Genomic DNA, 112,809 nt, shown 5'->3' with positions numbered 1-112,809 from the left:
GCGTATTGCAACGCACCGATACATCCGACAAGACCGGTGTGGTACCGGTAACCGTAGTGTATGAAGACAGCAAGGGCGAGATTCACAAGATCCGCTTCCTCGAATGGGGTGGAAGCCCCGCAGCTCCTACTGGCGTGGCCTGATCCGCCCAACGTTAAAGCCCCCCAGAAACGGAAGTCAAACCTCATACGCATTCAGTGCGAATGATGTTTCCATCACCTGAAAACGGACATGAGCGAATGATTAAAAGTTCATTCGCGAGAAACACTATTATCTTGACAGCCTAACCCTGCAAGTTAATTACCAGAAATAGCTGAAATTCAATTTCAGCCTACAACAGCACACCCCAGCCAAACAGTGCTGGGGGTCATGCTGAGCAGTTCACAAAGTTTTACTTGAGGATATCCAGATGAAAACCATGAAAGTTCTCTTCGTTGCCGCCGCCCTGACCGCTTCTACTCTGGCGATGGCCTCCGGCGGTGGTGATCGGACCTTCGCACGCATGGAGTCAGCCCGCAAAGCCTCGATGCAGGCCTTCCAGCTCGCCGAGAAACAGAAAGCAGAAGCCGCTATAGCTGAAAGCAAAGCCAAGCCAGCCAATGACGCCAAGGGCTGATCGGTGTAGCGCGTCCTCCAGCCTGGCCATATGGCAGGCGTTTCCGATCCATACCGTCACCACAAACGCATGAACATATGCCGCTAGGGTCGGTACGCAGTGATCGGGGACAGGGGGACGCTCTGTGTGGCTTTGGCCATCTGGGTGATTTCCACCTGCAGTTGGTCTTTGCCGAGCAGGTAGTCGGCCAGTTTCTGCGAGAACGGCCAGTAGTTCAGGGTGGCAGTCAGGGTCAACGGCCCGACAGCGTCGGTCGGTACCAGGAAGGAGAACTCGCCGATTTCGTAACCCTTGGGCAGTATGCGGTTGTCCGAGAGTATTTGCGTGGCATTCCACACCTCCACATCCAACGGATTACCGTCCTTGTCGCCTATGTGCACTTTGAAGTTTCGCGTGTTGTCCTCGGTCTTGCCGTCCTTGATCGAGCCCAGCCGATAGAGCTCTCGACCACTGGCATCCAGCACCTGGAAATCGATCCACATCTCCCGGCCTTCCGGAAAGCCGGTCGGCAATTTGTGCCCGGCGCCGACGTTGGCAACCTTGACGGCTACCGAGGTGTATTGCCCGGGCGTGATGACTGCCGGCAGTTGCTGGAAGGTTATTTCCGCTGCGCGCGCAAGCATGTCGCGCGCGCGTTGCGCGCCCTCTTCCTGCCCAAGATGCTTGAGCATCATGGCGTTGGCCCCGCTGAACCAATGCGAGGCAACATCTTCGCGGTCCGGCCCCATGATCGCGGCCTTACCCGCAAAACCTGGCATATGGCAACTTTGGCAGGTGACACCGTTGAGGCTGTACGCGCTCTCCTGCCATTCGTCATACGTGCGTTCGACCGCCACGCTGCTGAAAGGATGCGTGACGTTGTGGCAGGTGCCGCAAAAGTCCGAACGCGTGTGCAGGTCGGAATATACGGTGTCGTGATAAGGCGACACGGCATCTTTGCGCGGGCCGAACTTGGTCGGTTTACCATGTGCCCGAGGGCTCAGAACATAGGCGCCGTTATCAAGCCCAGTACGGGCACTGATGTTGTGACAGGACTCGCAATCGACCCCTGGCATCGGATGATTCTTGGCGCTGTCTTCAATCGAGGAGCGATTGACTTGCGAATTGATCTGCCCGGTCGTGAGACCGATCGGGGTATGGCAGCCGGTGCAGAAGTTGTCGACCTTGCCTTCCGTGGCTGCACTCGCACGCTTGAGCAACGCCCGATAGATAGGTTCATCCCAGGCCTGGGACATCATTGATGAGCGCCACTGCTTGTAGATTTCCGTATGGCAAGCGCCGCATACCTGGGCGTTGTCGAAGTCCTGCACATTGAGAACCAGGTTGCCGGTGGTATTGGCCCGATGTGGAAAGAACGGCATCGCGCCAGTCACATGCATGAGCCTGGAGCGCGCCGGCTCCAGCCACTTTTCGTTACCTGGATTGTCATTGCCTTGAAGTTCGTCGGCTACCACCACCAGCGTTGCCATCAGCAGGCAGGCCAGAAAACACAACTTCGGTAACGCCCGCCGCACAAACGTATGCCTGGAGTGGCTCATAAGCATCTCCCCTGGGCGGTTGTAGAGGCGCGCAGCAATGCTTCTATTGAGTAGCCAGGGGTATTTGTGCCGCCAACCGATGGTTACCTGCAATCACTCAATAGGTACTGTCAGCTTCGCTGCTTCCCGACTCTGCACCTTTGATGAACAGGATATGCTCACTCAGCAATTGGCTTGCCAGCCCCGCAAAAACATGTCGGGGCAACAGGAAGACCAGCAGGTATTGTTCAGCGCTTGAAGCGCTCAGTTAATGGGGCCCACAAACTGCTGGGGTATCACGCCCATTAGTGGGGCAACTCACCCCGAAGTCGGGGGGGTACGAATACGCTGCCTGGTTCCTGCGCCCGGGAAGTTTCATGCTATTTACGCTTGAGTTGTGTCACAGCCACTATGAAGCCGTAGTATCCATGGTGCCTGCCGTGCTGGCGACCACAAGCGCCACGATACAAGCCAGCAAAGCGAATGCCGTGAACACCGCCATCACATGCATGCATGGCATGACATGGTTCCAGGCTCGGGCTACCCCCAGAAAAGCGGCGAACAGCCAACCACTCATGGAGAACGCCCCCAAGAGTGCAAGGCGACCGCGGTCGGAACCCGGTAACAAGACGAAAGGGGCTTTTTGCAACAACGGGAAGCCGATGCGATGCAACAGGCCGCCGTTCAATGTCAGCAACGCGACAACCGCAACCTTGGCCCAGAGCTTCTGGTTGAGCAAATACGCTGCGCCCTCGAGAAGATATCCCTGAAGTATCAACAGCAGACCACTGCCCCAAAGAGCCAGTAACGCAAGGGTGGCAATTTTCCTGGTTTCTTCCAGGTACTCATGCTTTGCCTGATCCAGCGCTTCCTTGCGCCAACTCCAAAGCTTGTGATCGGCAAGCAAGACCCTACCGAGGGCAATACAGGTGGCGAGCAGATGAACATACACGAGGAGCATTTTCAGCATTATTTTTATGACCTTCTTTTTATATGGACAATGCTCTCCTTGCGTCCTGAAATTTAATCTTAATGATACCGATTAACAGCTGCAACATAAAGTTTCAAAACCACCGGACCAGCATCTTGACGGATTGGTCTACTTTTTATAGGTATCTCGGCTACCCAGTTCAGTGGCGACCAAGCGATCAACAGGCTCATCGACGAATTTCGAGTGGATATCAATATCATCCACTCGACTCGAGAACCGGGAGCGGGCTGTAAAACGAAACATCCCGGCTCCTCGGCCCCGCGCAAACTCATGGCCTTCACTGCGCTCAACTACCCGGATAAGCCAGTTCGATCTGCTGATCAAACTCCCCGCCAACCCCACAATACTCCCGCGGAATGCGCTCGATATCTTCGGCTACCTGCGCAATCACCTGGCGCAGTTCCAGGCGCTCGAGCCAGCGGGCAGGGATAGCGGCAGCACCATGTTGCGCACCCAGCAAGTGCCCGACGACCAGCCCGGTACTGCTGCTGTCGCCGCTGTGATTCACCGCCATGGCTACCCCTTCCTCGAGTGACCGAGCTGTCAGCGCACACCACAACCCAACCGCCAGCACCTGGTCAGCGACCCAAGCAGCGCCAAAATCGTCAATGCGTTGCGGGGTGGGTGCATAGCCCTCGTAATAGAAGAACAGCACGCGCTCGATCAGGCTGCGCGTTTCCTCCATGCCAGGCACCTGCCCGTACCTGGCCAGGCTCTGAGTCACAGCGTGCTCCACGCTATCTTGTCGATCGACAATGCGCTGGAGAATGTCGGCGAACAGCCCTGCCGCCAGGTAACCGGTGGGATGTCCGTGCGTCAGTCGCCCGGACTGCGCTGCGTAGTCAAATGCATGGGCAAAGAATGCACAGGGTGCAACCCGTACCAGGGCACCGCAGCCCTTGCTGTTGTTTTCGGCAACCGCACCCAGCCGCCCGCTGCTCTTGAGCGCATTCAGGCAAGTTGCGTCGGGGGCGCGGCGCGACCAGAGCTCCACGTGCTTGATCAGCCAGCCATCCGTGGTCACCGGTATCGTCGAGGGGTAATCCTGTGTCATCAGCCAGCGCAGCAACGCGTGATGAATAATGCTCGGAACATGACAGCGCTGCCGTGAACTCCCAAGCACATAAGCCCGCAGCAAGCCTTCAGCGGTGAACAGCATCATCTGCGTATCGTCGCTGATCGCACCGGTGATGCCGTAGGCCGGGGCAAGATCAATGATGCCCTGCGCGCCGAACCTGGCCTTGATCACAGGCCACTCGAGAAACTCCACGGGGGCGCCAAGCGCGTCTCCCACTGCGCCACCTAGCAGGCAGCCTTTGATCCGTTCAAGTCTGTTCATGTCTTCCCTTGTCACTCTTCTGCAGAGACCAGGTTCTGCAAAAGCACCAGCTTGCTTTGCAGCTGTGCGATGTGCGCTTTGTCGGCACGCTGTGCCGCACGTAGCTCCCGGTTTTCCATCTCCCATATCCGCGCCCAACGCGCGTCCTGGCGACAGGCGAAAACCAGGTGCCAGATTTCTCGCAACCGCAGGTACTGCATCAGGAGCACCACCAGGATCACCCCGATCAACACCAACGCTCCTGTTGAAACCGCTTCAGACATGGTCATGTCCACTTCCTTTCGTGACTTCAACTTATTTCGAAGACAGGAACACGATATGTAGTGTTTAGTGACAGGTCTAGAATGTAGACTTATACAGGTAAAGTAATCGCGCACATGGAGAGGGTATGAAACGCAAGCAATCCATCGAGCAGGTACGCTGGGACCTGGCACTTCGCTATCGCTTGATCGAGACCGTTGCCTGGTGGGAAGGCCGGCTGACCACGGGCCACCTGATGCAGAGCTTTGGCATCAGCCGCCAGCAGGCGTCGAAGGACATCAATACCTACATCACCGAACATGCGCCCAAAAACTTGACATATGACAAGCAGCTCAAGGGCTATGTACCAAGCAAGCAGTTCAAGCCGCTGTTCATCGACGACAGCGCCAGCGCCTACCTGCACCTGCTTTATCAGAACAATGAGCGGGCCCCGCACATCGACGGGCTGGCACTGGCCTATGCGCATACCCGGGTGCTGGAAGTGCCGGACCGGCCTATTCGCCCGGAAGTGCTGCGCCCCTTGCTCAAGGCCTGCCGTGAAGGTTTGCGCCTGGAAACCGAATACGTGTCCTTCAACACCCCCAACGTGGAGGTGCGCCTCATTGCCCCGCACACGCTGGTCTACACCGGCATGCGCTGGCACGTGAGGGCTTACTGCGAAAAGAACGGCCAGTATCGCGACTTCGTCCTCAGCCGCCTGCGTGGGCAGCCAGACTTGCTCGACCAATCGCCGAACACCCGCGAGCAGGATGAAGACTGGAATGTCGAGGTGCCGGTCATCTTCGAACCTGACGGGCGATTGAACGCGGCGCAGAAGGCAATCATCGAAACCGACTTCGGCATGACGCAGGGGCAACTGGTGGTGCCCAGCCGCAGGGCGCTGGTGAAGTACGTGTTGCAGCGTTACCAGATCGACCACCGCAACCTGGCAGTACTTCCCGAGGCGCAGCAATTGGTGGTGAGCAACCTCAAGGAACTGAAGCCATGGCTGTTGAATGATTGATTGTCGAATGCCGCGACGAGGGGCTCGATGCCCCCAGTCGCTGTGTCGTGGTGCCCCGCCGCACGCTTCATGATTGTCCCTCGGCCAGCAACACCTCCGGTATGGCCGGCAGCGGCCGGCTCAGCAACACGCCGACCAGCATCGCGAACAGCAGCGCCGCCACACCGGCGACCTGCAACACGGCTTCGAAGCCCCCGATGAACGCCTGGCGGGCCAAGGGTGCCACCGTTTCCCGCAACCCGGGCTCAAGCAACGCCAACGCCGCCTGCAAATCCCCCGCGGCAACCCGGGTAGCCATCGCGGCAACCTGGCCCGATTGCCCAGGCGCCACGGCAGCCATGGCCTCATACAGCAACTGCCCACTACGTGCAGCCAGCACACCACCCAGCCCACCGATGGCCAGCACGATCGCCCCGAACCGCGTGGTTGTACTCAACCCCGACGCCATGCCGGTGCGCTCACGCGGCACGCAAGCCATGATGTTCTTCTGCGTATCGCCATTCAGCAGCCCGGCACCAGCACCCAGCACCAGGCTGGCCAGGGCGAATGCACCGTAACCGCCCTGCTGCGTGGCCCAGGCACACAGCAGGTTACCCGCCCCGACCAATACCAGGCCGAGTGCGAACACCTGCGCCGGGCTCAAGTGTGCAGCCAGGCGCATACCCAGGCGTGGCGTCAGCAGCATGGCCACGGCAAACGGCAGCATGCCCGCCCCTGCGGCCAGGGCCGACAGCTGCAGGCCGTTCTGCAAGTAAAGCGGCAGCAGGGTCATCATCACCTGGGCGCAGGCCGCGTAGGCGAACATGCCCAGCAAGGCACCAACGAAACGCCCGCTACGCATCAGCCGCAGGTCGATCATCGGCCGATCCTGGCTGCGTTCGACCATGACGAACAGGCCGAACAGGAAGGCGCTGATCACCAGCCGTCCCAGGGTTTGCGCACTGCCCCAGCCCACCTGGTTGGCATCGATCATTGCCCAGATCAGGTAACCCAGGCTGCCGGCGAAAGTCAGGCTGCCCCATGGGTCGAGCCGGGCCGCAGTGCTGTCACGGGACTCTTCGACACTGCGCAGCACCATCACTGCGAGCACTGCCACCAACGGCAGGTTGATGTAGAAGATCCAGCGCCAGCCAAGGGTGCTGGCGATCACCCCGCCCAGCAGCGGCGCAAAGGTGATGGTGGCGCCCATGCAGGCGCCCCAGAAGGCCCAGGCGCGCATGCGCTCCTGGGGTTGGTGGAAGCGGTTGCCGATCGCGGCCAGGGCCGAGGTCAGCAGCAGCGCCGCACCAACGCCCTTGGCTGCCCTGGCCAGGTCGAGGAACAGCAGGTTGGGCGCCGCGCCGCAGGCCAGCGAGGCGATGCCGAACAGGGCCAGGCCGAGCAGCAGCATGCGGCGGCGGCCAAAGCGGTCGGCCAGGCTGCCAGCGGGCAGCAGGCAGGCGGCAAAGGCCAGCAGGTAGGCGCTGACCACCCATTCGATATCGGCGAACGAGCCGGACAGGTCGCGGGCGATGCTGGGCAGGCTGACCGCGACGATGTTGGTGTCGAGGATGATCAGGGCGCAGACCAGGGAGGCGGTGAGCAGGGTAAAACGCGCAGAGGGCATGGTGAGGCTCCGGATGCAGGGCTGGTTGCTCAAATCGCCGGGGCTGCCTTGCAGCCCATCGCAGGCAAGCCAGTTCCTACAGGGACCGCTCCGCCTTCAAGGATTGCGCAATACCTGTAGGAGCTGGCTTGCCTGCGATGGACCGCAAAGCGGTCCCCTGCAATTCCCAGGCAGCCTTTGCTGCCAAGCCACCAGCCTTGTAGTGTTGGCCTCACCATAACGCCGCCAGCCCCCAGGCTTGTTAGCCCCGGCGGCCCGCGTCATTACCCTGCAGGTAACACCCATGGAAATCCGCCATTTCCGCTACTTCCTCTGCGTCGCCCGCCACGGTCACTTCACCCGTGCCGCCGAACAGCTGGGCATCGCCCCGCCCACCCTCAGCCGGCAGATCCAGGACATGGAGCGCGAGCTGGGCGTGCGCCTGTTCGAACGCAACCAGCGCGAGGTCAACCTCACTGCAGCGGGCCAGGCCCTGTTGGTCGAGGCCGAACATGCCGTGCGCCAGTTCGATGCTGCGCAACTGGGTGCGCAACGGGCAGCCCGAGGCGAAAGCGGGCGCATAGAACTGGGCTATGTGGCCTCGGCCGCGTACTCGGGCATGCTCCAGCAGCAAGTCAGCCGCTACAGCGAAACCTGCCCCGGCGTGCGCCTGAGCATTCGCGAACTGCCCATGGCCGAACTGCCCGGCATGGTCCGCGACGGCCTGCTCGACCTTGCCTATGTGCGCTCACCGATGGAGCTGCCCGAGGAGCTTGAAGCCATCGCCTTGCACCAGGAAGGTTTCGTCCTCGCCCTGCCCGCCAGTTCGCGGATAAATGAAGTGCCGCAGATCCCGGCCTCGCGCCTGGCCAATGAAACCTTCATCCTGCCCGAACAAATCTCCGGCACGCTGGAGGTGGCCGCACAAGGTGGTTTCGTCCCGAGGCTCGGCCCCCAGCCGGGCAGCCTGGTGGCGGTGATCACCCTGGTGTCACTCGGCCAAGGCATCGCAGTGGTGCCAGAGTCGGTGGTGCAACGCATCAGCCTGCCGCAGGTGAACTACCGGCGTATTGTCGACTGCCAGGCCAGCTCGTGGCTTAGCCTGATCCACCGGCGCTTCGAGAAAGCGCCGGCGGCAATCAGATACATCAAGATGATGAAGGGCTGAAAAAACAAAGGGCACCCATCCACTGGTGCCCTTTGCCCTACCGCCAGGTGAACTCAATCACCCCATCGAACGCACCCCCACAGGTTGCGCATTGCCTCGCGTGGTCACGATCCCCAGGAAGGAAATCACGATCGCCAGGCCCAATGTCGAGCTCACTTCTGCCCGGTGTTCAGGCGTGAACATCATGACCGCCAGTGCCCCGCCAATGAACAGGATCACCGCCCAGGTCAGGTACGGGAACAGCCACATGCGGAACTTCAGCTCGGTGTTTTCCCGCTCCAGGCGGCGGCGCATGCGCAGCTGCGAAATGGCGATGACCATGTACACCAGCAAGGCAATGGCGCCGGAGCTGGCCAGCAGGAACTCGAACACGCCCTTCGGCGCGAAGTAGTTGAGGATGGCAATGGCCGCGCCGATCAGCGTGCTGCCGAATACCGCAGCGCGTGGCACACCGACCTTGGAGGTCTTGTTGAGCATGGCCGGTGCGTCACCGCGCTTGGCCAGCGAGTACATCATCCGCGAGGCAATGTAGATCGAAGAGTTCATGCAGCTGGTCACTGCCACCAGCACCACCAGGTCGACCATGAAGGCCGCGTTGGGGATGTTCATGATCTCCAGCGCACGCTGGTAGGAACCCACCACCGCCAGCTGCGGGTCGTTCCACGGCACCACCGAAATGATCACGAAGATCGACAGGATGTAGAAGGTGCTGATGCGCCAGATCACCGAGCGAGTGGCCTTGGCGATGTTGCGCGACGGGTCGCTCGATTCGGACGCGGCGATGGTCACCGCTTCGGTGCCGATGAAGCTGAACATCACGGTGATGAACGCACCCACCACGGCCGACCAGCCCTTCGGCGCGAAGCCGCCGTGCTCGGCCATCAAGCCGCTCAGGCCGCTGACCTCGCGGTTGGGCAGCCAGCCCATCAGTGCGGCGAAACCCAAGCCGATGAAACCGAGAATGGCCGTGACTTTGAGAATGGCGAACCAGAACTCGAACTCACCGTATTTGGCCACGCTGAACAGGTTGGTACCAGCCAGCAGCAGCACCGAAGCCAGGGCGAATATCCAGCTGTCCACCTGCGGGAACCAGGCGTTCAGCACATGCCCGGCGGCCAGTGCTTCGATCGGGATTACCAGTACCCAGAACCACCAGTACAGCCAGCCGATGGTGTAGCCGGCCCAGCGGCCGATGGCCTGCTCGGCGTAGGTGGAAAACGATCCGGTGTCCGGGTGTGCCACGGCCATTTCGCCGAGCATGCGCATGACCAGTACCACCAGGGTCCCGGCCACGAAATAGGAAATTATGGTAGCTGGCCCGGCTGCCGCGATGGCGTGGCCAGAGCCGACGAAAAGTCCGGCGCCGATGATGCCGGCGATGGACAGCATCGTTACATGACGTGGCTTGAAACCTTGTGCAAGGTTGCCATCAGATCCCACGGTGTTCATTGATGTTGTTCTCTTTTTGCTGACACAAGGATGGACGGGCAGGTGTAGGCGAAAATATCTCCTTTGAAATCAATAAGTCGACACGTTACTCGCGCTCTGTTGTTGATATTTGGCACGCGTCACAGAGCAACGTGTCAGTGCAGGTCGGGCTTCATTTAAGCCCCGCAGGGCTGTGGGAAATTACACGAGAACGCCCCGGAACTGTTCGATCACGACAGGGCATTTCCATGAACGCCAGATGTCGTGAATGGCATGCCCGATCGCGCCACCAGGCCGTCTGGAGCTTTTGTTTTTCATTTGGGTGTGTTTGTGGCTGTACTGGCCCTTTCGCGGGCTCGCCCGCTCCCACAGGTTACTTCCACGCCCCTCAAACCTGTGGTGTACCTGTGGGAGCGGGCAAGCCCGCGAAAGGGCCGGTGCAGGCATCACCACTTTCTGCCAGCCACAAAAAAGCCCCGGTCTCCCGGGGCCTCTGTTGCCAGGCGTCTGCCTACGCCTGCCCGGTACGCTCGAAGCGTCGGGCCAGCAACAGGTAAGCGAGGATCCCCAGCACGCCATGGGCGGCCACGAACCAGAGTGCGTTGTGGAACGAGCCGGTGCTGGCCACCACATAACCGATCACCAACGGGGTGACGATACCGGCGATGTTGCCGATGCCGTTGAACACGCCACCGCACAGGCCAACCATCTTCTTCGGCGCCACATCCGACAACACCGCCCAGCCCACCGCCGCCAGGCCTTTGCCGAAGAAGGCCAGGGTCATCAGGGCGATCACTGCGGCATTGCCGTCCACATAGTTGGCCAGCACCAGGCTGGTGGACAGCCCCATGCCGATGATGAACGGGGTCTTGCGCGCCCTGGACGGGTGCACGCCACGGCGGATCAGCCAGTCGGACACGAAGCCACCGAGAATGCCACCGGTAAAACCGCAGATTGCCGGCAACGCGGCCACCCAGCCGGCCTCCATGATGGTCATGCCACGGCCCTTGATCAGGTAGATCGGGAACCAGGTGATGAAGAAGTAGGTGAGCGCGGTGATGCAGTACTGGCCCAGGTACACCGCCCACAGGTTACGGCTGGTGAACAGTTGCGCAAGCTCGGCCCGGGTCGGTTTGCTCTTGGCGGTCTTGCGTTCCTTTTCCAGGTCGACCAGGGCGCCGCCTTCACGCATGTAGTCCAGCTCTTCGGGGCTCAGCCCTGGCGCACTGTGCGGCTCGTGGTACAAGCGGAACCACACCACGCTCAGCGCCAGCCCCAGCACGCCCATCCAGATGAACACCTGCTCCCAGCTCAGCGCATGGGTCATCCACGCCATCAACGGTGCGAACACCACCACGGCCATGTACTGCGCCGAGTTGAACAGTGCCGAGGCGGTGCCGCGCTCGCGGGTGGGGAACCAGCAACTGACGATGCGCGAGTTGGCCGGGAAGGCCGGCGACTCCACCAGGCCCAACATGAACCGCATGGAGAACAACGCTACAGCGGCGGACACACCAGCCAGGCCCATCCAGCCCACGGTCCCTTGCAGCAGGGTGAACAGCGACCAGAGGATCAGGCTTATGCCGTAGACCCGGCGTGCGCCGAAGCGGTCGAGCAACCAGCCGCCAGGCACCTGGCCCAGGGCGTAGGCCCAGGCGAAAGCAGAGAAGATCATGCCCAGCATGACCGGGTCCAGGCCGAGGTCCTTGAGCACCTCGGTGCCGGTAATCGACAGGGTGGCGCGGTCGGCGTAGTTGATGACGGTGATGACGAAGATCAGTGCCAGGACCAGGAAGCGATGGCGACCGATCCCGGCCACGGCCTGCGGTGCGGCGACGGCGGATTTGCTGTTCATGTGGACCCTCTTGCTTCTCGGTGGAAGCGATTGTTCTTGTGCGGAGAAGGTGTGGCCCTTGGGGCCTTGTGTTGCCTGTACCGGCCTCTTCGCGGCTAAAGCCGCTCCCACAGGGTCAGTGCAGTGTTCAAGGCATGCGCTGTCCCTGTGGGAGCCGGCTTGCCGGCGATGGGGCCTACGCGCAATTCGGGGGAACCTCGCCGCGGAAGCAAGCAGCGAGATTCGATAAAACCATCTGCCCCATTTCCAGCCGGGTTTGCAGCGTGGCGCTGCCTCGATGCGGCTGCAGAACGACCTGGTTCAGGTCACGCAGCGCCGGCGGCACATGCGGCTCATCGACGAACACATCCAGCCCGGCCCCGGCAATGCGCTGCTCACGCAACGCCTCGACCAGCGCGTTCTCATCCACCAACTTGCCGCGCGCCACATTGACCAGGTACCCCTCCGGCCCCAGTGCATCGAGCACCTCGGCCGTCACCAGCACCTGGCCGCCATCGGCGGCAGCTGCAACCACCAGCACATCCACCGAGCGCGCCAGCTCGACCAGATCGGCCTCATAGCGGTAGCCGGTTTCTGGTTGCTCGCGCCGCCCGTTGTAGGCAATACGCATGTCGAATGCAGCGGCACGCCGAGCGATTGCCTTGCCCACCTCGCCAAGCCCGACGATGCCCAGTTCGATACCGCTGACCTTGCGCGCCAATGGCAGGTCGACCTTGCCCCACAAGCCATCACGCACCAGCCGCTCACCCTCGCCCAGGCGGCGCAAGGTGCCAATGATCAAGCCCATGGCCAGGTCGGCCACATCGGCGGTGAGCACGCCCGGCGTGGTGGTGACATGGATGCCGCGGCTGGCCGCATGGCGCAGGTCCACGGCATCGGTGCCGATGCCGCTGATGGCGATGATCTCCAGCGCGGGCAGTTGCTCCATCAGCTCATTGGACAGGCCCTTGGCACCGCCTGTAACCACACCACGAATGCGCGGGCCTGCTTCGTCGAGCAACTGTTGCGGGTTGGAATGCTGATACAGGCGATGTACCCGATAGGCGCTGACCAGCCGGGCATCGATGGCCTCTGGTACTGGCTGGGTCAACAGCACTTCGATGGGGTTTTCGTTCATGGTGGGCATCCGGCAGTTCGAAGACATGACTCGATGCTAGGCCGGCATTTGATACAGGTCTAATATAGATGCTGGATCGAATAATTCAGGAATTGAATCATGGAGCTGCATCAGCTGCGCTGCTTCGTGGCCGTGGCCGAAGAGCTGCATTTCGGCCGCGCCGCCACCCGCCTGCACATGACCCAGCCGCCCTTGAGCCGGCAGATCCAGTTGCTGGAACATGCCCTCGGCGTGTTGCTGCTCGAGCGTAACAACCGCCAGGCGCGGCTGACCCTGGCGGGCCAGAGCTTTCTCGAAGACGCCCGTCGCATCCTGCAGATCGCCGAGTCGGCCAGCCAGTCGGCGCGGCGCATCGCTCATGGCGAAGCGGGCAAGTTGACCCTGGGTTTCACCGCAGTGGGTGCCTACAGCATGATCCCGCGCTTGCTGGTGCATGCCGGGCAGGCGCTGCCGGACATCGAACTGGTGCTCAGCGAACGCGTCTCCAGCACCCAGGTGCATGACCTGGAGGCAGGGCTGATCGATGTTGGCCTGGTGCGCCAGGTGCTGCCCAGCGCGCGTGTGGAGTACCTGCCGATCCACCGCGAACCCTTCATCGCCGCCCTGCCCGCCGGGCATGCGCTGGCGGCACGTGAGCGGCTCAGGCCGAGCGATTTCGATGAACAACCGTTCGTGATGTACAGCGCCAACGAAGGGCGCTACTTCCATGACCGCATCGCCAACCTGTTTGCCCGCCATGAGGTGCAGCCGCGGTACCTGCACCAACTGGGGCAGACTCACTCGATACTGGGGCTGGTCAATGTGGGGCTGGGCTGCGCGGTGGTGCCGGCCTCGGCGCAGGCATTGCGCCTGGAGCAGGTGGTGTTCAGGCCATTGGTAGGGATGGAGCAGCAGGCGGAGATTTTCCTGGCGTTCTGCCGGGATAACCCTAACCCGGTGTTGGGGGCATTCGTGGCGATGGCGCGGAAGTTTTTCGAAGCAGGTTGATTTGTGCCTGCCTCTTCGCGGGCTCGCCCGCTCCCACAGGATAAATGCAGGCCTTGAGCCTGATGCAGTACCTGTGGGAGCGGGCAAGCCCGCGAAAGGGCCAGCAGCCTCAACGCACCAGGCAAGGCCGCTTGTTATCGAAGCTCCACCCCGGAATCAGGAACTGCATTGCCACGCTGTCATCCCGCGCGCCCAACCCCATGTTGCGGTAGCACTCATGCGCCTTGGCCAGCTGGTCTTCATCCAGCTCCACCCCAAGCCCCGGCCGCGCCGGCACGTGCACATGCCCGTCGACGATGCGCAGTGGTTCGCGGGTCAGGCGCTGGCCGTCCTGCCAGATCCAGTGGGTGTCGATCGCAGTGATTTCACCCGGCGCCGCAGCCGCCACCTGGGTGAACATTGCCAGCGAGATATCGAAGTGGTTGTTGGAATGCGAACCCCAGGTCAGCCCCCAATCGTTGCACATCTGCGCCACCCGTACCGAACCCTGCAAGGTCCAGAAGTGCGGGTCGGCCAGCGGAATGTCCACCGACTGCAACTGGATCGCATGGCCCATCTGCCGCCAGTCGGTAGCGATCATGTTGGTGGCGGTGGGCAGGCCGGTGGCACGGCGGAACTCGGCCATCACCTCACGGCCCGAGTAGCCGTTCTCGGCACCGCACGGGTCTTCGGCGTAGGCCAGCACATCGTGCTTGTCGCGGCACAGGGCAATGGCTTCCTTCAATGACCAGGCACCATTCGGGTCGAGGGTGATGCGGGCTTCGGGGAAGCGCTCGGCCAGCGCCGTTACCGCTTCCATCTCCTCCTCGCCGCGCAACACCCCGCCCTTGAGCTTGAAGTCGCTGAATCCATAGCGCGCCTTGGCGGCCTCGGCCAGGCGCACCACCGCGTCCGGGGTCAGGGCCTTTTCGTGGCGCAGGCGGAACCAGTCGTCCTCGGCATCGGCTTCGTTGCGGTAGGCCAGGTCGGTTTGCTGGCGGTCGCCGATGTAGAACAGGTAACCGAGCATCTTCACCGCCTCGCGCTGCTGCCCCTCGCCCAGCAGTGCCGCCATCGGCACGTTCAGGTGCTGGCCGAGCAGGTCGAGCAGCGCCGACTCGATGGCCGTCACCGCATGCACGGTGATGCGCAGGTCGAAGGTCTGCAGGCCGCGACCAGCCGAGTCACGGTTGGCGAAGGTCTGGCGCATGGCATTGAGCACGCGCTGGTAATGGCCGATCGGCTGGCCGACCACCAGGCTGCGGGCGTCCTCCAATGTCTGGCGGATCTTCTCGCCGCCCGGCACCTCGCCCAACCCGGTATTGCCGGCGCTGTCACGCAGCACCACCACGTTGCGGGTGAAGAACGGGCCATGGGCACCACTGAGGTTGAGCAGCATGCTGTCGTGCCCGGCGACGGGGATCACGCGCAGATCAGTGACCACGGGGGTGCTGGTGTGAAGGGTCTGCATGTTCATGGTTGTTGTCTCGCAGTCATCAATGGCTCTGACCCAGGGCCGAAGGGGCCTTGAGGTCATCGGAAGGGACGCCCTTTGGGCGAGTGCGTACGAAGAAGATGGCAATGGCCGCCAGCACCGAGGTCACCGCCAGGCCGTACAGGCCGCCCTGGATCGAACCGGTCTGCTGCTCCAGCAGGCCGAAGGTGGTGGGGGCGACGAAGCCGCCGAGGTTGCCGACCGAGTTGATCAAGGCGATCACCGCAGCGGCGATGCGGGCATCCAGGTAGCCCTGCGGGATCGGCCAGAACAGTGACGACGCCGACTTGAAACCGATGGCCGCGAAGCACACCGCGACAAAGGCGAACACCGGCCCACCCGTGGTGGACATGAACATGCCGATGGCAGCGATCACCAGCGCACCTGCGACCCAGGCCTGCTGGAACTTCCAGCGCGCCGAGCCGGCGGCGAAGGCATACATGGCCAGGATCGAGATCAGCCACGGGATCGAGTTGAAGAAGCCGACCTGCAGGTCGCTGAGGTCACCCATGCGCTTGATGATGCTCGGCAGCCAGAAGGTGGCGGCGTAGATGGTCAGCTGGATGCAGAAGTAGATCAGGCAGAACAGCAGGATCTGGCGGTCCTTGAGCAGGCTCCAGGCCGATGGCCTGAGCGCGCCGACCGCTTCGCGCTCAAGCTGCTCGCGATCGATGGCGCCCACCAGTGCTTCCTGCTCGGCCTGGCTCAGCCACTTGGCGTCCTGCGGCCTGGAGTCGAGCCAGAAGAACACGAAGAAGCACAGCGTCACCGAGGCCATGCCTTCGATGAACAGCATCCACTGCCAGCCATGCATGCCCAGGCCCTGGATCTGCATCAGCGCGCCGGCCAGCGGCCCGGAAATCAGCGACGCCAATGCCGAGCCGCTGAGGAAGATGGCAATCGCCTTGCCACGCTCGGCGGCCGGCAGCCAGCGGGTGAAGTAGTAGATCACCCCGGGGAAGAAGCCCGCTTCGGCAACGCCCAGCAGAAAGCGCAGCACGTAGAACTGGGTTTCGTTCTGCACGAACGCCATGGCCGTGGCCACCAGCCCCCAGGTGAACATGATGCGGGTCAGCCACAGCCGTGCGCCGACCTTCTGCAGCAGCATGTTCGAGGGCACTTCGAACAACGCGTAGCCAATGAAGAACAGGCCGGCGCCAAAGCCATAGGCCACGGCGCTGATGCCCAGATCGCTTTCCAGATGGGGACGGACGAAGCCGATGTTGACGCGGTCCAGGTAGTTGACGATGAACATGATGACGAACAGCGGCAGGACGTGGCGCTTGACCTTGGCCACGGCGCTGGCCAGGGCGTCGCCTTCATTCCGGGCAGACGGAGCGAGGGTATCGTTCACTTGCGGATCTCCCACTAATTGTTTTTGTGCGGGTCGAGGTTGTCTGACATGGCAGTGGGGAGGAGCATATGCGCAGTGCAGTTGTACGACAAGATCAACAACATCGGCAAAATCACAAAATACAAGCTACCGCAAAGCCAATATGCGTCGATCTTGCAAAAACAGACAAACTACTCGCTGGCTTGACCGCAGGAAAAATCGGCAAGAAATATTTTTATCGATTAACTTGTCGTACAAGCACAACAACAATCGGATCACACCATGGCCACCGAACAAGCCCACAAACGCGGCCACAGCCGTGCCCATGACCTGGTCTCCAGCCTGACCCAACAGATCTTGCTGGGTACCTTCAAGCCAGGCGACAAGTTGCCCTCGGAAAACAGCCTGGTGCGCGAGCATGGGGTCAGCCGCACCGTGGTCCGCGAGGCCCTGTCGAAATTGCAGGCCTCGGGGCTGGTGGAGCCACGCCACGGTATCGGTACGTTCGTGATGGAGCGCCAGACCCAGGCCGGCCTGCGCATCGCTGCGGAAAGCGCGGCGAATGTGCGCGACCTGCTGGAGCTGCGCATCGGCCTGGAAGGCCAGGCCGCCGCCCTGGCCGCGCTACGCCGTGACGAGGGGCACCTGAGGCGCATGCGCCAGGCGCTGGATGACTACCAGGACCTGGCCGCCGCCGGCGACAGCTGCATCGAGGCCGACCGGCGCTTTCACCTGTTGATTGCCGAGGCCACTGGCAACCTGTACTTCACTGAAATGCTGTTGCAGCTGGGCAACGGCCTGATCCCGCGCAACCGCATGGCCCTGGCCGAACGCAGCGGGGCGAAGCTGGCGCGGCAGGCGTACCTGGCCAACCTCGAGCATGAGGCGATCCTCAATGCCATCCGCCGGCAGGACCCGGATGCGGCGCGGGCAGCGGTGTGCCTGCACCTGTCCAATAGCCGCGACCGGTTGTTGCCGGACTAGGGGCCGCTACGCGGCCCGATCGCCGGCAAGCCAGCTCCCACAGGGGTAGCGCAAGGCTCGAGGCCGATACGGTCGAGGTGGGAGCTGGCTTGCCGGCGAATGGGCTGCAAAGCAGCCCCCGGCCATTACCAGGTCAGGCAGATCTTGCCGAAATGCCGATTGCTCTCCTGATAACGGAACGCCTCGACGATCTGTTCCAGCTCGAAATGCTTGTCCACCACCGGCCGCAGGCCGTTGGCATCGATCGCCCGCACCATCGCCTGCTGCTGGGCGCGGCTGCCCACCAGCACGCCTTGCAGGCGAATCTGCCGCACCAGCGCCTGCACCAGTGGCAACTGCCCGGCCACGCCGGTGAGGATGCCGATCAACGACACATGCCCACCAATGCGCGCGGCAACCATCGATTGCTCCAGCGTCGCCGGGCCACCCACTTCGATTACATGGTCGACACCGCGGTTGCCGGTCAGCTCGCGCACTTTCTCACCCCACGCCGGGGTGCTCTTGTAGTTGATCAGGTGGTCGGCACCCAGGGCTTTCAGGCGCTCCAGCTTGGCGTCGCTGGAAGAGGTGGCGATCACCGTCGCGCCGGCCAGCTTGGCAAACTGCAGGGCGAAGATCGACACACCGCCCGTGCCCTGCACCAGCACCGTATCGCCGGGCTTGAGGTGGTCGTCGCTCATCAACGCACGCCAGGCCGTGAGACCGGCCGTGGTCAGCGTGGCAGCTTCTGCATGGCTGAAGCCCTTGGGCGCCAGGGTGAAGGCGGTGGCGCGAGCGGTGACCTGTTCACGGGCGTAACCATCGATACCGTCGCCGGGCACCCTGGCGAAGCCTTCCACATTGGCCTGGCCGTCGAGCCAGTCGGGGAAGAAGGTACTGACCACATTGTCGCCGACCTGGAACTCGGTGACGCCGCTACCCACCGCGACCACTTCGCCAGCGCCATCGGCCATGGGGATGCGCCGCTCGCTCGGGCCCCACATGCCGCTGACAACGGCGAAATCGTGGTAGTTGAGAGAGCTGGCGTGCAGGCGCACGGTGATTTCATCGGCCTGGGGGGCGAGAGCCTCGCTGGTACCGACCTCGACCTTGTCGTAGCCGCCGCCGGGTTTTACGTAGATGGCCTTGCTGGTCATGGATAGGTCTCCGTTCAGGGAATAGATTGGGGTTCAGCATAGACAGGTCCGGCCCTATCGCCGGCAAGCCAGCTCCCACAGGTATTGCACAAGTCTCAGCTCTAGTGGTGTCCCTGTGGGAGCTGGCTTGCCGGCGATAGGGCCCACATTGCCAACACAAGATTCAGCCCAGCATCACCTTCAATGCCCGGCAATCGGCCGCATGCCAATCCACCAGCTCCGGCCACGGATTGTCCGGCAGGTTCACCAGCACCGTGCGCGCCCCTGCGGCCCGCCCACAGTCCAGGTCAAACCGGTAATCCCCCACCATCACCAGCTCACCCGGTGCCACACCCCAGGCATTGGCAATCTTCAGCAGCCCATCCGGGCTTGGCTTGGGCGCCGCTTCGTCACGCCCCAGAATGTGCTCCACCGGGAAGCAGTCCGCCAGGCCGATGGCCTCCAGCGTCACATGCGCCAACTCGCGGGCATTGCGGGTCAGAATGCCCAGCCGGCAACCACGCTGGGCCAGTTCGCGCACCAGTTCCACCGCCCCGGTGGCCGCCGTGGAGGCAATCGCCAGGTCACGCTCGTGCTCCAGCAGCCAGGCATGCTTGGCCGCCGCCTCGTCCGCCGGCAAGGCTGCCAGGTGGGTGAGGATGTCGTGCTCGGCCGGGATATCCAGCGCTACGCGGATGGCGGCAAAATCGTGCACGGCCACGGTCAGGGTGCCGTCCATGTCGAACACCCAGTTGCGCACCTCGCCCAGGCTCATGCCCAGTCCTTGCGATGGCGAATCAGGCCTTCCTGGCACGACGACGCCACCAGTTGCCCGGCCTGGTTGAAGATGCTGCCGCGGCAGAAGCCACGGGCATTGCCCGCCCAAGGGCTGTCGGTGGCGTACAGCAGCCACTCGTCGGCACGCAGGTTGCCATGGAACCACAGCGAATGGTCGAGGCTGGCGATCTGCATGTCACGCTGCCACACCGATTTGCCATGGGGCAGCAACGCAGTGGTCAGCAGGCCGAAGTCCGAGGCGTAGGCCAGCATGTATTTGTGCAGGGCGGGGATATCGGGCAGGTTGCCGTCGGCGCGGAACCAGGCGTACTTCACCGGGTCGCCAGGCTTGGGGTTGAACGGGTCGCGCTCGGTGACCGGGCGGATCTCGATCGGCTTGGCGCACAGCACCTTGTCGCGAATGCGTTCGGGCAACTGGTCGGCCATGGCCCGGGCCAGCTCGACTTCAGTGGGCAGGTTCTCCGGGCCGACCACCTCGGGCATCTGCGCCTGGTGCTCGAAACCTTCCTCGTCGTATTGGAACGAGGCGCTGCAGGTGAAGATCGGCTGGCCCTTCTGAATCGCCGTCACCCGCCGGGTGCTGAAGCTGCCGCCATCGCGCACGCGGTCCACCGAATACACCACCGGCAGGCTGGCATCGCCAGGGCGCAGGAAGTAGCCGTGCAACGAATGCACATGGCGTGCATCCTCGACCGTCTGGCTGGCCGCCGACAACGATTGGCCCAGTACCTGCCCACCGTACAGCTGGCGGAAGCCCAGGTCCTGGCTGCGGCCACGGAACAGGTTCTCCTCGATGGACTCGAGGCTCAACAGGTCGACCAGGTCGTCCAACACATGACTCATCGGGGGTTCTCCTAGCAAGGCAAACAGGTCTCTACAGCACTCTTATGAAGGCAAATGATACAGGGTTTGTCATTCGCGCCGGGCATGGCCATGCATTCAGGCGCGCAGGGTACGCTCCCAGTGAGCGCGGTCGATGCGGTACAGCACATGCGGGCGCAGCGGATGGCCCACGGGCAGACTGGGGTGTTCGAAACTGCCATTCAGGTCCTGCTGCATACCGATGGCCTGCATGACCTTCTGCGAGGGCAGGTTGCTCTCGCTAGTGAACGACACCACCTCCTCCAGGCGCAATTGGGCGAAAGCACAGCGCAGGCAGGTCCACGCCGCCTCGCTGGCGAAACCCAGGCCCCAGTGGCGGCGTGCCAGGCGCCAGCCGATCTCCACCGCCGGCGCGAAATCGGCATCGAAGCCCACGTGCAGCAACCCCGTCATGCCGATGAACGCACCGCTGTCCTTGCGCTCCAGGGCCCACAGGCCAAAGCCGTACTCATTGAAATGCCCGCGCACGCGGCCGATCAGCGCGGCTGCCTCCACGCGCGTCAGCGGCGCCGGGAAGTAGCGCATCACCTGCGGGTCGGCACACAGGGCGGCGAACTCGCGCAGGTCGTCGTCGTGCCATTGGCGCAGCACCAGCCGCGCGCTTTCCAGTTGCAGGATAGGGGTCATCGGGCGTGCTCCGGTTTTACCGTCTTGCAGTTTACAGCGTAGGCGCGGGTGCAGGTTTCACCCAGCCGGCGCAGCCGAATGCAATTTTCACACGCCCTTCACCGCCCCCCGACAGGCCAGTTGGCAGGATGCCAGCCAACACCGCCGCGCCAGCCGCGACCATGCCAACGGAGCAACGCATGCTATCGAGCAACACCCTGGGGCACCCAGCCATCCACGCCCGGCGCAAGCGACACCTGACCCGCAAAGCCCTCGGTGCCGCCCTTGGCCTGTGCATGGTCGTGGCGGCGTTGAGCACCTGGCTGGCGACGAGGACGCACATCGTGGACCTTGGCAACGAACGACAATTGAGTGACAGCGGCCTGCTGCAGGACTGGGCCGACGGTGCGGTGATCGTGATGATCCGCCACGCCGAGCGCTGCGACAGCGCCCCCGGCCCGTGCCTGGACGACCCCACCGGCATCACCGTGGCCGGCAGCCAGGCTGCCGGACGTGTTGGCCAAGGGCTGCACCAGCTGGGCCTGAACAACGCCGATATGCTCAGCAGCCCGAAACTGCGCACACGGCAAACCGCGCATTTCATCCTCGGCCAGGCGGTGGCCAGTGAGGACTGGCTGGAAAGCTGTGACAGCCAGTTCGCCAGCGAAGCGCTGGCACACAAACGACCGGGGCATAACCTGGTGCTGGTGACCCACAACGGCTGCATCGACCATTTTGCCCGCCAGCAGAAAGTTGCGGGGGGCGAGCGTGAGAGCGGCTATGCCAGTGCGCTGTTCGTTTCGGTGGACGGCAATGGCAAGACGCGTATCCTCGGCCGCCTGAACGAACCGGACTGGCAACGGGTGCTGGCCAGTACCACGAAACAGCACTGACGCCGCTCCTGCCTGCCAGGGCAACTGCCGTGCACTGCCTATTCTGGCCTCATCGCCGGCAAGCCAGCTCCCACAGGTATCCCATAGCCTTTTCGCCTTGTGCAGTACCTGTGGGAGCTGGCTTGCCGGCGATTGGGCAGCAAAGCTGCCCTAGCCATGGCAAGATCAGCACTGGCCCCGATTGCGACCCCACCCATGCCGTTGCCGCTGATCTACCACGAAGACTACAGCCCGGAGTTCCCTGCCGAACACCGCTTCCCCATGGACAAGTTTCGCCTGCTGCACGACCACTTGATCGACAGCGGGCTGACCACCGACCAGGCCCTGCTGCGCCCGGACATCTGCCCCAACGACATCCTCGCCCTGGCCCACGACCGCAGCTACATCGAGCGCTACATGAACGGTGACCTGTCACGCGAGGACCAACGCCGCCTCGGCCTGCCCTGGAGCGAGGCCCTGGCCCGGCGTACCGTGCGCGCCGTAGGCGGCTCGCTGCTGAGCGCCGAGATGGCGCTGCAGCACGGCATCGCCTGCCACCTTGCCGGCGGCACCCACCACGCCCATTACGACCACCCTGCCGGTTTCTGCATCTTCAACGACCTGGCCGTGATCAGCCGCTACCTGCTGGAGGCTGGCCGGGTACACCGGGTGCTGATCTTCGACTGCGATGTGCATCAGGGTGACGGCACCGCGCGCATCCTGCACGACACACCAGACGCCATCACCGTGTCGCTGCACTGCGAACAGAACTTCCCGGCGCGCAAGGCACAAAGCGATTGGGACATCCCCCTGCCCCGCGGCATGGGTGACATGGCCTACCTGAAGGTGGTGGACGACGCCCTCAACTACCTGCTGCCACTCTATCGACCCGACCTGGTGCTGTACGACGCCGGGGTCGATGTGCACAAGGACGACGCCCTGGGCTATCTGCAACTCACCGATGCAGGCGTTGCCGCCCGTGACGAAGCGGTACTGCGCCACTGCCTGGGCCGCGACATCCCGGTGGTGGGCGTGATCGGCGGTGGCTACAGCAAGGACCGCGCAGCCCTGGCCAGGCGCCACGGCATCCTTCATCACAGCGCGGCACGCGTCATCGGTTGTTCACAATGACTGTGGAACCGCTTGTGGATAACCTGCGGGAAAGGCGCTGCAGCCCTTTACAGGCAAGGCCTGCAAAGCTCTGATCAATTTTTGAGCAGTGCTTCCACAGGCCGCGCTGCGCTAGAATGCGCTCTTTTCCACAGCCTGCTGCCCACCATGCCTGATCTGAGCCCCGCCTCCCCTCCCCTCGCTGTCGTCATCGGCGGCGGCCCAGCCGGCCTGATGGCCGCCGAAGCACTGGCCCAGGCGGGCCTGGCGGTCGAGGTGTTCGATGCCATGCCATCGGTGGGCCGCAAGTTCCTGCTGGCGGGTGTCGGTGGCATGAACATCACCCATTCCGAGCCCTACCCGGCGTTCGTCAGCCGGTATGCCGAGCGCCAGGGCGAAATCGCCGCGCTGCTGCACGACTTCGATGCCGACGCCTTGCGCCAGTGGATTCACGGCCTGGGCATCGAAACCTTCGTCGGCACCTCGGGCCGGGTGTTCCCCACCGACATGAAAGCCGCGCCACTGCTGCGCGCCTGGCTCAAGCGCCTGCGCGACAGCGGGGTAGTTATCCACACCCGTCACCGCTGGTTGGGCTGGAATGCCGAAAGTGCATTGCGGATTGCTTATCCACAAGGCGAGCGGGCGGTGAAGGCCGCCGTGGTGGTGCTGGCGCTGGGTGGCGGCAGCTGGGCGCGACTGGGCTCGGACGGTAGCTGGCAGCCGCTGCTGGCCGCACGGGCTGTGGATATCTCGCCCTTGCAACCCAGCAACTGCGGTTTTGAAGTGGCAGGCTGGAGTGCGCTGCTCAAGGACAAGTTCGCCGGTGCGCCGTTGAAGAACATTGCCCTCAGCGTTCCCGGCAGCGCGCCGCGCAAGGGCGAGTTCATCCTCACCGCGCAGGGTGTGGAAGGCAGCCTGGTGTATGCATGGTCAGCGCCGGTGCGCGAGGCCATCAACCGTGAGGGCCACGGGGTGTTGCTGCTAGACCTGTTGCCGGACAAGCCTGTGGACAAGATTGCCCAGGCGCTGGCCAAGCCACGGGGTTCGCGCTCCATGGCCAAGCACCTGCACAGCCAACTGGGTATCGACGGGGTCAAGGCTGCGCTGTTGCGCGAGCTGACCGATCAGGCGACCTTTGCCGACCCTGGTGCCTTGGCGAAGGCGATCAAGGCATTGCCGATCACGCTGGTGCGCACGCGGCCGCTGGATGAGGCGATCAGCAGCGCGGGCGGGGTGCGTTTCGAGGGGCTGGATGAGGGCTTGATGGTCAAGGGCATGCCGGGGGTGTTCTGTGCCGGCGAGATGCTGGACTGGGAGGCACCGACTGGGGGGTATCTGCTGACAGCGTGCTTTGCCAGCGGCTTGCGCGCCGGGCGAGCGGCGGCGGATTGGGTTATGCGGGTTTCCTGACAGATTGTCGGGGCTGCTTTGCAACCCATCGCCGGCAAGCCAGCTCCCACAAGTACAGCAGTGGCCTTGAGAGCAGCGCAGTACCTGTGGGAGCCGGCTTGCCGGCGATGAGGCCAGGTCAGGCAATCAAGGCTTACGCTTGCGCGCCCCACCATTGAAGCTCGGCACCTTGCGCACCGCCTTCACCGCCGGCTCCGCACTGCCTGATTCAGCACTGTCCATCCAGCGCCCCAACCCGCGCTTGGCGCTGTTTTCCTTCGGCTTCTTGGGCTTCTTCGGCTTCTTGATCACCTGGCCACTGGCGTCGGTCATCGGCACCCGGTGGTCAGGGATGAAGTCCGGCTCTTCATGACGCGGCAGGGTCTGCCGGGTCAGCACTTCGATCGCCGCCAGCAGCTGCACTTCATCCGCACACACCAGCGAGATCGCCTCGCCCTTGTTGCCCGCCCGCCCGGTACGCCCGATGCGGTGCACGTAATCCTCGGCAACGATCGGCAGGTCAAGGTTGACCACCAGCGGCAAGTCGTCGATATCCAGGCCGCGGGCCGCCACATCGGTCGCCACCAGCACCTGGATTTCGCGGGCCTTGAAGCTGTCCAGCGCGCGCTGGCGGGTGGCTTGCGGGCGGTCACCGTGGATACCGTCGGCATTCACACCCTCGGCCAGCAAGCGCTCCACCAGTTGATCGACGCCATTGCGGGTCTTGGCGAACACCAGCACCTGCTTCCAGCGCTGCTTGCGCAGCAGGTGGCAGAACAGGTCGACCTTGCGCTTTTTATCCACAGGTACCAGCCACTGCTTGACGCTGGTGGCCGTGGCATTGCGTGGGCTGACTTCGATGCTCAGCGGGTCGTTCAGGGCCAGCCCCGCCAGCATGCGGATCTGGTCGGAGAAAGTGGCGGAGAACAGCAACGTCTGGCGCTTGCGTGGCAGCGCGGCGTACACCGACTGCAGCTCTTCGGCAAAGCCCAGGTCGAGCATGCGGTCGGCTTCGTCCAGCACCAAGGTCTGCACCTGGTTGAACTTCACGGCGTTCTGCCGGAACAGGTCGAGCAAGCGCCCCGGGGTGGCCACCAGCAGGTCGACACCACGGCGCAGGCGCATCATCTGCGGGTTGATGCTGACCCCGCCATACACCGCGTAGGTGCTCAGCGGCAGGTTCTCGGCGTACTCGCGCACGTTGTTGTGCACCTGCTCGGCCAGCTCACGGGTGGGCACCAGCACCAGCGCGCGGATCGAGTTGCTGGCCACCTTCTCGCCTTCCAGCGCCAGGCGCTGCAGCACAGGCAGGGCAAAGCCCGCGGTCTTGCCGGTGCCGGTCTGGGCCGCGGCCATCAGGTCGCGGCCGGCCAGCACGGCGGGGATGGCCTTGGCCTGCACCGGGGTCGGGGTGGTGTAGTCCAGTTGCTGCAGGGTGCGCAGCAGCGGTTCGATCAGGCCGAGTTTGGCGAAATTCATGGCAATACCGTCAGGGGGTTCAGCGAAGGCGGCAAGTTTACCGCATCACCCCTGCCTACTTGCAGATTTCGCCTTTCAACGGCTGCGCCGGCTCAGGTGCCTTGCGCCACTGCGGCAGGCCGATCAGCACCACCGCGCCGATGATCACCGCCATGGCCACACATTCTTCGGCACCAATCTGCTCACCGGCAAAGACGATGCCCAGCAGCACGGCCACCGCCGGGTTGACGTAGGCATAGCTGGTGGCGGCTGCCGGGCGTACGTGCTTGAGCAGGTACATGTAGGCACTGAACGCCAGGATCGAACCGAAGAACACCAGGTAGGCCAGTGCACCCCAGCCGGCAGCGGTCGGCATCTGCGTCATGCGCTCGCCAGACAGCACGCTGCCGAGCAGCAGCACAGCGCCACCGACCAGCATTTCCGCGGCGCTGGCCATGGGCCCCTGGGGCAGCGGCAAGGTCTTGCTCCACACCGAGCCGAATGCCCACGACGCCGCCGCAAAAATGATCAGCGCCGCGCCAATCGGGCTTGCCTGCAGGTTGGAGCCCAGGTTCAGCAGGCCGATACCCACCAGCCCGAGGGCGATCCCCGCCCACTCCAGCTTCGAATTGCGGTGCCCGAACAGCAGGCCGAACAGCAAGGTGAACAGCGGCACCGTCGCCACCGCCAGTGCCGCCACGCCCGAGGCCACACCGGCATGCTCGGCCACGGTCACGCCACCGTTGCCACAGCAGAGCAGCAGGAAACCGATCGCCCCCGCAGCCCGCCACTGCGGCCAGGTCGGTGCCGGCACACCGCGCCAGCGCAAGAAGCCATACAGCAGGCCCCCGGCAATCAGGAAGCGCACCCCGGCCATGAGCATCGGTGGCCAGCTCTCGACGCCAATGCGAATGAACAGGTAGGTGGAGCCCCAGACCAGGTACAAGGCCAGGAAAGCGCCAATGAGCAACAACGGGAAGCGACGGGAGGCAGGCATGGGAAACACTCGAAATCCGTTTACGGGTGGCTTAGTTTAGAAAGGCCACCGTGTAAACTTAAGTTACAAAACAGCTTTAAATCACCCGAACACTTTGCATTGCATGGTTATTCGGATGCTTTTCAATCGAATCGAAACCAGGCAGGAATAACCCATGGACAAGTATGACCGCATGCTGCTCGCCGCCCTGCTCGACAATGGCCGCGCCACCTTCGCGCAACTGGCGCGCCAGGTGAACCTGTCGGCACCGGCGGTGGCCGAGCGGGTGGCCAAGCTCGAGGCCAGCGGGGTTATCACCGGCTACCAGGCCAAGGTCGACATGAGCAAGATCGGCCTGCCGATCCAGTGCGTGATCGAACTGCGCCTGGCCAGCCACGGCAACCAGCAGGCCTACGAAGCGTTGACCCAGATCCCCCAGTTGACCGAATGCCACCGGGTAACCGGCGACCCCTGCGTCATCATGCAGGCAGCGGTGGGTTCGATGCCGGAGCTGGAAGAACTGATCAACCGGGTCGCGCAGTTCGGCTTCAGCAAGACCTCGATCATTCTCTCAAGCGCTGTGGAGCGGCGGGTCCCGCTGGGGCAACTGGAGAAGAAGCCCTAACAGTACCTGGCCAGAGCTTCACGAACCTTGGCGGCCGGGGTTTTCTGCAGGCGGCAGAGCAGGTCGTGCGAAAGCTGCTGTACACCATGGCCCTGGCGCAGCACGCCAGCCAGGTGTTGCAGCAGGTTGGCGGCCATTTCGGCATCGGCCATGGCCCGGTGCGCGGTACCGGTATCCGGCAGCCCGGCCCAGCGGGTCAGGGTGCCCAGCTTGTGGTTCGGTGCCGTCGGCAACAGGCGCCGTGACAGCAGCAGGGAACAGGCGAAGGCCTGGCTGCGGCTACGGCCGATGCGGCCCAGTTCGTAGTCCCAGAACTTCTGGTCGAAGGCGGCATTGTGTGCCAGCAACGGGGTGCCGCCGACGAATTCGGCCACTTCGTTCATCACCTTGTCCACCGGCGGCGCACTGCGCAGCATGGCGGTGGTGATGCCAGTGAGCCCGGCGACGAAGGCCGGTACCGGCACACCCGCGTTCATCAGGCTCTGGTAGCGCTCGACGATGCGCCCGCCCTCCAGCATCACCACCGCCACCTCAGTAGCGCGGCAGCCGGCGCCGGGGCTGATGCCGGTGGTTTCAAAGTCGATGACAGCGATACGTTCCATGAAAAATCTCAGTGTTTTAGCAACAGCGCACCCTCGATGGGCACATAACGGGTGGCGGCACGGATCAGCGACAGTGCGGTAAGCCCGGGCACACCATACACCACCGCCTCGGTGCCATGGCGCTGTATCACCCGCTCCAGCAGCAGGTCGAAATCACCATCGCCGGAGGCCAGTACCACTTGGTCGACGCGGCTGGCGGCGTCGATCACATCCAGGGTAATACCCACATCCCAGTCACCTTTGGCCGAGCCATCGCTGCGCTGGATGAAGGGCTTGAGGCGCACATCGAAACCGAGATTGCGCAGGATCTGCTGGAACTGCTGTTGCTTGCTGTCGCCACGGTCGATGGCATAGGCCACGGCCTCGACGATCTGGCCTTCGCGGCTGACATCGGCCCACAGGGCGGTGTAGTTGAAGTGGCAGCCGTGGGCCTGGCGCACGGTGTAGTAGAGGTTCTGCACATCGGCGAACAGCGCGATCTTTTTCACCTTGGAACCCCTTGGTCGGCCTGGAATGCTGGGGGCTGCCTTGCAGCCCTTTCGCGACACAAGGCCGCTCCTACAGGGGTTCGCGTACCCTTGCAGGAGCGGCCTTGCGTCGCGAAAGGGGCGCAAAGCGCCCCCAAAATTGCGAGCAGTATGCCAGACCTGTCAAACGCAAGAATCGTCGTCCGAGAAGAACCCTCCATCATCGCTGGCATAACCGCTGACGGCATTCCACGTAGTCGCCTCCCAGCCTTGCTCGCCCATGCAATGCCAATGAACAAGGAAGTACTTCAAGCTTCGGCCCGGTCCCGCGCCTTACTACTGTACCCACGCATAGGGAGTTCAACTCCCTCATTGGAGAACAGTCATGAGTAACAGCATTACCAACTGGATCGCAGAAGCAAAATCTTTCAAGGCGCACATACATTGTCAGTCGGTCTGGAAATACTGGGACGGCACACAAGACAGGTACAAAGACATAATGACTTTCGACTCACCGGGGATAGATCAACCAGTCTGGCTGAGCGACGCTTCCGGGCTCGGCCAGGAGGAAGGCTGGCTGATCACCGGACGCCAAGCAGCACCCACCACGTTCAACATCGAATACCACTCCGAGACAACGGATCGAATCCATGTCTACATCAACGGCACGGGCACCGACAGCGACAGAAAGGTCGAGATCAGCCGCAACGGCTATCTTGGTTTGTACCGAACCAACTCACCGGTCGACCTGATAAAACTCGAACCGCTGGAATGGGGCCCTGACACACTGCGCTGCCGCCTGCGCGACCATACGGGCCGTACCGTGAAAACGCTGTATCACATGCCTCCGGACAGGAATGTCTATCTGAATACGAACGATGGCGACATTGCGACATTTCTTATCACGCGCCGATAGCTGCCAGGCTGCACCTGCCCCCTGACAGGTTGCCCCTGGAAAACCCGAGGTACACGGCCATGCGTTGTCATGTACCTCTGGGTTTGGCCAGCAGTATGCCAGACCTGTCAGACGTACGAATCGTCGTCCGAGAAGAACCCGCCATCATCGCTGCCATAATCGCTGTCGGCATAACCACCCTGGTCGCTGCCCCAACCACTGTTGTCAGCCACCTGCTGCTGCGCCCCCGAGTCGCTCCAGCCACCGCTGTCGCTGGCCGGCGCCGGCTCCTCCTTGATCACCTCTACCACCTCCTCCGGCTGCGAGTTGTGGTTGAACAGGCTGCTGATGCCCTGCGCCAGCAACACACCACCCGCCACACCGGCTGCAGTCTGCATTGCGCCGCCGAGGAAGCTGCTGGCACCACTGCGTGCCGGTGCAGCGCCAAAGCCAGGCTGCTGCGTTTGTGGCTGGGAAAAGCCCGGCGCCGACGGCTCACGCCAGCCACCGCCAGATGCCACGGGGGCTGCAGCTGGACGCTGCTGTTGCACGGCCGGGGCCGCATTGCGCCCAGACGAACCAAAGATGCTGGACAGGAAACCACCACCGCCATTGCTCGGCGCGCTGCCGGCACGGGCGGCCTCGGCCTGGGCACGGGCCTGCTTCAGTTCGGCTTCCAGTTGCTTGTTCTGCTCGTCGAGGCGCTTGATCGCTGCCTCCTGCACCAGGATCGCCTGGGCCATGTAATAAGGCGCCGCCGGCTGCTGACGCACATGTTCCTCGATGCATGCCTGGGCCTGCGCATCACGTGGCTGGCTCGGGTCCTCGGCTTGCTTGAGGCGGCCGAACAGGCCGTCGATCAGGGTTTGTTCTTCAGTATTCATGGGGCGACCTCGTGGGGGAGCGGACAACGGACAGCGTCAAAGATGGGGCGTACAGGCGTGGGATTCAATCACCGGCGGCGTGAAACTTTTTTCAGCAAGTGACAGCCCCAGGCCTGCTTTGGGCTAAAGTTATGCCCCTGTTTTTACTGCCATGCGATGTAGACCGATGAACCCGCTGAGCGTCCTGCGCGACTCCCTGTACTTCTTCCGCCGCCACCTGCCGAACATCCTCCAGCTGTGCCTGCCGCTGGTGGTGCTGGAAGCCTTGCTCACCCAGCTGCTGTACCGGCAGATGGGCGATCAGGCATCGCCGGCCTACGGCATGCTGATCAGCCTGCTGTTCTACCCGCTGTACAGCGCCGCGCTGATCCTGTACCTCGACACCCGCAGCAATGGCCAGGAAATCGCAAAGCGCGACCTGTTCGCCCGAGCCCTGCAATTGTGGCCGCAGCTGGCCCTGCTGATCCTGATCAGCTCGCTGCTGATCATGGCCGGCCTGGCGCTGTTCATCTTCCCGGGCGTGTGGATCATGATCAACCTGGTGTTCGCCGAGTACCTGCTGGTGCTGCGCGGCCTGCCGGTGGTGCAGTCGATGCGCGAGAGCGCACGCATGACCACCGGACACTTCATGCGCATCATGATCTGCGTGCTGGGGGTGCTGGCACCGATCTGGCTGATCGACGGGCTATTGCTGATGGCTTTTCCCGAACCCGCAGCGGGTGCCCAACTGGCCATGGACAGCCTGAGCGGCTTCCTGCAGCTGTTCAGTACCGTGGTGCTGTATCGCCTGTTCATGCTGCTGGAAGGTGAAGCCGGGGCTTGAGGCATCTGGGAAAATCTTCATTCTGCTCGCACGCCCGACGGTGGCATTAGTGTAAACACACCTTCAATGCCATTAGAGGAAAACGTCATGGAGCAAACAATCAGCACTCAATATGCCGAATCGTTTCGAGGCCGGCTTTTAATGCGCCTCGACGGTGGTTACGCCAATACTCGGCTTAGTCGTAGTGGCGACAAAACCGATGATAGTTTCTTTGATTTCTCCCCTGGGGATGACTGGTTAATATTGGGCGGACGCACGCTGCCGCCACTGTTGGAGTTCCGTTATATCTCCAAAACCGAAGATCGCCTGCATTATCACATCCACCTTTGGGGACAAACAGACAAGAAGTTGGGTGTCAGCCGCAATGGCTACCTCGGCTTCTACAAGTATGCCGAAGTCACCGATTACTGGATGATCGAGCCACTGCACCTGCTCAATGGATCTCTCATCTGTCATCTGCGAGACCAAAGCGGGCAGAGCGTGGGCGCCATTGACTACAAACGAGACGAGTACCAAGAAACGTTAGCCCCGCTGAATGTCAAGAAAGGTCAGATCGTCACCTTCGACCTGACGAAATATTAATTCATAGGGAGCACTTCGATGAAGCGCACATCTATTGGGGCTTCTTAGCCTTCACAAATTTTCTTTGGCCGAATCACATGATTCATGAGGATAGCCAGATCTCTAACCCTCTGAACAAGGCAACCGATCTGGCAACCGCTCTGCGTCACATTCAGGTGCCGCGCGGCTTCGCCCGCGCGGTCGCATCGGCCACCAAGGGGTCATCCGGCCAATAGTGCTTGGGATAACGCCCTTTCAAATCCTTCTTCACCTCGGCATACGTCGTGCGCCAGAAGTTGGCCAGATCCTGGGTCACTTGTACCGGCCGCCGTGCCGGTGACAACAAATGCAACTTCACCTGCTGACGGCCTTGGGCAATACGCGGTGTATCGGCGAGGCCGAAGAGTTCCTGCAGACGCACGGCGAGAATCGGTGGGTTTTCACTGTAGTCCAGGCGAATGTTCGAGCCGGAGGGCACCGCCAGATGCGCCGGTGCCCATTCGTCCAGGCGCTGTGGCAATGGCCATGGCAGCAGATTGCGCAAGATCGAAGACACATCCAGGGCGGCGAAATGGCTCAGCCGCGAGACCTTGCCCAAGTATGGCTGCAGCCAGTCTTCCAGGGTCGCCAGCAGCGCTTCGTCCCCCAGGTCAGGCCATTCGCTTTGCCCCTCTTTGTCCAGATCAAGCTGACGTAACAGCGCCACCCGCGCTTGCCATTGGCGAAGTTCCGGGGTCCAGGTCAACAGGTTCAGGCCCTTGCGCCGCACCAGGCCAAGCAACGCTTTGGCGCGGGCATCGTCATCCAGGTTGGGTAACGGTTCACGACCCAGCACCAGCTCGCCGACCTTGGTCTGGCGTTCGGCACGCAGCACCTGCTCACGCTCGTCCCAATCGAGGATATCGACCCGCTCGACCTGTTCGGCCAGCACGCTTTCGAGCAGCGCCGGATCGAATTCGGCAGCCAGATAGATGCGTTCTTCGCGCTGACCCTGGCGGCTGCCCAGGTCGGCGATCACCAGCCACGGGCACTTCATCAGTGCATCGACTTCGGCAAACAGCGCCGCACGGCCGTTGGCCAGCCGGTATTCCGCACCGCCCTCGCGGCGCTGCTGGGCGACGCGGTCGGGGTAGGCCAGCGCCAGCAGCGCGCCCAGCCAGCGCGGGTGATCGGGGTCCGCAACCGGCGCGCCTGGTTTGCCACACAGCAGGCCACGGTACTGGCGAGCCAGTTGGCGCGCACGCTGCACACCGCCGTGGCTGCCACGGGCAGCTTTGCTTTCGCCACTGACCAGCGCCAGCCGGCTGTGCAAATCGGCACCACCGCCGCGCTGGATATCCCGCTCGCCCAGCAGCGCAGCCACATCACAGGCCATCTGTGCCAGGCCCAGGTCCTGGCCGCGCAACAGCAGATGCGCAATACGCGGATGCGCCGGCAACTCGGCCATGGCCTGGCCGTGCTCGCTAAGTTTGTCACGGCTGCCGGGCTTGAAGGCGTTGAGCCGCGCCAGCAGGTCCTGGGCCTGGGCGAAGGCGGCCGTGGGAGGCTGGTCGAGCCAACGCAACTGCTCGGGTGTAACACCCCAGCGCGCCAGTTGCAGGGCCAGGCCGGCCAGGTCGGCCTGCATGATCTCGGCGCTGCCGTGGGCGGCCAGCTGGTCATGCTGGGCCTCGGACCACAGGCGATAGCACACGCCGGGCTCCAGGCGGCCGGCACGGCCAGCGCGCTGAGTGGCACTGGCACGGGAGATGCGTTGGGTGTCCAGACGAGTCATACCGCTGCCGGGGTCGAAACGCGGTACCCGGGCCAGGCCTGCGTCGATCACCACGCGCACGCCGTCGATGGTCAGGCTGGTCTCGGCGATGTTGGTGGCCAGCACCACCTTGCGCCGGCCCTTGGGCGCCGGGTCGATGGCCGCACGCTGGGCGTCGAGATCGAGCTCGCCATGCAGCGGGCAAAGCAGGACCTCGGGGCGCTCGCCCAACGCTTCCTGCAGGCTCTGGTGTACCCGGCGGATCTCGGCCTGACCTGGCAGGAATACCAGCACACTGCCGGTCTGGTCGGCCAGTGCCTGCAACACGCTGTCCACTACCCGTGGTTCGATGAACTCACCCGGCTGGAAAGGCCGCCCCCAACGGATGTCGACGGGGTGCATGCGGCCCTCGCTGCTGACCACCGGGGCATCATCCAGCAGCCGCGAAAGGCGCTCGCCCTCCAGGGTCGCGGACATCAGCAAAACCTTCAGTGGCGGGTCGTCCCGCAGCAATTCCCGGCCATTCAGGCTCAATGCCAGGGCCAGGTCGGCATCAAGGCTGCGCTCGTGAAATTCGTCGAAGATCACCAGCCCCACACCCTCCAGCGCCGGGTCGGCCTGCAGGCGGCGGGTGAGGATGCCTTCGGTCACTACCTCGATGCGGGTGTTCGGCCCGACCTTGCTGTCCAGGCGGATGCGATAGCCCACGGTTTCGCCGACCTTTTCGCCCAGCTCGCTGGCCAGGCGCTCGGCCGCAGCCCGCGCTGCCAGGCGCCGGGGCTCGAGCATGAGAATGCTCTGCCCGGCCAACCACGGCTCGTTGAGCAGCGCCAGCGGCACGCGCGTGGTCTTGCCGGCACCAGGCGGCGCCTCGAGCACCGCTTCGTCACGGTTTTCCAGGGCTTGGCGCAGAGCGGGCAAGACAGCATCGATCGGTAATGAAATCATGGTGGTCCTCGAACAGTCCCGCGAGTATAACGGCGAACCCAGCCTGCTCTATCATGGTCTTAGCTTCAGGTGCAGGCGCTTCGCTTGCCCTGCTGGATACCTTTTCGGAGATTTACATGCGCATCCCAACCCGCGTCATCGGTGGCGCCCTCATCGTCACCTTGCTGACCCAACTGACCGCCTGCGGCACCATTCTCTACCCGGAACGGCGCGGCCAGATCGGCGGCAAGATCGACCCAGTGGTTGCCGCAATGGATGCCATCGGCATCCTGTTCTACGTGATCCCGGGGCTGATCGCCTTCGGTATCGACTTCGCCACGGGCGCCATTTATTACTCAGGCGGGCGATCCGCTCAGGTCGACCCGGTCAAACTGCGCGAGGCCGTGAGCCCCGATGGCAAGGTCGACAACCTGAAGTTGCAGGCCATTCTGGAAAGCGAACTGGGCCAGCGCCTGCCGCTGAACGACCCTCGGCTGATCCAGCATCGCGGCAGCATCGAGCAGTTGGCCAGCCTGGGCCTGGTACCTGCAGCCTGAAGTACAAGGACACTACCCACGGATGATGACCACCCCGGCTGAACACCAGCGCCTGCTACGCCTGGCCACTCGCGCCTCGCTGGCGGTGGCCAGCATCCTGGTCCTGAGCAAGGCGTTAGCCTGGTGGCTGAGCGGCTCGGTCAGCCTGCTGGCCGGGCTGACCGACTCGGCACTGGATGCCGTTGCCTCGTTCCTCAGCCTGCTCGCCGTGCACTACGCCCTGCGCCCGGCCGACAACGACCACCGTTTCGGCCATGGCAAGGCCGAGGCCCTGGCCGGTATGGCGCAGGCGCTGTTCATCGGGGTCAGCGCGGTGCTGATCGGGGTGCAGGCGGTTGAACGCCTGCACACCCCGCAACCCTTGGGCGATACCGCCGTCGGTATCGGGGTAATGCTGCTGTCGCTGGTGCTGACCCTTGCCCTGCTGGCACTGCAACACAAGGTCATCCGCCTGACCGGCTCCACGGCGGTACGGGCCGACTCCCTGCACTACCGCTCGGACCTGCTGCTCAACGGCAGCATCCTGCTGGCCCTGCTGCTGGCACGCTTTGGCTGGCCGCAGCTGGATGCGCTGTTCGGCCTGGGCATCGCCGTCTATATCCTCTGGAGCGCGCTGCAGATCGCCCGGGAAAGCACGGCCATCCTGATGGATCAGGAACTGCCCGGCGATGTCGGCGAGGCCATGGCTGCGCTGGTGCTGGCCATTCCCGGGGTCAAAGGCGTGCACGACCTGCGTACGCGGGTGTCGGGCAACCAGTGGTTCGTGCAGTTGCATCTGGAGATGCCGGGGCAATTGCCGCTGCATGAAGCGCACGCCTTGTGCGTGGAGGCCTCGAGGGTGATCCGCCAGCGTTATCCACAGGCGGATGTGATGGTGCATGCGGATCCGGTGTGAACCTGCAAGGGCCCTATCGCCGGCAAGCCAGCTCCCACAGGAACCGCACCGTCCTGAAGGCATGCGCAATACCAGTGGGAGCTGGCTTGCCAGCGAAGGGCTGGGACAGGCAGTTCCCACAGGCACTACACATGGCTTCAGGCCGGTGCGGTTCCTGTGGGAGCTGGCTTGCCGGCGATAGGGCCGGGACAGGCAGTTCCCACAGGCACTACACATGCCTTCAGGCCGGTGCAGTTCCTGTGGGAGCTGGCTTGCCGGCGATAGGGCCGGGACAGGCAGTGCCCACAGGCACTACACATGGCATCAGGCCGGTGCGGCTCCTGTGGAAGCTGGCTTGCCGGCGATAGGGCCGGGACAGGCAGCACATCTGGCTCAGTTGATGCTGTAGCCTCGGCCACTGAAGCACGCGCCCAGCGCCCGCCGGTAGTTGTCCGCCACATTGGCCGGCGGTGCATAAGTTGCCGTCGCCGGGTCGAAGCCTGACTGGCTCACCGCCCAACGGTGGCACTGGTAACGGTCCTGGTCCTGCTGCTCCTGCCCTTGCCCATACATCGGGTAGGCCACCACGTCATACCCACCGCCTACAGGTGCCGGCGCGGCAACCGGCGGGTTGACCACCACGTACTCGCGGCTGTCGGCCAGGTACTGGTAATAGGTATCGGCCACCAGGAAGAACAGCGCCCCACCCAGCCAGACTTCCCGCGCATAGGGCGGCAGGTAGTCGACCCGCACGCCACGGGGCGGGGTCACCACGACATAACGGCCACCATGGGGGCGATACCAGTAACCACCGGAGTAGAAGTAGTCATCGCCACGGTAGGGTACTTTCCAGTAGCGGTCCGGGAAATGATCGATGGTGTGCCCCGGGCGATACTGCGGCCCCGGCCCCCAGCCATTGCCATGACCATCCGGGCGCCCCTGCCAGTCACCGCCAGGCCGTTGCCCCGGGCCACCGGCTTCCCAGTGGCGGTTATCGCCATGGCGGCGGGGAATGTCCTGGTAATAACCCTGGCGTGGCGGCTGGGTCTGCTGCACTTCGTCACGCGAATTGAGCGAGCGGCCCGGCGCCCCCTCGCCCGGCCCTTCGGCCATGGCCCCGAGGCTGATGCTCAACCCCAACACACCAACACCTGCCAACTGCCAGATGCGCGACTTCATGCTGTTCCTCTCGGTAGAAAATACGACAACCACAGCCAGTCTACCGCGCCTGTCACGCAGGCCAATTAAATTTCCGGACATGAAAAAAGGGAGGCCGCTGGGCCTCCCTTCAGGAATTGTCGTCCGTGCTCGGCACTTGTGGCGCCGGCTCACCTCACACCGTCTTCTGGAAGGTGTGTAGCCCGGGGGCCTGCAGATCCTGTTGGATGGCTGGCCGCGACCGCCCGCCTAGGGCGCGTCGCCGTGGACTGATGTCCGGGCAGTGATTCTGTGGATAAAGATACCGGACAGGTTGCGGCAGATGATTGCGAAGATTGCTCGGATAAATAGCACTTGCGCAATTTTTCACCCTGGATTGATAATTCACCGCAATCCGAACAGAAAAGGCATAAACCATGAGCAAACTTGACCGCTACGACCTGAGCATCCTCGCCGAATTGCAGCGCGATGCGCGCATTTCCAACCAGGAACTGGCCGAGCGCATCGGCCTGTCGCCTTCGCCATGCTCGCGTCGGGTCAAGCAACTGGAAGACGACGGCTACATCTCGCGCCAAGTCGCCCTGCTCGACCGCAAGAAGCTGGGCCTGAGCCTGACCGCCTATGTGCTGATCGGCATGGACCGCCACACCCCGGAACGCTTCGAAACCTTCGAGGCGGCCATCCGTAACCTGCCGCAGGTGCTCGAATGCAGCCTGGTCACCGGCATGGATGCCGACTACCAGCTGAAAGTGGTGGTGCCCGACATGGACCACTACCAGAAACTGCTGTTAGGCAGCCTGACCCGTATCGAAGGCGTCACCAGCGTGCGTTCGAGCTTTGTACTGAACCAGGTGCTGGCCAGCACCGAGCTGCCCTTGACCCACCTGCGTTAATTGCCTGCGCCAGCAGGCGTATAATCGGACGCTCAACCCGCCTGGAGAACACCGATGGATCCCGCCGTATTCGAAGAGTGGATGATGATCATCCTGGTCACCGTGCTGATCGGTTTCATGGGTTTCATCGTCTGGGACCTGGCGAAAAAGTCCAAGGCCGGGCGGTTCGGGACGCTGATCCTGTTCTTCGTGCTGGGGCTGGGGGTATTGGCCTTTATCATCAAGAGCGTGGTGGTGGGGTTTCTCGAAGGGGTGTAGAAAATTCAGGGCCATTCGCGGGCACGCCCGCTCCCACAGGTCTGGCGCTGCACTTGAGGGCTGCACCGTACCTGTGGGAGCGGGCGTGCCCGCGAATGGCCCTTGAACTGGACTAAAGCTTGGCGGCCACTTCGCGCCAGCAGCCCTGTTCCAACCCATCCAGCGCCCAGTCGCCAATCCGCACCCGCACCAGGCGCAAGGTCGGCAACCCCACCGCCGCCGTCATCCGCCGCACCTGGCGGTTACGCCCTTCGCGAATAACCAGCTCCAGCCAGCTGGTCGGCACGCTCTTGCGAAAACGCACCGGCGGGTTGCGCGGCCACAGCTCGGGCTCGTCCAGGCGCCGCGCCTCGGCCGGCAAGGTCGGCCCATCGTTCAGTTCCACACCATCGCGCAAGCGCTGCAACTGCTCCTCGCTCGGCTCCCCCTCCACCTGAACCCAGTAAGTCTTGGCCAGTTTGTGCTTCGGGTCGGCAATGCGCGCCTGCAGGCCGCCATCGTTGGTCAGCAGCAACAGGCCTTCACTGTCGCGGTCCAGCCGCCCGGCCGGGTACACGCCGGGGATGTCGATGTAGTCCTTGAGCGTCGCGCGCCCGTCGCCGTCGCTGAACTGGGTCAGCACGTCGAACGGTTTGTTGAACAGGATCAGGCGCGGCTCGGCCGGTGGCGCCTTGGGCTGGCGACGCGGGCCGGTGGCAGGCCGCGCCTGGGGGCGGCGCGGCTTGGAACGGGGTGGCAGTGACATGGATCCTCAGCGGAACGGCGGCTCATCGAAACTGCGCAGTTTACGCGAGTGCAGCGAGTTGAGCTCGGTGCGCAGCAGGTCGAGGGCGGCAATGCCGATCTTCAGATGCTGGCTGACCGCCCGGTTATAGAAGGCGTTGGCCGAACCCGGCAGCTTGATCTCGCTGTGCAGCGGTTTGTCGGACACACACAGCAAGGTGCCGTACGGCACGCGCAAGCGGTAACCCTGGGCGGCAATGGTACCGCTTTCCATGTCCACCGCCACGGCACGCGACAGGTTGATCAGCGGCCGCTCCTGGGCCCAGCGCAGCTCCCAGTTGCGGTCGTCGTAGGTCAGCACGGTGCCGGTGCGCAGGCGCTTCTTCAGCTGTTCGCCACGCTCGCCGGTGACCTGCGCGGCGGCTTCCTGCAAGGCCAGCTGCACTTCGGCCAGGGCCGGAATCGGGATGTTCGGCGGCACCACCCGGTCGAGAATGCCGTCACGGCGCATGTAGGCGTGTGCCAGCACATAATCGCCGATGGTCTGCGACTGCCGCAGGCCGCCGCAGTGGCCGATCATCAGCCAGCAGTGCGGGCGCAGCACGGCCAGGTGGTCGGTGATGTTCTTGGCATTGGACGGGCCGACGCCGATGTTGACCAGCGTGACGCCGTCGCCATCGGCCGCGATCAGGTGATACGCCGGCATCTGGTAGCGGTGCCAGACCACGCTGGCCACCAGGGCCTGGGTTTCACCGTGGTCCATGCCCTTTTCGATCACCACGTTGCCCGGCAGCACCATGCGCACGAAGCGTGGGTCGTCACGCAACTGGTCGAGGCCGTGGCTGATGAACTGGTCGACATAGCGGTGATAGTTGGTCAGCAGGATCCATGGCTGCATATGGCGCCAGTCGCTGCCGGTGTAGTGCACCAGACGGCGCAGCGAGAAGTCGACCCGCGCGGCATCGAACAGCGCCAGCGGCAGGGTTTCGGCACTGCCCCAGTCATACAGGCCGTCGGCGATGTTGTCGGTGGCAGCCGACAGGTCGGTACTGGGGAACACCCGCGCCAGCTGCGCGGCGGTGATGCCGCTGCCGGCCAGTTCGTCGCCCTGGTCGACCACGTAGGGGTAAGGGATGTTCTGTTCGCTGACGCCGACCTCTACCGTGACGGTGTAGTCGTGCATCAGCGGGCGCAGTTGCTCCAGCAGATAGCCACGGAAAGCAGCCGGCTGGGTGATGGTGACGCTGTAGGTACCGGCCACCTGAACCTTGGCGTAAGCCCGCGTGGTGGCGGCGACTTCACCGTGGCTGTAGTAGGTCAGGCGCAGCGCCGGGTAGCGGAACAGGTCGCGCTCTTCGACGCCTGGCTCGGTACGGTCCTTCAGGTAACGCTTGAGGGCCTGGCTAAGGGCCCCGGTGGCCTGGTCATGCAGGGCCGCCAGACGGTCGACGGCCTGTTCGGGGGTATCAACGACTACAAAAGCTTGGCTCACACTGTGCTTCCTGTCTGGACATGCATGTGAACCATCTTGCCTGCCTTCTTGGCTAAATACACCCCCATTGATCGGTGTTGCATCCATTCGCGGGCACGCCCGCTCCCACAGGATCTTCACTGCCCTCAAGCACGACGCAGTACCTGTGGGAGCGGGCGTGCCCGCGAAGAAGCCAGCTCAGTTCGCCCAGGCTGGCGTCGCCCTGGCCACCAATGCCGCCACATCCACACCCCGCGGCAACGCCCCGTACACGCGCCCGCCCCCCGTCAAGCGGCTGTCGATAAACGCATCACTGACCACCGCATTGCCCGCCTCCAGCAGCAGCTTGGCCTGCAGCGCCAGGGCAATATCCTCGGTCAGCTGCCGCGCGCGGTACTGCATGTCGCCAGTGTCGGCAAACGCCCCCTTGAGGTTGCCGATGTGCGCCGCCAGGCGCGGGTCCCCGTGCCCATCGCCCAGCTCGGCGAACAGCGCATCGAGCACGCCCGGCTCCTTGGACAAGGCCCGCAGCACATCCAGGCACTGCACATTGCCCGAGCCTTCCCAGGTCGAGTTGACCGGCGCTTCGCGGTACAGCCGTGGCAGGATGCTGTCTTCCACATAACCTGCCCCGCCCAGGCACTCGGCGGCCTCGTTGATCATGGCCGGCGCGCGTTTGCAGATCCAGTACTTGCCCACCGCCGTGACCAGCCGGGCGAAATGCGCCTGCTGCGGGTCTTCCAGCTGCTCCAGCGCCTGCCCCATGCGCAGGCTCAGGGCCAGCGCGGCCTCGCTTTCCAACGCCAGGTCGGCCAGCACGTTCTGCATCAACGGCTGCTCGCTCAGCAGCCGCCCGCCGACCTTGCGGTGCGCGCAATGGTGGGTCGCCTGGGTCAGCGCCTGGCGCATCAGGGCGCTGGAGCCGACCATGCAGTCGAAGCGGGTCATGGCCACCATTTCGATGATGGTCGGCACGCCCCGCCCTTCTTCCCCGACCATCCACGCCAGGGCACCGCGGAATTCCACCTCGCTGGAGGCGTTGGAACTGTTGCCCAGCTTGTTCTTCAGGCGCTGGATATAGAACTGGTTACGGCTGTCATCCGGGCGGTGACGCGGCAGCAGGAAGCAGCTCAGGCCTTTTTCGGTCTGGGCCAGGGTCAGAAAGGCATCGCACATCGGCGCCGAGCAGAACCACTTGTGCCCGACCAGTTCGTAGGGCTGCCCCGGGCCCGCGGCGCCGACCGGATAAGCCCGGGTGGTGTTGGCCCGTACATCGGTGCCGCCCTGCTTCTCGGTCATGGCCATGCCCAGTGTGACACCGGCCTTGTGACGGTCGCCGACGTTACGCGGGTCGTACTCGCAGGCGAGGATTTTCGGCAGCCAGTATTCGGCCAGTTCGGGTTGCAGCCGCAGCGCTGGCACAGCGGCGAAGGTCATGGTCAGCGGGCAGCCGGTACCGGCCTCGGCCTGGCTGTGCAGGTAGGTCATCGAAGCCCGCGCCACATGGGCGCCTGGGCGGGGTTCGGCCCATGGCAGCGACGGCAGGCCGTGCTCGACGGCGGTGCGCATCAGTTCGTGGTAGGCGGGGTGGAACTCAACCAGGTCGATGCGATGGCCGTAGCGGTTGTGGCTGCTGAACTCCGGCTTGTGCGCATTGGCCAGGAAGCCCGCCTGCATCAGCGGGCCGCCGGCCAGGGCACCGTAGGCATCGATCCGCGATTCGGCCCAACCCGCACCGAAACGCCGCGACCATTCCTGTAGCGGCAGGTCGAGGCGGTAAAGGTTGGCACCGTCGAGGGGCGGTGGCTGGTTGGTGACTTCGTGGGTTTCAGCGTACTGGTGCAGGTTCATCGTGGGCTCCTGGATCCGGGTAGGCTTGAGAGACCCAGTGAAGCACTCCCTGTGAGTCAGTCAAAGTGACATTAATGACTAAACATGTGGTGGGGGGCATGTCTTGGGGATGCAACGGGGCTGACAGGTTTTCGCCACGACAGTTGCATTGCCGGCCAGGCCAGGGGCCGTGTACACGGTAAAGACTGGCTGCTAAAGGGCGACAAGACCACCCCCTGCCCGCGCTGTGGCCAAGAAAGCACCCTCATCGAAGGCGAGTCCCGCTGGCAGCAGGACGTCATCGGCTGCGCCGATGTTCGCGGGTAAACACTCCCACAGGAGATGTGCATAGCCTGAGGCATACGCAATCCCTGTGGGAGCGGGTTCACCCGCGAAAGGGCCGGTGCAGCCAAACAAAACTCAGCGCATCAAACCCAGCTCGGCATCATCCAGCAGCGCCTTGGCCATTGCTGCGAAGTAGTGTGAAGCCCACATCATTTGCTGGTCGCCATCCATCAAACCGGTAAGCGACAAGTCCCGCGCATAGCCCATCAGCTCCGAGGCCTGCTCACGGGCGCTGCGACAGGGGATGCCCTCGGCAATGCGGAACAGTGGATGGGTTTGGCCTTCGCCTTGGTAGAAGTAAGTAACGCCAGGGGTGGTTTTGGTTTCGTCGGTCATGGATTGGTCATCATATTGGTTATGTGCCACCCGTCCGTTTCCACACATTGGGGTGACAGCTGCACACGGGGTGGAAAACCAGGCATATGATGAAACCCGGTAGGCTCGAAAGCCTCCCGCGTACAGCTGTCGTGTCAACAAACATCATATGTCTTGCCAGGTTTCCACACCCGATCGCTGAACCGTCAGCGACAGGAAAAGCCTAGAGGGCGGGATTTGCAGGAACAATCAGACGCGTGTCGACAGGGGTTGTAGGGTATTTCGCAGTTGGCGCAGTTTCCAGTGCCAGTGCGTAGGAAGAGTCTGGAGTTGTTGTAGCCTGTGGGTTTCTTGGGGCCGCTTTGCGGCCCTTCGCGGGCACGCCCGCTCCCACAAGGGGATCGCGCATTATTTGGGCTGAGCACCAAACCTGTAGGAGCGGGCGTGCCCGCGAAGGGCTGCAAAGCAGCCCCAACAAAGCCTGCGAAAATCTCTAAAGCGACCGTCGCGTCTGCAGAACATTCGATGCCATCTGCACCTGCGCAATAGCCATGTTCAAACTCAACTCGAACCGGCTCCCCAACCCCCGCGTCGACTCATGCGACAACCGTGCCCCCAGCAATTCCCCCATCTGCCGGCAGATCGACAAACCAATCCCCAGCCCGCCATAACGCCGGGTCATCGAGCCATCGACCTGGAAGAAGCGCTGGTACAGGGTCGCCTGGTCGAGGTCATCGAAGCCGATACCGCTGTCGCTGACCGTGACGGTCAGCGCCAGGTCGTCAGGCCCCACCCGGCGCCCGCGCACCTGGATCATCACCCCGCCCTGGTGGGTGAACTTCAAACCGTTGTCCACCAGGCACCCCAGGCAGCGGGCCAGCTTCTGAGCATCGCCCAGCAACCCGTCCGGCACATCGGCCGGGATGTCCAGGCTCAGGTACAAGCCTTTGCCCAAAGCCTGCCCGGCATAACCGGCTCGCACGCCCTGCAGCAGGTCACGCAGGCTGAATGGCGCCGGCTGCGCGCGCAGGCGGCCGGCCTGCAGTTCGGACAGGGTAAGAATGGCATCGACCATATCCATCATGCCCTGGGCCGAGCCCACCGCCGTGCGGTGGTACTGGGCCATCTCGGCCTCCATCGGCAGGGTATGCATCAGCTCCAGCGAGCCGATCACGCCATTCATCGGCGTGCGCAGCTCATGGGTCACGCTGGCCAGGAATTCGTCTTTCAGCCGGTTGCTCCTGGCCAGTTGCAGGTTCAGTTGTTCCAGCGTGCGCCCGGTGTCTCGCAAGGTCTGCGCCTGCTGCTCGCGCAGGCTGTTGATGCGGTCGGCCAGCGCCAGCGACAACAAGGCCACCTCCAGCGCCGACCCCAGCTGGCTGGCATACATGGTGATGAACACGTTCGGCAGGTAGCCCAGCACCATCAGGGTGTTGACCAAGCCACCGAGCAGGAACGCCGTCCAGGCGATGATGAACCAGCGTGCCACGCGCAAGCCTCGCCACCAGGCGTACAGCCCGGCAGCGAAGATGCTCACGGTAAACAGCAACGCCAGCACCGTGGCCATGCGCAGGGCGACGCCGTAGGGCATGCTCACCGCCAGCACCATGACCAGCGCGCCACCCAGCATCAGCAGCTGCAGCAGCCGGTCGAAACCACGGCTGATGCTGCCCAGTTGCAGGAAATGCCGGGCGAACTGGCAGCCGAACAGGCCAGCGGCCCCGATGAACAACGGCGTCGAAGCATTCGCCCACCACGGGCTGTCCGGCCAGAAGTAGGCCACACCGGCGCCATTCACCGACACCTGGTAAAAGCCGAACGAGGCGATATAGAGGATGTAATAGAGATAGCTGACGTCGCGCACGCTGAGGTAGATGAACAGGTTGTACACCAGCATCACCAGCAACACGCCGTAGATCATCCCCAGCACATACAGGCGCGTGGGCTGCTCCTCCATGTAGGCCTGGGCAGACCAAAGCGCCAGCGGCGCCTGCACCGAGCCCTGGCTGTGCAGGCGCAGGTAGGCGGTGGTCACCTGGCCAGGCGGCAGCTGCAGCTCGAACAGATAGTTGTTCTGCAGGATCTGCCGACTTTGGTAGGGCAAGGCGTCGCCGGTGCGCCGGGCCAGGCGGTAACTGCCACTGCTGTCGGGCAGGTACAGCTCGAGGTGGTCCAGCGGCGGATAGGCCAGTTCCAGCAGCCATTGCCGTGGGGCGGCGCCGGGTGCGGCGACAGGGCGCAGTTCGACCTTGAGCCAGAACACCGAGGTGGAATAACCGGCGTTCAGCACGTCTTCGTGGTGGGGGCGAAAATGCTTGGCGAACCCAGGGGCACTGACCTGGGCGATGCTGGCGCTGCCATCGAGGTCTTCATAAACCTGCATGGCCTTGCCCAGCGGAAGATGCCGCGTAGCGTCGTCGAAATCGACTGCCCCGGCCAGCACGGGCAGCAAGCCCAGAAGCACAATCAGCAAATAGCGCATACAGCCCCAGCATGGCCTGTCCGGTCGAGTCGCGGTTGCCTCCCATCCGTTTGAGACGACACGATCCGGCAGAACCCGTTTGTAGAGTTATCCGAGCACTCTAGCATAGCTTCGCAACCTGGCAATCGACCATATCCAATCACAAAGAAAAGGCTCTAAATCAATGCTTTCAGAAATTAAACCGGCAAAAAACTGACCTTATGATCAACAAAACTCGTTTGTAGGACGATCCGCCCAAACAGGATTGGTGGTAAGCTCGCCGACCATGAATACCTACAGCTCCCGCCCCGTTGTCCTCTGTCTCTCCGGCCACGACCCCAGTGGCGGCGCCGGCCTGCAGGCAGATATCGAAGCCCTGATCGCCCAAGGCTGTCACGCCGCACCCGCAGTGACAGCCCTGACCGTGCAGGATACCGTCAACGTTTCCGACTTCCGCGTGCTCGACCGCGAGTGGGTGCTGGCCCAGGCCAACGCCGTGCTGGCCGACTCCACGGTGGCCGCCGTCAAGCTCGGCATGCTCGGTTCGATCGAAATGGTCGACACCGTCGCCGAACTGCTGGCCGCCCACCCGCACCTGCCGCTGGTCTGCGACCCGGTGCTGCGTGCCGGTGGTGGTGGCCGCCTGGGCAAGGACGAAGTGGGCTACGCCCTGCGCGAACGCCTGCTGCCGCTGGCGACCATCGCCACGCCGAACCTGCCCGAAGCCCGCATCCTTGCCGAACTGCCCGAAGGCACCGCCGACGAGTGTGCCGAGAAACTGTTGCCGTTCTGTAGACACCTGCTGATTACCGGCGGTCACGGCGACGAAGACGAAATTCACAACCGCCTGTACAGCCGCGACGGCCAGCGCCACACCTGGACCTGCCAGCGCCTGCCGGGCAGCTACCACGGCTCGGGCTGCACCCTGGCCAGTGCCCTGGCCGGCCGTCTGGCCCTCGGCGAGCAGCTGGAAAGCGCCGTCCGCAGCGCCCTGGACTACACCTGGCGCACACTGCGTGACGCCGAACAGCTGGGCAAGGGCCAGTTCGTGCCGCGCCGCCTGCCGCTGGATTTCTGCTCCTGACACGAGGCCTCCAATGAAGCTACGCGGTCTGTACGCCATCACCGACAGCCAGCTGCTCGCTGGCCGTTTCCTGTCCCATGTCGAGGCGGCACTGGAAGGCGGCGTGTGCCTGCTGCAGTACCGCGACAAAAGTGACGACGCGGCGCGCCGCCTGCATGAAGCCGAAGGGCTGCTGAAGCTCTGCGAGCGCTACGGCACCCAGCTGCTCATCAACGACGACGCCGAACTGGCCGCGCGCCTGGGCGTCGGCGTGCACCTGGGCCAGACCGACGGCCCGCTGACCCCAGCCCGCGCATTGCTCGGCCGCCAGGCGATCATCGGTTCCACCTGCCACGCCAGCCTCGAACTGGCCGCCCAGGCTGCCAGCGAAGGCGCCAGCTACGTGGCCTTTGGCCGCTTCTTCAATTCCGTCACCAAGCCGGGTGCACCCGCTGCCAACATCGAACTGCTGGAGCAGGCCCGCGCCCAGGTGAAACTGCCGATCGCGGTGATCGGCGGCATTACCCTCGACAACGCCGCCCCGCTGGTCGCCCATGGCGCCGACCTGCTGGCGGTGATCCACGGCCTGTTCGGTGCCGACAGCGCGCAGGAAGTCACCCGCCGCGCCCGCGCCTTCAACGCCTTGTTCGCATCCTGATTCGAGAGATCCTCCCATGTCCCGTTCCGAAGCCCTGTTCGCCCAAGCCCAGAAGCACATCCCCGGTGGCGTCAACTCGCCGGTCCGCGCTTTCAAGAGCGTTGGCGGCACGCCGCTGTTCTTCAAGCATGCCGAAGGCGCCTACGTCGTTGACGAGGATGACAAGCGCTACGTCGACTACGTCGGCTCCTGGGGCCCGATGATCCTCGGCCACGGCCACCCGGAGGTACTGGACTCGGTACGCAGGCAGCTGGAGCACGGCCTGTCCTATGGTGCCCCGACCGCCATGGAAACCGAGATGGCCGACCTGGTCTGCTCGCTGGTGCCGTCCATGGAGATGGTGCGCATGGTCAGCTCGGGCACCGAAGCCACCATGAGCGCCATCCGCCTGGCCCGTGGCTACACCGGCCGTGACGCCATCATCAAGTTCGAAGGCTGCTACCACGGCCACTCCGACAGCCTGCTGGTAAAAGCCGGCTCCGGCCTGCTGACCCAGGGCGTGCCGAGCTCGGCGGGCGTGCCGGCGGACTTCGCCAAGCACACCCTGACCCTGCCGTTCAACGACATCGCCGCCGTCGAGAAAACCCTGGCCGAAGTCGGCCAGACCGTAGCCTGCATCATCGTCGAGCCGGTAGCCGGCAACATGAACTGCGTACCGCCGGCGCCAGGCTTCCTCGAAGGCCTGCGCGAGCAGTGCGACAAGCACGGCGTGGTGTTGATCTTCGACGAAGTAATGACCGGTTTCCGCGTTTCGCTCGGCGGCGCCCAGGGCCACTACGGCATCAAGCCGGACCTGTCGACCTTCGGCAAGATCGTCGGTGGCGGCATGCCGGTCGGCTGCTTCGGCGGCAAGCGTGAAATCATGGGCTGCATCGCCCCGCTCGGCCCGGTCTACCAGGCCGGTACCCTGTCGGGTAACCCGCTGGCCATGGCCGCCGGCCTGACCACCCTGAAGCTGATCAGCCGCCCGGGCTTCCACGCCGAGCTGACCGACTACACCAGCCGCATGCTCGACGGCCTGCAACAGCGCGCCGATGCCGCTGGCGTGCCGTTCGTCACCACCCAGGCCGGTGCCATGTTCGGCCTGTACTTCAGCGGTGCCGACGACATCGTCACCTTCGAAGACGTGATGGCCAGCGATGCCGAGCGCTTCAAGCGCTTCTTCCACCTGATGCTCGATGGTGGCGTGTACCTGGCGCCGAGCGCGTTCGAGGCCGGCTTCACCTCCATCGCCCATGGCGACAAGGAGCTGCAGATCACCCTGGATGCGGCTGAAAAGGCTTTTGCAGCCCTGAAGTAATTGTCAGCCTGTACCGGCCCTTTCGCGGGCACGCCCGCTCCCACAGGTTCTGCACCAACCTTGAAAATGGTGCGATCCCTGTGGGAGCGGGCGTGCCCGCGAAGAGGCCGGGACAGGCAACAAAAGACCCTGCACAATCAGCTGACTCCCCCAACCAAGCAGAAATTCGAGTAAAACTTTGTAAGGTTGGCGCTGCTTATCCCATAATGTGCCACCAGAGACATTGGCCGCAGCTTTGCAGAGGTAAGTCGATCCCCATGAACCGCACCGGCCGCGCCCTGACCCTGGGCTGCCTGTTGCTTCTTCAGCCCCTGCTGGCCCTGGCGGAGGGCGGTAACTCGTTGCTCATTCCGGCGACGGGCCGCTGCACCTTGAATGTCCAGCCTGAAGATCTGGCAAACGCCCTCAAGGCTTGTGAGCAGACGGCAACGGCGGGGGATGCCCAGGCGCAATTCGAACTGGGCGAGTACTACTACACGCAAACGCCGAAAAACCTGGGCAAAGCCCTGAACTGGTTCGAAAAGGCCTCGCTGCAAGGCCATGCAGAGGCCCAGTACCGCCTGGGCGCCATGTTCTTCCGTGGCGAAGGGGTCAAGGCCAACAATGTGCAGGCCTACATCCTGCTGAAGATGGCCGCGGTCAACGGCGCCGAGGATGCGCTGGACATGGCCGACGAAGTGACCGAGCAAATGCCCCGCGACGAACTGGAGCATGCCACCCAGGTGCTCGGCCAGATCTTCCGCAAGTACCTGCTGGAACTGCAGAACGCCGAAGGGCGCACGCCGTTCTCGCCACTCCCCTGAGGGTTACTTTTCCGGCATCGGCATGGGGAACGGCATCACGTTGCCGCCGCCCTTGGCTTCGCTGATCTTCGCCGTGCCCAGGCGCTCCACCTCGTCGATGCGCACGATCGAGTGCATCGGCACGAAGCTGCGGATCACCCCATCGAACTGGCTCTTGAGCTTCTCCTCGCTCGGGTCCACCACCAGCTGCGAACGCTCGCCGAACACGAACTCCTCGATTTCCAGGAACCCCCACAGGTCGCTCTGGTAGATCTGCTTGGCATACATCTCGAAGACCTGCCCCTGGTTGAGGAAGATCACTTTATAGATGGCAGGTTCGCGTTTGCTCATGTTCGTCGGGATAACACATGCGTAAGAAAAGGCGGGCATCATAGCAGACAGGTTTGCTGATCTGTGTTGCCTGTCCCGGCCTCATCGCCGGCAAGCCAGCTGCCACAGGTACTGCGCAAGCTTCAGGCCTGTGCAGTATCTGTGGGAGCCCGGCTTGCCGGCGATAGGGCCGGAACAGGCCATACATACCGTTGAACGTTTCAGTGCTTTCGCCACTGCCATTCAAGGGTTATTCTTGAGTTCACATCCATTGCCGTCGAGCGGCTAAAAACGACCTTGAACGCACCCATACAACCCCATCGTTTCATCCTCGAACCTTTCGAGGCCCACCGTTTCGCCAACTTGTGCGGCCAGTTCGACGAGCACCTGCGCCTGATCGAACAGCGCCTGGCCATCGAGATCCGCAACCGCGGCAATCAGTTCGAGCTGATCGGCGAACCCAAGACCACCTCCGCTGCCGAACAGCTGCTGCGCCGTCTCTACCGCGAGACCAAGGCCAGCGACCTGTCGCCGGAAACCGTGCACCTGTACCTGCAGGAATCGACCGTCGAGAACATCGACAACCCGGCCGTCAACGAGGTCAGCGTGTCGCTGCGCACGCGCAAGGGCAACATCCGCCCGCGCGGGGTCAACCAGCAACGCTACGTCAAGGAAATCCTGGCCAACGACATCAACTTCGGCATCGGCCCGGCCGGTACCGGCAAGACCTACCTGGCCGTGGCCTGCGCCGTGGACGCGCTGGAACGCGAACAGGTGCGCCGTATCCTGCTGGTGCGCCCGGCGGTCGAGGCGGGCGAAAAGCTCGGCTTCCTGCCCGGCGACCTGGCACAGAAGATCGACCCGTACCTGCGCCCGCTGTACGACGCCCTGTACGAAATGCTCGGCTTCGAACACGTGGCCAAGCTGATCGAGCGCCAGGTGATCGAGATCGCCCCGCTGGCCTACATGCGTGGCCGCACCCTGAACAACAGCTTCATCATCCTCGACGAGAGCCAGAACACCACGCTGGAACAGATGAAGATGTTCCTCACCCGTATCGGCTTCGGCTCTACCGCGGTCATCACCGGTGACATCACCCAGGTCGACCTGCCCCGTGGCACCAAGTCGGGCCTGGCGCACGTCATCGAGGTGCTAAGGGACGTTCCGGGGATCAGTTTCACCCACTTCCAACCCAAAGATGTGGTTCGTCACCCACTGGTGCAGCGCATTGTCGAGGCCTACGACCGCTTCGATGCCCGCCAGGCCAAGCCCGAGGCGCCCGGCAAAGATGCTTGAACTCGATATTCAACGGGCCACGGATGCTGCCGCCCCGGATGACACCGCCTTTCGCCGCTGGTGCGAACTGGCACTGCGCCAGCGCAGCGCCGATTCGGAAATGACCATTCGCCTGGTCGACGAAGCCGAAGGCCGCGAGCTGAACCACACCTACCGGCACAAGGACTACGCGACCAATGTGCTGTCGTTCCCGGCCGACGTCCCCGACGACCTGCTCGATATCCCACTGCTGGGCGACCTGGTGATCTGCGTGCCGGTGGTCGAGCGCGAAGCCGCCGAACAGGGCAAGTCGCTGGAAGCGCACTGGGCACACCTGGTCATCCACGGTTGCCTGCACCTGCTCGGTTACGACCACATCGAAGATGAGGAAGCCGAGGAAATGGAAGGCCTGGAACGGGAATTGCTGGCAGAACTGGGTCATCCCGACCCGTACGCCGACGATGAAACCGACACCATCACACACTGATACACGAAGGATCACGAGAACCGCCATGAGCGAAGATCGATCGAGCAACGGGCAGAAGTCCTGGCTGGGTAAACTGACCCAGGCTTTTGCCCATGAGCCGAAAAACCGCCAGCAGCTCCTTGAACTGCTGCGCGAAGCCCATCAGAACAAACTGCTGGACAGCGAAGCGCTGACCATCGTCGAAGGCGCCATCCAGGTGGCCGACCTGCAGGTTCGCGACATCATGGTGCCGCGTTCGCAGATGATCAGCATCAAGGCCAGCCAGTCGCCCCGCGAGTTCCTGCCGGCAGTGATCGACGCCGCACACTCGCGCTACCCGGTGATCGGCGAAAGCCACGACGATGTGCTCGGGATCCTGCTCGCCAAGGACCTGCTGCCGCTGATCCTCAAGGAGAACGGTGACAGCTTCAACATCAAGGACCTGCTGCGCCCGGCCACTTTCGTGCCCGAGTCCAAGCGCCTGAACGTGCTGCTGCGCGAGTTCCGCGCCAACCATAACCACATGGCCATCGTCATCGACGAGTACGGCGGCGTGGCCGGCCTGGTCACCATCGAGGATGTGCTGGAGCAGATCGTCGGCGACATCGAGGACGAGCACGATGTCGAGGAAGACAGCTACATCAAGCCGCTGCCCAGCGGTGACTTCCTGGTCAAGGCGCTTACCCCGATCGAGAACTTCAACGAGTTCTTCGACAGCGAATTCTCCGATGACGAGTTCGACACGGTCGGCGGCCTGGTGATGAGCGCCTTCGGTCACCTGCCCAAGCGCAACGAAACCACCGAGATCGGCCCTTACAAGTTCCGTATTCTCAATGCCGACAGCCGGCGGATACACTTGCTGCGCCTGACACCGATCACCCGTTAAGGACAAACATGCGTTGGATCACCCGCCCCGGCTGGCCCGGTAACCTGCTGGCCCTGGCGGCCGGTGCCTCCACCCTCCTGGCCCTGGCGCCGTTCGACATCTGGCCCCTGGCCGTGTTGTCCATCGCCCTGCTCTACCTTGGCCTGCGCGAGCTCAGCCCGCGCCAGGCCATGTGGCGTGGCTGGTGGTTCGGCTTCGGCCTGTACGGTGCCGGCACCTGGTGGATCTACGTCAGCATGAACACCTACGGCGGCGCCTCGCCGCTGCTGGCGATCCTGCTGCTGCTGGCGTTCTTCGCCGCCCTGGCCTGGTTCTTCGCCCTGCCCACCTGGCTTTGGGCACGCTGGTTGCGGCGCACCGAGGCACCACTGGCCGACGCCTTGTGCTTCGCCGCCCTGTGGCTGCTGCAAGAGGCCTTCCGCGGCTGGTTCCTGACCGGTTTCCCCTGGCTCTACGCCGGCTACAGCCAGCTGGACGGCCCGCTGGCCGGCCTGGCACCGCTGGGCGGCGTGTGGCTGATTTCCTTCGCCCTCGCCCTGACCGCTGCCCTGCTGTGCAACCTGCACCGCCTGCGCGCCCGCCCCTCGTTCCTGGCGGCGGGTTGCCTGCTATTGCTGGCCCCGTGGGTGCTGGGCCTGGCGCTCAAGGGCCATGCCTGGACCAAGCCGGCGGGCGACCCGCTGAAAGTGGCGGCCATCCAGGGCAATGTCGAGCAGGACCTGAAATGGGACCCGGCACACATCGACGCGCAACTGGCGCTGTACCGTGACCTGAGTTTCAGCTCCAGGCCGGTGGACCTGCTGGTGTGGCCGGAAACCGCGGTCCCGGTGCTCAAGGACCAAGCCCAGGGGTATATCGACGTGATGGGCCGCTTCGCCGCCGAACGGCATTCGGCGCTGATCACCGGCGTGCCGGTGCGTGAAGTGGTGCACCACCAGCGCCGCTACTACAACGGCATCACCGTCACCGGTGAAGGCGATGGCACCTACCTCAAGCAGAAGCTGGTGCCGTTTGGCGAGTATGTGCCGCTGCAGGACATGCTGCGCGGCCTGATCGAGTTCTTCAACCTGCCCATGTCGGACTTCGCCCGCGGGCCGGAAGACCAGCCGCTGCTGCAGGCCAAGGGCTACCAGATTGCACCGTACATCTGCTACGAAGTGGTCTACCCCGAATTCGCCGCTGGCCTGGCGGCCCGCAGCGACCTGCTGCTGACCATCAGCAACGACACCTGGTTCGGCACCTCGATCGGCCCGTTGCAGCACCTGCAGATGGCGCAGATGCGCGCGCTGGAAGCCGGCCGCTGGATGATCCGCGCCACCAACAACGGCGTGACCGCATTGATCGACCCGTTTGGCCGCATTACCACGCAGGTCCCGCAGTTCCAGCAGGCGGTGCTGTACGGCGAGGTGGTGCCGATGCAGAAACTGACGCCGTACCTGCAATGGCGGTCGTGGCCGCTGGCGATTGTCTGTGCATTGCTGCTGGGTTGGGCGTTGCTGGCGGGCCGTATAGCGAAGACTGTCTAACAAGTTATACGTGGCCCTGTGGGAGCGGCCTTGTGTCGCGAAAGGGCCGCAAAGCGGCCCCGGCAATCTATGCACCGACACTGAAATCCCGGGGCTGCTGCGCAGCCCTTTCGCGACACAAGGCCGCTCCCACAGAGGCTTGCATGAACCTGTGGCTCAGTAGAACAGCCGATACCCCACCAGCCCCGCCACTTCATTGAGCAACTGCCCGCTCTGCCACATCGCCCGGCTCTCCGGCAGCAACCCACCGAACGGCCGCGCATGATCGCGCCCGAGGAACCCGACCGGCGCCGGCACCACCTCGAACCCCGCCTGCTCGAAGCTCCAGCGCGAGCGCTGCATGTGCCACGCCTGGGTCACCACGACCACCCGACGAATCCCCAACGGCTGCAGCACCTTGGCCGTCAGCCGGGCATTCTCCCAGGTCGTACGGCTGCCCTCCTCCCGCCATTTCACCTCGACGCCGAAATCTTCACGCAGGCGATCAGCCATCAACCGCGCCTCGCTCGGCGGCGTACCATAGTGCAACCCGCCACTGGTCAGCACCGGCAAGCCCGAAGCCTTGGCCAGCCGCGCGGCGAAGCGCATGCGCTCCAGCGCCGTGGCCGTGGGCTGGTCGCTACCCCCCCAGGCCGGGTCACCCCGCTCACGCCCCGCGCCCAGCACCACGATGGCATCCGCCCGGCTTGCCAGGCCGGCCCAATCACTGACCGCCAGCGGCGCTTCCGTCTCCAGTACACGAGCGGTTTCCTGCACCACCAGCGGCAGGCTCATCAGCCACAAGCCACCAAGGCCCACGGCAAAACACAGCGCTGCCAGCCTGGGCCGGCGACGGCGCAGCCACCACGCCACAAGCAGCAGCAGGAACAGGACGCCTGGCGGCATCAGCCATTGTTTGACGAAGAATCGGATCGGCACTGGCCACACCTCCTTGGCAGGCGTGCAGCCTAGAAGGATCGACGCCGGTCAACAAGGGTGAGGCCGGCGCCGATCGTGAGCTGGGCAAATTTTGAAGAACCGGCGCGCGATAGCCTGCGCCTGGCGTCCTGAACGGCTAGCGATGTGGCAGCGTCCTGGATCTCGCCGTGCTGGCGGGGCGTTTCTTGTCCTTGAGCCAGATGATCTTGGCCGATGTCGGCTCCGCTTGTGGGTAACTGCCGACACAGGCATTGTGGCGCTCCGGGAGGGAATCCAGGTAGGCCTTGATCAGTTCGAACTCTGCGTGGCTCAGGCCACGCAACTCCAGCTCGGCTGGCATTTCGTCGCGCAATCGCACCGAGGTCCTGGCCACTTCCAGCGCCAGGCCAAGCCGGTCGATCAGGCGTTCGTATAGCTCCGGTCTGATTGCGGGTAGCTGCGTCTCTCCCATCCGTTCACCTCATTGAAGATAAGAATATCTCCCCCCACACCTGAGCTTAGCGTCGTTGCAAAAAGCAGCCGTGTGCCGCGACCAGCGGGCATTCGCAACGAAGGTTTCCCACGATGCGCGGCGCTGCTGTATGCTACGGCGTTCACTCTAAACGACACCGGAGTGCCGGACGCAGCGAGGTTCCGCTGCCTGGAACAAGGTCTCTTCCCTCTCAGCAAAAAGTAGCCATGCACGAACAATACACGCCCCGTGATATCGAAGCCGCCGCCCAGAAGTTCTGGGACGAGCAACAATCGTTCGCTGTTACCGAACAGCCAGGCAAGGACACCTACTACTGCCTGTCGATGTTCCCGTACCCGAGCGGCAAGCTACACATGGGCCACGTGCGCAACTACACCATCGGTGACGTGATTGCCCGCTACCAGCGCATGCTGGGCAAGAACGTCCTGCAGCCGATGGGCTGGGACGCATTCGGCATGCCCGCGGAAAACGCGGCGATGAAGAACAACGTCGCCCCGGCCAAGTGGACGTACGAAAACATCGACTACATGAAGACCCAGCTCAAGAGCCTGGGCCTGGCCATCGACTGGGCACGTGAAGTCACCACCTGCAAGCCCGACTACTACCGCTGGGAGCAGTGGCTGTTCACCCGCCTGTTCGAGAAAGGCATCATCTACCGCAAGAACGGTACCGTGAACTGGGACCCGGCGGACCAGACCGTACTGGCCAACGAGCAGGTCATCGACGGCCGTGGCTGGCGTTCGGGCGCGCTGATCGAGAAGCGCGAAATCCCGATGTACTACTTCCGCATCACCGACTACGCCGACGAGCTGCTGGAAAGCCTCGACGAGCTGCCGGGCTGGCCTGAGCAGGTCAAGACCATGCAGCGCAACTGGATCGGCAAGTCGCGCGGCATGGAAGTGCAGTTCCCGTTCGACCTGGCCAGCATCGGCCACGAAGGCACCCTCAAGGTCTTCACCACCCGTCCCGACACGCTGATGGGCGCCACCTACGTCGCCGTCGCCGCCGAACACCCGCTGGCCACCCAGGCCGCCCAGGGCAACCCGGCGCTGCAGGCGTTCATCGACGAGTGCAAGAGCGGCAGCGTTGCCGAAGCCGACATGGCCACCCAGGAGAAGAAGGGCATGGCCACTTCCCTGCTGGTCGAGCACCCGCTGACCGGCGAGAAGTTGCCGGTATGGGTCGCCAACTACGTGCTGATGCACTACGGCGATGGCGCCGTCATGGCCGTGCCGGCACACGATGAGCGCGACTTCGAGTTCGCCCACAAGTACAACCTGCCGGTCAAGGCCGTGGTGCGCACCAGCGCTGGCGACGAAGTCGGCAACGAGTGGCTGGCCGCCTATGGCGAGCACGGCCAGCTGATCAACTCCGGCGAGTTCGACGGCCTGGACTTCGCCGGTGCCTTCGACGCCATCGAAGCCGCCCTGATCCGCAAGGAGCTGGGCAAATCGCGTACCCAGTTCCGCCTGCGCGACTGGGGTATCAGCCGCCAGCGCTACTGGGGCTGCCCGATCCCGATCATCCACTGCCCGTCCTGCGGCGACGTACCGGTGCCGGAAGACCAGCTGCCGGTCACCCTGCCAGAGAACGTGGTGCCGGACGGTGCCGGTTCGCCGCTGGCGCGCATGCCTGAATTCTACGAGTGCAGCTGCCCGAAATGCGGCACCGCGGCCAAGCGCGAAACCGACACCATGGACACCTTCGTCGAGTCGTCCTGGTACTTCGCCCGCTACGCCTCGCCGAACTACGAAGGTGGCATGGTCGACCCGAAAGCGGCCAACCACTGGCTGCCGGTTGACCAGTACATCGGCGGTATCGAGCACGCCATCCTGCACCTGCTGTACGCGCGCTTCTTCCACAAGCTGATGCGTGACGAAGGCCTGGTCACCTCGAACGAGCCGTTCAAGAACCTGCTGACCCAGGGCATGGTGGTCGCCGAAACCTACTACCGTGTGGCCAGCAACGGCGGCAAGGACTGGTTCAACCCGGCCGATGTCGAAGTCGAGCGCGATGCCAAGGCCAAGATCATTGGCGCCCGCCTGAAGACCGACGGCCTGCCGGTGGAAATCGGTGGCACCGAGAAGATGTCGAAGTCGAAGAACAACGGCGTCGACCCGCAATCGATGATCGACCAGTACGGCGCCGACACCTGCCGCCTGTTCATGATGTTCGCCTCGCCGCCCGACATGAGCCTGGAATGGTCCGACTCCGGCGTCGAAGGCGCCAGCCGCTTCCTGCGCCGCGTCTGGCGCCTGGCCCAGGCCCACGTGGCCCAAGGCCTGCCGGGCAAGCTGGATGTCGCCGCCCTGGACGACGCGCAGAAGGTCATCCGCCGCGCCATCCACGCCGCCATCAAGCAGGCCAGCACCGACGTGGGTCAGTTCCACAAGTTCAACACCGCCATCGCCCAGGTGATGACCGTGATGAACGTGCTGGAAAAGGCCCCGCAAGTCACTGAACAGGACCGTGCCCTGCTGCAGGAAGGCCTGGAGGCCGTCACCCTGCTGCTGGCACCGATCACCCCGCACATCTCCCACGAGCTGTGGCAACAGCTGGGCCACCAGCAGGCCGTCATCGACGCCAGCTGGCCAGCCGTCGACGAGGCAGCCCTGGTACAGGACACCGTTACCCTGGTGGTGCAGGTCAACGGCAAGCTGCGTGGCCAGGTCGAAATGCCGGCCGCCGCCAGCCGCGAAGAAATCGAAGCCGCCGCGCGCAGCAACGAGAACGTCCTGCGCTTCATCGATGGCCTGACCATCCGCAAGGTCATCGTGGTACCGGGCAAGCTGGTCAACATCGTCGCCAACTGATGGCAACGCCCGCCCGCAGCCACTGCGGGCGGGCGAACAGGCCCACAAGGGAGCAACAACATGATCAAACGCAATTTGCTGGTAATTGGCCTGGCGGTCATGCTCAGCGCCTGCGGTTTCCAGCTGCGTGGCACCGGCTCTACCGAACTGAGCGTGAAGGAAATGGACGTAAGTGCGCGCAACGCCTACGGCCCCACCGTGGTCCAGCTGCGTGAAGTACTGCAGCGTAGCGGTGTCAACGTGCACGCTGGCGCACCGTACCGCCTGGTGCTGACCAACGAGCAGGAGCGCGAGCGCTCGGCGACCTACAACAGCGGCAACCGTACCGCCGAATACGAGCTGACCACCGTGCTGAACTACAGCATCCAGGGCCTGAACAACCTGGAGCTGATGAGCGACAAGCTGGAAGTGCGCAAGATCTACTTGCGTGACGGCTCGAACATCACCGGCTCCGAGCAGGAAGCCAACCGCGCCCGCGAAGAAATGCGTCGCGACCTGGTCAACGCCATGGTCGTTCGCCTGCAGATGCTGACCCCGTCCCAGCTGGACGAGCTGCAGCGTCAAGCCGACGAACGTGCCAAGGCCGAAGCCGCTGCGCTGGAGGCCGCTCGCCGCCAGCAGGCCGAAACGCCTCAGCAGTCGCCACTGGAAGTACCGGGCAACTAAGCCCGAGCGGGGTACCTTCGGGTGCCCCGCCTGTTTCCCATGAAGCTCGCCCCCGCCCAACTCAACAAGCACCTGCAAGGCGCCCTGGCACCGGTCTACGTGGTCAGCGGCGACGACCCGCTGCTGTGCCAGGAAGCCGCCGACGCCATCCGCAACGCCGCGCGCCAGCAGGGCTTCGACGAACGCCAGGTATTCAGTGCCGACGCCAATTTCGACTGGGGCACCCTGCTCCAGGCTGGCGCCAGCCTGTCCCTGTTCGCCCAGCGCCGCCTGCTGGAATTGCGCCTGCCCTCGGGCAAGCCCGGTGACAAGGGCGCTGCTGCGCTGATGGAATACTGCGCCAACCCCGCCGAAGACACCCTGCTGCTGGTCAGCCTGCCCAAGCTCGACGGCAGCGCACAGAAGACCAAGTGGGGCAAGGCGCTGATCGAAGGCGCCCACTGCCAGTTCATCCAGATCTGGCCGGTGGATGTGCACCAGCTGCCGCAGTGGATCAACCAGCGCCTGCAGCAGGCCGGCCTGTCGGCACAGCGTGACGCCGTCGACCTGATTGCCGCACGCGTGGAAGGCAACCTGCTGGCTGCAGCGCAGGAAATCGAAAAGCTCAAGCTGCTTGCCGAAGGTAACCAGATCACCGTGGAGACCGTGCAGGCCGCCGTCGCCGACAGCGCCCGCTTCGATGTCTTCGGCCTGGTCGATGCCATTCTCAACGGCGAAGCCGCGCATGCCTTGCGCATGCTCGAAGGCTTGCGCGGTGAAGGCGTGGAGCCACCAGTGATTCTCTGGGCCCTGGCACGTGAGCTGCGCCAGCTGGCCGGGCTGGCCCAGCAGTTCAGCCAGGGTGTACCGCTGGACAAGGCCTTCAGCCAGGCCCGCCCGCCGATCTGGGACAAACGCCGGCCACTGGTCAGCAAGGCCCTGCAGCGCCTGTCGGCGCAGCGCTGGGCGCAGTTGCTGCAAGATGCCCAGCGTATCGATGCACAGATCAAGGGCCAGGCCGAGGGCTCGCCGTGGACCGGCCTGGCGCGCTTGTCGCTGCTGATGGCCGGCCAGCGCCTGACACTGCCTCCCGAGTAACTGGGGCCGCTGTGGGAGCGGGCATGCCCGCGAACCAGGCGACACGGTGGATGGCACCGGCTTCGCCGGTGTTCGCGGGCACGCCCGCTCCCACAGGGCTGCAATGTCCCCAACATCTCGAACCATAAACACAATCAATTGGCCCCACCCTGCCCCAAGCCCTACAGTGCGCCGCGAAACCCACCCAACCCGGGAACCCCGCCATGAGCAAAAAGCCGAAAAAGCACGGCCCCAACAAGGCCAAGTCGATCATCGCCCAACCGCTGTTCCGCTGCCGCCAGGAACAGCCGAACAAGGGCAAAGGCAGCTACCGCCGCGAAGCCTTCCAATCGAGAGATTGGGAGGCTTCCTACTTTTTGGCTGCATGAAAGCATCGAAAGCGCAGGCATGGTATGGTCGTCACCTGACCTGCAATTCTGGATCTGTGAATGCTCCTCAGTCTTCTCCCCCGCTGGAAAACCCGTCAGCTGATCGCGGCCTCCAGTTTCATCCTGCTCGTGGCCTGCGCAGAAAAGCCCACCGCCGCCGATGCCCTGCCGCTGGCCCCCGCCCAGCCCGCCCCGGTGGTGACCCTGCCCGGCACGACGCCCGACACCAGCACTGAAATCCAGCCTCTGCAAACCTTCGCACAATGGCAAGCAGGCTTTCGCCAGCAAGCCCTGCAAGCCGGCATTTCGCAGGACACCTTCGACCGCGCCTTCCTCGGCGTCACCCCCGACATGGACGTGATCAAGGCCGATCGCAGCCAGCCGGAGTTCACCCGCCCGGTATGGGAATACCTCGAAGGTGCCCTGTCGCCCCTGCGTGTGCGCAACGGCAAGAAGCTGCTGGAGCAGAACGCCGAACTGCTGACCCGCATCGAGCAACGCTATGGCGTCGATCGCCAGGTACTGGTCGCGGTATGGGGCATGGAAAGCAACTTCGGCCAGTTCCAGGGCAGCAAATCGGTGATCCGCTCGCTGGCTACCCTGGCCTATGAGGGCCGCCGCCCGCAGTTCGCCCAGGACCAGCTGATCGCTGCGCTGCAGATCATCCAGCATGGCGACATCCAGCCTGAGGCCATGCGTGGCTCGTGGGCCGGCGCCATGGGCCAGACCCAGTTCATCCCGACCACCTACAACACCCACGCCGTGGACTTCGACGGCGATGGCCGCCGTGACATCTGGAACAGCACGCCAGACGCCCTGGCCTCGACCGCGCACTATCTGCAGAGCTCGGGCTGGAAACGTGGCCAGCCGTGGGGCTTCGAGGTCCAGGTGCCGCCTGGCTTCGATTACTGGCAGGCCGATGGCTCCCTGCGCAAGCCGGTGAGCGAGTGGCTGGCGATGGGCGTGAAACTGCCTGCCGGTACCCAGCTGCCAGTGGGCAGCAACCAGCTGTCTGCCGCCCTGCTGCTGCCAGCGGGCGCGCGTGGCCCGGCGTTCCTGGTGCTGGACAACTTCCGTGCCATCCTCAAGTACAACAATTCGTCGTCCTACGCGCTGGCGGTAAGCCTGCTGGGTGATCGCTTCACGGGCTGGGGCTTCATTGCCGGCAGCTGGCCGAAAGAAGACCTGCCGCTCAGCCGCAGCGAGCGCATGGAGCTGCAGAACCTGCTGAACAGCAATGGGCACGAAGCCGGCAATGCCGATGGCATCATTGGCGCCAATACCCGCAAGGCGATCCGCAATGCCCAGCAGGGGTTGGGGTGGCCGGCGGATGGGTATCCGACCCACAAGCTGCTCGAGAGCCTGCGTCAGCCGTGAGCATTTTGGGGCCGCTGTGCGGCCCATCGCCGGCAAGCCAGCTCCCACAGGGATATCACAGGCCTGACAGACTGCGCTGGACCTGTGGGAGCTGGCTTGCCGGCGATGGGCTGCAAAGCAGCCCCGACAATCTCACGCCGTGAACAGATCCTGCTCCAGCAACAGTGTCTGCTGAACACTGTCCAGCCTTACGCGAGCCCCCAACGGCAAGCACACATTCGGGTCACAATGCCCACTGCGCCACCCGGCCAGCACCGGCACACCCAGCGGCGCAAAGATATCCTCCAGCAGGGGCGTCAACGCCGCAGTGGTAATCCCGGCAAAGTCCCCCACCAGCACACCCTTCACCCCCTCCAGCTTGCCCGCCAGGCGCAGTTGGGTCAGCAAGCGATCCACCCGGTACAGCGGCTCGTTGACGTCCTCGATGAACAGGATGCAACCCTGCGTATCCAGCTCGGCAATCGTCCCCAGGGTCGCGCCCAGCATCGACAGGTTGCCGCCCAGCAGCGGCCCGCTGGCCACCCCATGCAGCACGCTGCTCAAGGCGAAGTCAGCTGGGTGCACGATCTGTTCCCCTGCCCGCACATGCCCACCCAGCTGCGCCAGCAACGAAGTCTCGGTTGGCGGCAACTTGGCCCCCAGCAGGTCAGCATTGAGCATCCCGCCATGGAAGGTGAGCAGCCCGGTATGCCGGTAGATCGCCGTGTGCAGCGCGGTGATGTCGCTGTAGCCGATCAGCGGCTTGGGGTTGCGCCGGATCAGTTCGAAATCGAGCTGGTCGAGCAGGCGCATGCTGCCGTACCCCCCACGCATGCACAGAATGGCGTCGATGACCGGGTCGGCAAAGGCATCATGCAGGTCCTGCAACCGCTGCCGGTCCGGCCCCGCCAGGTAGCCCTGAGCCTGAAGGGCACCCGGGTAGATGCGGCAACTGTAGCCTCGATCAACGAACCACTGGTTGACCTTTTGCGTATCCAGCCGCGCCGCGCCCGCCGGGGCGACAATGGCAAAACAGGCATCACGCGGCAGCGCGGCGGGCAGGCTGGGTTGGAAGGTTTCGGCGCAGTTCATCGCGGCTCCTTGCAGCGCGTGTGGCACAAACAAAAATGCCGATGCCGCCCTTCGGCGCGCATCGGCATGCGTAGCTCTGTGCTTGGCTCAGAGCTTGATCTTGGCTTCGTGAGCCTGCTGGTCAGCGTGGTACGAAGAACGCACCAGCGGGCCGGAAGCGACGTTCTTGAAGCCCATCTTGTAACCTTCCTCGGCGAACCAGGCGAAGGTGTCCGGGTGGACGAAACGCTGCACCGGCAGGTGGCTGCGCGACGGCTGAAGGTACTGGCCGAGGGTGAGCATGTCGATGTCATGCTCGCGCATGCGGTGCATCACTTCGATCACTTCCTCGTCGGTTTCGCCCAGGCCGAGCATCAGGCCCGACTTGGTCGGTACGTGCGGCACCAGCTGCTTGAACTTCTGCAACAGGTCCAGCGACCAGTCGTAGTCCGAACCCGGGCGTGCGGCCTTGTACAGGCGCGGTACGGTCTCGAGGTTGTGGTTGAACACATCCGGCGGCTCTTGCGCGGTGATCTCCAGGGCAATATCCATGCGCCCACGGTAGTCCGGCACCAGGGTTTCCAGTTGTACGCCCGGCGACAGCGCACGGATTTCGCGGATGCAGTCGGCAAAGTGCTGGGCACCACCGTCACGCAGGTCGTCGCGGTCCACCGAGGTGATCACCACGTACTTCAGGCGCAGGTCGGCGATGGCGATGGCCAGGTTCTTCGGCTCGTCCAGGTCCAGCGGTTTCGGCCGGCCGTGGCCAACGTCGCAGAACGGGCAACGACGGGTGCAGATGTCACCCATGATCATGAAGGTGGCGGTACCACCGGAGAAGCACTCGCCCAGGTTCGGGCAGGATGCCTCTTCGCATACGCTGTGCAGCTTGTGCTTGCGCAGCAACTGCTTGATGCGGTCTACCTCGGGCGACACCGGGATACGCACGCGGATCCAGTCGGGCTTCTTCGGCAGCTCTTCGGTGGGGATGATCTTCACCGGGATGCGCGCCACCTTTTCGGCACCACGCAGCTTGACCCCGGCTTCCACCTTCTTCGGCGCTGGGCGCGGGGTGGCATCCTGGGTAGGTATCAGGTTCGGCACGGCTTCTTGCACAGTTGTCATATTCAGTCGATTCCGCCCGTGAGGGTCGTCTGCTCAGCGTAGTCGAGGTGCTTGACCAGCTGTCCGCGCAGCCTTGTCCTGACCTCGTCGAGTTCGATCGGACCTGCCAGGTCGCGCAGCTGGGTCATCGCCAGCCCCGCATAGCCGCAGGGGTTGATTCGGCGGAATGGCGCAAGGTCCATGTCCACGTTCAGGGCAAGGCCGTGGAACGAACGGCCGTTGCGGATTCGCAGGCCGAGGGAGGCGATTTTCGCTCCGTCGACATAGACGCCCGGGGCATCGGGCTTGGCCGCGGCCTGGACATCGTAACTGGCGAGCAGGTCGATGAGGGTCTGCTCGATACGGCTGACCAGCTCACGCACGCCAAAGCCCAGCCGGCGCACATCCAGCAGCAGGTAGGCAACCAGCTGCCCGGGGCCATGGTAGGTCACCTGGCCACCGCGATCGGTCTGCACCACCGGGATGTCGCCCGGCACCAGCAGGTGCTCGGCCTTGCCGGCCTGGCCCTGGGTGAAGACCGCGGGGTGCTCGACCAGCCACACTTCATCCTGGCTGTCCGGGCTGCGCTGCTCGGTGAAGCGACGCATGGCCTCCAGCACCGGTTCGTAGGGCTGCAGGCCAAGCTCGCGAAAACCGAGGCAGGCGGACATCAGAGCACCATTTTCACGATGCCGGTAGCGCGCAGGGCGCTGTTGATATCGTGAAGCTGGTTCTCGCTTTCGGCAACGATGTGCAATTGCACGGTGGTGTACTTGCCTTCCTTGCTCTGGCGCTCGGCCAGGGTGGAAAGGTCGACCTTGGCGTGCTTGCTCAGGATCTCGATCACCGTGTCCTTGAAGCCGACAACGGTGTCACCGATGACCTTGATCGGGTAATCGTCGCAGGGGAATTCGATCTTGTGCGACTTGACGTCTGGTTCGCTCATGGCGGAAACGGCCTCGTAAGCCGTGGCAACAACAACGCCCCCGCAGGATACGCGGGGGCATGCAGGTCACGTATCAGTTGAACAACCCGTAGAAGAATAGACGGATGCTATCCCACATACGGCGGAAGAAACCACCTTCCTCGACGCCATCGAGGGCGATCAGGTCGGCGCTGTGAACCACTTTCTCGTCCAGTTTGACTTCCACTTTGCCGATCACGTCACCTTTGGCGATTGGCGCGGTGAGCTGCGGGCTCATGGTCATCGAAGCCTGAAGGCGCTTCAATTGGCCTTTAGGCATAGTCAGGGTCAGGTCGTTGGCCAGGCCGGCTTTCACTTCGCCAGTCGCGCCCTTCCAGACCGGCGACTTGGTCAGCTCGGTACCCTTCTGGTAGAAGGTCTGGGTTTCGAAGAAGCGGAAGCCGTAGGTCAGCAGCTTCTGGGTCTCGGCAGCACGCGACTGCTCGCTGTTGGTGCCGAACACCACGGCGATCAGGCGCTGGCCATCGCGAACGGCCGAAGCCACCATGCAGTAGCCGGCTTCGTCGGTGTGGCCGGTCTTCAGGCCGTCGACGGTCTTGTCACGCCACAGCAGCAGGTTGCGGTTTGGCTGCTTGATGTTGTTCCAGAAGAACTCTTTCTGCGAGTAGATGGCGTAGTGGGCCGGGTCGACGTTGATGATCGCACGGGCCAGGGTAGCCATGTCGTGGGCCGACGAGTAGTGCTCCGGGTGCGGCAGGCCGGTCGGGTTCATGAAGTGGCTGTTGGCCATGCCCAGGTCGGCAGCGGTCTTGTTCATCATGTCGGCGAAGGCGTCTTCGCTGCCGGCGATGTGCTCGGCCAGGGCGACCGAGGCGTCGTTGCCGGACTGGATGATGATGCCGTGCAGCAGGTCGCTGACGGTCACCTGGCTGCCCACCTTGATGAACATGCGCGAACCGCCGGTACGCCAGGCGTTTTCGCTGACGGTAACCGGGTCGTTTTCACCGATCTGGCCGCGACGGATGTCCAGGGTGGCGATGTAGGCCGTCATCAGCTTGGTCAGGCTGGCTGGCGGCAGGCGCTCGTCACCGTTGTTCTCGACCAGCACGTTGCCGCTGGACGCATCCATGAGTACGTAGGACTTGGCTGCCAGTTGCGGTGGCGCCGGCGTCATCTGCTCAGCCGCGAAGGCGGCAGGCGTGATCATCAGCAGTACGGGCAGGCAAAGTCGTTTGGCAAGGTTGGTGATGTTCATCCGTCTCTCGAAAATCGCTAATGGTCTGATGTTCCCTGGGCAAGATCATGTGCCCAGCGCCAGTCAGTCTAGTTTTTGTGGCCGTAGGCCAGGCTCGCAAAGTGCGGCTTTATGTCGCTGCGGGCAAAAGCCGACATTGTACATGCCCGCGCCCGCGAAGAAGGCAACGCGGTCAGTCAGCTGTGACCAGCTTGGCCTGCCCAAGGTTCGCCAGGCGGATGCTGTCCTGCGCTTGCTGGATCTCGCCCTGGCTGTTGATCGGTCCCAGGCGCACGCGGTGCAGGGTCTGCTGGTTGCGCACGATCGAGCTGATGAACACTGGCGCGCTGACCATGCTGCTGAGCTTGGAGCGCAGCAGTTCGGCGGCGTCCGGGTTGGCGAAGGCACCCACCTGCAGGAAGCTGCCGCCACTGCCGGCCGGCACGTTGTTGCCAGCCACCTGCACCGGGACCACCGGCGCCGCATGCTGCTGGGGCGGCGGGGTCCATTGCTCGACGCGCCCGGTACTGGCCGGGATTGCCTGGGTCTGGGCCACCTGCGGCTCTTTCAGCACCATCGGCGGCGTCTGGCCACGCTGGGCCCACCATTGCTGCGGGTCGATGCCTTCGACGCGCACGTGCGCGGTACCAATCTCGGCATAACCGAGCTTTTTCGCCGCGGCATAGGACAGGTCGATGATGCGGTCCGAATAGAACGGCCCACGGTCGTTCACCCGCAGGATCACGCTGCGGCCGTTGGCCAGGTTGGTCACCCGCACGTAGGCCGGCAGCGGCAGGGTCTTGTGCGCCGCGCTCATGCCGTACAGGTCGTACAGCTCGCCGTTGGCGGTGTTCTGGCCGTGGAACTTGGTGCCGTACCACGACGCGGTGCCCTCCGCACGATAGTTGCGCGAGTCCTGCATCGGGTAGTAGGTCTTGCCCAGCACCGTGTACGGGTTGGCCTTGTAGTTGCCGGTATGCACGGTTGGCGTGGCGTCGGGGATCTTGTTCACATCCACGTCCCACCACGGCGCGCCGTCCTTGTGCGCCCGGTTGATGTCCAGGCCCGGCTGGGTGCGCACCACGTTGCCACTGCTTTGCTGGGACGGGCGGTTGGACGAACAGCTGGCCAGCACCACGCCGACGGCGAGGCAGGTGAGCAGCTTGAAAGAGTTGCCAGAGAAGATTGCGCGCATTACTTGACGCCCCGTGCTTGAACCAGCTGTTCCGATAGCTGATGCACCGCCATGGCATACATCACGCTGCGGTTGTAGCGAGTGATCGCGTAGAAGTTCTTCAGGCCCATCCAGTACTCGGGGCCATTGTCGCCCTCGAGACGGAAGGCGGTAACCGGCAGATCATCGCGCAGCGAATCATGGACCGACCAGCCAAGCGTGCGCAACTCCCCAACGGTTTTTACCGGCTCGATGCCGGTAGTCAGGCCTTCGTCGGCGCGCCCACCGTCCACCCAGGCACGGCTGACCACACCTTCGCCGGCCACCCAGCCGTGGCGCTTGAAGTAGCTGGCCACGCTGCCGATGGCATCGTCCGGGTTGTTCCAGATATTGATGTGGCCGTCGCCGTCGAAGTCCACCGCGAAGTTGCGGAAGCTGCTCGGCATGAACTGCGGCAGGCCCATGGCGCCGGCGTAGGAGCCCTTGAGCGTCAGCGGGTCGAGCTGCTCCTCACGGGCCAGCAGCAGGAACTCGCGCAGCTCCTTGCGGAAGAATTCGGCCCGTGGCGGGTAGTCGAAGCCCAGGGTCGACAAGGCATCGATCACCCGGTAGTTGCCGGTGTTGCGGCCAAAGAAGGTTTCCACGCCGATGATGGCGACGATGTACTGCGCCGGCACGCCGTATTCCTGCTCGGCACGGGCCAGCACCGCCTCGTGCTGGCGCCAGAAGTCCACACCGCGGGCGATGCGCGCGTCGGTGATGAACATCGGCCGGTATTCCTTCCACGGCTTTACCCGTTCGGCCGGGCGCGAAATGGCGTCGAGGATCGACTGTTTGCGCTGCACCTCACTGAACACACCCATCAGCTGCTCAGGGGCAAAGCCATGGTCGCGGCTCATTTCGCCAACGAACTGGGCCACCTGGGGCGAGCCTTGGTAATCGCCGGCATGGGCCAGCTGTACAGCGCCGAACAGGCCCACCGCGCCGATCCACGGCGCACAACGGGCAGCCCAGTTACGCACTGCTTGCATGAAATTCTTCACCTTATTCAAACCTGAGCGATCCATTTGCGGTGCGTGTGGATCGACATCAGAACGCCAAACGCTGACAGCAGCGTCACCAACGAAGTTCCGCCATAGCTGATGAAGGGCAGCGGCACGCCCACCACGGGCAGAAGGCCGCTGACCATACCGATATTGACGAACACGTATACAAAGAAGGTCATGGTCAGGCTGCCCGCCAGCAGCTTGCCGAACAGGGTCTGCGCCTGGGCGGTGATCATCAGGCCACGGCCGATCAGCAGCAGGTAGACGATCAGCAGCAGGCAGATGCCGACCAGGCCGAATTCCTCGCCGAGCACAGCGATGATGAAGTCGGTATGGCTTTCCGGCAGGAAGTCCAGGTGCGACTGGGTGCCGAGCAGCCAGCCCTTGCCGAACACACCGCCCGAGCCGATCGCCGCCTTCGACTGGATGATGTTCCAGCCAGTGCCCAACGGGTCGCTTTCCGGGTCGAGGAAGGTCAGTACCCGCTGCTTCTGGTAGTCGTGCATGACGAAGAACCACATCGCCACCGCCACTGGCACCGCAGCTGCCAGCACGCTGAGGATCCAGCGCCAGCGCAGGCCGCCCATGAACAGCACGAAAGCCCCGGAGGCGAGGATCAGCAGCGCCGTGCCCAGGTCGGGCTGGCGCACGATCAGGATGAACGGCACGCCGATCAGCACCAGGCTGATCGCCACATGCTTCAGATGCGGCGGCAACGTGCGCTTGGACAGGTACCAGGCGATGGTCGCCGGCATGATGATCTTCATGAACTCCGAGGGCTGGAAGCGGATCACCCCGGGGATGTTGATCCAGCGCGTGGCGCCCATGGCGTTGTGGCCCATCACGTCCACCACCACCAGCAACAGCACCCCGGCCAGGTAGGCCAGCGGCACCCAACGGGCCATGAAGCGCGGCTCCAGCTGGGCGATGATGAACATCGACACCAGGCCGATGCCGAACGAGGTGGCCTGCTTGAGCAGCAGGTCCCAGTTCTTGCCACTGGCCGAGTACAGGACAAACAGGCTGCCGGCCGCGAGGGTCAGCAGAATGATCAGCAAAGGGCCGTCGACGTGGATGCGCTGTAGAAAGCTGGCGCGCCGACGCATCACATCCTCGCTGGAGAGCATGCGATCGAAATTGTTCATCACAGGGCTGATTCCTGGGTAACGGTGGCAGGCGCGAACTCGGGCTTGAGCCGGCCGTTTTCGTCAAGCAGCCAGGCGTCCATCACCTGGCGCACCACCGGGGCGGCGACGCCCGAGCCGGACTCACCGTTCTCGACCATCACCGAAACCACGATCTTCGGGTCCTCGGCCGGGGCGAAGGCGACGAACAGGGCGTGGTCGCGGTGGCGCTCCTGGAGCTTGTTGCGGTCGTACTTCTCGCCCTGCTTGATCGCCACCACCTGGGCGGTACCGCTCTTGCCGGCAATGCGGTACTGCGAGCCGATGGCCGCCTTGCGTGCGGTACCGCGGGCGTTGTGCATCACCTGCTCCATGCCATGGGTGACCTTGGCCCAGTCGGACTTGTCACGCAGCACGATGTTTTCCATGGGGTTGTCGTCCACCGGCGGCTGGCCTTCGATGGTCTTGGCCAGGTGCGGGCGGTTCCACACGCCCTTGTTGGCGATCAGCGCAGTGGCCTGGGCCAGTTGCAGCGGCGTGGTCTGCATGTAGCCCTGGCCGATGCCGAGGATCAGGGTTTCGCCGGGGAACCAGGCCTGGCGGCGAGTGGCGCGCTTCCATTCGCGCGACGGCATCAACCCGGCGGATTCCTCGAACATGTCGAGGGAAACCCGCTGGCCGATGCCGAACTTGTTCATGTAGCTGGACAGCCGATCGATGCCCATCTTGTGGGCAAGGTCATAGAAGTAGGTGTCGTTGGAGCGCATGATCGCGGTGTCCAGGTCGACCCAGCCATCGCCCGAGCGGTTCCAGTTACGGTATTTGTGGTCGTAGTTGGGCAGTTGGTAGTAGCCCGGGTCGAACACCCGGCTGCCGGCATTGACCACGCCGCTGTCCAGGCCGGCGATGGCCACCGCCGGCTTGATGGTCGAACCTGGCGGGTACAGGCCGCGCAGCACGCGGTTGAACAGCGGTCGGTCGATCGAGTCGCGCAGTTCGGCATAGGCCTTGAAGCCGATGCCGGTGACGAACAGGTTGGGGTCGAAGCTGGGCTGACTGACCATCGCCAGCACCTCGCCGGTACGCGGGTCGAGCGCCACCACCGCGCCACGCCGGCCACCCAGGGCGGCCTCGGCGGCCTCCTGCAGCTTGATGTCCAGGCTCAGCACGATGTCCTTGCCCGGTTTCGGATCGGTACGCTTGAGCACCCGCAGCACACGGCCGCGGGCGTTGGTCTCGACTTCCTCGTAGCCCACCTGGCCATGCAGGTCGGCTTCGTAGAAGCGTTCGATGCCGGTCTTGCCGATGTGGTGGGTGCCGCTGTAGTTCACCGGGTCGAGGGTTTTCAGCTCTTTCTCGTTGATCCGCCCCACATACCCCACCGAATGGGCGAAGTGCGCGCCCTGCGGGTAATGGCGCACCAACTGGGCCACCACTTCCACGCCCGGCAGGCGGAACTGGTTCACCGCCACGCGGGCGATCTGCTCTTCGTTGAGTTCGAACAGGATCGGCACCGGCTCGAACGGCCTGCGGCCCTGGCGCATGCGCTTCTCGAACAGGGCGCGGTCGTCGGGCGTCAGTTCCAGCACTTCGACGATGGTATCCAGCACTTCCTGCCAGTTACCCGCACGTTCGCGGGTCATCGACAGGCTGAAGCTGGGCCGGTTGTCGGCGACGATCACCCCGTTGCGGTCGAAGATCAGCCCGCGGGTCGGCGGGATCGGCTGCACATGCACCCGGTTGTTCTCGGACAGCGTCGAGTGATAGTCGTGCTGGATGACCTGCAGGTAGTACAGCCGCGCGATCAGCACGCAAATGAGCAGCATGATCGCCACTGCGCCGACCACGACGCGGTTGCGCACCAGGCGGGCGTCTTTCTCGTGGTCCTTGAGACGGATCGGCTGCGACATCGGACTGCTTACAGGCTCATTTATGGTAAGGATGCCCGGACAACACGGTCCAGGCGCGGTAGATCTGCTCGCCGATGAGTATCCTTACCAATGGGTGCGGCAAGGTCAGCGGCGACAGCGACCAGCGTTGCTCGGCGCGCGCACAGACCTCGGGCGCCAGGCCTTCCGGGCCGCCCACCATCAAATTCACCGTGCGCGCATCCAGGCGCCAGCGGTCCAGCTCGGTCGCCAGTTGCTCGGTACTCCAGGGCTTGCCATGGACCTCGAGGGTGACGATGCGTTCCCCTGGCTGAACCTTGCTCAGCATGGCCTCGCCCTCCTGACGGATCAGGCGGGCGACGTCGGCATTCTTGCCACGGGTGTTCAGCGGGATTTCCACCAGCTCCAGCGACAGCTCGGCAGGCAGGCGCTTGGCATATTCATGCCAGCCTTCCTCGACCCACTTCGGCATGCGCGAGCCGACCGCGATCAGGCGCAGACGCACAGCGCTTTCCTTATTCCCGGTCCTTGAGCTTGTCGGAGTACTCGTGGGCATGGTCCGGGCTGTGGTGCTTGCCATCGGCGGCACGGCTTTGCTCGGCACCCTGCCACAGGCGCTCCAGGTCGTAGAACTGGCGGGCAGCGGCGGTCATCATGTGCACGATGACGTCGTTCAGGTCCAGCAGCACCCAGTCGCTGTCGCCCTTGCCTTCTTCACCCAGTGGCTGGGCACCCTTGGCCTTGACCGCTTCGCGGACCTTTTCCAGCATCGCGTTGATCTGGCGGTTGGAGGTACCGGTGGCAATGATCATGTAGTCGGTCAGGCTGTGCTTTTCGCGCACGTCGATGACCTGGATGTCCTGGGCCTTGACGTCTTCCAGCGCTGCCTTGGTCAGGGCGACCAGTTCTTCGCCGTGGATTTTCTGCTTGGTCATATAAAACTCGTTCAACTCGTTGGATGAGGCGCCAGAGGCACCGTCAGTTAGGTGCACGATACAGTTCGTGCGCCTCGATGTAGGCCAGTACGGCGTCCGGCACCAGGAACCTCACCGATTTGCCGCTGGCCAGCAGCTGTCGGATCTGTGTAGCCGACACCGCAAGCGGCGTCTGCCAGACGAACGAAATGTTTCCCGCCGGGCCGGACATGGCGGTGGGATCGCTCTCCGAGCGCGCAGCCAGCAGGTTGCGCAGCTCGTCAGGGGGTTCTACGTCGGCATCCGGGCGTTGCAGCACCAGGATGTGACAGTGTTGCAGCAATTCTTCCCAGCGGTGCCAGCCGGGCAAGCCACAGAAGGCATCCCAGCCCAGCACCAGGAACAGCTGGTCGTTGGCGCCTAGTTCGGTGCGGATCGATTCCAGCGTGTCGATGGTGTACGACGGTTTGTCGCGCGCCAGTTCGCGGGCATCCACGCTCAGGCAGGGCACGCCCTGTACAGCGCCTTGCACCATGGCCAGGCGGTCCTGCGCGGCCACCTGCGGAGTGTCGCGGTGCGGCGGCCGGGCGTTGGGCAGCAGGCGAAGCTCGTCCAGCCCCATGAGCTCGGCCACTTCCAGCGCGCTGCGCAGGTGGCCGATGTGCACGGGGTCGAAGGTGCCGCCAAGAATGCCGATGCGCCGGACTGCCTGGGCCTTGCTCAACTCAGCAGGACTCCTGGCCGCGCAGCTGGCCGTCGCCGATCACTACGTACTTCTCGCAGGTCAGGCCTTCCAGGCCGACCGGGCCACGGGCATGCAGCTTGTCGGTGGAAATGCCGATTTCCGCACCCAGGCCGTACTCGAAGCCGTCGGCGAAGCAGGTCGGGGTATTGAGCATGACCGACGCCGAGTCGACCTCGGCCATGAACTGGCGGGCTTCACCCTGGTGTTCGCTGATGATCGAATCGGTGTGGTGCGAGCCATAGTGGTTGATGTGCTCGATGGCCTGGTCCAGGCCGTCGACCACACGGATCGACAGGATCGCGTCCAGGTACTCGGTGTGCCAGTCGGCCTCGGTGGCCGGTTTGGCGTCGATGATCGCCCGGGTACGCTCGCAGCCACGCAATTCGACGCCCTTCTCCTGGAAGCGGCGGGCCATTTCCGGCAGGAAGCGCTCGGCCACCTGCTGGTCGACCAGTAGCGTTTCCATGGCGCCACAGATGCCGTAGCGGTAGGTCTTGGCGTTGAACGCCACGCGCCAGGCCTTGTCCAGGTCGGCGTGCTGGCTGACGTAGACGTGGCAGATACCGTCCAGGTGCTTGATCACCGGCACGCGAGCATCGCGGCTGATGCGTTCGATCAGGCCACGGCCACCGCGCGGCACGATGACGTCGACGAATTCCGGCATGCTGATCAGCGCGCCCACGGCTTCGCGGTCGGTAGTCTCGACCACCTGCACCACGGCTGCCGGCAGGCCGGCGGCGGTCAGGCCACGCTGGATGCAGGTGGCGATGGCGCGGTTGGAGTGGATGGCTTCGGAGCCGCCACGCAGGATGGTCGCGTTACCCGACTTCAGGCACAGGCTGGCGGCATCGATGGTCACGTTCGGGCGCGACTCGTAGATGATCCCGATCACCCCCAGCGGCGTGCGCATCTTGCCAACCTGGATACCGGATGGGCGGTAGCTCATGTCGCGGATGGCACCGACCGGGTCCGGCAGGCTGGCCACTTGGCGCAGGCCGGTGATCATGCCGTCGATACGCGCCGGGGTCAGCGCCAGGCGGTCGAGCAGCGCCGGCTCCAGGCCGTTGGCACGGCCGGCGGCCAGGTCCAGCTCGTTGGCAGCGGTCAGCTCGGCACGAGCGGCGTCCAGTGCATCGGCGGCAGCTTGCAGGGCGCGGTTCTTCTGCGCGGTGCTGGCACGGCCGATCACCCGGGAGGCCTCACGGGCAGCGCGACCCAGGCGGGTCATATAGTCAAGAACGGACTCAGTCATGGGTTCGGTGTCTTGGCGAAGGGGAAATCGGCTGATTATAACTGCCGCGCAGGTGTACGCCCAGCGGCGGGTGGCGGATGGTAGAAAATGGCTGGGGGCATTGTGTAGGAAAGATGTAACCGGGGTTATCGAAATTTCTATCTCCTGTCAGGGCCCTTTCGCGGGTAAACCCGCTCCCACAGGGATTGCACAAGGCCTGGGACCTCCGAGGTACCTGTGGGAGCGGGCGAGCCTGCGAAAGGGCCGGCACTGCCAACATCCCATTCGATTCAGCCTCGATTAAGCCATTCATTGCTATCATCCCCGCCTTCCCAACCGCGAACCGCCCGCATGCCAGCCTTGCCCGACAGCTTTTTCGACCGCGACGCCCAGACCCTGGCCAAGGCCCTGCTGGGCAAGGTCATCCGCCATCGCCACGGCGACCTGTGGCTGGCCGCGCGCATCATCGAGACCGAGGCCTACTACCTCACCGACAAGGGCAGCCACGCCTCGCTCGGCTACACCGAAAAACGCAAGGCGTTGTTCCTCGATGGCGGGCACATCTATATGTACTACGCGCGCGGCGGCGACTCGCTGAACTTCAGCGCCCGCGGGCCGGGCAACGCGGTGCTGATCAAGTCGGCCTATCCTTGGCAGGACGCCCGCTCGGGGCCGAACAGCCTGGCGCAGATGCAACTGAACAACCCCGATGCCAGCGGCAACCTCCGCCCGGCCGAGCGCCTGTGCGCCGGCCAGACCTTGCTGTGCCGGGCCCTGGGCCTGAAGGTGCCGCACTGGGACGCCCAGCGTTTCGACGCCGAGCGCCTGTACGTGGAGGATTGCGGCAACGCCGTGCCACGGGTGATCCAGGCCGCCCGCCTGGGCATCCCGCATGGCCGCGACGAGCACCTGCCCTACCGTTTCATCGATGCCGAATACGCCCGTTTCTGCACGCGGAACCCGTTACGTCGTGGCCAAGTCGAAGGCCGCGACTTCTTCATTCTCGAACAAGGAAGCTGAACCATGGGCCAATGGCTCGACAGCCTGACCGGCTGGCTCAGCGCCAACCCGCAGTGGCTTGGCCTGGCAATTTTCCTGGTGGCCTGCATCGAGTGCCTGGCCATTGCCGGCATCATCGTGCCAGGCACCGTGCTGCTGTTCGCGGTCGCGGTACTGGCCGGCAGCGGCGCCTTCAGCCTGGGCGAAACGCTGCTGCTGGGCTTTCTCGGCGGCCTGGTGGGCGATGCCTTGTCGTACACGGTGGGCAAGTACTTCCATCAGAACATCCGCCGCCTGCCCCTGCTGCGCCACCATCCGGAATGGATCGGCAGTACCGAGGCCTACTTCCAGCGCTACGGCATCGCCAGCCTGCTGGTAGGGCGCTTCATCGGGCCGCTGCGGCCGATGCTGCCGATGGTCGCCGGCATGTTCGACATGCCACTGCCGCGCTTCATCGCCGTCAGCCTGGTGGCCGGTGCCGGCTGGGCGGTGGCCTACCTGCTGCCCGGCTGGGCTACCGGCGCGGCCATGCGCCTGCCCTTGCCGGAAGGCTTCTGGCTGGATGCCGGGATCATCGCCGGCACCCTGGCTGTCATCATCGGGCTGAGCCTGAACACCAGCATTCGCGATCAACGCCACGGCACCCGGCTGATCGCCGGCATGAGTTTCCTGGCCTTGGCCGGGGTCTTCCTCGGCTGGCCCTACCTGCACGAATTCGACCAGGGCGTGATGACACTGGTGCAGGAACACCGCAGCCAGGCCATCGATGGCGCCGTGGTGCTGGTGACCCGGCTGGGCGATTTCCGCACCCAGTTGTTCCTCGGCGGCCTGCTGACGGGCCTGCTGCTGCTTGCCCGGCAGTGGCGGCATGCCATGTTCGCTGCGGGCGCGCTGATGGGTACGGCGCTTGCCAACGGCACCCTGAAGTGGCTGTTCGCCCGGGCCCGCCCGGAAGTGCTGAGTGACCCGCTTACCAGCTACAGCATGCCCAGCGGGCACAGTTCGGCGTCGTTTGCGTTCTTCCTGGTGATGGCGGTGCTGGCCGGGCGCGGTCAGCCGCCGCGGATGCGCCTGACCTGGGTGATGCTGGGCTGTATTCCAGCGCTGGCGATTGCCCTGTCACGGGTGTACCTGGGGGCGCACTGGCCGACCGACATCCTCGCCGGGGCCTTGCTGGCGTGCTGTGTGTGCGCGCTCAGCCTGGCACTGGTGCAGCGTCACCAGACCCTGCCAGCCTTGCCGCTGCGGGTGTGGTGGCTGGTGTTGCCGGCGTGTGTCGCATTGCTGGCGTTCTTTGCCATGCATGCGCTGCCGCAGGCTTTGCTGCGGTATCAATATTGATACCGCCTGTACCGGCCTCTTCGCGGGTAAACCCGCTCCCACAGAGATAGCGCCGTTCTCAGGCTTGATGCAGTACCTGTGGGAGCGGGTTTACCCGCGAAGAGGCCGGCACTGGCAACACATCACTATCAGGCAAACAATTCACCCTGAATCCGCTCCAGCAGCTTCTGGATTTCCCCCAACCGCTCCTGTGGCGAGTCGAGGGTCAGCAAATCCAGCTTGTCCTCTTCCATGAACGGCAGCAGGTACGCCAGCTGGTTGGCCAACGCCTGGCGCCCGTCCACCGGGCGCGGCATGTCCAGGGCTTCGACCATCGGGTGTTCACCCAGCGCCACCAGTAGTGCCAGCAGGTCTTCGTCCGACTCGAGCAACGGGCTGTCCGTCTGCTCCGGCAGCCATTGCACCTGCCCCACCAGTAACTGGTCCTTCTGCACCTCGGTACTGTCCAGGCTGAAGCGCCGCACACCTTCGACGCGGATACCCAGCAAGCCGTTATCCTGCTGCACGAAGTCACGGATCACCGCCTCGCAGCCGATCGAGGCAACCACCGGCGGCGCCTTGCCGACCTGCTCGCCTTCCAGGATGCACACCACACCAAAACCTTCGCCCCGCTTCATGCAGCGCCCGATCATGTCCAGGTAGCGCGCCTCGAAAATCTGCAAATCGAGGAAACAACCAGGAAACAGCACGGTATTGAGGGGAAACAGCGGTAGCGTCATCACAAGTCCTCAAGCCACCAGGCTGACCGCCAGCGGCAGGAACACCGCCGTGGCCACCCCCATCAGGCTCATCGCCAGCGCGGCAAAGGCGCCGCATTCGTCACTTTCCTGCAGGGCCACCGAAGTGCCCACCGCGTGCGCGGTCACGCCCAGCGACATGCCGCGTGCCTCGGGGCTATGCACGCCAAAACGGCTCAGCAGCGCCGGGCCGAAGATTGCCCCAATCACCCCGGTAATCAGCACGAACACCGCCGCCAGGGCCGCCACGCCGCCAATCTGCTCGGCCACCAGCATGGCGATCGGCGAGGTCACCGATTTCGGCGCCATGGTCATCAGGATCATGTGCTCGGCACCGAACCACCAGCCCAGCATCAGGCAGCACAGCGTGGCGAACAGGCCTCCGACTACCAGCGTAGTAAATGTGGGCCAGAACAGCTGACGGATACGTCGCAGGTTGAGGTAGAGCGGCACGGCCAGGGCCACGGTGGCAGGCCCCAGCAGGATGTTCATGATTTCGGTGCTCTTGCGGTATTCGCTGTAGTCGATGCCACACACCAGCAACACGCCGATCACCAGCAGCATCGACACCAGTACCGGCTGCAGGAAGATCCAGCGGGTCTTCTCATAGGCCGCCAGCACCACCTGGTAGGCCCCAAGCGTGATGCCGATACCGAACAAGGGATGATGAACGACCGCATCCAGTGCGCCTTGCCAGTCGAGCATCATGGCTGCTCCTCGCGCCGGCCCTGGCGGTGGATGAGCTTTTGCATCAACACGCCGACGAACACCAGGGTCACCAGGCAGGAGATCAGCAAGGCACCGGCAATGGCCCAGAAGTCGGCGGCGATATCCCTGGCATACACCATCACCCCCACCGCTGGCGGCACCAGCAACAGCGGCAGGTAGCGCAGCAGGCTGCTGGCGGCCTCGTTCAGCGGCTTGCCCACCTCACCACGGGCCATGAGGAAGAACAACAGCAGCAACAGGCCGATGATCGGCCCCGGCAAAAACGGCACCAACAGGTGGTTGATCGCCGTCCCCAGCAGCTGGAACAGCACCAGCCAGGTCAAACCACGCAACAGCATAAGCATCTCCCTCGGGCATGGCCGCCATTATAAGCACGTGCCGCCATATACCGATATTCGTCGAAAAGCGCGCAACTTGACTGAAACGGTTCGCCGTGCTGATCTTGCACTTTCGTACCAACTGACAACCTGGAGAGTCCGCGATGCCCCATGTACCGGTTACAGAGCTTTCGCAGTACGTTGGTAAGGAACTGGGCCACTCGGCCTGGCTGAAGATCGACCAGCAACGCATCAACCTGTTCGCCGAAGCCACGGGCGATTTCCAGTTCATCCATGTCGACCCGGAAAAGGCGGCGAAAACCCCGTTTGGCGGCACGATCGCCCACGGTTTCCTGACGTTGTCGCTGATTCCCAAGCTGATCGAGGACATCCTGGTCCTGCCGGAAGGGCTGAAGATGGTGGTGAACTACGGACTGGACAGTGTGCGGTTCATCCAGCCGGTCAAGGTCGACAGCCAGGTGCGACTGAAGGTGGATTTGGCCGAGGTGACGGAGAAGAGGCCGGGGCAATGGTTGCTCAAGGCGATTGCCACGCTGGAAATCGAGGGAGAAGAAAAACCTGCTTATATAGCTGAGTCGCTTTCCCTCTGTTTTGTCTGATACACCACAGTTTCTGTGGGAGCGGGCATGCCCGCGAAGCAAGCACCGCGGTGGATGGCACGGGCTTCGCCCGTGTTCGCGGGCGCGCCCGCTCCCACAGGGTGCATGCCAGGATTTCAATGTTGTGCAAGGCAGTAGCCCCAACGATGTCCGTGCCTGGCCTCCTCTACAAACCCACCGCACTCGCGTAAACTGCCAGCCTTCGCGCAGCCTAGGGCTGCCCCTGTCGATTTACCAAAGGTGCCCGCCATGCCCTGGCTGCAAGTACGCCTGGCCATCAGCCCGGAACAAGCCGAAACCTACGAAGATGCCCTGCTCGAAGTGGGTGCCGTCTCGGTCACGTTCATGGACGCCGAGGATCAACCGATCTTCGAGCCAGACCTCAACACCACCCCGCTGTGGTCGCACACCCACCTGCTGGCCCTGTTCGAGGCCGATGCCGACCCTGAGCAGGTATTCGCCCACCTGCGCCTGCTGACCGGTGCCGAGCTGCCCGAGCACCAGGCCGAGGTGATCGAGGACCAGGACTGGGAACGCAGCTGGATGGACAACTTCCAGCCGATGCGCTTCGGCCGCCGCCTGTGGATCGTACCCAGCTGGCACGAGGCCCCGGAACAGGACGCGGTGAACCTGCTGCTCGACCCGGGCCTGGCGTTCGGCACCGGCACCCACCCGACCACCGCCCTGTGCCTGGAATGGCTCGACGGCCAGCAACTCGAAGGCACCCAGGTGCTGGACTTCGGCTGCGGCTCGGGCATTCTGGCCATCGCCGCGCTGCTGCTGGGCGCCCGTGAAGCGGTCGGTACCGACATCGACGTGCAGGCCATCGAGGCTTCGCGCGACAACGCCCAGCGCAACGGCATCGCCGATGAGAAGCTGGCGCTGTACCTGCCCGAGCACATGCCGGCCATGCAGGCCGACGTGCTGGTCGCCAACATCCTCGCCGGCCCGCTGGTGTCGCTGGCACCGCAACTGTCCGGCCTGGTCCGCCCAGGTGGCCTGCTGGCGCTGTCGGGCATCCTCGCCGAGCAGGGTGAGGAAGTGGCCGCGGCCTATGCCGCCGACTTCGAGCTGGACCCGATCGTCGTGCGCGACGGCTGGGTGCGCATCAGTGGTCGCCGCCGTTAAGCGGGCCTAGAATACTTTTCTGCACAGCTCCCGGATTGCCGCATGACCGACAGTTTCGTCACCCAGTGCCCGCATTGCCAGACCAGCTTTCGCGTCACCCACCACCAGTTGAGCGTGGCCCGCGGTGTAGTGCGCTGCGGCCACTGCCTGCAGGTGTTCAACGCCGCCAAGCAGCTGCTGGAGCAGAACCGCGCCGACGGAGCCAGCGCACCTGCGGTGCCGGCACCGATGCCTGCCGCCCCTGCCGAGCCGCTGGCCGAACCGGTGATCGCACCCGAGCCTGTCGCCAGCGAACCCGGCACCACCCCGGACGAGGACTGGGCGCTCACCAACCAGGCGCTGGACGCGCTCGACCTCGACATGGAACTGGAGCGCCTGGAGCGCCGCGGCCAACCGGCCACGGCTCGCCCGGCCAGCCAGGATGACGGCCTGCAGGCGCGGCGTGACGAACTGCACCCGGACGAACATGCCGACGACCTGTTCGGTACGGCTACCGATGAACCGTTCGAACCGCAACCGGCGATAGAAACCGCGCCCGTGCTGCGGGAGCCGGAGCCCTTGGAGCTGGACCTGGAGCCCGCCCCGGGCGAGCGTACCGAGCCGACGCTAGGCGGCAACCTGGACCTGGACATTGACGACGAGCCACCGGTACACCGTGCCGCCGAAATCGATGACCACCCCGAATTCAACGAACCGCTGCGTGCCAGCGATGATGAAGCCCCGGTACAGGGCCTGAGCGCCCGCGACGACGAGCCGCTGGAGCTGCACCTGTCGGCGCGCGATGACGAGCCTGTCGAGCCGCTGCCCGGCGAACGCCTGGAACCAGGCCTTGCCGGCAAAGCCGAGCGCCCGGCGCGCAAGGAGCCGCTGGTCGACGTGGTCGACGACCCGCTGCAACTAGGCTGGGAAAAGCCCGCACCCAACTGGGGCAAGCGCCTGCTGTGGGGCTTCCTGACCCTGCTGGCCGCTGGCTTGCTGGCGTTCCAGTATGTGTGGTTCCACTTCGATGAAATGGCCCGCCAGGACCAGTACCGGCCGCTCTTCCAGCAAGTCTGCCCGTTGGTCGGCTGCGAAGTGCCGACCCGCGTCGATATCGCCCGAATCAAGAGCAGCAACCTGGTGGTACGCAGCCACCCGGACTTCAAGGGCGCACTGATCGTCGATGCGATCATCTACAACCGCGCGCCGTTCGCCCAGCCGTTCCCGCTGCTGGAACTGCGCTTCGCCGACCTCAATGGCCAGCTGATCGCCAGCCGTCGCTTCAAGCCCAGCGAATACCTGTCCGGCGAACTGGCCGGGCGCGGCGAAATGCCCAGCCAGACCCCGATCCACATCGCCCTGGACATCCTCGACCCGGGGCCGAAGGCCGTCAATTACAGCCTGAGCTTCCGTTCGCCGGAATAACCACCAACCCTGTGGGAGCGGGCGTGCCCGCGAACACGGGCGAAGCCCGCGCCATCCATTGCGCCGCCTGCTTCGCGGGCACGCCCGCTCCCACAGGGGCCGCGCAAGGTCCTGGATCCTCCCCCATACCAAATGTCATAAGCCGACAACTGTTCAGATTTTATCCAAATCCATCTTTATCCGGTCACCGAGAGCGGGTATCATGCCAACCCTTTTTCGAACTCCAAGATTCGGCCCCACAACAGGGATCACCTATGTCGGCGGTACGCATCGGCCCATACACACTACGTAACAACCTGATCCTCGCGCCCATGGCCGGGGTCACGGACCAGCCTTTCCGTACACTTTGCCAGCGCCTGGGCGCCGGCATGGTGGTGTCGGAAATGGTCTCCAGCGACATGAGCCTGTGGAACAGCCGCAAGTCGAGCCTGCGCCGCATCCATGAAGGTGATCCCGAGCCACGCTCGGTGCAGATCGCCGGTGGTGATGCGCAGATGATGGCAGCGGCGGCAAAGGCCAACGTCGAAGCAGGCGCCCAGATCATTGATATCAACATGGGCTGCCCGGCAAAAAAAGTCTGCAACAAAGCCGCAGGCTCTGCTTTATTGAGAGATGAAGCCTTGGTCAGCGAGATTCTCCACGCCGTGGTCGGCGCCGTGGACGTCCCGGTGACCCTGAAGATCCGCACCGGCTGGGACCGGGCGAACAAGAACGGCCTGAACGTGGCGAGGATCGCCGAGCAGGCCGGCATCCAGGCGCTGGCGGTGCATGGCCGCACACGCGCCGACCTGTACACCGGCGAAGCCGAATACGACACCATCGCTGCCATCAAGCAGGCGGTGTCGATCCCGGTTTTTGCCAACGGCGATATCACCTCGCCAGAAAAGGCCCGGGCGGTGCTGGACGCCACCGGGGTAGACGGCCTGTTGATCGGCCGGGCCGCCCAGGGGCGGCCATGGATCTTTCGTGAGATCGAGCATTACCTGCGCACTGGCGAACACCTGCCAGCGCCGCAGCTGGACGAAGTGGAACGCATCCTGCTGGAGCACCTGGCCGCGCTGCATGCCTTCTATGGCGATGTGATGGGCGTACGTATCGCCCGCAAGCACGTTGGCTGGTACCTGGCAACACGACCCGGCGGCAAGGAGTTTCGCTCCCGGTTCAACGCTTTGGAAGACACACAAGCGCAGTGCGCCAACGTTCGCGCGTTTTTCAGCGAACGTCGACAGAGCCTTGAGACAGAGGACGGACAAGGGGTGGCCGCATGACGATGATGACCGAGACATTTGTGAGTGGAACAACGCCCGTGAGCGACAACGCCAACCTGAAACAGCACCTCAACACGCCGAGCGAAGAGGGCCAGACCCTTCGCGACAGCGTCGAGAAGGCGCTGCACAACTACTTCGCCCACCTGGAAGGCGCGACCGTGACGGACGTGTACAACCTGGTGCTCTCCGAAGTCGAGGCGCCCCTGCTCGAAAGCGTGATGAACTACGTGAAGGGCAACCAGACCAAGGCCAGCGAGATGCTCGGGCTGAACCGAGGCACCCTGCGCAAGAAGCTCAAGCAGTACGACTTGTTGTAAGCCAGAATCCCAACCAGAAAAGGCGGCTCCCTGAACAGAGGCGCCTTTTTTGCAGACTCCACCGCGTTATTGGAACCCGAAATGACCGACCAGACTACCCGCCTGCCAGTCCGCCGCGCCCTGATCAGCGTCTCCGACAAGACCGGTATCCTCGAATTCGCCCGTGAGCTGCAGCAGCTCGGTGTCGAGATCCTGTCCACCGGCGGCACCTACAAGCTGCTCAAGGACAACGGTGTCAACGCGGTGGAAGTGGCCGACTACACCGGCTTCGCCGAAATGATGGATGGCCGGGTCAAGACCCTGCACCCGAAAATCCACGGTGGCATCCTGGGCCGTCGCGGCACCGACGACGCCATCATGAACGAGCACGGCATCAAGCCGATCGACCTGGTAGCAGTCAACCTGTACCCGTTCGAAGCCACCATTTCCAAGCCTGGCTGTGATCTGCCGACCGCCATCGAGAACATCGACATCGGCGGCCCGACCATGGTCCGTTCGGCTGCCAAGAACCACAAGGACGTGGCCATCGTGGTCAACGCCAGCGACTACGCCGGCATCGTCGAAGGCCTCAAGGCCGGTGGCCTGACCTACGCCCAGCGCTTCGACCTGATGCTCAAGGCGTTCGAGCACACCGCTGCCTACGACGGCATGATCGCCAACTACATGGGCACCATCGACCAGGCCAAAGAGACCCTGAGCACTGAAGACCGCAGCGAATTCCCGCGCACCTTCAACAGCCAGTTCGTCAAGGCCCAGGAAATGCGCTACGGCGAGAACCCGCACCAGAGCGCGGCGTTCTACGTGGAAGCGAAAAAAGGCGAAGCCAGCGTTTCCACCGCCATCCAGCTGCAGGGCAAGGAACTGTCGTTCAACAATGTGGCCGACACTGACGCCGCACTGGAGTGCGTGAAGAGCTTCGTCAAGCCGGCCTGCGTCATCGTCAAGCACGCCAACCCATGCGGCGTGGCCGTGGTACCTGAAGACGAAGGCGGCATCCGCAAGGCCTACGACCTGGCCTATGCCACCGACACCGAGTCGGCGTTCGGCGGCATCATCGCCTTCAACCGCGAGCTGGACGGCGAAACCGCCAAGGCCATCGTCGACCGCCAGTTCGTCGAAGTGATCATCGCCCCGAAAATCTCCCAGGCTGCCCGCGACGTGGTTGCCGCCAAGCAGAACGTACGCCTGCTGGAATGCGGCGAGTGGCCAGCCGAGCGCGCTGCCGGCTGGGACTTCAAGCGTGTCAACGGTGGCCTGCTGGTGCAGAGCCGCGATATCGGCATGATCACCGCCGATGACCTGAAGATCGTCACCAAGCGCGCGCCGACCGAGCAAGAGATCCACGACCTGGTGTTCGCCTGGAAAGTGGCCAAGTTCGTCAAGTCCAACGCCATTGTCTACGCCAAGCAGCGCCAGACCATCGGCGTCGGCGCCGGCCAGATGAGCCGCGTCAACTCCGCGCGCATTGCTGCAATCAAGGCCGAGCATGCTGGCCTGCAGGTGCAGGGCGCAGTCATGGCGTCGGACGCGTTCTTCCCGTTCCGTGACGGCATCGACAATGCGGCTAAAGTGGGTATCAGCGCCGTGATCCAGCCGGGTGGTTCGATGCGTGATGCCGAGGTGATTGCTGCTGCTGACGAAGCCGGTATCGCCATGGTCTTCACCGGTATGCGCCACTTCCGCCACTAATTACGCGGATCCCGGGCAAGCGGCGATCCTGTGGGAGCGGGCGTGCCCGCGAATACGATGGTGAATTCACCGCCGCATTCGCGGGCACGCCCGCTCCCACAGCGTTCCCCACCAGCCTCGGGATCACCTGAATCGAGGTTTTGACATGAAAGTTTTGATCATCGGCAGCGGCGGCCGTGAGCACGCCCTGGCCTGGAAAGTCGCCCAGGACCCACGCGTGGAGAAAGTCTTCGTTGCCCCGGGCAACGCCGGCACCGCCATTGAAGCCAAGTGCGAGAACGTCGCCATCGACGTCTGCGCCCTGGAGCAACTGGCTGACTTCGCCGAGAAGAACGTCGACCTGACCATCGTCGGCCCGGAAGCACCGCTGGTCATCGGCGTGGTCGACCTGTTCCGCAGCCGCGGACTGGACTGCTTCGGTCCGACCAAAGGCGCGGCCCAGCTGGAAGGCTCCAAGGCCTTCACCAAGGACTTCCTGGCGCGTCACAAGATCCCGACCGCCGACTACCAGAACTTCACCGAAATCGAGCCGGCGCTGGCCTACCTGCAGGAAAAAGGCGCGCCGATCGTGATCAAGGCCGACGGCCTGGCCGCGGGCAAGGGCGTGATCGTCGCCATGACCCTGGAAGAAGCCGAAGCCGCCGTGCGTGACATGCTGGCCGGCAACGCCTTCGGCGATGCGGGCTCCCGCGTGGTGATCGAGGAGTTCCTCGACGGCGAGGAAGCGAGCTTCATCGTCATGGTCGACGGCCAGAACGTGCTGCCCATGGCCACCAGCCAGGACCACAAGCGCGTCGGCGACCAGGACACCGGCCCGAACACCGGCGGCATGGGTGCCTACTCCCCTGCCCCGGTGGTCACCGCCGAAGTGCACCAGCGCGTGATGGACCAGGTGATCTGGCCGACCGTGCGCGGCATGGCCGAGGAAGGCAACGTCTACACCGGCTTCCTCTACGCCGGCCTGATGATCGACAAGGCGGGCAACCCCAAGGTCATCGAGTTCAACTGCCGCTTCGGCGACCCTGAGACCCAGCCAGTCATGCTGCGCCTGGAGTCGAGCCTGGTGCTGCTGGTCGAGGCCGCATTCGCCAAGGCGCTGGACAAGGTCGAAGCACAGTGGGACCCGCGCCCGAGCCTGGGCGTGGTGCTGGCTGCCGGTGGTTACCCGGGCGACTACGCCAAGGGTGATGTGATCAACGGCCTGGACGCTGCCGCGAAGATCGAAGGCAAGGTGTTCCACGCCGGTACCGCACTGAAGGATGGCAAGGTGACCACCAACGGCGGCCGCGTACTGTGTGCCACCGCCATGGGCAGCACCGTTGCCGACGCGCAGCAGCAGGCTTACCGCCTGGCCAAGGAAGTAAGCTGGAACGGCAGCTTCTACCGCACCGACATCGGCTACCGGGCCATCGCCCGCGAGCGCGGTGAGCACCAGCAGTAAGTTGTACCGGGCTGCCGCAGCGCGCTCCAGCACCTTGCGCCTGCGGCATCCGGCTCGTCGACAGGGCCCCGAGGGGCCTTGCCTTCGACTTGGCGCGCCGCGCATAGTTAATACCCGGCACCTTGGCTAAGAAGGGATTTCGTAGTGCGTCGGCTTCGGATTGCCTCAGCTCTGATCGTCAGCTTGCTGACCTTGCTCTGCATGTTCCCGGCTGCGGCCGAACATGACGGAGGCTGGGCCGTTCTGCTCGACGAACAGGCCAACCTGCAACTGAGCGACGTGCGCTCCGAGCGTTACCGCAACCAGTTCAGCCCGCTGGTACTCGCCGACCTGGATGCCGCCCCTGCGGAACAGGCCCTGTGGCTGCACTACCGCCTGGAGCCCGGCGAGCAGGAACAACTGCTGCGGGTTTTCGCCCCAGACCTTTCTGGCCTGGACCTCTACGCCCTCGAGGGCGACCAGCTTCTGCGTCAGCTGCACCACGGGCGCCAGGCCGGCAATGCCAGCCCGACCCTGCGTGGCAGCGACCATGTACTGCCCCTGCCCAACAGCAAGCAACCCCTGGATATCTACCTGCGCCTGGTTTCCGAGCACCAGCTGCGCCCGGCCATCAGCCTGGAGCCTGCGGCCGTGGCAGCCTCCGACCAGCGCCAACCACTGCTGTTCGGCATGCTGTTCGGCGGCCTGGTGATGCTGATCATGCACAACCTGATCCGCTTCCTCTACAGCCGCTCCAGCACCACCCTGATCCTGGCGCTGTACCACGGCCTGATGCTGCTCAGCGGCCTGATCCTGCTGAACCTCAGCGGCCCCTGGTGGCACGTGTGGCACAGCGCGCAAACGCCCGCCGCATACCTGACGCTGGTCCTGGCCGGCCTGGCCGGGCTGTGTTTCACCCAGCATTTCTTCTCGCCATGCAACTCGCCACGGCTCAACCGCCTGCTGCAGGGCGAGATGCTGGTGGTCGGGTTGAGCGGGTTGGTGCTGCTGTTCGTCGACACCCTGCCCCTCAACCTGATGACCTACGCCCTGATGGCCCTGGGCAGCGTGAGCATGCTGCTGGTCAGCAGCTACCACTGGTACAAGGGCTATGCACCCGCACGCCTGTTCAGCCTGGCCATGGTGGTGTTCAACCTCGGTGGGCTGGTGCTGCTGCCAGCGCTGCTGGGCCTGACCCGTACCTCGACGCCCTGGCTGCTGTGCATCCTGCTGGGGCTGACCGTGGCCAGCGGCCTGCTGCTCAACCTGGCAGTCAGCGAACGCCTGCGGCGCATGAGCGAGGAGCGCTTCAGCGCCAGCCGCGCCCTGGCTGCCAGCGATGCCGAAATCAACGCCAAGGCCGAGTTCCTGGCCAAGATCAGCCACGAAATCCGCACCCCCATGAACGGTGTGCTGGGCATGACCGAGCTGCTGCTGGGCACGCCGCTGTCGGTCAAGCAGCGCGACTACGTGCAGACCATTCACAGCGCCGGCAACGAACTGCTCACGCTGATCAACGAGATTCTCGACATTTCCAAGCTGGAATCCCGGCAGATCGAACTCGATGACGTGCAGTTCGACCTCAACGCGCTGATCGAAGATTGCCTGAACATCTTCCGCGCCAAGGCCGAACAACAGAACATCGAACTGATCAGCTTCACCCAGCCGCAGGTACCACGGGTGATCAGCGGCGACCCGACGCGCCTGCGCCAGGCCTTGTCGAGCCTGCTGGAGAATGCCCTGAAAAACACCGACCAGGGCGAGATCCTGCTGGTAGTGGCGCTGGACCAGCGCGGCGAGGTACCGCGCCTGCGCATCGCCGTGCAGGACAGCGGCGAACCGTTGCCCGCCGCTGACCGCGAAGCCCTGCTGCAGGCCGAGTTGCACAGCCACCACTTCCTGTCCAGCAACAAGCTGGGCGGCCACCTGGGGCTGGTCATCGCCAAGCAGCTGATCGGCCTGATGCAGGGCGAGTTCGGCATCAAGAGCAGCACCGGCATGGGCAACACCCTGTGGCTGACGCTGCCGCTGGACCCTTCGCGCCTGGAACAGCCACCGGCCGACCTGGACAGCCCGCTGCGCGATGCTCGCGTACTGGTGGTGGACGACAACGACACCTGCCGCAAGGTGCTGGTACAGCAGTGCAGTGCCTGGGGCATGAACGTCAGCGCGGTCCCGTCGGGCAAGGAAGCCCTGGCCCTGCTGCGCACCAAGGCCCACCTGCGCGACTACTTCGATGCCGTGCTGCTGGACCAGAACATGCCAGGCATGACCGGCATGCAGCTGGCCGCCAAGATCAAGGAAGACCCGAGCCTGAACCACGACATCCTGGTAGTGATGCTCACCGGCATCAGCAACGCGCCGAGCAAGGTCATTGCGCGCAACGCCGGGGTCAAGCGTATCCTCGCCAAGCCGGTGGCCGGCTACACGTTGAAAACCACCCTGGCCGAAGAACTGGCCCAGCGCGGCCGCGAGCAAGCCATACCAGCCAGTTTGCCCGGCATCCCCCAGGCACTGGACCTGCCCGGCGATTTCCGCGTGCTGGTCGCCGAGGACAACAGCATCTCGACCAAGGTGATCCGCGGCATGCTCGGCAAGCTCAACCTCGAGCCCGACACCGCCAGCAATGGCGAAGAGGCCTTGCAGGCGATGAAGGCGCAGCGCTATGACCTGGTGCTGATGGACTGCGAAATGCCGATACTGGACGGCTTCTCGGCCACCCAGCAGCTGCGCGCCTGGGAAGCGGCCAACCAGCGCCAGCGCACCCCGGTGGTGGCGCTGACCGCGCACATACTTGCCGAACACAAGGAACGCGCCCGCCTGGCGGGCATGGACGGGCACATGGCCAAACCGGTGGAACTGTCGCAGTTGCGAGAGCTGATCCAGTACTGGGCCAATCACCGGGAAGCCAAGGTGGATCCGGTGCATAGTTCCTGATCTGAGGCGCCTGTGCCGGCCTCTTCGCGGGTGAACCCGCTCCCACAGGTACTGCATAAGGCCTGAAGGCAATGCTATCCCTGTGGGAGCGGGTTCACCCGCGAAGAGGCCGGTACAGGCTATCAACAGAATCTGCTGATAAACTCTGCCCAGCCATAACTGCCTGGACTAGCCCCCATGCTCCATGAGTTGTTCAGCGTCTACCTGAAAATGCTCGTGCTCTACAGCCCGTTCTTCGTGCTGTCGTGCTTCATCAGCCTGACCCGCGGCCACTCCAGCAAGGAGCGCAAGCAGCTGGCCTGGAAGGTGGCCATCGCCGCGCTGATCGCCAGTGTTTTGCTGTACCTGTTCGGGCGGGCGATTTTCGGCATCTTCGGCATCACCGCCGACGCCTTCCGCATCGGCGCCGGCAGCGTGCTGTTCATCTCGGCACTGGGCATGGCCCAAGGCAAGTCCGCGGTACAGGCCGACAACGTGCAGCAGGATGTCACCATCGTGCCGCTGACCATCCCGCTCACCGTCGGCCCCGGCACCATCGGTGCACTGCTGGTAATGGGCGTCGGCCACCCGCACTGGGACGACAAGCTGTTGGCCATCATCAGCATCGCCCTGGCCAGCTTTACCGTCGGCCTGGTGCTGTACCTGTCACACCGTATCGAGCGCATCCTCGGTGACCAGGGCCTGCAGATCGTCAGCCGGCTGATGGGGCTGTTCGTCTGCGCCCTGGCTGCACAAATCATCTTTACCGGTATCAAAGGCTACCTGGCGCCCTGACCATCGCCGGATTGAGGTAGAACCGATACTCCCCCTGCGCATCCTTGGTTTTCATCAATGCCTGCAGTTCATCTCGCTGGTGTTGGAAGCGCCCGTTATCCAGCTGCAAGGAAACGCCATTGAACCCGGCTTCGCCCTCCAGCGCCTTTTCGACCAGCAGCATGTCCTGAGAAATGCCGGCGATCGGCTTGTCGAATTGCAGGGTAATACTGCAAAGGTCGAGGGCCGGGCCCGGCCTGAGCAAGCCAAGCTCGATCACCAGCTGCGAACCCTGCGTGCAGAACTTAAGCTGGTGGCGAAAACCTTCGATCGATCGGCCCAGGCCGCTTCTTACTGCAGCCAGCACGGCCTCATGACGGATCGAGCGCATCTTCAGCCACGCCTCGAGTGGCTGTATCTGCGCGCTGCGCGCGGGTTGCCCCAACTGTTTCAGGTCATGCGTACTGGCCAGCTTGATCCAGCCCAGTTGCCGGTATGCCTCGCGATAGGCGTCATACCAGGCTTCATAGTTGTCAAAGCGTGACCCCGCATTCCTGTTGGCCACCAACTGGGCGTAAAGGATGGAGTCGAAGGCAGCCTGGCGTTGAATCTGGCCAGCGTCCGCGCGATACAGTAATGCCGTCCCGCCAATCAACATCAGTTGTTCAGCTGTTCTGTCCATTGCGTTGCCTCGTCACAAAGAGCCGAACAAGGCGGCGTTGCAACAACGCCGCCCTGCAATCAGAAGTCGTACTGGAGAACGTTCTCGACGCTGCGCACGCCGAGTTTGTTTTCCACGGTTTCGCGGACCTTGTCGTAGACGAAAGTGTTGAGGGTGAGAACAGCCATGCCGGCGTAGTACTCGGTCTTTTCCAGCTTCCACTGGATACCCAGGATGTCATCATCCAGTTGTGGGGCAGAGGCCTGGATGCAGCTCACCACCATGACCACATCGTTGTTGTCGGTTTCGACGCAGGCGGCCATCCCGACCATGCCCCTGACCTTGTTCTTGCGCTTGTGATCGACCACCTTGAGGTCATTTTCGACGGTGGTGAGTTTGTCGAAGGCCGCCTTGGCCAGCACACCCAACTTGGTACCACCCAGCACCGCATTACCGACCGCACCAATCGCCCGTACAGCGACAGCGCCTACAGTGACAGACAGCTCGGCAGAGGTTTCCAGCTCGAAGGTGCGACGAGGGATGGTAAAACCAAGATCACGCATGACATCGATGAACCGGTCGTACCACTCCCTGCTCTGTTTTTCGGCATCGAAGGACTTGTCAGCCACCAAGGTGGCAAAGTGGAAGGCGTTCTTTACGTCATGACGGCTTTGCGAAGACATGCCTGCGCCGCAGGCCAGCAGGTTGCCTTCGACCAGGATGGCTGTGTCGGTTGCAGTGACTTGTGTTTCTGTGGACATGTGGAAACTCCTAGATGGTTGCGCCCCGAGTCAGGGGCGACCACCTTAGCCAGCGCGCCCAGGATGCAGCGCGCTGAAGGGTTTCCGGTGCAACTAGTCGGCCGACGGGTACCAACGCGGCGTGTAGGCCCACACCCCACCCGAGAGGCGAGGAAACACGCAGGTTGTAGATGAACCCACCAGCACCATGGTGCGCATGTCGACCATTTCCGGCAGCAGCTCGGCCAATGTGACGACCTTCAGCGTCTGCCCCGGCCTACCGATGTCACGGCCAAGGACTACAGGCGTGTTCCCCTCGCGGTGCCGACGCACGACCTCCAGCGCTACCCCGAGCTGGTGCGGCCTTGCCTTGGAAATCGGGTTGTAGAACGCCAGCACCAGGTCGGCCTGGGCCGCCAGGTCCAGGCGCTTTTCAATGATCGACCACGGCTTGAGGTTGTCCGACAGCGACATCACGCAGAAGTCATGCCCCAGCGGCGCGCCCGCCTGGGCGGCGGTCGCGAGCGAGGCTGACACCCCCGGCAGGATCTCGAGATCCACCCGGTGCCAGGCCGGCTCAGTGGACTCGTGCAGCGCTTCAAGTACCGCAGCTGCCATGGCGAACACACCCGGGTCGCCCGACGACACCACCACAACCGAACGGCCCTGGGCTGCCAGTTCGAAGGCATGCCGGGCACGCTGCATCTCTTCACGGTTGTCGGTGCAGTGCAGCACCTGGTCGTCACGGAACGGGCCGGCCATGCGCACGTAGGTTTCGTAACCGAGCACATCCTCGGCCCGCGCCAGCTCGGCCTTGACCGCCGGCACCATCAGCTCGGCTGCACCCGGCCCCAGGCCGATGACCGCCAGGCGACCCCGACGACGACCGATCTGCGCCACCTCGACCGGGGCAGGCGCCACCGCGATGACCACGTCTGCCACCTCGATCAGCTGCGCAGCAGGCAATGCTGCAGCAACCATCCCGCCCAGATCATGCGCCCTGGCAGCAAAGCGCAAGGCAACCCCCAGTGCCAGTGCGGCCTCGTGCAGGGCGCTATCGGCCATGGCTTGCTCATCGGCCAGCAGGCAGGCCACTGCAGGCTCGGCGATGCCGGCCTGCTGCAATGCCGCCCGGATACTGGCCAGGCTACCGCCAGCAACACCCACTACCACCGAGCGCGGGTGGATCAGCAGCTCGTCGCGGCTGGCCGGGCGCGCCTGGTGCCCCACATGGATGGTACGCCGGGCCGCCTCGCTGGCAGGCAACTGCGCCTGCTGCAGCCACGGCGCGTCACCTTCGATGCGCACCGCCTCGCCAGCCAGCAGGTCGGAGACAAAGCGCTTGCCTTGCTCGATATCCGCCAGCGCATAGCCCTGTGGCGGGTTCAGCAGACAGGTGCCGAAACGCAGCTCGCCACTGGTGGTAATCGCCGCAGCAACACCCAGTGCTTCAGCGATTTCGAGCGCCATCACGTTCACACCGCCAAGGCCCCCGAGCAACGGCACTACGGCACTGCCGTCTTCGGCCACGGCCAGTACTGGTGGCTCGACACCTTTCTCGCTGAGCAGGCTGGCCAGGCTGCGGATGACGATACCCGCGGCGCACAGGGCGATGATCGGCGTGTTCTGCTGGTACAGCCCACGCAGGGTATCGCCGAACGCGGTGTAGCAACGGTCGGCACCCTCGACCCGGCCTTCCAGGCCATGGATCGATGCTTGTGGATAACACTGCTGGATACGCTGCGCCGTGGCCAGGCTGCCCTGGCCAAGGATGACGATCGCCGGTGCCTGGTGCATGTTCAGCCCTGCCATTTTTCACCCGGCACGATGATCAGCGAGAAGTACGGCGACGACTGTGGGTCGACCTGGTCCAGCGGCACGATCTTCTGGTTGGCCATGGTCGCCCGCTCCACATACAGCGCGCGTCCGTCCAGGCCCAGTTCGGCCAGCACTTCGCGCACCTTGGGGAAGTTGCGGCCAAGCTTCATGATCACCGCCGCGTCGGCGTCGGCCAGGCGACGCTTGAGCTCTTCGGCCGGCAACACGCCAGACAGCACCGACAGGCTCTGGTTGCGGTACACCAGCGGCGCACCCAGTACCGATGCGCCACCGAGCATCGAGCAGACGCCGGGGATCACTTCGGCCTCGTAGCGCTGCGCCAGGCGGTCGTGCAGGTACATGTAGGAACCGTAGAAGAACGGGTCGCCTTCACAGATCACCGCCACGTCGCGGCCGGCATCCAGGTGCTCGGCCACCTGCACGCTGGCCTCGTCGTAGAAGTCGCTGATCACCTGTTCATAGGACAGCGGCGCTGGCAGCGCTTCGGTGGTTACCGGGTAGACCAGCGGCAGCAAGGTCTGCTCGGGCTGCAGGTGCGCCTCGATGATGCCGAAGGCGTTGCCGCGCTTGCCCTTGGCCACGAAGTAGCCGACCACGGGCGCTTCACGCAGCAGGCGCAGGGCCTTGAGGGTAATCAGTTCAGGGTCGCCAGGGCCCACGCCCAGGCCCAGCAGACGTCCACGCGGCGCCATCATTCCACCTCCGTGGCGAGGGCGTTGACCGCGGCGGCGGCCATCGCGCTGCCGCCCAGGCGGCCCTGCATGATCACGAACGGCACGCCACGGCTGTCGGCGGCGAGCATCGCCTTGGACTCGGCGGCACCGACGAAGCCGACCGGGAAGCCGAGGATCAGTGCTGGTTTCGGGGCGCCGGCGTCGAGCATTTCCAGCAGGTAGAACAGTGCGGTGGGCGCGTTGCCGATCACCACCACACTGCCTTCCAGGTGCGGTCGCCACAGTTCCAGGGCCACGGCGGAACGGGTGTTGCCGGCGTCTTTCGCCAGGCCCGGTACGCTCGGGTCGCGCAGGGTACAGATGACCTTGTTGTCGGCGGGCAGGCGGGCGCGGGTAATGCCTTCGGCGACCATGTGCGCATCGCACAGGATCGGCGCGCCGTTCAGCAACGCCTCGCGCCCTGCCCGGCCGGCGCCTTCGGAGAACTGCAGACCATCGATGGCGTCGACCATGCCACAGGCGTGGATCACGCGCACGGCGAGCTTTTCGAGGTCTGCGGGGATCCGCTCGAGTCGGGCTTCCTCGCGGATGATCCGGAAGGAATTGCGATAGATCTCCTGACCATCGCGGATGTAGTCAATCATCAAGGTGCTCCGTCGGCAGGTCGAGCATGGCGCCTGCTTCATTCAAGGTAAGGTCGGTGGCGCGCAGGGCGCCGAAGCCCGGCAGGCGCGCATCACGCAGGTACAGGTCGTAACGGCCCGGCGCGCGGGCCAGCAGGGTGGCCGGGGCAACATGGGCCACGGCGCAGGATCGGGGGCAACCGGACAAGTGCACGCTGCCGGGCACGCCAGGGCCGAGCAGTGCGGCCAGGGTGACGGCGTCGGCCTTGGTCTCGCCCAGGGCCTTGGCACAGCCACTGGCGCCGGTACAGGCGCTTATGCGGGCCAGTGGCTCATGGTCGTGGCATAGCAGGCCCAGTGCGGACAACCCGGCCTGGGCGTGATCGATGTGTTGGGCTTGCAGGTTGGTCAGCACCAGGCTTTGCCAGGGGCTCAGGCGCAGGTTGCCATCGCCATGTTCACGGGCAACGCGCGCAGCGCCACGCAGCATGGCCGGGGTCAGGCGCCCCTGCGGCGGGGCAACGCCCAAGGCGACGCCCTGCGCCTGGGGCAGAACGCCCAGCCACGAGACGTTGCGGGGTGCACGCCGCCATGCGAGCACGGCGGCATCGCGGCGGAGGGCCAGGCCGAGCCCGTCGATGAAATCGGTTGCCGAACACACCTCGAGCAACTGGCGCATGCGCGACTGTGCCGGGGTGGCCAGGTCGAGGAAGCGCTCCAGCACCGCACGCACCAGTGCCAGGCCTTGTTCCGCCGGCACCGCGCCGAGCACCTGGCCGTCTGCCGGGCAACCCGCCAGGCCAAACGCCAGCCAGGTCTGCTGCCCCAGGCGCAGGGCCGACAGCCACAGGTCATGGGGGTGTTCGAGCATGGCCAGGTTTTCGCCGGCATCCAGCTGCACGGCGAACTTTGCCGACAACTGGTGAAAACGCGGGGTGCCTTCCAGCAGGTCGAGGATCTGCCCGGCCAGCGGCCGAGCGTCCAGCAGCATCGCCGGGTCATGCCCGGCCAGCGGGCTGAGCATCAGGTTGCGCACATCGTCACCGGCGGCATCACGTGGGCCCAGGCCGGCAGCGAGCAGTGTCTCGACCAGGCCGCGATGCTCGCTGCCGATGCCGCGAATCTGCAGGTTGCCGCGGTTGGTGGCCTCGATCACGCCACCGGCGAAACGCTCGGCAGCCGCCGCCACTGCGTCGGCCTGGTCGGCCAGCAGCAGGCCGCCCGGCAGCTTGATGCGGCAGATGCCGCCATCACGGGCACTGACGATGCGCCACAACCCCGGGCAGGCCGAGGGACGGGGCGATACATGGGAGGCATGGGCCTGGGTCAAAGGGGCGTCCGGCAATCTGTGAAAATGCGCTTGAGTGTAGAAGGCGCGGTATTATGCCTGCTTTGTCCGGCGGCATGAAAAGCCGGTGGTCGAGCATCATCGACGATCGAGTAGAAATTCAGGACCGCGTCGCCTTCTTCGCGGGCCCGCCCGCTCCCACAGGATCACCGCTGCCCTCAACGGCTGCGCTGTACCTGTAGGAGCGGGCGAGCCCGCGAAGGGGCGCGCAGCGGCCCCAAAAAATGGCGGAATGAAATACATGGCACCCTGGCTGACAGTAGTAGGTATCGGCGAAGACGGCTTCAGCGGCCTGGGCAAGCAGGCCCGGCGCGCGCTGCTGGGCGCTGCGCGGATCTTCGGCAGCCCGCGCCAGCTGGCCTTGCTGCCACGCTGCGTGGCCGGCGAACGGCTGGTCTGGCCAAGCCCGTTCTCGCTGGCCTCGGTACTGGCCCTGCGCGGCCAGCCGGTATGCGTGCTGGCCAGCGGCGACCCGATGTTCTACGGCGTCGGCGCCAGCCTGGCGCGCCAACTGCCCGCCGCTGAAATACGCGTGCTGTCGATGCCCTCCTCCTGCGCCCTGGCCGCCGCCCGCCTGGGCTGGCCGCTGCAGGACGTGCAAGTGGTATCGCTGGTCGCTCGGCCCCTGGCAGCGCTCAATGCCCACCTGCACAGCGGCGTGCGCCTGCTGGTGCTGAGCAACGACGGCGACAGCCCGGCAGCAATTGCCACGCAGCTGCGCGAGCGGGGCTTCGGGCCAAGCCGCCTGCGGGTCTTCGAACACTTGGGTGGCGTGGACGAACGCGAGTTGGCCGGCACCGCCCAGGACTGGCCGCACAGCGACGTCGCCGCGCTGAACCTGGTAGCCATCGAGTGCCTGGCCACGCCCGAGGCGCCGCGCCTGCACCGGCTGGCCGGGTTGCCGGACAGCGCCTTCCGGCATGACGGCCAGCTGACCAAACGCGATGTCCGCGCCATCACCCTGGCCCGCCTGGCACCACAGCCCGGCGAGTTGCTGTGGGACGTGGGTGCCGGCTGCGGCTCGATCGGCATCGAATGGATGCGCGCCCACCCGGCCTGCCGCGCCTTGGCCATCGAGGCCGACGAAGGCCGCCAGGGCTTCATCGAACACAACCGCGATGCGTTGGGTGTCCCCGGCCTGCAACTGGTCTGCGGCAAGGCACCGGCAGCGCTGGAGGGCCTGGAGCAACCGGATGCGATCTTCATCGGTGGCGGCGTCACCCGCGAAGGTGTGCTCGACCTGTGCTGGGCAAACCTGCGCCCCGGCGGCCGGCTGGTAGCCAATGCGGTGACCCTGCAAAGCGAACTGGCCCTGGCGCATTTCCGTGAACGCCATGGCGGCGAGCTGACCCGCATCCATGTCGCCCATGCCCAGCCATTGGGCGCGTTCGACACTTGGCGCCAGGCACTGCCGATCACCTTGCTGGACGTGGTGAAACCCGCCGATGCGTGAAGAAACCCGCGAACAGCCCGCCCCCCTGCGCAGCGGCCTGACCACCGGCAGCTGCGCCACTGCCACCAGCCTGGCGGCAGCGCGCTTGCTGCTGGGAGGCGAGAGCAACGACGCCGTCAGCATCACCCTGCCCAAGGGCAAGGTGGTGCAAATGCGCCTGGAGTTCTGCCGCCTCACCAGCCAAGGTGCCGAAGCGGGCACGCTCAAGGACGCCGGCGACGACCCGGACGTGACCCATGGCGCCCTGCTCTATAGCCAGGTGCGCCTGCTGGCCGAACCGGGCATCCGTTTTGTCGCCGGCACCGGCGTCGGCACCGTGACCCGCCCGGGGCTGGTGCTGGCGGTGGGTGAGCCGGCCATCAACCCGGTGCCACGGCGCATGATCAGCGAACACCTGCAACGCCTGGCGGACGAATGCAGCTACCCCGGCGGCTTCGAGGTCACGGTCAATGTGCAGGGCGGCGAGCAACTGGCCCTGAAGACCATGAACCCGCGCCTGGGCATTCTCGGCGGGCTGTCGATCCTCGGCACCAGCGGCATCGTGCGGCCGTTTTCCTGCGCGGCCTACATCGCCTCGATCCACCAGGGCATCGACGTCGCCCACACCAACGGCTACACGCATATCGCCGCATGCACCGGCAACGCCAGCGAGGACACCATGCGCCGCGTCTATGGCCTGCCGGAAATAGCCCTGATCGAAATGGGCGACTTCGTCGGTGCGGTGCTCAAGCACCTGCGCAAGGTGCCGGTGCCACGCCTGACCCTGTGCGGCGGTTTCGGCAAGATCAGCAAACTGGCTGCCGGGCACATGGACCTGCATAGCCGCCACTCCAGCATCGACCTGCCGCAACTGGCCGGCTGGGCAGCGGACATCGGCGCCGACGAGGCGCTGCAGGCATCGATCATTACTGCCAACACCAGCCAGCAGGCCCTGGCACTGGCCCATGCAGCCGGCATCCCCTTGGGTGACGCGGTGTGCGGCCACGCCCTGGCCTTCGCCCGCAGCGTGGTGCCAGCGCAGGTGCAGGTGGAGGTGTTCGCCATCGACCGCCAGGGTGGCATCGTCGGCCGGGCGGGTGTGCAATGAACGGGCGCATCTTGCTGCTGGGCGGCGTCACTGAAGCCCTGGCCATCGCTCGCCGCCTGGGCCCGCAGCACGTCTACAGCCTGGCGGGCATCGGCCGGGTGCCGCAGGACCTGCAATGCCAGGTTCGGGTCGGCGGCTTTGGCGGTGCCGAAGGGTTGGCCCGCTACCTGCACGAGGCAGGCATCACGTTGCTGATCGATGCTACCCATCCCTATGCCGCACAGATCAGCCGCAATGCGGCCAACGCCGCAGGCATGGCCGGTATCCCGTGCTGGGCTTTGCGCCGCCCGGCCTGGCAGGCGCAAACGGGGGACGACTGGCGCGAGGTCGAGGACTGGGCGCGGTTGATCGAGGCACTCAAGCCGTTTCGCAGGCCATTGTTCACGCTGGGGCGTGAGCCGCTGCAACATCTGGACGAGATACCGCCGGAGCAGTTCTGGACCTTGCGTGCGCTGGAGGCGTGCCCTGGCAATGATCGCTGCGAAGTGATTGGCGCGCGCGGGCCGTTCCATATCGACGATGAGCGGGCGTTGTTCCAGCGCCGCAAGATCGATGTACTGATCAGCAAGAACAGCGGCAGCGTGGCGACCGAACCGAAGCTGGAAGTGGCGCGGGAGCTGGGGATACCTGTGCTGATCCTGAAGCGACCGGCGTTGCCGGATGTGGACCAGGCATTCGACTCGCCAGCCGACCTGGCTGCGGCACTCGACCTGCAATAACTGTGGGAGCGGGCGCGCCCGCGAACACCGGCGAAGCCGGTGCCATGCACCGAGTCGTAATTTTCGCGGGCACGCCCGCTCCCACAGGGGTGGCCTACAGTAAGTTCAGACTTTTCTCTCAAACCATGAAGTGGCCATGTGCCGCACTGCTACCTTAAACTCGGCACTCCCTCCCGGAAGGCGCTACCCATATGGAAATGCAATGGTGGATCTGGCTGGTCTTCGGCATCGCGCTGATCCTGCTCGAACTGGTCCTGCCGACGTTCTTCATCCTCTGGTTCGGCATCGGCGCCGTGCTGGTGTCGCTCATTTCGCTGGCCGTCCCCAGCCTGCAACTGGACATGCAGGTGCTGCTGTGGGTGCTGATGTCGTCAGTCACCACGGCACTGTGGTTCAAGCTGTTCCGGCGCAAGCAACCAGACGTGCGCTGGACCGCCGAAAGCGTGATCGGTGAAGTGGGGCTGCTGACTGCTGGTGTATCGGAGTTCCAGAAAGGCCGAGTGCGCTTCCAGAAGCCTATCCTAGGCAACGAGGAATGGACCTGCGTCGCCAACAGCGAGATCGCGGCCGGCGAGCGGGTACGCCTGACCGCCATCGAAGGGAACACCGCCCGGGTCATCCGGGCCTGAATCCGCACTAAAAGGAATTTCGCATCATGACCAGCCTCATCGTCGTCGTCGCCATCGCCCTGTTCGTCCTGATCACCGTGTTCAAGGGGGTGCGCATCGTGCCCCAGGGCGAGGAATGGGTCGTCGAGCGCCTGGGCCGCTACCAAAGCACCCTAAAGCCCGGCCTGAACATCGTCATCCCGTACATGGACGTGGTCGCCTACCGCCTGCCGACCAAGGACATCATCCTCGATGTGCAGCAGCAGGAAATCATCACCCGGGACAACGCGGTGATCGTCGCCAACGCCCTGTGCTTCGCCAAGGTGGTCGACCCGCAGAAGGCCTCCTATGGCGTGCAGGATTTCTCGTTCGCCGTCACCAGCCTGACCATGACCTCGCTGCGCGCCATCGTCGGCGCCATGGACCTGGACGAAGCGCTGTCCAGCCGCGAGCAGATCAAGGCACGCCTGCGCGAGGCGATGTCCGAGCAGACCGAAGACTGGGGCGTGACCGTACGCTCGGTGGAAATCCAGGACATCAAGCCCTCGGAGAACATGCAACTGGCCATGGAGCGCCAGGCGGCAGCAGAGCGTGAGCGCAAGGCCGATGTGACCCGTGCCGAAGGGGCCAAGCAGGCGGCGATCCTGGAAGCAGAAGCACGCTTGCAGGCTGCCAGGCTGGATGCCGAAGCGCAGATCAGCCTGGCCGAGGCCTCGGCGCGGGCGATTACGCTGGTCAAGGACGCGGTCGGCAACGAGACCGTGCCGGCGATGTACCTGCTGGGCGAGCGCTATGTGGGGGCGATGGAGAACCTGGCGGGCAGCAGCAATGCCAAAGTGGTGGTGCTGCCGGCGGACCTGCAGGAGACCGTGCGTGGGCTGATGGGGCGTGGCAAGGCTTGAGGGTACCTTTGCCTTCATCGCCGGCAAGCCAGCTCCCACAGGGACCGCACAAATTTAAAGGCCTGTGGTAAACCTGTGGGAGCTGGCTTGCCGGCGATTGGGCTGCAAAGCAGCCCCTCGAAGGGCCCGGCCTGCGTCACTTCACCGCACCCCGCCATTTTTACCTATACTCCGCCTTACAATACCCACCACGATTCCTGACCGGATCTCTCCATGCCCCCACGTCGGCACATCGCCTGGATAGCCTGCCTTGCAGTGCTGTTCAACCTGCTGGCCATGCCGCTGTCTTCCGCCGCGCCCAAGGGCCCGGCCGAGCAGCTGCTGTGGGGGGCCTTCTGTTCCAGCATGGCCAACAAGGCCAAGGTCGACGTCCAGGCCCTGGCCAAGATCGACCTCGCCCCGCAAAGCGACGACAGCGCCAGCATGATGAATTGCTGGTGCTGCTCCGGTGCCGCGCCACTGCTGGCCCTGCCCGGCTACCCGCCGCAGCTGCACAACCCGCCGATACTGCTCGCCGGCCTGCTGCCGCCACCCGCCGACTACCACGCCACGCCGCGCCAACTCTGGCCGGCGCTCAACCCCCGTGCCTCTCCGCTGGCCTGAGTTCTTCACGCTGTCTGCCTGAACCTGAACAGAAACGGAGATTCACCATGCTCAAGCACGCCCTCGTCATGGCCGCCCTGCTGCTGCCCGGCGCCTTTGCCAATGCCCACGAATACAGCGTGGGTGACCTGCACATCGCCCACCCCTGGTCACTGCAGTTGCCCCCCAACGCCCCCAACGTCGCGGCGTATTTCGTGGTGCACAACAATGGCCAGGCCGACGACCGCCTGCTCGGTGTCGACAGCCCCATCAGCGATGACGCACAACTGCACGAGCATGCCATGAGCGCCAGCGGTGCCATGAAGATGCAGCAGGTGCCCAGCGTGGTGGTGCCCGCTGGCAAGGACCTGACCTTCGCGCCCAGCGCCTACCATGTGATGCTGATGCAGCCCAAGGACCGCAGCCTGCTCAGCGACGGCAAGCGCTTCCCGTTGACCCTGCACTTCGAGAAGGCCGGCGATATCACCGTCGATGTGGCCGTGCAGAAGCAGGCGCCGACGGACCAGCCGCAAGCCCACGAACACGCGCACTGATCACCCGCTGAAAGGCACTCGCCATGAGCCTGCCGCGCAACAGCATCAGCCGTACCACCCGCCCTGACCGCAGGCGCGCCGGTGGCGGATGGCTGAGCCTGTTCGCCATGTGGATGATCTTCATCGGCCCGCTGATTTCCCAGTCGATGCCGATGGACCACCACGCCGGCATGAGCATGCCGATGGACATGCCGATGGCCACCGCCCATCAGCATGGCGGCGACACCCATCACGGCCAGGCTGGCGATGGCCAGCTGCATGTGATGTGGGAGAAGTGCGGTTACTGCAGCCTGTTGTTCAACTGCCCGGCCCTGCCCCAGGCCCTAAGCCCGCTCAGTGCCGGCAGCGTCGTACCCACCACCCACCTGTTCGCACCCACGCGCCAGGGCCATGCCCGGCAGGCTGTATTCCCCGGCGCGCGCAGCCGCGCCCCACCTTCCTCGATCAACGTCTGAACCCACATTTTTTGCGCACGGAGCCAGGAGGCTTCGCGCTGACTCATGACTGATCGACTGGAATCATTATGTCCGGCTGCACCCCTGTTTTTGCCTTGTCCCTGCGTGGGACCATCGCCGCCGTGTGCGGCTCGCTGCTCGCGCCCGTGGCCCTGGCCGCCGACCCAGGCCATGAAGGCCATGCACACGACGCCCCCGAGCTGAGCCCGACGGTGATCACCGCCGTGGCCCCGAGCTCGCCGCTGACCGTGGTCACCAACCCGAAAGACCCGCGCCAGCCGGTGCCGGCCAGCGATGGCGCCGACTACCTGAAGACCATCCCCGGCTTCTCGGCCATCCGCGCCGGCGGCACCAACGGCGACCCGGTACTGCGCGGCATGTTCGGCTCGCGCCTGAACATCCTCACCAATGGCGGCCTGATGCTGGGCGCGTGCCCCAACCGCATGGACGCCCCCACATCGTACATTTCGCCGGAAACCTACGACCGCCTGACCGTCATCAAAGGCCCGCAAAGCGTGATCTGGGGCCCGGGCGGCTCGGCGGGCACCATCCTCTTCGAGCGCGGGCCGGAAAAGTTCGGCACCCTCGGCAGCCGGGTCAATGCCAGCCTGCTGGCCGGCTCCAACGGCCGCTTCGACAAGGTGCTGGACACTGCCGCCGGCAACGACCAGGCCTACGCCCGCTTCGTCGGCAACCAGTCGCGCTCGGACGACTACCACGACGGCGGTGACAACACCGTGCCGTCACGCTGGGACAAGTGGAACGGCGATGTCGCCCTCGGCTGGACCCCCGATCAGGACACCCTGCTGGAACTCACCGCCGGCAAGGGCGATGGCGAGGCCCGCTATGCCGGCCGAGGCATGGACGGCTCGCAGTTCAAGCGCGAAAGCCTGGGCCTGCGTTTCGAAAAGTCCAACCTCGGCGAGGTGCTCGACAAGGTCGAGGCGCAGGTCTACTACAACTACGCCGACCACGTGATGGACAACTACAGCCTGCGCACGCCTTCGGGCAGCGGCATGATGGGCATGCCGATGGTCAGCAACGTCGACCGCCGCACCATGGGCGCACGCATCAAGGCCACCTGGCGCTGGGCCGACGTGCAACTGATCGGCGGCATCGACGCGCAGACCAACGAACATCGCAAGCGCGGTGGCATGGGTGTGGACGCGCACAAGGGCAAGGCCTGGACCAAGGACGCCGACTTTCACAACTACGGTGCCTTCGGCGAGCTGACCTGGTACGTCAGCGGCGAGGACCGGTTGATCAGCGGTGCCCGCCTGGACCGCGCCTCGGCCCGCGACTTCCGCGCGACCAGCGCCACCAACGGCAACACCCGCGCCGACACCCTGCCCAGCGGCTTCGTACGCTACGAGCACGACCTGGCGGCGCTGCCAGCCACCACCTACATCGGCCTCGGCCATGCGCAACGCTTCCCCGACTACTGGGAGCTGTTCTCGGCGGGCGGCCCCACCGGCTCGGTCAATGCCTTCGACAGCATCAAGCCGGAGAAAACCACCCAGCTCGACTTCGGTGTCCAGTACCGCGACGAGCGCATGGAAGCCTGGGCTTCCGGCTACGTGGGGCAGATCCGCGACTACATCCTGTTCGACTACCAGGGGATGAGCTCCCGGGCCCGCAATATCGACGCCCGCATCATGGGCGGCGAACTGGGCGCGGCCTACCAGCTGACGGAAAACTGGAAGGCCGACGCAACGCTGGCCTACGCCTGGGGCAAGAACAGCAGTGACGGCACAGCACTACCGCAAATGCCGCCCCTGGAAAGCCGCCTGGGCCTGACCTACAGCCGCGATGTCTGGAGCGTCGGCGCACTGTGGCGGCTGGTGGCGGCGCAGAACCGCATTGCCGAGAACCAGGGCAACGTGGTCGGCAAGGACTACGACAAGAGCGCCGGATTCGGCGTGTTCTCGCTCAATGGCGCCTACAAGGTAAGCAACCACCTCAAGCTCAGCGCAGGGGTCGACAACCTGTTCGACAAGACCTACGCCGAGCACTTGAACCTGGCCGGGAACGCCGGGTTCGGCTACCCGGCTACCGATCCACAGCCGGTCAACGAGCCAGGCAGGACCTTCTGGACCAAGGTCGACTTCAGCTTCTGACAACAACAACGGGCGCGGCGCAGGTCGCGCCCATCTGCTGGTCAAACAGGAGGTTCCCATGAGAGGAACACGCATCAACTTCTACAACCTGGCCTGGCGTTGGCACTTCTATGCGGGGCTGTTCGTGGCCCCGTTCATGATCCTGCTGGCAATCACCGGGATCATCTACCTGTTCAAGCCGCAGCTCGATCCGCTGCTGTACCGCGAGCTGATGGTGGTCGAAGCCGGCCACCACCGACAGGGCGCGGACACGATGCTGGCCGAGGTGCGCAAGGCCTACCCCAAGGGCCACGTTGGCCAGTACCTGCCGCCGCTGGACGCCGAACGCAGCGCACAATTCGTGGTGCATGACGCCGGGCGCGAACTGAACGTGTTCGTCGACCCCTACAGCGGCAAAGTCCTCGGCGAACAGGATGGCAAGCAGAACCTGCAGGCCATCGCCCGCGCCCTGCATGGCGAACTGATGGTCGGCACGGTCGGTGACCGCCTGGTAGAACTGGCCGCGGGCTGGGGCATCGTGCTGGTGGTGTCGGGCCTGTACTTGTGGTGGCCACGCGGGCGAAATGGCGCTGGCGTGCTGTGGCCACGGCTGTCGGCGCGCGGCCGACTGTTCTGGCGCGACCTGCATGCGGTGACCGGTTTCTGGGGCTCGGCCTTGTTGCTGCTGATGCTGGTCAGCGGCATGACCTGGACCGGCCTGTGGGGCAAGCAGTACGCCGACTTGTGGAACCGCTTTCCGGCGGCCATGTGGAATGACGTGCCCAAGTCGGACCAGCAGGCGGGTGAACTCAACAGCGCGCACCGCCAGACCGTGCCCTGGGCGATGGAAAACACGCCGATGCCGCAGTCCGGTGCACACGCCGAACATGCCGGGCATCACATGATGTCGAGCGCGCCGGCAGCGCCACAGATAAGCCTGCAGCAGGTCGAAGACATCGCTACCGCGCGCCAGGTCGAACCGGGTTACAGCATCACCGCGCCGACCACGGCCGATGGCGTGTTCACCATCGCCGTATTCGCCGACGACCCGCGCAACGACGCCACCCTGCATGTCGACCAGTACACCGGCAAGGTGCTGGCCGATGTGCGCTGGCAGGACTACAGCCCGGTCGCCCGTGCCACCGAGCTGGGTGTGATGCTGCATGAAGGCAAGATGTTCGGGGCGTTCAACCAGATCATCATCCTGCTGGTGTGCCTGATGATCTTGCTGGGCTCGGTGAGCGGGCTGGTGATGTGGTGGAAGCGCAGGCCGGCCGGCGGGCTGGGTGTGCCGCCGCTGCGCCATGACTTGCCGCGCTGGAAGACGGCGGTGGGGGTGATGCTGGTGCTGGGGTTGATGTTCCCGCTGGTGGGGGTGTCGATGGTGGTGATGTGGCTGGTGGATAGCCTGGTGGTGAGGCGCGGTCGGGTGCTGGCCAGCGCTTGAGCCTTGCTTCGTCTGTGCCGGCCCTTTCGCGGGTAAACCCGCTCCCACAGTTTCTGCGCCAAGCCTTAGGGCAGCGCGGTCCCTGTGGGAGCGGGTTCACCCGCGAAGAGGCCGGCACAGGCACAACACTGCTACCCAAAAGTCGAGTCGATCTGTCGCGCCCCGAACTGGAACGCGCGTGTTAGCCTAGCCGGCTACCTCTGACAAGACGACCGACTGTCCAACGGAATGCAGCCTATGACGCAAACCTCACCCACAGCGCCAGATGAACAGCATCTGCAGCGCAACCTGACCAACCGCCACATCCAGCTGATCGCCATCGGTGGCGCGATCGGTACCGGCCTGTTCATGGGCTCGGGCAAGACCATCAGCCTGGCCGGGCCGTCGATCATCTTCGTCTACATGATCATCGGCTTCATGCTGTTCTTCGTCATGCGCGCCATGGGCGAACTGCTGCTGTCGAACCTCAACTACAAGTCGTTCATCGATTTCTCCGCCGACCTGCTCGGCCCCTGGGCGGGCTACTTCACCGGCTGGACCTACTGGTTCTGCTGGGTAGTCACCGGCATCGCCGACGTGGTCGCGATCGCGGCCTATACGCAGTTCTGGTTCCCCGAACTGCCGCAGTGGATACCGGCGCTGACCTGCGTAGGGCTGCTGCTGTCGCTGAACCTGGTAACGGTGAAGATGTTCGGTGAAATGGAATTCTGGTTCGCCCTGATCAAGATCGTCGCCATCATCGGCCTGGTCGTCACCGGCCTGTACATGGTCATCACCGGCTTCACCTCGCCCAGCGGGCGCACCGCGCAGCTGGCCAACCTGTGGAATGACGGCGGCATGTTCCCCAACGGCCTGATGGGCTTCTTCGCCGGCTTCCAGATCGCCGTGTTCGCCTTCGTCGGCATCGAGCTGGTAGGCACCACCGCCGCCGAAGCGAAGAACCCGGAACGCACCCTGCCACGGGCGATCAACTCGATCCCGGTACGGATCATCGTGTTCTACGTGCTGGCGCTGATCGCGATCATGGCCGTGACCCCATGGCGCGACGTGGTGCCGGGCAAGAGCCCGTTCGTGGAGCTGTTCGTGCTGGCCGGCCTGCCGGCGGCGGCGGGCATCATCAACTTCGTGGTGCTGACCTCGGCGGCCTCGTCGGCCAACAGCGGCGTGTTCTCCACCAGCCGCATGCTCTACGGCCTTAGCCAGGAGGGTGACGCACCCAAGGCCTTCGAGAAACTGTCGAGCCGCTCGGTGCCAGCCAACGGCCTGTACTTCTCCTGCACCTGCCTGCTGCTGGGCGCAGTGCTGATCTACCTGGTGCCGAACGTGGTCGAGGCATTCACTCTGGTCACCACCGTTTCGGCGGTGCTGTTCATGTTCGTCTGGACACTGATCCTGCTGTCGTACCTGAAGTACCGCAAGCACCGCGCGGCACTGCACCAGGCCTCGAAGTACAAGATGCCGGGCGGGCGCTTCATGTGCTACGTGTGCCTGGTGTTCTTTGCCTTCATCCTGGTGTTGCTGAGCCTGGAAGACGATACCCGCGCGGCGTTGCTGGTGACGCCGATCTGGTTCGTGCTGCTGGCGGTGACCTATCAGGGTGTGCGCAGCAAGCGCCATCCGCGCACGGCAGTGCGTAACGGCTGATGACCCTGGGGGCTGCTCTGCAGCCCTTTCGCCGGCAAGCCAGGCTCCCACCTCGACCGCATCGACCTCAAGTCATGCGTTATCAACTGTCTTGTGTTGCCTGTACTGGCCTCATCGCCGGCAAGCCAGCTCCCCCAGGGACAGCGCATGGCTCGAGGCCGATGCGGTCGAGGTGGGAGCTGGCTTGCCAGCGATGGGCCGCACAGCGGCCCCAATCCTGTGCACACAAATCCATCAGGCACCAACCTGGATCCAACCAACGCCCCAACACCTCGCACAACCCCTCTATTGCGCACCTTCCGCCGTTAGGCACACCCCTTGCAACACCCCTCCCCGCTTGCCCAACACATAAAAACTCAGCGGAGAGAGCACATGAAGCGACGCAGTCTGATCAAGGCCTTCACCCTTAGCGCATCGATTGCCGCAATGGGCCTGAGCTGGAGCATCCAGGCCGCCGAAACCATCAAGGTCGGCATCCTGCATTCGCTGTCGGGGACCATGGCCATTTCCGAGACTTCGCTCAAGGACATGGCGCTGATGACCATCGAGCAGATCAACGCCAAGGGCGGCGTGAACGGCAAGCTGCTCGAACCGGTGGTGGTCGACCCGGCCTCCAACTGGCCGCTGTTCGCCGAAAAGAGCCGACAGCTGCTGACCCAGGACAAGGTGGCAGTGGTGTTCGGCTGCTGGACCTCGGTGTCACGCAAGTCGGTGCTGCCGGTGTTCGAAGAGCTTAACGGCCTGCTGTTCTACCCGGTGCAGTACGAGGGTGAAGAGATGTCGCCGAACGTGTTCTACACCGGAGCCGCGCCCAACCAGCAGGCCATCCCGGCCGTGGAGTACCTGATGAGCGAGGACGGCGGCAGCGCCAAGCGCTTCTTCCTGCTGGGCACCGACTACGTCTACCCGCGCACCACCAACAAGATCCTGCGTGCCTTCCTGCACAGCAAGGGCGTGGCCGACAAGGACATCGAAGAGGTGTACACGCCGTTCGGCCACAGCGATTACCAGACCATCGTCGCCAACATCAAGAAGTTCTCCGCCGGTGGCAAGACCGCCGTCATCTCCACGGTCAACGGCGACTCCAACGTGCCGTTCTACAAGGAGCTGGCCAACCAGGGCCTGAAGGCCACCGACGTGCCGGTGGTGGCGTTCTCGGTGGGCGAAGAAGAACTGCGCGGCATCGACACCAAGCCGCTGGTGGGCCATCTGGCGGCGTGGAACTACTTCGAGTCGGTGGATAACCCGGTCAACCAGAAGTTCGTCGCCGACTGGAAGGCCTATGCCAAGGCCAAGGGCCTGCCAGGCGCCGACAAGGCGGTGACCAACGACCCGATGGAGGCCACCTACGTGGGCATCCGCATGTGGGCGCAGGCGGTGGAGAAAGCCAAGTCCACCGATGTCGACAAGGTGCGCGAGGCACTGGCCGGGCAAAGCTTCGAGGCGCCGTCCGGTTTCACCCTGACCATGGACAAGACCAACCACCACCTGCACAAGCCGGTGATGATCGGCGAGATCCAGGATGACGGGCAGTTCAGCGTGGTGTGGGAAACCGAGCAACCGCTGCGGGCGCAGCCATGGAGCCCGTTCATTCCCGGCAACGACAAGCGCCCTGATTACGCCGTGAAAGGCAACTGAGTGCACTGGGGCTGCTTTGCAGCCCAATCGCCGGCAAGCCAGCTCCCACAAGGAAAGCACCGCCCTCAAGGCCTGTGGATGACCTGTGGGAGCGGGCATGCCCGCGAAGAATCCACCGCCGATTTCCAGGATTACCCGCATGCTCAGACTGCTGCTCACCCTGCTCCTGCTGATGCCCTTGGCAACCCAGGCCAGCGAGGGCGAATTCTTCCTCGCTGCCAAGCCCGCCGAGCAAGCCCGCCTGCTCGAAGGCTGGGCCGCGCAACCCGATGCCGCCCGCCTGCCGCTGCTGGACAACCTGCGCCAAGGCCGCATCGCCGCCGACGACACGCGCAAGGTGCGCCTGAACAACCGCCTGCGCGGCCTGATCGACAATGCCCTGGCCAGCCACCAGTTGCTCAGCGACAACAGCGACATCCGCCTGGCCGCTGCCCAACAACTACAGAAAAGCGCGCAACCGGCGCAAATGGCCTTCCTCGACCGGCGCTTCGCCAGCGAACCGGATGCCGCCGTGCACGCCGCCCTCGGCCTGGCCCTGGCCAACCTGCAACTGGGCGCCAGCGAACCAGCGGTACGCCTGGCTGCCGTGCGCCTGCTCGGCGAAACCGGCGACCCGCTGGCCCGCACCCGCCTCGAAGCCTTGCTGCAACCCAACGCGGAAACCGACCCGGGCGTGCGCACAGCCGCCGAAACCAGCCTGGCCCAGGTGCAGCGCAAGCTGCTGGTGGGCGAACTGCTCGGCCAGGCTTTCAGCGGCCTGTCGCTGGGCTCGATCCTGCTGCTGGCAGCCCTTGGCCTGGCCATCACCTTCGGCCTGCTCGGGGTGATCAACATGGCCCACGGCGAAATGCTGATGCTCGGCGCCTACAGCACCTACATGGTCCAGGTACTGCTGCAGCGCTACGCCCCCGGCGCCATCGAGTTCTACCCGCTGATCGCCCTGCCGGTGGCGTTCGCCATCAGTGCCGGGGTCGGCATGGCGTTGGAGCGCACGGTAATCCGCCACCTGTATGGCCGCCCACTGGAAACCCTGCTGGCGACCTGGGGCATCAGCCTGATCCTGATCCAGGCCATCCGCCTGCTGTTCGGCGCGCAGAACGTCGAAGTCAGCAACCCGGCCTGGCTGTCGGGGGGCATCCAGTTGCTGCCCAACCTGGTGCTGCCATACAACCGCCTGGTGATCATCGGCTTCGCCCTGGCCGTGGTACTGCTCACCTGGCTGCTGCTCAACCGCACACGGCTGGGCCTGAACGTGCGCGCAGTCACCCAGAACCGCAACATGGCCGCCTGCTGCGGCGTGTCCACCGGGCGCGTAGACATGCTCGCCTTCGGCCTCGGCTCTGGCATCGCCGGGCTAGGCGGCGTGGCCCTGAGCCAGGTCGGCAACGTCGGCCCGGACCTGGGCCAGAGCTACATCATCGACTCGTTCCTGGTGGTGGTGCTCGGCGGCGTCGGCCAGTTGGCCGGCAGCCTGTGGGCAGCCTTTGGCCTTGGCATCGCCAACAAGCTGCTGGAGCCGCAGATCGGCGCCGTGCTCGGCAAGATCCTCATCCTTGCGTTGATCATTCTGTTCATCCAGAAGCGCCCGCAAGGCCTGTTCGCCCTCAAGGGACGGGTAATCGACTGATGAACCAGCCACTGCTTGTCACCGCTACGCAAAAGGCCGGGCCACGCCTGACCCTGGCCATCGGCGCCGTCGTCGTCCTGCTGCTGGTGGCCCTGCCGCTGCTGTCGCTGCTGCCGGCGGACCATGCCCTGCAAGTGTCGGCCTACACCCTGACCCTGGTCGGCAAGATCCTCTGCTACGCCATCGTCGCCCTGGCCCTGGACCTGGTCTGGGGCTACGCCGGGCTGCTGTCGCTGGGCCACGGGCTGTTCTTCGCCCTCGGTGGCTACGCCATGGGCATGTACCTGATGCGCCAGGCCGCCGGTGACGGCCTGCCGGGGTTCATGACCTTCCTGTCGTGGAGCGAGCTGCCGTGGTACTGGGCCGGTACCCAGCATTTCGCCTGGGCCCTGTGCCTGGTAGTGCTGGCGCCTGGGCTGCTGGCACTGGTATTCGGCTGGTTCGCCTTCCGCTCGCGGATCAAGGGCGTGTACTTCTCGATCATGACCCAGGCGCTGACCTTTGCCGGCATGTTGCTGTTCTTCCGCAACGAAACCGGCTTTGGCGGCAACAACGGCTTTACCAGCTTCCGCACCATCCTTGGCTTCGACATTGCCGCCCAAGGCACCCGCGCGGTGCTGTTCCTGCTCACCGTCGGCCTGCTGCTGGCCAGCCTGTACCTGTGCTGGCGCCTCACCCGCAGCAAGTTCGGCCGCCTGCTCACCGCCGTGCGCGACGCCGAAAACCGCCTGATGTTCTGTGGCTACGACCCACGCGGTTTCAAGCTGCTGGTGTGGGTGCTAAGCGCCGTACTGTGCGGCCTGGCCGGTGCGCTGTACGTACCGCAGGTGGGCATCATCAACCCCAGCGAGATGTCGCCGACCAACTCCATCGAAGCCGCCGTATGGGTGGCCCTGGGCGGGCGCGGCACCTTGATCGGCCCGCTGCTCGGCGCCGGCCTGGTCAATGGCATGAAAAGCTGGTTCACCGTGGCCTTCCCGGAGTTCTGGCTGTTCTTCCTCGGCGCGTTGTTCATCCTCGTCACCCTGTACCTGCCCAAGGGCGTGGTCGGCCTGTTGAAGAAAAGGAGCCAGCCATGAGAGGCGTGCCCCCGGTCCACCCGGAATTCATGCTCGAACCGGTGTTCGACAACCTCGGCGCCGGCCGCGACGCCATCGGCCTGGGCCACAGCCGCAAGGCCGGCCTCGATACCCGCCATGGCACGGTGCTGAGCCTGGAAGACATCAGCGTCAGCTTCGATGGCTTCAAGGCGCTGAACGCGCTGAACCTGTACATCGGCGTGGGCGAGCTGCGCTGCATCATCGGCCCCAACGGGGCCGGCAAGACCACGATGATGGATGTGATCACCGGCAAGACCCGGCCCGACAACGGTACGGCCTATTTCGGTGACACCCTCGACCTGACCCGCATGAGCGAATACCAGATCGCCCAGGCCGGCATAGGCCGCAAGTTCCAGACGCCCACGGTGTTCGAGGCGTTGACGGTGTTCGAAAACCTGGAGCTGGCGCTGAAGACCGACAAGTCGGTGTGGGCCAGCCTGGCAGCGCGCCTGGGTGGTGAACAGCGCCAGCGCATCGAGGAGGTGCTGGGCACCTTGCGCCTGCTGCCGCTGGCCCAGCGCCAGGCGGGCTTGCTGTCGCATGGGCAGAAGCAGTTCCTGGAGATCGGCATGTTGCTGGTGCAGGAGCCGCAACTGCTGTTGCTGGACGAGCCGGTGGCGGGCATGACCGATGCCGAGACCGAGTTCACCGCCGAGCTGTTCAAGGGGTTGGCAGGCAAGCATTCGCTGATGGTGGTGGAGCATGACATGGGGTTTGTCGGCAGCATTGCCGACCATGTAACCGTGCTGCACCAGGGCAGCGTGCTGGCGGAAGGGTCGCTGGAGCAGGTGCAGGCGGATGAGCGGGTGGTCGAGGTCTACTTGGGCCGGTGACCGGCATTTGAATTTTTGAAGCCTGTACCGGCCTCTTCGCGGGCTTGCCCGCTCCCACAGGAAACCCACAGTTTTCGAGCCCTGTGTAGTACCTGTGGGAGCGGGCAAGCCCGCGAAAGGGCCGGCACAGGCACAGCAACAATTTCAGGAATACACACATGCTCAAGATCGACACCCTGCACCAGTACTACGGCGGCAGCCATATCCTCCGGGGCCTGTCCTTCGAGGCCAAGGTCGGCGAAGTCACCTGCCTGCTGGGCCGCAACGGCGTTGGCAAGACCACCCTGCTGCGCTGCCTGATGGGCCTGGTCCCGGCCCGCGACGGCAACATCGAATGGGAAGGCAAGCCGATCACCAGCCTCAAGCCCCAGCAACGGGTCCACGCCGGCATCGCCTACGTGCCCCAGGGCCGCGAGATCTTCCCGCGCCTCACTGTCGAAGAGAACCTGCTGATGGGCCTGTCGCGCTTCCCCGCCCGTGAAGCGCGCGAAGTACCATCCTTCATCTACGAACTGTTTCCCGTGCTGGAACAGATGAAACAACGCCGTGGCGGTGACCTATCCGGCGGCCAGCAGCAACAGCTGGCAATCGGCCGTGCCCTGGCCAGCCGCCCGCGGCTGCTGATCCTCGATGAGCCCACCGAGGGTATCCAGCCTTCGGTCATCAAGGAAATTGGGGCTGTCATCCGTCGCTTGGCAGAGCGCGGTGACATGGCCATCCTGCTGGTGGAACAGTTCTATGACTTCGCTGAGGAGCTGGCCGACCAGTATCTGGTGATGGCCCGTGGCGAGATCATCCAGCGGGGCCGTGGCGAAAACATG

Annotated in this window: 108 protein-coding genes (2 of these 108 only partly in view); 57 read left to right on the top strand and 51 right to left on the bottom strand. The window is 64.3% G+C overall.

The features are described 5' to 3' along the window. Window positions 1-143: the 3' portion of a DUF2790 domain-containing protein gene (locus tag CAG22_RS03430; protein WP_061303559.1), read on the top strand. 136 nt of this gene lie to the left of the window's left edge; the window shows 143 of its 279 coding nt (coding positions 137-279); the start codon falls outside the window, past its left edge; it ends in the stop codon at window positions 141-143. 266 nt (window positions 144-409) lie between these two features. Then, window positions 410-616 (top strand): co-regulatory protein PtrA N-terminal domain-containing protein, encoded by a 207-nt coding sequence (locus CAG22_RS03425; RefSeq protein WP_085692838.1) that lies wholly within the window; start codon window positions 410-412, stop codon window positions 614-616. Window positions 617-699: 83 nt separating this feature from the next. Here the strand turns inward: CAG22_RS03425 and CAG22_RS03420 are convergent, their stop codons facing one another. From CAG22_RS03420 to CAG22_RS03400, 4 genes are all read right to left on the bottom strand, one after another. After that, complete coding sequence (locus CAG22_RS03420) at window positions 700-2,154, bottom strand: multiheme c-type cytochrome (protein ID WP_025340719.1); 1,455 nt, start codon at window positions 2,152-2,154, stop codon at window positions 700-702. A 388-nt stretch (window positions 2,155-2,542) separates the two neighbouring features. After that, entirely contained in the window at window positions 2,543-3,103 is a 561-nt protein-coding gene (locus CAG22_RS03410; protein WP_085704375.1) for a hypothetical protein, read from the bottom strand. Between the two features lie 307 nt (window positions 3,104-3,410). Continuing rightward, the gene (locus CAG22_RS03405; protein WP_085591676.1) at window positions 3,411-4,463 is read right to left on the bottom strand and encodes an ADP-ribosylglycohydrolase family protein; all 1,053 of its coding nucleotides are present in this window, start codon (window positions 4,461-4,463) and stop codon (window positions 3,411-3,413) included. 11 nt (window positions 4,464-4,474) lie between these two features. Next, the gene (locus tag CAG22_RS03400; protein WP_025340722.1) at window positions 4,475-4,732 is read right to left on the bottom strand and encodes a hypothetical protein; all 258 of its coding nucleotides are present in this window, start codon (window positions 4,730-4,732) and stop codon (window positions 4,475-4,477) included. Window positions 4,733-4,851: 119 nt separating this feature from the next. Between CAG22_RS03400 and CAG22_RS03395 the strand changes: the two genes are divergently transcribed. Next, on the top strand, window positions 4,852-5,727 hold the full coding sequence (locus CAG22_RS03395; RefSeq protein ID WP_025340723.1) for a WYL domain-containing protein: 876 nt from the start codon (window positions 4,852-4,854) through the stop codon (window positions 5,725-5,727). Window positions 5,728-5,794: 67 nt separating this feature from the next. On the opposite strand, the gene CAG22_RS03390 is transcribed toward CAG22_RS03395, so the two are convergent. Next, on the bottom strand, window positions 5,795-7,333 hold the full coding sequence (locus CAG22_RS03390) for an MFS transporter (RefSeq protein WP_085704373.1): 1,539 nt from the start codon (window positions 7,331-7,333) through the stop codon (window positions 5,795-5,797). Window positions 7,334-7,616: 283 nt separating this feature from the next. Here CAG22_RS03390 and CAG22_RS03385 point away from each other — a divergent pair, with 283 nt between their 5' ends. Beyond that, window positions 7,617-8,480 carry a LysR family transcriptional regulator gene (locus CAG22_RS03385; RefSeq protein WP_085591671.1) on the top strand — a complete coding sequence of 288 codons (864 nt, stop codon included), beginning with the start codon at window positions 7,617-7,619 and terminating at the stop codon, window positions 8,478-8,480. Window positions 8,481-8,537: 57 nt separating this feature from the next. On the opposite strand, the gene gabP is transcribed toward CAG22_RS03385, so the two are convergent. From gabP to CAG22_RS03370, 3 genes are all read right to left on the bottom strand, one after another. After that, a complete protein-coding gene (gene gabP, locus CAG22_RS03380; RefSeq protein WP_075046444.1) occupies window positions 8,538-9,929 on the bottom strand; it encodes a GABA permease in 1,392 nt (463 codons plus the stop codon). Between the two features lie 490 nt (window positions 9,930-10,419). After that, window positions 10,420-11,763: an MFS transporter gene (locus CAG22_RS03375; protein ID WP_025340726.1), complete on the bottom strand. Its 1,344-nt coding sequence runs from the start codon at window positions 11,761-11,763 to the stop codon at window positions 10,420-10,422. Between the two features lie 175 nt (window positions 11,764-11,938). Then, complete coding sequence (locus CAG22_RS03370) at window positions 11,939-12,880, bottom strand: 2-hydroxyacid dehydrogenase (protein ID WP_085591669.1); 942 nt, start codon at window positions 12,878-12,880, stop codon at window positions 11,939-11,941. Between the two features lie 99 nt (window positions 12,881-12,979). Between CAG22_RS03370 and CAG22_RS03365 the strand changes: the two genes are divergently transcribed. Continuing rightward, window positions 12,980-13,867 carry a LysR substrate-binding domain-containing protein gene (locus tag CAG22_RS03365; protein WP_085704371.1) on the top strand — a complete coding sequence of 296 codons (888 nt, stop codon included), beginning with the start codon at window positions 12,980-12,982 and terminating at the stop codon, window positions 13,865-13,867. Window positions 13,868-13,976: 109 nt separating this feature from the next. Here the strand turns inward: CAG22_RS03365 and gudD are convergent, their stop codons facing one another. After that, window positions 13,977-15,323: a glucarate dehydratase gene (gene gudD / locus CAG22_RS03360; protein WP_015271908.1), complete on the bottom strand. Its 1,347-nt coding sequence runs from the start codon at window positions 15,321-15,323 to the stop codon at window positions 13,977-13,979. A gap of 19 nt (window positions 15,324-15,342) precedes the next feature. Continuing rightward, window positions 15,343-16,695, bottom strand: a complete 1,353-nt coding sequence (locus CAG22_RS03355; protein ID WP_085704369.1) for an MFS transporter — start codon at window positions 16,693-16,695, stop codon at window positions 15,343-15,345. 261 nt (window positions 16,696-16,956) lie between these two features. On the opposite strand from CAG22_RS03355, the gene CAG22_RS03350 reads away from it, so the two are divergent. Beyond that, window positions 16,957-17,658: a FadR/GntR family transcriptional regulator gene (locus CAG22_RS03350; RefSeq protein WP_085692828.1), complete on the top strand. Its 702-nt coding sequence runs from the start codon at window positions 16,957-16,959 to the stop codon at window positions 17,656-17,658. Window positions 17,659-17,783: 125 nt separating this feature from the next. On the opposite strand, the gene CAG22_RS03345 is transcribed toward CAG22_RS03350, so the two are convergent. The 4 genes from CAG22_RS03345 to CAG22_RS03330 form a co-directional block, all read right to left on the bottom strand. Then, window positions 17,784-18,794, bottom strand: a complete 1,011-nt coding sequence (locus CAG22_RS03345) for an NAD(P)-dependent alcohol dehydrogenase (protein ID WP_085692827.1) — start codon at window positions 18,792-18,794, stop codon at window positions 17,784-17,786. Window positions 18,795-18,957: 163 nt separating this feature from the next. Then, window positions 18,958-19,548: an HAD family hydrolase gene (locus CAG22_RS03340; RefSeq protein ID WP_025340732.1), complete on the bottom strand. Its 591-nt coding sequence runs from the start codon at window positions 19,546-19,548 to the stop codon at window positions 18,958-18,960. Further along, the gene (gene tesB, locus CAG22_RS03335) at window positions 19,545-20,414 is read right to left on the bottom strand and encodes an acyl-CoA thioesterase II (RefSeq protein ID WP_046613155.1); all 870 of its coding nucleotides are present in this window, start codon (window positions 20,412-20,414) and stop codon (window positions 19,545-19,547) included. The genes CAG22_RS03340 and tesB overlap by 4 nt, the downstream gene beginning before the upstream one ends. A gap of 96 nt (window positions 20,415-20,510) precedes the next feature. Then, entirely contained in the window at window positions 20,511-21,080 is a 570-nt protein-coding gene (locus CAG22_RS03330; protein ID WP_085617949.1) for a GNAT family N-acetyltransferase, read from the bottom strand. A gap of 179 nt (window positions 21,081-21,259) precedes the next feature. On the opposite strand from CAG22_RS03330, the gene CAG22_RS03325 reads away from it, so the two are divergent. From CAG22_RS03325 to CAG22_RS03315, 3 genes are all read left to right on the top strand, one after another. Further along, complete coding sequence (locus tag CAG22_RS03325; protein WP_085704367.1) at window positions 21,260-21,952, top strand: histidine phosphatase family protein; 693 nt, start codon at window positions 21,260-21,262, stop codon at window positions 21,950-21,952. Between the two features lie 195 nt (window positions 21,953-22,147). After that, window positions 22,148-23,062, top strand: a complete 915-nt coding sequence (locus tag CAG22_RS03320) for a histone deacetylase (protein WP_015271914.1) — start codon at window positions 22,148-22,150, stop codon at window positions 23,060-23,062. Between the two features lie 147 nt (window positions 23,063-23,209). Continuing rightward, window positions 23,210-24,451: a TIGR03862 family flavoprotein gene (locus CAG22_RS03315; protein ID WP_085704365.1), complete on the top strand. Its 1,242-nt coding sequence runs from the start codon at window positions 23,210-23,212 to the stop codon at window positions 24,449-24,451. Window positions 24,452-24,577: 126 nt separating this feature from the next. On the opposite strand, the gene CAG22_RS03310 is transcribed toward CAG22_RS03315, so the two are convergent. Together CAG22_RS03310 and yedA are read right to left on the bottom strand one after the other, a co-directional pair. Then, on the bottom strand, window positions 24,578-25,909 hold the full coding sequence (locus tag CAG22_RS03310; protein ID WP_013974320.1) for a DEAD/DEAH box helicase: 1,332 nt from the start codon (window positions 25,907-25,909) through the stop codon (window positions 24,578-24,580). Between the two features lie 55 nt (window positions 25,910-25,964). Then, window positions 25,965-26,885, bottom strand: coding sequence for a drug/metabolite exporter YedA (yedA, locus tag CAG22_RS03305; RefSeq protein ID WP_085704363.1), 921 nt, complete (start codon window positions 26,883-26,885; stop codon window positions 25,965-25,967). 154 nt (window positions 26,886-27,039) lie between these two features. Here yedA and CAG22_RS03300 point away from each other — a divergent pair, with 154 nt between their 5' ends. Then, a complete protein-coding gene (locus CAG22_RS03300; protein WP_013974322.1) occupies window positions 27,040-27,489 on the top strand; it encodes an Lrp/AsnC family transcriptional regulator in 450 nt (149 codons plus the stop codon). Here the strand turns inward: CAG22_RS03300 and CAG22_RS03295 are convergent. After that, entirely contained in the window at window positions 27,486-28,091 is a 606-nt protein-coding gene (locus CAG22_RS03295) for a PolC-type DNA polymerase III (protein ID WP_085704361.1), read from the bottom strand. The two genes, CAG22_RS03300 and CAG22_RS03295, sit on opposite strands and share 4 nt — an antisense overlap. 8 nt (window positions 28,092-28,099) lie before the next feature. Further along, window positions 28,100-28,579 carry an NYN domain-containing protein gene (locus CAG22_RS03290; RefSeq protein ID WP_004576858.1) on the bottom strand — a complete coding sequence of 160 codons (480 nt, stop codon included), beginning with the start codon at window positions 28,577-28,579 and terminating at the stop codon, window positions 28,100-28,102. 364 nt (window positions 28,580-28,943) lie between these two features. Here CAG22_RS03290 and CAG22_RS03285 point away from each other — a divergent pair, with 364 nt between their 5' ends. Further along, window positions 28,944-29,474 (top strand): hypothetical protein, encoded by a 531-nt coding sequence (locus tag CAG22_RS03285; protein WP_085591648.1) that lies wholly within the window; start codon window positions 28,944-28,946, stop codon window positions 29,472-29,474. 107 nt (window positions 29,475-29,581) lie between these two features. Here the strand turns inward: CAG22_RS03285 and CAG22_RS03280 are convergent, their stop codons facing one another. After that, on the bottom strand, window positions 29,582-30,337 hold the full coding sequence (locus tag CAG22_RS03280; protein ID WP_085591646.1) for a DUF2076 domain-containing protein: 756 nt from the start codon (window positions 30,335-30,337) through the stop codon (window positions 29,582-29,584). Between the two features lie 166 nt (window positions 30,338-30,503). On the opposite strand from CAG22_RS03280, the gene CAG22_RS03275 reads away from it, so the two are divergent. Beyond that, on the top strand, window positions 30,504-31,160 hold the full coding sequence (locus CAG22_RS03275) for a YciC family protein (RefSeq protein ID WP_085591644.1): 657 nt from the start codon (window positions 30,504-30,506) through the stop codon (window positions 31,158-31,160). Between the two features lie 87 nt (window positions 31,161-31,247). Further along, on the top strand, window positions 31,248-31,742 hold the full coding sequence (locus CAG22_RS03270; RefSeq protein WP_170929256.1) for a hypothetical protein: 495 nt from the start codon (window positions 31,248-31,250) through the stop codon (window positions 31,740-31,742). Window positions 31,743-31,893: 151 nt separating this feature from the next. Here the strand turns inward: CAG22_RS03270 and hrpB are convergent, their stop codons facing one another. Continuing rightward, window positions 31,894-34,422: an ATP-dependent helicase HrpB gene (hrpB, locus tag CAG22_RS03265; RefSeq protein WP_085704359.1), complete on the bottom strand. Its 2,529-nt coding sequence runs from the start codon at window positions 34,420-34,422 to the stop codon at window positions 31,894-31,896. Window positions 34,423-34,538: 116 nt separating this feature from the next. Here hrpB and CAG22_RS03260 point away from each other — a divergent pair, with 116 nt between their 5' ends. Then, a complete protein-coding gene (locus CAG22_RS03260; protein ID WP_013974328.1) occupies window positions 34,539-34,958 on the top strand; it encodes a hypothetical protein in 420 nt (139 codons plus the stop codon). 22 nt (window positions 34,959-34,980) lie between these two features. Then, entirely contained in the window at window positions 34,981-35,853 is an 873-nt protein-coding gene (locus tag CAG22_RS03255) for a cation diffusion facilitator family transporter (RefSeq protein ID WP_085704356.1), read from the top strand. Window positions 35,854-36,225: 372 nt separating this feature from the next. Here the strand turns inward: CAG22_RS03255 and CAG22_RS03250 are convergent, their stop codons facing one another. Further along, complete coding sequence (locus CAG22_RS03250) at window positions 36,226-37,011, bottom strand: DUF6515 family protein (RefSeq protein WP_085704355.1); 786 nt, start codon at window positions 37,009-37,011, stop codon at window positions 36,226-36,228. Between the two features lie 395 nt (window positions 37,012-37,406). Here CAG22_RS03250 and CAG22_RS03245 point away from each other — a divergent pair, with 395 nt between their 5' ends. Together CAG22_RS03245 and CAG22_RS03240 are read left to right on the top strand one after the other, a co-directional pair. Beyond that, complete coding sequence (locus CAG22_RS03245) at window positions 37,407-37,883, top strand: Lrp/AsnC family transcriptional regulator (RefSeq protein ID WP_003249795.1); 477 nt, start codon at window positions 37,407-37,409, stop codon at window positions 37,881-37,883. Window positions 37,884-37,937: 54 nt separating this feature from the next. Beyond that, window positions 37,938-38,141 (top strand): DUF2788 domain-containing protein, encoded by a 204-nt coding sequence (locus CAG22_RS03240; RefSeq protein WP_013974331.1) that lies wholly within the window; start codon window positions 37,938-37,940, stop codon window positions 38,139-38,141. 112 nt (window positions 38,142-38,253) lie between these two features. Here CAG22_RS03240 and CAG22_RS03235 read toward each other — a convergent pair whose 3' ends face one another. From CAG22_RS03235 to CAG22_RS03210, 5 genes are all read right to left on the bottom strand, one after another. Next, window positions 38,254-38,886 carry a pseudouridine synthase gene (locus tag CAG22_RS03235; protein ID WP_085591636.1) on the bottom strand — a complete coding sequence of 211 codons (633 nt, stop codon included), beginning with the start codon at window positions 38,884-38,886 and terminating at the stop codon, window positions 38,254-38,256. Window positions 38,887-38,892: 6 nt separating this feature from the next. Further along, window positions 38,893-40,356 (bottom strand): AMP nucleosidase, encoded by a 1,464-nt coding sequence (gene amn / locus CAG22_RS03230; RefSeq protein WP_085704353.1) that lies wholly within the window; start codon window positions 40,354-40,356, stop codon window positions 38,893-38,895. A gap of 177 nt (window positions 40,357-40,533) precedes the next feature. Next, window positions 40,534-42,186 (bottom strand): acyl-CoA dehydrogenase family protein, encoded by a 1,653-nt coding sequence (locus CAG22_RS03225; RefSeq protein WP_085704351.1) that lies wholly within the window; start codon window positions 42,184-42,186, stop codon window positions 40,534-40,536. A 399-nt stretch (window positions 42,187-42,585) separates the two neighbouring features. Next, on the bottom strand, window positions 42,586-42,846 hold the full coding sequence (locus tag CAG22_RS03215) for a DUF3077 domain-containing protein (protein ID WP_016501785.1): 261 nt from the start codon (window positions 42,844-42,846) through the stop codon (window positions 42,586-42,588). Between the two features lie 472 nt (window positions 42,847-43,318). Continuing rightward, window positions 43,319-45,307, bottom strand: coding sequence for a hybrid sensor histidine kinase/response regulator (locus tag CAG22_RS03210; RefSeq protein WP_085704349.1), 1,989 nt, complete (start codon window positions 45,305-45,307; stop codon window positions 43,319-43,321). Between the two features lie 265 nt (window positions 45,308-45,572). On the opposite strand from CAG22_RS03210, the gene CAG22_RS03205 reads away from it, so the two are divergent. From CAG22_RS03205 to CAG22_RS03190, 4 genes are all read left to right on the top strand, one after another. After that, window positions 45,573-46,370 carry a hydroxymethylpyrimidine/phosphomethylpyrimidine kinase gene (locus CAG22_RS03205; RefSeq protein ID WP_046613210.1) on the top strand — a complete coding sequence of 266 codons (798 nt, stop codon included), beginning with the start codon at window positions 45,573-45,575 and terminating at the stop codon, window positions 46,368-46,370. Between the two features lie 13 nt (window positions 46,371-46,383). Further along, on the top strand, window positions 46,384-47,007 hold the full coding sequence (gene thiE, locus CAG22_RS03200; protein ID WP_085591628.1) for a thiamine phosphate synthase: 624 nt from the start codon (window positions 46,384-46,386) through the stop codon (window positions 47,005-47,007). Between the two features lie 16 nt (window positions 47,008-47,023). Beyond that, window positions 47,024-48,307: a glutamate-1-semialdehyde 2,1-aminomutase gene (gene hemL / locus CAG22_RS03195; RefSeq protein WP_013974339.1), complete on the top strand. Its 1,284-nt coding sequence runs from the start codon at window positions 47,024-47,026 to the stop codon at window positions 48,305-48,307. Window positions 48,308-48,564: 257 nt separating this feature from the next. After that, window positions 48,565-49,110 carry a tetratricopeptide repeat protein gene (locus CAG22_RS03190; protein ID WP_003257587.1) on the top strand — a complete coding sequence of 182 codons (546 nt, stop codon included), beginning with the start codon at window positions 48,565-48,567 and terminating at the stop codon, window positions 49,108-49,110. Window positions 49,111-49,113: 3 nt separating this feature from the next. Here CAG22_RS03190 and CAG22_RS03185 read toward each other — a convergent pair whose 3' ends face one another. Beyond that, the gene (locus tag CAG22_RS03185; RefSeq protein WP_013974341.1) at window positions 49,114-49,440 is read right to left on the bottom strand and encodes a DUF1820 family protein; all 327 of its coding nucleotides are present in this window, start codon (window positions 49,438-49,440) and stop codon (window positions 49,114-49,116) included. 276 nt (window positions 49,441-49,716) lie between these two features. Here CAG22_RS03185 and CAG22_RS03180 point away from each other — a divergent pair, with 276 nt between their 5' ends. From CAG22_RS03180 to lnt, 4 genes are read left to right on the top strand one after another with little or no spacing between them, the layout of a single operon-like run. Beyond that, window positions 49,717-50,715 carry a PhoH family protein gene (locus tag CAG22_RS03180; RefSeq protein ID WP_039613560.1) on the top strand — a complete coding sequence of 333 codons (999 nt, stop codon included), beginning with the start codon at window positions 49,717-49,719 and terminating at the stop codon, window positions 50,713-50,715. Next, window positions 50,708-51,181, top strand: coding sequence for an rRNA maturation RNase YbeY (ybeY, locus tag CAG22_RS03175; protein ID WP_015271932.1), 474 nt, complete (start codon window positions 50,708-50,710; stop codon window positions 51,179-51,181). Before CAG22_RS03180 ends, ybeY begins: the two co-directional genes overlap by 8 nt. Before the next feature lie 25 nt (window positions 51,182-51,206). Further along, window positions 51,207-52,046: an HlyC/CorC family transporter gene (locus tag CAG22_RS03170; RefSeq protein WP_003257584.1), complete on the top strand. Its 840-nt coding sequence runs from the start codon at window positions 51,207-51,209 to the stop codon at window positions 52,044-52,046. Between the two features lie 8 nt (window positions 52,047-52,054). Then, window positions 52,055-53,572 (top strand): apolipoprotein N-acyltransferase, encoded by a 1,518-nt coding sequence (gene lnt, locus CAG22_RS03165; RefSeq protein ID WP_085617985.1) that lies wholly within the window; start codon window positions 52,055-52,057, stop codon window positions 53,570-53,572. Between the two features lie 156 nt (window positions 53,573-53,728). Here lnt and CAG22_RS03155 read toward each other — a convergent pair whose 3' ends face one another. Both CAG22_RS03155 and CAG22_RS03150 read right to left on the bottom strand, forming a co-directional pair. Then, a complete protein-coding gene (locus tag CAG22_RS03155; protein WP_085692818.1) occupies window positions 53,729-54,490 on the bottom strand; it encodes a YdcF family protein in 762 nt (253 codons plus the stop codon). A 136-nt stretch (window positions 54,491-54,626) separates the two neighbouring features. Continuing rightward, on the bottom strand, window positions 54,627-54,941 hold the full coding sequence (locus CAG22_RS03150) for a hypothetical protein (RefSeq protein WP_003257582.1): 315 nt from the start codon (window positions 54,939-54,941) through the stop codon (window positions 54,627-54,629). Between the two features lie 227 nt (window positions 54,942-55,168). On the opposite strand from CAG22_RS03150, the gene leuS reads away from it, so the two are divergent. The 5 genes from leuS to CAG22_RS03120 all read left to right on the top strand — a co-directional run bounded on the left by leuS (window position 55,169) and on the right by CAG22_RS03120 (window position 61,263). After that, window positions 55,169-57,775 (top strand): leucine--tRNA ligase, encoded by a 2,607-nt coding sequence (gene leuS / locus CAG22_RS03145; RefSeq protein WP_085591619.1) that lies wholly within the window; start codon window positions 55,169-55,171, stop codon window positions 57,773-57,775. A 60-nt stretch (window positions 57,776-57,835) separates the two neighbouring features. Next, window positions 57,836-58,441, top strand: coding sequence for an LPS assembly lipoprotein LptE (gene lptE / locus CAG22_RS03140; RefSeq protein WP_003257580.1), 606 nt, complete (start codon window positions 57,836-57,838; stop codon window positions 58,439-58,441). Window positions 58,442-58,480: 39 nt separating this feature from the next. Continuing rightward, window positions 58,481-59,518, top strand: a complete 1,038-nt coding sequence (holA, locus tag CAG22_RS03135; protein ID WP_025340761.1) for a DNA polymerase III subunit delta — start codon at window positions 58,481-58,483, stop codon at window positions 59,516-59,518. Between the two features lie 203 nt (window positions 59,519-59,721). Further along, window positions 59,722-59,886 (top strand): alternative ribosome rescue factor ArfA, encoded by a 165-nt coding sequence (gene arfA / locus CAG22_RS03125; protein WP_003257578.1) that lies wholly within the window; start codon window positions 59,722-59,724, stop codon window positions 59,884-59,886. 60 nt (window positions 59,887-59,946) lie between these two features. Beyond that, window positions 59,947-61,263 (top strand): lytic murein transglycosylase, encoded by a 1,317-nt coding sequence (locus CAG22_RS03120; protein ID WP_085704345.1) that lies wholly within the window; start codon window positions 59,947-59,949, stop codon window positions 61,261-61,263. 132 nt (window positions 61,264-61,395) lie between these two features. Here CAG22_RS03120 and CAG22_RS03115 read toward each other — a convergent pair whose 3' ends face one another. From CAG22_RS03115 to CAG22_RS03055, 13 genes are all read right to left on the bottom strand, one after another. Continuing rightward, a complete protein-coding gene (locus CAG22_RS03115) occupies window positions 61,396-62,334 on the bottom strand; it encodes an LD-carboxypeptidase (RefSeq protein WP_085704343.1) in 939 nt (312 codons plus the stop codon). 87 nt (window positions 62,335-62,421) lie between these two features. Beyond that, window positions 62,422-63,438: a lipoyl synthase gene (gene lipA, locus CAG22_RS03110; RefSeq protein ID WP_003257574.1), complete on the bottom strand. Its 1,017-nt coding sequence runs from the start codon at window positions 63,436-63,438 to the stop codon at window positions 62,422-62,424. 2 nt (window positions 63,439-63,440) lie between these two features. After that, window positions 63,441-64,088, bottom strand: coding sequence for a lipoyl(octanoyl) transferase LipB (lipB, locus tag CAG22_RS03105; protein WP_013974352.1), 648 nt, complete (start codon window positions 64,086-64,088; stop codon window positions 63,441-63,443). Continuing rightward, window positions 64,088-64,363 (bottom strand): DUF493 domain-containing protein, encoded by a 276-nt coding sequence (locus CAG22_RS03100; protein ID WP_003249736.1) that lies wholly within the window; start codon window positions 64,361-64,363, stop codon window positions 64,088-64,090. The genes lipB and CAG22_RS03100 overlap by 1 nt, the downstream gene beginning before the upstream one ends. Before the next feature lie 73 nt (window positions 64,364-64,436). Continuing rightward, window positions 64,437-65,597: a D-alanyl-D-alanine carboxypeptidase family protein gene (locus CAG22_RS03095; protein WP_085704341.1), complete on the bottom strand. Its 1,161-nt coding sequence runs from the start codon at window positions 65,595-65,597 to the stop codon at window positions 64,437-64,439. Window positions 65,598-65,769: 172 nt separating this feature from the next. After that, the gene (locus tag CAG22_RS03090; protein ID WP_046613225.1) at window positions 65,770-66,771 is read right to left on the bottom strand and encodes a septal ring lytic transglycosylase RlpA family protein; all 1,002 of its coding nucleotides are present in this window, start codon (window positions 66,769-66,771) and stop codon (window positions 65,770-65,772) included. Further along, complete coding sequence (gene mltB / locus CAG22_RS03085; RefSeq protein ID WP_085663631.1) at window positions 66,771-67,781, bottom strand: lytic murein transglycosylase B; 1,011 nt, start codon at window positions 67,779-67,781, stop codon at window positions 66,771-66,773. Before mltB ends, CAG22_RS03090 begins: the two co-directional genes overlap by 1 nt. Window positions 67,782-67,798: 17 nt before the next feature. After that, a complete protein-coding gene (rodA, locus tag CAG22_RS03080) occupies window positions 67,799-68,902 on the bottom strand; it encodes a rod shape-determining protein RodA (RefSeq protein ID WP_015271941.1) in 1,104 nt (367 codons plus the stop codon). A 38-nt stretch (window positions 68,903-68,940) separates the two neighbouring features. After that, a complete protein-coding gene (gene mrdA, locus CAG22_RS03075; RefSeq protein WP_025340768.1) occupies window positions 68,941-70,830 on the bottom strand; it encodes a penicillin-binding protein 2 in 1,890 nt (629 codons plus the stop codon). Window positions 70,831-70,846: 16 nt separating this feature from the next. Next, window positions 70,847-71,314: a 23S rRNA (pseudouridine(1915)-N(3))-methyltransferase RlmH gene (gene rlmH, locus CAG22_RS03070; RefSeq protein ID WP_003249722.1), complete on the bottom strand. Its 468-nt coding sequence runs from the start codon at window positions 71,312-71,314 to the stop codon at window positions 70,847-70,849. Between the two features lie 10 nt (window positions 71,315-71,324). Beyond that, window positions 71,325-71,744: a ribosome silencing factor gene (gene rsfS, locus CAG22_RS03065; RefSeq protein ID WP_013974359.1), complete on the bottom strand. Its 420-nt coding sequence runs from the start codon at window positions 71,742-71,744 to the stop codon at window positions 71,325-71,327. Between the two features lie 43 nt (window positions 71,745-71,787). Continuing rightward, entirely contained in the window at window positions 71,788-72,447 is a 660-nt protein-coding gene (gene nadD / locus CAG22_RS03060; protein WP_025340769.1) for a nicotinate-nucleotide adenylyltransferase, read from the bottom strand. Window position 72,448: 1 nt separating this feature from the next. Then, complete coding sequence (locus tag CAG22_RS03055; RefSeq protein ID WP_085704340.1) at window positions 72,449-73,720, bottom strand: glutamate-5-semialdehyde dehydrogenase; 1,272 nt, start codon at window positions 73,718-73,720, stop codon at window positions 72,449-72,451. A 330-nt stretch (window positions 73,721-74,050) separates the two neighbouring features. Between CAG22_RS03055 and CAG22_RS03045 the strand changes: the two genes are divergently transcribed. Together CAG22_RS03045 and CAG22_RS03040 are read left to right on the top strand one after the other, a co-directional pair. Then, window positions 74,051-74,719, top strand: a complete 669-nt coding sequence (locus tag CAG22_RS03045; RefSeq protein WP_085704338.1) for a DNA-3-methyladenine glycosylase — start codon at window positions 74,051-74,053, stop codon at window positions 74,717-74,719. A 3-nt stretch (window positions 74,720-74,722) separates the two neighbouring features. Further along, a complete protein-coding gene (locus CAG22_RS03040; RefSeq protein ID WP_085704336.1) occupies window positions 74,723-76,039 on the top strand; it encodes a bifunctional DedA family/phosphatase PAP2 family protein in 1,317 nt (438 codons plus the stop codon). Between the two features lie 128 nt (window positions 76,040-76,167). On the opposite strand, the gene CAG22_RS03035 is transcribed toward CAG22_RS03040, so the two are convergent. The 3 genes from CAG22_RS03035 to CAG22_RS03025 are packed head-to-tail and all read right to left on the bottom strand — an operon-like array spanning window position 76,168 to window position 77,843. Then, entirely contained in the window at window positions 76,168-76,758 is a 591-nt protein-coding gene (locus tag CAG22_RS03035) for an LON peptidase substrate-binding domain-containing protein (RefSeq protein ID WP_085704334.1), read from the bottom strand. Between the two features lie 9 nt (window positions 76,759-76,767). Then, entirely contained in the window at window positions 76,768-77,484 is a 717-nt protein-coding gene (locus tag CAG22_RS03030; protein ID WP_085704332.1) for an LrgB family protein, read from the bottom strand. Next, on the bottom strand, window positions 77,481-77,843 hold the full coding sequence (locus tag CAG22_RS03025) for a CidA/LrgA family protein (protein ID WP_084785276.1): 363 nt from the start codon (window positions 77,841-77,843) through the stop codon (window positions 77,481-77,483). Before CAG22_RS03025 ends, CAG22_RS03030 begins: the two co-directional genes overlap by 4 nt. 143 nt (window positions 77,844-77,986) lie before the next feature. On the opposite strand from CAG22_RS03025, the gene CAG22_RS03020 reads away from it, so the two are divergent. The 9 genes from CAG22_RS03020 to CAG22_RS02980 all read left to right on the top strand — a co-directional run bounded on the left by CAG22_RS03020 (window position 77,987) and on the right by CAG22_RS02980 (window position 89,379). Continuing rightward, a complete protein-coding gene (locus CAG22_RS03020; protein WP_075046487.1) occupies window positions 77,987-78,442 on the top strand; it encodes a MaoC family dehydratase in 456 nt (151 codons plus the stop codon). A gap of 249 nt (window positions 78,443-78,691) precedes the next feature. After that, window positions 78,692-79,570: a 50S ribosomal protein L11 methyltransferase gene (gene prmA / locus CAG22_RS03015; protein ID WP_025340777.1), complete on the top strand. Its 879-nt coding sequence runs from the start codon at window positions 78,692-78,694 to the stop codon at window positions 79,568-79,570. 42 nt (window positions 79,571-79,612) lie between these two features. After that, entirely contained in the window at window positions 79,613-80,974 is a 1,362-nt protein-coding gene (locus CAG22_RS03010) for a DUF3426 domain-containing protein (RefSeq protein ID WP_085704330.1), read from the top strand. Between the two features lie 254 nt (window positions 80,975-81,228). Next, complete coding sequence (gene dusB / locus CAG22_RS03005) at window positions 81,229-82,242, top strand: tRNA dihydrouridine synthase DusB (protein ID WP_046613238.1); 1,014 nt, start codon at window positions 81,229-81,231, stop codon at window positions 82,240-82,242. Continuing rightward, window positions 82,239-82,559, top strand: coding sequence for a DNA-binding transcriptional regulator Fis (gene fis, locus CAG22_RS03000; protein ID WP_012274390.1), 321 nt, complete (start codon window positions 82,239-82,241; stop codon window positions 82,557-82,559). The genes dusB and fis overlap by 4 nt, the downstream gene beginning before the upstream one ends. A gap of 81 nt (window positions 82,560-82,640) precedes the next feature. Continuing rightward, on the top strand, window positions 82,641-84,248 hold the full coding sequence (gene purH, locus CAG22_RS02995) for a bifunctional phosphoribosylaminoimidazolecarboxamide formyltransferase/IMP cyclohydrolase (RefSeq protein ID WP_075046491.1): 1,608 nt from the start codon (window positions 82,641-82,643) through the stop codon (window positions 84,246-84,248). Between the two features lie 145 nt (window positions 84,249-84,393). Next, window positions 84,394-85,689, top strand: a complete 1,296-nt coding sequence (gene purD, locus CAG22_RS02990; RefSeq protein WP_075046492.1) for a phosphoribosylamine--glycine ligase — start codon at window positions 84,394-84,396, stop codon at window positions 85,687-85,689. 144 nt (window positions 85,690-85,833) lie between these two features. Further along, complete coding sequence (locus CAG22_RS02985; protein ID WP_025340782.1) at window positions 85,834-88,605, top strand: hybrid sensor histidine kinase/response regulator; 2,772 nt, start codon at window positions 85,834-85,836, stop codon at window positions 88,603-88,605. Between the two features lie 177 nt (window positions 88,606-88,782). After that, the gene (locus CAG22_RS02980) at window positions 88,783-89,379 is read left to right on the top strand and encodes a MarC family protein (RefSeq protein ID WP_013974374.1); all 597 of its coding nucleotides are present in this window, start codon (window positions 88,783-88,785) and stop codon (window positions 89,377-89,379) included. Here the strand turns inward: CAG22_RS02980 and CAG22_RS02975 are convergent. The 6 genes from CAG22_RS02975 to cobG all read right to left on the bottom strand — a co-directional run bounded on the left by CAG22_RS02975 (window position 89,357) and on the right by cobG (window position 95,240). After that, window positions 89,357-90,040: a hypothetical protein gene (locus tag CAG22_RS02975; RefSeq protein ID WP_256575247.1), complete on the bottom strand. Its 684-nt coding sequence runs from the start codon at window positions 90,038-90,040 to the stop codon at window positions 89,357-89,359. The genes CAG22_RS02980 and CAG22_RS02975 overlap by 23 nt on opposite strands. 59 nt (window positions 90,041-90,099) lie before the next feature. Further along, window positions 90,100-90,780: a hypothetical protein gene (locus CAG22_RS02970; RefSeq protein ID WP_085704328.1), complete on the bottom strand. Its 681-nt coding sequence runs from the start codon at window positions 90,778-90,780 to the stop codon at window positions 90,100-90,102. A gap of 93 nt (window positions 90,781-90,873) precedes the next feature. Continuing rightward, complete coding sequence (gene cobJ / locus CAG22_RS02965) at window positions 90,874-92,571, bottom strand: precorrin-3B C(17)-methyltransferase (protein WP_085704325.1); 1,698 nt, start codon at window positions 92,569-92,571, stop codon at window positions 90,874-90,876. Then, window positions 92,559-93,293: a precorrin-2 C(20)-methyltransferase gene (locus tag CAG22_RS02960; protein WP_016712210.1), complete on the bottom strand. Its 735-nt coding sequence runs from the start codon at window positions 93,291-93,293 to the stop codon at window positions 92,559-92,561. The genes cobJ and CAG22_RS02960 overlap by 13 nt, the downstream gene beginning before the upstream one ends. Continuing rightward, the gene (locus CAG22_RS02955) at window positions 93,290-93,916 is read right to left on the bottom strand and encodes a precorrin-8X methylmutase (RefSeq protein WP_003257545.1); all 627 of its coding nucleotides are present in this window, start codon (window positions 93,914-93,916) and stop codon (window positions 93,290-93,292) included. The genes CAG22_RS02960 and CAG22_RS02955 overlap by 4 nt, the downstream gene beginning before the upstream one ends. Beyond that, a complete protein-coding gene (cobG, locus tag CAG22_RS02950) occupies window positions 93,909-95,240 on the bottom strand; it encodes a precorrin-3B synthase (protein WP_170929255.1) in 1,332 nt (443 codons plus the stop codon). The genes CAG22_RS02955 and cobG overlap by 8 nt, the downstream gene beginning before the upstream one ends. Window positions 95,241-95,484: 244 nt before the next feature. Between cobG and cbiE the strand changes: the two genes are divergently transcribed. The 16 genes from cbiE to urtE all read left to right on the top strand — a co-directional run. Next, window positions 95,485-96,696, top strand: a complete 1,212-nt coding sequence (cbiE, locus tag CAG22_RS02945; protein WP_085587971.1) for a precorrin-6y C5,15-methyltransferase (decarboxylating) subunit CbiE — start codon at window positions 95,485-95,487, stop codon at window positions 96,694-96,696. Further along, complete coding sequence (locus CAG22_RS02940; RefSeq protein ID WP_085614784.1) at window positions 96,689-97,783, top strand: cobalt-precorrin-5B (C(1))-methyltransferase; 1,095 nt, start codon at window positions 96,689-96,691, stop codon at window positions 97,781-97,783. The genes cbiE and CAG22_RS02940 overlap by 8 nt, the downstream gene beginning before the upstream one ends. Next, window positions 97,780-98,502 (top strand): cobalt-precorrin-6A reductase, encoded by a 723-nt coding sequence (locus CAG22_RS02935; protein WP_085704321.1) that lies wholly within the window; start codon window positions 97,780-97,782, stop codon window positions 98,500-98,502. Before CAG22_RS02940 ends, CAG22_RS02935 begins: the two co-directional genes overlap by 4 nt. A 191-nt stretch (window positions 98,503-98,693) precedes the next feature. After that, window positions 98,694-99,131 (top strand): NfeD family protein, encoded by a 438-nt coding sequence (locus tag CAG22_RS02925; protein ID WP_085587962.1) that lies wholly within the window; start codon window positions 98,694-98,696, stop codon window positions 99,129-99,131. Between the two features lie 26 nt (window positions 99,132-99,157). Further along, the gene (locus CAG22_RS02920) at window positions 99,158-100,012 is read left to right on the top strand and encodes an SPFH domain-containing protein (RefSeq protein WP_075046500.1); all 855 of its coding nucleotides are present in this window, start codon (window positions 99,158-99,160) and stop codon (window positions 100,010-100,012) included. Between the two features lie 213 nt (window positions 100,013-100,225). Then, entirely contained in the window at window positions 100,226-100,615 is a 390-nt protein-coding gene (locus CAG22_RS02915; RefSeq protein ID WP_085704319.1) for a DUF2946 domain-containing protein, read from the top strand. A gap of 47 nt (window positions 100,616-100,662) precedes the next feature. Further along, window positions 100,663-101,148, top strand: coding sequence for a copper chaperone PCu(A)C (locus CAG22_RS02910; protein WP_003257539.1), 486 nt, complete (start codon window positions 100,663-100,665; stop codon window positions 101,146-101,148). A 23-nt stretch (window positions 101,149-101,171) separates the two neighbouring features. Further along, entirely contained in the window at window positions 101,172-101,603 is a 432-nt protein-coding gene (locus CAG22_RS02905; RefSeq protein ID WP_025340795.1) for a DUF2946 domain-containing protein, read from the top strand. A gap of 68 nt (window positions 101,604-101,671) precedes the next feature. After that, the gene (locus CAG22_RS02900; RefSeq protein WP_085704317.1) at window positions 101,672-103,720 is read left to right on the top strand and encodes a TonB-dependent copper receptor; all 2,049 of its coding nucleotides are present in this window, start codon (window positions 101,672-101,674) and stop codon (window positions 103,718-103,720) included. Window positions 103,721-103,778: 58 nt separating this feature from the next. Further along, a complete protein-coding gene (locus CAG22_RS02895) occupies window positions 103,779-105,146 on the top strand; it encodes a PepSY domain-containing protein (protein WP_085704315.1) in 1,368 nt (455 codons plus the stop codon). 237 nt (window positions 105,147-105,383) lie between these two features. After that, window positions 105,384-106,790, top strand: a complete 1,407-nt coding sequence (cycA, locus tag CAG22_RS02890; protein WP_085704313.1) for a D-serine/D-alanine/glycine transporter — start codon at window positions 105,384-105,386, stop codon at window positions 106,788-106,790. A 372-nt stretch (window positions 106,791-107,162) separates the two neighbouring features. Continuing rightward, window positions 107,163-108,428, top strand: coding sequence for an urea ABC transporter substrate-binding protein (gene urtA, locus CAG22_RS02885; RefSeq protein ID WP_085704311.1), 1,266 nt, complete (start codon window positions 107,163-107,165; stop codon window positions 108,426-108,428). A gap of 97 nt (window positions 108,429-108,525) precedes the next feature. Next, window positions 108,526-110,055 (top strand): urea ABC transporter permease subunit UrtB, encoded by a 1,530-nt coding sequence (gene urtB / locus CAG22_RS02880; RefSeq protein WP_371916844.1) that lies wholly within the window; start codon window positions 108,526-108,528, stop codon window positions 110,053-110,055. Continuing rightward, the gene (gene urtC, locus CAG22_RS02875; protein WP_025340800.1) at window positions 110,055-111,134 is read left to right on the top strand and encodes an urea ABC transporter permease subunit UrtC; all 1,080 of its coding nucleotides are present in this window, start codon (window positions 110,055-110,057) and stop codon (window positions 111,132-111,134) included. The genes urtB and urtC overlap by 1 nt, the downstream gene beginning before the upstream one ends. After that, window positions 111,131-111,988: an urea ABC transporter ATP-binding protein UrtD gene (gene urtD, locus CAG22_RS02870; RefSeq protein WP_170929254.1), complete on the top strand. Its 858-nt coding sequence runs from the start codon at window positions 111,131-111,133 to the stop codon at window positions 111,986-111,988. The genes urtC and urtD overlap by 4 nt, the downstream gene beginning before the upstream one ends. 158 nt (window positions 111,989-112,146) lie before the next feature. Then, window positions 112,147-112,809, top strand: partial view of an urea ABC transporter ATP-binding subunit UrtE gene (gene urtE, locus CAG22_RS02865; RefSeq protein ID WP_085704309.1) — the 5' portion only. Its footprint extends 36 nt past the window's final position; the window shows 663 of its 699 coding nt (coding positions 1-663); it begins with the start codon at window positions 112,147-112,149; its stop codon lies off the right edge, out of view.

The sequence above is a fragment of the Pseudomonas sp. B8(2017) genome (assembly GCF_002113575.1).
In the GTDB taxonomy this organism is placed as follows: domain Bacteria; phylum Pseudomonadota; class Gammaproteobacteria; order Pseudomonadales; family Pseudomonadaceae; genus Aquipseudomonas; species Aquipseudomonas putida_Z.
Note: the sequence above shows the minus strand (reverse complement) of the source record. Positions and strands in the feature narration are given on the sequence as shown.

Excerpts from the sequence above, each read along its gene's own strand:
- CAG22_RS03330 (WP_085617949.1), bottom strand. The coding sequence starts at position 21,080 with ATGACCCCTATCCTGCAACTGGAAAGCGCGCGGCTGGTGCTGCGCCAA.
- CAG22_RS03240 (WP_013974331.1), top strand. The coding sequence starts at position 37,938 with ATGGATCCCGCCGTATTCGAAGAGTGGATGATGATCATCCTGGTCACC.
- CAG22_RS03010 (WP_085704330.1), top strand. The coding sequence starts at position 79,613 with ATGACCGACAGTTTCGTCACCCAGTGCCCGCATTGCCAGACCAGCTTT.
- gabP (WP_075046444.1), bottom strand. The coding sequence starts at position 9,929 with ATGAACACCGTGGGATCTGATGGCAACCTTGCACAAGGTTTCAAGCCA.
- CAG22_RS03395 (WP_025340723.1), top strand. The coding sequence starts at position 4,852 with ATGAAACGCAAGCAATCCATCGAGCAGGTACGCTGGGACCTGGCACTT.
- CAG22_RS03205 (WP_046613210.1), top strand. The coding sequence starts at position 45,573 with ATGAATACCTACAGCTCCCGCCCCGTTGTCCTCTGTCTCTCCGGCCAC.
- rodA (WP_015271941.1), bottom strand. The coding sequence starts at position 68,902 with ATGCGTCGGCGCGCCAGCTTTCTACAGCGCATCCACGTCGACGGCCCT.
- CAG22_RS02980 (WP_013974374.1), top strand. The coding sequence starts at position 88,783 with ATGCTCCATGAGTTGTTCAGCGTCTACCTGAAAATGCTCGTGCTCTAC.
- CAG22_RS03350 (WP_085692828.1), top strand. The coding sequence starts at position 16,957 with ATGGCCACCGAACAAGCCCACAAACGCGGCCACAGCCGTGCCCATGAC.
- CAG22_RS03295 (WP_085704361.1), bottom strand. The coding sequence starts at position 28,091 with ATGGAACGTATCGCTGTCATCGACTTTGAAACCACCGGCATCAGCCCC.
- dusB (WP_046613238.1), top strand. The coding sequence starts at position 81,229 with ATGTCGGCGGTACGCATCGGCCCATACACACTACGTAACAACCTGATC.
- CAG22_RS02925 (WP_085587962.1), top strand. The coding sequence starts at position 98,694 with ATGGAAATGCAATGGTGGATCTGGCTGGTCTTCGGCATCGCGCTGATC.
- CAG22_RS02960 (WP_016712210.1), bottom strand. The coding sequence starts at position 93,293 with ATGATGGCGCCGCGTGGACGTCTGCTGGGCCTGGGCGTGGGCCCTGGC.
- CAG22_RS02970 (WP_085704328.1), bottom strand. The coding sequence starts at position 90,780 with ATGTCCACAGAAACACAAGTCACTGCAACCGACACAGCCATCCTGGTC.
- CAG22_RS03275 (WP_085591644.1), top strand. The coding sequence starts at position 30,504 with ATGAACCCGCTGAGCGTCCTGCGCGACTCCCTGTACTTCTTCCGCCGC.
- fis (WP_012274390.1), top strand. The coding sequence starts at position 82,239 with ATGACGATGATGACCGAGACATTTGTGAGTGGAACAACGCCCGTGAGC.
- CAG22_RS03285 (WP_085591648.1), top strand. The coding sequence starts at position 28,944 with ATGAGTAACAGCATTACCAACTGGATCGCAGAAGCAAAATCTTTCAAG.
- urtB (WP_371916844.1), top strand. The coding sequence starts at position 108,526 with ATGCCCGCGAAGAATCCACCGCCGATTTCCAGGATTACCCGCATGCTC.
- CAG22_RS03030 (WP_085704332.1), bottom strand. The coding sequence starts at position 77,484 with ATGATGCTCGACTGGCAAGGCGCACTGGATGCGGTCGTTCATCATCCC.
- CAG22_RS03020 (WP_075046487.1), top strand. The coding sequence starts at position 77,987 with ATGCCCCATGTACCGGTTACAGAGCTTTCGCAGTACGTTGGTAAGGAA.
- CAG22_RS03270 (WP_170929256.1), top strand. The coding sequence starts at position 31,248 with ATGGAGCAAACAATCAGCACTCAATATGCCGAATCGTTTCGAGGCCGG.
- holA (WP_025340761.1), top strand. The coding sequence starts at position 58,481 with ATGAAGCTCGCCCCCGCCCAACTCAACAAGCACCTGCAAGGCGCCCTG.
- CAG22_RS03245 (WP_003249795.1), top strand. The coding sequence starts at position 37,407 with ATGAGCAAACTTGACCGCTACGACCTGAGCATCCTCGCCGAATTGCAG.
- CAG22_RS03115 (WP_085704343.1), bottom strand. The coding sequence starts at position 62,334 with ATGAACTGCGCCGAAACCTTCCAACCCAGCCTGCCCGCCGCGCTGCCG.
- CAG22_RS03340 (WP_025340732.1), bottom strand. The coding sequence starts at position 19,548 with ATGAGCCTGGGCGAGGTGCGCAACTGGGTGTTCGACATGGACGGCACC.
- CAG22_RS03410 (WP_085704375.1), bottom strand. The coding sequence starts at position 3,103 with ATGCTGAAAATGCTCCTCGTGTATGTTCATCTGCTCGCCACCTGTATT.
- CAG22_RS03345 (WP_085692827.1), bottom strand. The coding sequence starts at position 18,794 with ATGACCAGCAAGGCCATCTACGTAAAACCCGGCGGCGGCTACGACAAG.
- CAG22_RS03185 (WP_013974341.1), bottom strand. The coding sequence starts at position 49,440 with ATGAGCAAACGCGAACCTGCCATCTATAAAGTGATCTTCCTCAACCAG.
- CAG22_RS03390 (WP_085704373.1), bottom strand. The coding sequence starts at position 7,333 with ATGCCCTCTGCGCGTTTTACCCTGCTCACCGCCTCCCTGGTCTGCGCC.
- CAG22_RS03055 (WP_085704340.1), bottom strand. The coding sequence starts at position 73,720 with ATGACTGAGTCCGTTCTTGACTATATGACCCGCCTGGGTCGCGCTGCC.
- urtD (WP_170929254.1), top strand. The coding sequence starts at position 111,131 with ATGAGAGGCGTGCCCCCGGTCCACCCGGAATTCATGCTCGAACCGGTG.
- purH (WP_075046491.1), top strand. The coding sequence starts at position 82,641 with ATGACCGACCAGACTACCCGCCTGCCAGTCCGCCGCGCCCTGATCAGC.
- arfA (WP_003257578.1), top strand. The coding sequence starts at position 59,722 with ATGAGCAAAAAGCCGAAAAAGCACGGCCCCAACAAGGCCAAGTCGATC.
- tesB (WP_046613155.1), bottom strand. The coding sequence starts at position 20,414 with ATGAGTCATGTGTTGGACGACCTGGTCGACCTGTTGAGCCTCGAGTCC.
- CAG22_RS03255 (WP_085704356.1), top strand. The coding sequence starts at position 34,981 with ATGATGACCACCCCGGCTGAACACCAGCGCCTGCTACGCCTGGCCACT.
- cycA (WP_085704313.1), top strand. The coding sequence starts at position 105,384 with ATGACGCAAACCTCACCCACAGCGCCAGATGAACAGCATCTGCAGCGC.
- CAG22_RS02975 (WP_256575247.1), bottom strand. The coding sequence starts at position 90,040 with ATGGACAGAACAGCTGAACAACTGATGTTGATTGGCGGGACGGCATTA.
- lnt (WP_085617985.1), top strand. The coding sequence starts at position 52,055 with ATGCGTTGGATCACCCGCCCCGGCTGGCCCGGTAACCTGCTGGCCCTG.
- CAG22_RS03090 (WP_046613225.1), bottom strand. The coding sequence starts at position 66,771 with ATGCGCGCAATCTTCTCTGGCAACTCTTTCAAGCTGCTCACCTGCCTC.
- CAG22_RS03035 (WP_085704334.1), bottom strand. The coding sequence starts at position 76,758 with ATGACGCTACCGCTGTTTCCCCTCAATACCGTGCTGTTTCCTGGTTGT.
- urtC (WP_025340800.1), top strand. The coding sequence starts at position 110,055 with ATGAACCAGCCACTGCTTGTCACCGCTACGCAAAAGGCCGGGCCACGC.
- cobJ (WP_085704325.1), bottom strand. The coding sequence starts at position 92,571 with ATGGCAGGGCTGAACATGCACCAGGCACCGGCGATCGTCATCCTTGGC.
- ybeY (WP_015271932.1), top strand. The coding sequence starts at position 50,708 with ATGCTTGAACTCGATATTCAACGGGCCACGGATGCTGCCGCCCCGGAT.
- CAG22_RS03325 (WP_085704367.1), top strand. The coding sequence starts at position 21,260 with ATGCTATCGAGCAACACCCTGGGGCACCCAGCCATCCACGCCCGGCGC.
- CAG22_RS02905 (WP_025340795.1), top strand. The coding sequence starts at position 101,172 with ATGAGCCTGCCGCGCAACAGCATCAGCCGTACCACCCGCCCTGACCGC.
- lipB (WP_013974352.1), bottom strand. The coding sequence starts at position 64,088 with ATGTCCGCCTGCCTCGGTTTTCGCGAGCTTGGCCTGCAGCCCTACGAA.
- CAG22_RS03425 (WP_085692838.1), top strand. The coding sequence starts at position 410 with ATGAAAACCATGAAAGTTCTCTTCGTTGCCGCCGCCCTGACCGCTTCT.
- yedA (WP_085704363.1), bottom strand. The coding sequence starts at position 26,885 with ATGCCTGCCTCCCGTCGCTTCCCGTTGTTGCTCATTGGCGCTTTCCTG.
- CAG22_RS02900 (WP_085704317.1), top strand. The coding sequence starts at position 101,672 with ATGTCCGGCTGCACCCCTGTTTTTGCCTTGTCCCTGCGTGGGACCATC.
- hrpB (WP_085704359.1), bottom strand. The coding sequence starts at position 34,422 with ATGATTTCATTACCGATCGATGCTGTCTTGCCCGCTCTGCGCCAAGCC.
- mrdA (WP_025340768.1), bottom strand. The coding sequence starts at position 70,830 with ATGTCGCAGCCGATCCGTCTCAAGGACCACGAGAAAGACGCCCGCCTG.
- CAG22_RS03320 (WP_015271914.1), top strand. The coding sequence starts at position 22,148 with ATGCCGTTGCCGCTGATCTACCACGAAGACTACAGCCCGGAGTTCCCT.
- CAG22_RS03170 (WP_003257584.1), top strand. The coding sequence starts at position 51,207 with ATGAGCGAAGATCGATCGAGCAACGGGCAGAAGTCCTGGCTGGGTAAA.
- CAG22_RS03420 (WP_025340719.1), bottom strand. The coding sequence starts at position 2,154 with ATGAGCCACTCCAGGCATACGTTTGTGCGGCGGGCGTTACCGAAGTTG.
- CAG22_RS03095 (WP_085704341.1), bottom strand. The coding sequence starts at position 65,597 with ATGAACATCACCAACCTTGCCAAACGACTTTGCCTGCCCGTACTGCTG.
- CAG22_RS03120 (WP_085704345.1), top strand. The coding sequence starts at position 59,947 with ATGCTCCTCAGTCTTCTCCCCCGCTGGAAAACCCGTCAGCTGATCGCG.
- CAG22_RS03385 (WP_085591671.1), top strand. The coding sequence starts at position 7,617 with ATGGAAATCCGCCATTTCCGCTACTTCCTCTGCGTCGCCCGCCACGGT.
- leuS (WP_085591619.1), top strand. The coding sequence starts at position 55,169 with ATGCACGAACAATACACGCCCCGTGATATCGAAGCCGCCGCCCAGAAG.
- CAG22_RS03040 (WP_085704336.1), top strand. The coding sequence starts at position 74,723 with ATGGGCCAATGGCTCGACAGCCTGACCGGCTGGCTCAGCGCCAACCCG.
- CAG22_RS03045 (WP_085704338.1), top strand. The coding sequence starts at position 74,051 with ATGCCAGCCTTGCCCGACAGCTTTTTCGACCGCGACGCCCAGACCCTG.
- CAG22_RS03310 (WP_013974320.1), bottom strand. The coding sequence starts at position 25,909 with ATGAATTTCGCCAAACTCGGCCTGATCGAACCGCTGCTGCGCACCCTG.
- lptE (WP_003257580.1), top strand. The coding sequence starts at position 57,836 with ATGATCAAACGCAATTTGCTGGTAATTGGCCTGGCGGTCATGCTCAGC.
- CAG22_RS02940 (WP_085614784.1), top strand. The coding sequence starts at position 96,689 with ATGCGTGAAGAAACCCGCGAACAGCCCGCCCCCCTGCGCAGCGGCCTG.
- rsfS (WP_013974359.1), bottom strand. The coding sequence starts at position 71,744 with ATGACCAAGCAGAAAATCCACGGCGAAGAACTGGTCGCCCTGACCAAG.
- CAG22_RS02920 (WP_075046500.1), top strand. The coding sequence starts at position 99,158 with ATGACCAGCCTCATCGTCGTCGTCGCCATCGCCCTGTTCGTCCTGATC.
- CAG22_RS03190 (WP_003257587.1), top strand. The coding sequence starts at position 48,565 with ATGAACCGCACCGGCCGCGCCCTGACCCTGGGCTGCCTGTTGCTTCTT.
- purD (WP_075046492.1), top strand. The coding sequence starts at position 84,394 with ATGAAAGTTTTGATCATCGGCAGCGGCGGCCGTGAGCACGCCCTGGCC.
- CAG22_RS03100 (WP_003249736.1), bottom strand. The coding sequence starts at position 64,363 with ATGAGCGAACCAGACGTCAAGTCGCACAAGATCGAATTCCCCTGCGAC.
- CAG22_RS03315 (WP_085704365.1), top strand. The coding sequence starts at position 23,210 with ATGCCTGATCTGAGCCCCGCCTCCCCTCCCCTCGCTGTCGTCATCGGC.
- CAG22_RS03025 (WP_084785276.1), bottom strand. The coding sequence starts at position 77,843 with ATGCTGTTGCGTGGTTTGACCTGGCTGGTGCTGTTCCAGCTGCTGGGG.
- gudD (WP_015271908.1), bottom strand. The coding sequence starts at position 15,323 with ATGAACATGCAGACCCTTCACACCAGCACCCCCGTGGTCACTGATCTG.
- cbiE (WP_085587971.1), top strand. The coding sequence starts at position 95,485 with ATGGCACCCTGGCTGACAGTAGTAGGTATCGGCGAAGACGGCTTCAGC.
- CAG22_RS03405 (WP_085591676.1), bottom strand. The coding sequence starts at position 4,463 with ATGAACAGACTTGAACGGATCAAAGGCTGCCTGCTAGGTGGCGCAGTG.
- prmA (WP_025340777.1), top strand. The coding sequence starts at position 78,692 with ATGCCCTGGCTGCAAGTACGCCTGGCCATCAGCCCGGAACAAGCCGAA.
- CAG22_RS03370 (WP_085591669.1), bottom strand. The coding sequence starts at position 12,880 with ATGAACGAAAACCCCATCGAAGTGCTGTTGACCCAGCCAGTACCAGAG.
- CAG22_RS03365 (WP_085704371.1), top strand. The coding sequence starts at position 12,980 with ATGGAGCTGCATCAGCTGCGCTGCTTCGTGGCCGTGGCCGAAGAGCTG.
- CAG22_RS02895 (WP_085704315.1), top strand. The coding sequence starts at position 103,779 with ATGAGAGGAACACGCATCAACTTCTACAACCTGGCCTGGCGTTGGCAC.
- CAG22_RS03225 (WP_085704351.1), bottom strand. The coding sequence starts at position 42,186 with ATGAACCTGCACCAGTACGCTGAAACCCACGAAGTCACCAACCAGCCA.
- CAG22_RS02915 (WP_085704319.1), top strand. The coding sequence starts at position 100,226 with ATGCCCCCACGTCGGCACATCGCCTGGATAGCCTGCCTTGCAGTGCTG.
- CAG22_RS03300 (WP_013974322.1), top strand. The coding sequence starts at position 27,040 with ATGGACAAGTATGACCGCATGCTGCTCGCCGCCCTGCTCGACAATGGC.
- CAG22_RS03375 (WP_025340726.1), bottom strand. The coding sequence starts at position 11,763 with ATGAACAGCAAATCCGCCGTCGCCGCACCGCAGGCCGTGGCCGGGATC.
- CAG22_RS02910 (WP_003257539.1), top strand. The coding sequence starts at position 100,663 with ATGCTCAAGCACGCCCTCGTCATGGCCGCCCTGCTGCTGCCCGGCGCC.
- CAG22_RS03215 (WP_016501785.1), bottom strand. The coding sequence starts at position 42,846 with ATGACCGACGAAACCAAAACCACCCCTGGCGTTACTTACTTCTACCAA.
- hemL (WP_013974339.1), top strand. The coding sequence starts at position 47,024 with ATGTCCCGTTCCGAAGCCCTGTTCGCCCAAGCCCAGAAGCACATCCCC.
- CAG22_RS03250 (WP_085704355.1), bottom strand. The coding sequence starts at position 37,011 with ATGAAGTCGCGCATCTGGCAGTTGGCAGGTGTTGGTGTGTTGGGGTTG.
- urtA (WP_085704311.1), top strand. The coding sequence starts at position 107,163 with ATGAAGCGACGCAGTCTGATCAAGGCCTTCACCCTTAGCGCATCGATT.
- CAG22_RS03210 (WP_085704349.1), bottom strand. The coding sequence starts at position 45,307 with ATGCGCTATTTGCTGATTGTGCTTCTGGGCTTGCTGCCCGTGCTGGCC.
- lipA (WP_003257574.1), bottom strand. The coding sequence starts at position 63,438 with ATGACAACTGTGCAAGAAGCCGTGCCGAACCTGATACCTACCCAGGAT.
- CAG22_RS03400 (WP_025340722.1), bottom strand. The coding sequence starts at position 4,732 with ATGACCATGTCTGAAGCGGTTTCAACAGGAGCGTTGGTGTTGATCGGG.
- CAG22_RS03280 (WP_085591646.1), bottom strand. The coding sequence starts at position 30,337 with ATGAATACTGAAGAACAAACCCTGATCGACGGCCTGTTCGGCCGCCTC.
- mltB (WP_085663631.1), bottom strand. The coding sequence starts at position 67,781 with ATGCAAGCAGTGCGTAACTGGGCTGCCCGTTGTGCGCCGTGGATCGGC.
- CAG22_RS02935 (WP_085704321.1), top strand. The coding sequence starts at position 97,780 with ATGAACGGGCGCATCTTGCTGCTGGGCGGCGTCACTGAAGCCCTGGCC.
- CAG22_RS03150 (WP_003257582.1), bottom strand. The coding sequence starts at position 54,941 with ATGGGAGAGACGCAGCTACCCGCAATCAGACCGGAGCTATACGAACGC.
- CAG22_RS02955 (WP_003257545.1), bottom strand. The coding sequence starts at position 93,916 with ATGATTGACTACATCCGCGATGGTCAGGAGATCTATCGCAATTCCTTC.
- thiE (WP_085591628.1), top strand. The coding sequence starts at position 46,384 with ATGAAGCTACGCGGTCTGTACGCCATCACCGACAGCCAGCTGCTCGCT.
- CAG22_RS03235 (WP_085591636.1), bottom strand. The coding sequence starts at position 38,886 with ATGTCACTGCCACCCCGTTCCAAGCCGCGCCGCCCCCAGGCGCGGCCT.
- CAG22_RS03260 (WP_013974328.1), top strand. The coding sequence starts at position 34,539 with ATGCGCATCCCAACCCGCGTCATCGGTGGCGCCCTCATCGTCACCTTG.